Source organism: Catenulispora sp. EB89 (genome assembly GCF_041261445.1).
Classification (GTDB): domain Bacteria; phylum Actinomycetota; class Actinomycetes; order Streptomycetales; family Catenulisporaceae; genus Catenulispora.
Window position 1 is genome coordinate 57,044 of the sequence record NZ_JBGCCU010000002.1, and the last position, 114,550, is coordinate 171,593.

The following is a 114,550-nucleotide window of genomic DNA, read 5'->3' on the forward strand; positions in this document are numbered from 1 at the left end:
TCGCGCCTCTCCCCGACGGCGGCCGCCTTGCCTACCGTGACGAGGGCACCGGCCCCCTCGTCGTCCTCCTCCACGGCGGCTTCCTCGACCACCGCCAGTGGACCGCGCAGCTGGCGACGCTGCCGGCGCGCTACCGCGTCGTCGCCCCGGACGCCCGCGGCCACGGCGACAGCACCAACGCCGAGGCCCCCTTCCGCCACACCGACGACGTCGCGGCCCTGATCCGCCACCTGGACGCCGGACCGGCCGTCCTGGTCGGCGTCTCGATGGGCGCCGCGACCGCGACCGACACCGCGCTGGAGCACCCCGAGCTGGTCCGCGCCCTGGTGGTCAGCGGCGCCGGCACCAGCGAGCCGGAGTTCGTCGACGACTGGACGCAGAAGACCCTGGACGCGGTCTGGCCGACGCTGTTCGCCGGCGACGTCACCGGCGCCCTGGAGGTGTGGAACAAGTTCACCGTCGGCCCGCGCCGCGTCCCGTCCGACCTCGACCCGGCGGTCCCGGCGCTGGTCGCCGAGATGACCGTGAAGACCTGGATGAAGCACACCGCCGACGAGCGCGACTGGTCCACGCACGCCGCCGACACCTGGGCCCGCGCGGCCAAGCTGACCATCCCGGTGCTGGCCGTGATCGGCGGCTCCGACTCCGACGACCACCGCCACAACGCCGAACGGCTCGCCGACAGCGTCGCCGGCGCCCGCAAGGTCACGATCGACGACGCCGCGCACTACCCGAACATGGAACACCCGGCCGAGTTCGACGCGGTCCTCACCGAGTTCGTCGACGCCCTGGCCTGAAGGGCGGCCCAGGGCCGGGGCATCAAGGCCGAAAACAAAGCGCGCCGACGACACCAGTCGTCGGCGCGCATCGCGTATCCCGTATAGCGAATACGGAAATGCTCAGGTAGTCCGCGAGATCACCACGTCGCACAGCGCCCGCATCGCTTCCTTCGCCGGCACCTCCGGCAGCGGCTCCAGCACCGCCTTCGCCTTCTGCGCGTACCCGCGCACCACGTCCCGCGCCTGCCCCATGCTCGGGTGCGCCCGCAGCAGCCCCAGCGCCTCGGAGAAGGCCGCGTCGTCGCTCGACAGGTCGGTGCGCAGCAGCTCCTGCAGCCGCGCGGTCTCGGGGTCCGCGGAGCCGTCCATCGCCAGCGCGATCAGCATCGGCAGGGTGTGCACGCCCTCGCGCAGGTCCGTGCCCGGCGTCTTGCCGGACTGCTCGGACTCCGACTCGATGTCCAGCAGGTCGTCGGAGAGCTGGAAGGCGACGCCGAACAGCTCGCCGAACTCCGCCAGTATCTGCTCCTGCTCGGCGGTGCAGCCGGCGAAGATCGCGCCGAACCGGCCGGAGGTGGCGATCAGCGAGCCGGTCTTGCCCGCCAGCACCTCCAGGTGGTGGTCCACCGGGTTCTGGCCGTTCTTGGGGCCCACCGACTCCGAGATCTGGCCGCTGACCAGGCGCTCGAAGGTCTCGGCCTGGATCCGCACCGCGTCCGGGCCCAGCTCCGACAGCAGCGTGGAGGCCCGGGCGAACAGGAAGTCGCCGGACAGGATGGCCAGCGAGTTGTCCCAGCGCTGGTTCGCCGAGGCCACCCCGCGGCGCAGCGCCGCCTCGTCCATGACGTCGTCGTGATAGAGCGTGGCCAGGTGGGTCAGCTCCACCACCACCGCGGCCTCCACGATGCCGGGGGCGGCCGGGTCGCCGAACTGCGCGGCCAGCAGCACCAGCAGCGGCCGGGTGCGCTTGCCGCCGGCCTGGGCCAGGTGCGAGGTGATCTCGCTGATGTAGGCGTGGTCGCTGCGGGTGTAGTTCAGCAGCACCTCCTCCACGCGGAGCAGGCCGTCCTTCAGAGCCACGGTCAGGCCCTCGTCCTGCTGCATGGCGATGCCGAAAGGACCCCAGCCCTGCGTCGTCTCTTGAAGCGGCGGGGTCAGCGTGCCGGGAGTACTCACTGCGGCGGCCTTCCAGGTCGGGGCGGTGGGGGCGGGTGGGTCGGGGTCGCGCTCGTTCGTCACAGGTGCTTCACATGTTCGTCCTAGGTTATCTGGCAGCACTTTCGAGGGTGAGGCGCCCCGGCCGGTCAACGTACCAGCGGCCCCCTCATACTCCCGAATACCGCAAAAGATGCCCCGGATCACCGAAGTGACCCGGGGCATCGCGGTGCGTGCAGACGTTACTGCACGAAATACGCCGCCTTGTCCGCAAGGTCCAGAGCCATCTGCGGGACGACGCCGAGCGCGATCGTCAGCGCCACCGAGACGGTGAGCGCGATCGTGGTCATCGGCGAGGGCACGACCACGACCGGCCCCGCCCCCTCCTCGCGCAGCGGCTCGCTGAAGTACATCAGGACGATGACACGGACGTAGAAGAACGCCGCCGCCGCCGAGGCGATCACACCGACGATCACCAGCGGCCAGGCGCCGCCGTCGATCGCCGCCGTGAACAGCGCGAACTTCCCGGTGAAGCCGGAGGTCAGCGGGATGCCCGCGAAGGCCAGCAGGAACACCGTGAAACAGGCCGCCAGCAAGGGCGAGCGCCGCCCGAGGCCGGCCCAGGCCGACAGGTCGGTGGCCTCGCCGCCGACCGTGATCGAGTCGTCGTCGCCGCCGTCGCCGGCCTCCGATCCGCCGCGCACCGACTCGCGCACCAGCGTCACCACGGCGAACGCGCCGATCGTGGCGAAGCCGTACGCCGCCAGGTAGAACAGCGTCGCGCTCACGCCCTTGGTGGTCGTGGACACGATGCCCAGCAGGATGTACCCGGCGTTGAGGATCGCCGAGTACGCGAGCATCCGCTTGATATCCCGCTGGGTGATCGCCAGGATCGCGCCGGCCAGCATGGTCAGGATCGCCACGCCCCACAGCACCGGCCGCCAGTCCCAGCGCAGGCCCGGCAGCGCGACGTACACGATGCGCAGCAGCGCGCCGAACGCGGCGACCTTGGTGGCCGCGGCCATGAACGCGGTGATCGGGGTCGGCGCGCCCTGGTAGACGTCCGGGGTCCAGGAGTGGAACGGCACGGCGCCGATCTTGAACAGCAGCCCGACCGCCAGCAGCGCGATCCCGACCAGGACCAGCACGTCCGAGTGCGGGGCCGCGGTGATCGAGGCCGCGATGTCCGACAGCCGCACCGAGCCGGAGTAGCCGTAGAGCATCGCGATGCCGTACAGGAAGAACGCCGAGGAGAACGCCCCGAGCAGGAAGTACTTCATCGCGGCCTCCTGCGACAGCAGACGGCGCCGGCGCGCCAGCCCGCACAGCAGGTACAGCGGCAGCGACAGCACCTCCAGCGCCACGAAGGAGGTCAGCAGGTCGTTCGCGGCCGGGAACAGCAGCATGCCGCCGATCGAGAACAGCATCAGCGGGAAGACCTCGGTGGTCCGCAGCCCGGCGGTGTCCGCCGCGCGCTCGCCGCCGGAGCCCGGCGTGGTCGCGCCCTGCGCGGTGAACGCGTCGAGGTCGACCATCGCGGTGCCGCGCTCGGCCACCAGCAGCAGCGCCAGCACCGCCAGCGCCAGGATGGTGCCCTGCAGGAACAGCGTGACGCCGTCCACCGACACCGCGTCGGCGGCGGTGGTCTCGGCCATGCCGTGGTTGGCGATCACGAAGCCCAGGGCCACCAGGACTCCGGCCAGCGACACCGCGACCTGGGCCCAGTAGCGCCGCGAGCGCGGCAGGAAGGCCTCGATGAGGATGCCGACCGTGGCGGCGCCGAACACCACCAGCATCGGCATCAGCGCCCGGTACTCCACCTGCGGCGCCGTGAAGGTGCTCACCGTCGCGGAGCCGGCGCCCGGGGCCGCCGGGCTGCCCGGCGCCGCGGCGAGCAGACTCGTCAGAACGCTCACTTCTGGTCCACCTTCTCCGAAGTCTGCGTCGCGTTCAGAGCCGGAGCCGGGTCCTGCTTGTGAACGTGTTGCAGAGTGGTGTTGACGGAGGGGTTCACGACGTCCAGCACCGGCTTGGGGTAGAAGCCCAGGCCGATGATCAGCGCGATCAGCGGCGCCACGGCGATCACCTCACGCGTGCGCAGGTCCTTCATGCCCTCCAGCCCGGCCTTCAGCGGGCCGGTCATGGTCCGCTGGTAGAGCCAGAGCACGTACAGCGCGGCCAGGATGATCGCGGTGGTGGCCACGATCGCCACCGCCTTGTACCGCTCGAAGGTGCCGACCAGGACCAGGAACTCCGAGACGAAGGAGGACAGGCCCGGCAGCGCCAGCGAGGACAGCCCGGCGATCAGGAACACGCCGGCCAGCTTCGGCGCGACCTTGTTCACGCCTCCGTAGTCGTCGATCAGCTGCGAGCCGCGCCGGGAGATGAGGAAGCCGGCGACGATGAACAGCGCTCCGGTCGACAGGCCGTGGTTCACCATGTAGAGCGAGGCGCCGCTCTGGCCCCGCGAGGTCATCGCGAACACCCCGAGGGTGATCAGCCCGAAGTGCGAGATCGAGGTGTAGGCGATCAGGCGCTTGATGTCGGTCTGGCCGATGGCCAGCAGCGCACCGTACATGGTGCCGACGATCGCCATCCCGATCACCAGCGGCGTGAAGAACTTCGAGGCGCCGGGGAACAGCTCCAGGCAGTACCGGAGCATTCCGAAGGTCCCGACCTTGTCCAGCACGCCGACCAGCAGCACCGCCGAGCCCGGGGTGGCCTCGGCGGCGGCGTCGGGCAGCCAGGTGTGGAACGGGAACAGCGGGGCCTTCACGGCGAAGGCCACGAAGAACCCGAGGAACAGCGCCTTGGCCAGGCCGGAGCTGATGCCCAGCTGGCCGGAGCTCACCGCGTTGGCCAGCGTCTGGAAGTCGAAGGTCCCGGTGCCCAGGTGCTTGCCCGAGGCCACGTACAGGCCGATCAGCGCGGCCAGCATGAACAGGCCGCCGAACAGCGAGTACAGCAGGAACTTCACCGCGGCGTAGGACCGCTGCGGCCCGCCGAACCCTCCGATGAGGAAGTACATCGGGATCAGCATGGCTTCGAAGAACACGTAGAACAGGAACAGATCGGTGGCCGCGAAGACCCCGATCATCATGGTCTCCAGCAGCAGGTACAGCGAGAAGTAGGCGCGTACCGAGCGGCGGCCGTCGACCTGCGCCTCGTCGGCGTCGTTCCAGGCCGCCAGCAGCACCACCGGCATCAGCACCGTGGTCATCAGGATCAGCACCAGGGCGATGCCGTCGACCCCGAGGCCGTAGTTGATGTTGAAGGCCTTGATCCAGTGGTGGCTCTCGATGAACTGGAACCGGGCGCCGCCCTTCTTGAACTGCGAGGCCATCGCCGCGGCGATGCCGAAGGTGGCGACGCTGAAGGTCAGCGCGATCTTCTTGGCGGCCTCGCTCCGCTCCTTCGGCAACGTGGCCACCAGCGCGGACCCGACCAGCGGGACCACGCCCATCGTGGTCAACCAGGGAAAGCTGCTCATCTCCATCTCTCCCTTAGAGCTTCGCGAAGAGGATCGCGGCGACCAGGGCGGCCGCGCCTCCGAACATGGACAGGGCATAGGAGCGGACGAATCCGGTCTGGAGCCGCCGCAGCCGGCCCGAGGTCCCGCCGACCAGCGCGGCCAGGCCGTTGATCGCCCCGTCCACGCCGCGGTTGTCGGTGTAGACCAGGGTGCGCGTGAGGTACTGGCCGGGCCGCATCAGCGCCGCCTCGTTGAAGGCGTCGCCGTACAGGTCCTTGCGCGCCGCGACGGTGATGAAGCTGCCGCGCGGGGCGACGGCCGGGACCTTGCGGGTGCCGTACTTCACGATCGCGATCGCCACGCCCACGGCCACCGCGGCCAGCGTGATGATCGACAGCGTCGTGGAGTTCAGGCCGCCGGGCAGCTTGCCCTCCTCGCGCGGGCCGGTCACCGGCTCCAGCCAGTTCACGAACGCCGAGTTCATCGAGAACAGGAAGCCCGCGGCCACCGAGCCGACGGCCAGCAGCAGCATCGGCAGGCCCATGGACAGCGGCGACTCGTGCGGGTGCGGCTCGTGGCCCTCGGCGTCCTCGACCCAGCGCTTCTCGCCGAAGAAGGTCATGATCACCATGCGGGTCATGTAGAAAGCGGTGATCAGCGCGCCCAGCAGGGCCGCGCCGCCGAGGATCCAGCCCGAGGTGCCGCCCTTGCTGAAGGCGGCCTCGATGATCTTGTCCTTGGAGTAGAACCCGGAGAACGGCGGACAGCCGATGATCGCCAGGTAGCCCAGGAAGAACGTGCCGAAGGTGATCGGCATGTACTTCCGAAGGCCGCCGTAGTGGCGCATGTTCACCTCGTCGTTCATGCCGTGCATGACCGATCCGGCGCCGAGGAACAGCCCGGCCTTGAAGAAGCCGTGGGTGACCAGGTGCATGATCGCGAACGCGTAGCCGATCGGGCCCAGGCCGGCGGCCAGGATCATGTAGCCGATCTGCGACATCGTCGAGCCGGCCAGGCTCTTCTTGATGTCGTCCTTGGCGCAACCGACGATCGCACCGAACAGCAGCGTGATCGCGCCGACGATGGTCACCAGCAGGCGCGCGGTCGGCGACAGGTCGAAGATGGCGTGCGAGCGGACGATCAGGTAGACGCCGGCGGTCACCATGGTCGCGGCGTGGATCAGGGCGCTGACCGGGGTCGGGCCCTCCATCGCGTCGCCGAGCCAGGACTGGAGCGGGAACTGCGCCGACTTACCGCAGGCGGCCAGCAGCAGCATGATGCCGATCGCGGTCAGCATGCCATGTGAGGCCTGCGGCGCCAGGCCGAAGACGCCGGCGCTGTTGGCGGCGAAGTCCTTGTACGGCTGAGCGCCGCCGAAGCTGAACGTCCCGAAGGTGACGAACATCAGCATGATCGCGATCGACAGCCCGACGTCGCCGACGCGGTTCACGACGAACGCCTTCTTCGCCGCGGCCGCCGCGCTCGGCTTGTGCTGCCAGAACCCGATCAGCAGGTAGGAGGCCAGACCGACGCCCTCCCAGCCGACGTACAGCAGCAGGTAGTTGTCGGCCAGCACCAGGACCAGCATCGCGGCCAGGAAGAGGTTCAGGTAGCTGAAGAACTTCCGGCGCTCGGGGTCGTGGCTCATGTAGCCGACCGAGTAGATGTGGATCAGCGATCCGACACCGGTGATCAGCAGGATGAAGACCACCGAGAGCTGGTCGAGCTGGAAGGCCACGTCGGCCTGGAACGGGTTCTGCCCCGTCCCGGGCACCGGGACCCAGGAGTACAGGTGCTGGTGCATGGTGCGCGCGGCGCCGTGCTTGCCGAGCATCGTGAAGAACAGCCCCGCCGCGAGGGCGAAGCTGCCCAGCGCCGTCAGGCACCCGAGCAGGTGCCCCCAGGCGTTGGTGCGCTTGCCCCCCAGGAGCAGGAGCGCCGCGCCGAAGAGCGGCAGTCCGGGGACAAGCCAGATGAGACTTTCCATTGCTTACTCGGCCCGCCTCTCAGTACTTCAGCAGGTTCGCATCGTCGACCGAGGCCGAGCGGCGAGTACGGAACACGGACACGATGATGGCCAGGCCGACCACGACCTCCGCCGCGGCCACCACCATCGTGAAGAAGGCGATGACCTGACCGGTGAGGTCGCCGTGCATGCGGGAGAAGGTCACCAGCGACAGGTTCACGGCGTTGAGCATCAGCTCCACGCACATGAAGACCACGATGGCGTTCCGGCGGATCAGCACTCCGAAGGCGCCGATCGTGAACAGGAGCGCCGACAGGAACAGGTAGTTGGCCGGGTTCATTCGGCTGCTCCGTTCGTCGAGGCGTTTTCGAGTTCCGGAGCGTCGCCCTGGTGCGGCACGGCCATGTTCTCCCGGGTGACCGCGGTCAGGCCGACCGCGTCGCGCACCGGGGTGCGGGCCTGCAGCGTGGCGTTCACCGAGTCCTCGGCGACCGAGCCGTCGGGCAGCAGCGCGGGGATGTCGACCGCGTTGTGCCGCGCGTAGACGCCCGGCGTCGGCAGCGGCGTCATCCGCTTGCCGGTGCGCACGCGCTCCTCGACCAGTTCCTTCTGCGACTTGCGGGCCACCAGGCGTTCCCGGTGCGTCATCACCATCGCGCCGACCGCGGCGGTGATCAGCAGCGCCGAGGTGACTTCGAAGGCCCAGAAGTACTTGCTGAAGATCAGGTCCGCGAGGTTCTTGACGTTGCCGCCGCCGGCGTTGGCCTGTCCGGCCCCGACGAAGGTCCCCAGCCGCGCGTGGCCCAGGGCCACCATGACCAGCACCGCGAACGCGACCGCGGCCAGTACCGCCAGCTTGCGCTGGCCCTTGATGGTCTCCACCAGGGAGTCGGCGCTGGAGACGCCGACCAGCATCAGCACGAACAGGAACAGCATCATGATCGCGCCGGTGTACACGACGATCTGCACGACGCCGAGGAAGTAGGCCCCCTGCGCCAGGTAGAACATCGCCAGGCAGATCATGGTCATGGCCAGCGAGAGCGCCGAGTGCACAGCCTTCTTGGAGAAGACCGTGCCGAGCGCCCCGAGCACCGCCACCGCGCCGAGCACGTAGAACTGGAAGGCCTCGCCGTCGGAGGTCTTGCTCAGTCCGGCGGCCAAGGTGACGCCCTGCTCGGAAAGAGCGAGCGGAAGGCTCATCACGCGTCCTCCCCGTCCGGATCGGGCTTGGCCGAGCTGCGCTGCTGCGGGACGGTGCCCGGCGCGGCCGCGGTGACCTTGCCCTCGTAGTAGTCCTGGGCGGACATGCCCGGGAAGATCGAGTGCGGCGATTCGACCATGCCCTCGGTCAGCCCCGCCAGCAGCTCGTCCTTGGTGTAGATGAGGCTGGCCCGCGAGGTGTCCGCGAGTTCGAACTCGTTGGTCATGGTCAGCGCCCGGGTCGGGCACGCCTCGATGCACAGCCCGCACAGAATGCAGCGCAGGTAGTTGATCTGGTAGACGCGGCCGTAGCGCTCACCCGGGGAGTAGCGCTCCTCCTCGGTGTTGTCCGCGCCCTCCACGTAGATGGCGTCCGCCGGGCAGGCCCACGCGCACAGCTCGCACCCGATGCACTTCTCCAGGCCGTCGGGGTGCCGGTTGAGCTGGTGCCGGCCGTGGAACCGCAGCGCGGTCTGCTTGGGCTCCTCGGGGTACTGCTCGGTCGTCCGCTTCTTGAACATCGTCGAGAAGGTGACGCCGAACCCCGCGACCCCGGCGAGCGGGTTCTTCGGCTTCTCCTTACCGGAGTAAGGGTTCTGCTCGTCAGACATCGGAGTCTCCTGCTTCCAGTTCGGTGGCCTCCACCACGGCGCCGACCAAGGCCGCCCGAGGACGGCGCGGCGTGAACGCCGGCAGCTGCTGGCCGGGCAGCGGCGGCACCGGGAACCCGCCGCCCATCGGGTCGAACGGCTTGGCCGCCTCCGCGGCCTCCTCCGCCTTCTCCAGAGCGCTGGTCTGCCGGTAGCGCAACTCGCTGACGATCCAGGCGATCACCACCACCGCGGCCACCGGCCCGAGGATGTAGACCAGATGCGAGCGGTTCAGGTCGCCCTGGTTCTTCAGGGTCCGCACCACGGCCACCGCGAGCAGCCAGACCAGCGAGGCCGGGATCAGCACCTTCCAGCCCAGCTTCATGAACTGGTCGTAGCGCAGGCGGGGCAGCGTGGCCCGCAGCCAGAAGAAGAACAGCATGAAGACCACGAGCTTGATGACGTACCACAGCACCGGCCACCAGCCGCTGTTCGCGCCGTGCCAGACCGAGACCAGCCCGAACGGGGCGTGCCAGCCGCCCAGGAACATCAGCACGGCCAGCGAGGAGACGGTGACCATGTTGACGTACTCGGCCAGGAAGAACAGCGCGAACTTGATCGAGGAGTACTCGGTGTGGAACCCGCCGACCAGCTCGCCCTCGGCCTCGGGGAGGTCGAAGGGCGCGCGGTTGGTCTCGCCGACCATCGACACCACGTAGATGACGAAGGAGGGCAGCAGCGGCAGGCAGTTCCACCAGCTGTGCTGGCTGTTGACGATGCCCGAGGTGCTCATCGTGCCGGCGTAGATGAACACCGCCACGAAGGACAGCGACATCGCGATCTCGTAGGAGATCATCTGCGCGGTGGAGCGCAGACCGCCGAGCAGCGGGTAGGTCGAGCCGGAGGCCCAGCCGGCCAGCACGATGCCGTAGATCCCGATCGAGGTCGCGGCCAGCACGTACAGGATGCCGACCGGGAGGTCGGTGAGCTGCAGCGGCGTGCGGTGGCCGAAGATCGACACCTGGTTGTTCGCCGGGCCGAAGGGCACCACGGCGATCGCCAGGAACGCCGGGACCGTGGAGATCAGCGGGGCCAGGATGAAGACGATCTTGTCCGCCGCGGTGGGGATGATGTCTTCCTTGAGCATCAGCTTCACACCGTCGGCCAGCGACTGGAGCATGCCCCAGGGGCCGGTGCGGTTGGGCCCGATGCGCTGCTGCATGTAGCCGACGATCTTGCGCTCGAACAGGATCGCCATCAGGACCGTGACGACCAGGAACGCGAAGACCGCGACCACCTTGATCAGGATCAGCCACCACGGGTCCCGGCCGAAGAACGAGAGGTCCTCGTAGTTCGTGGGAGTGGTGGCGTCGGCCGCGAGCGGGCCACTGGCCAGGTGCCCGAATACCGTCAGGGCGCTCACGCGGTGGCCTCCACTTCGGTCGCGGCGCGTGCGATCTTGACCAGCGAGCCGGTGTCCGCGCGCAGCGCGCGGCGGACCTTCGAGCCCTTGGAGTTCGTGGGCAGCCACACGACGCGGCCGGCCAGGTCCTCGATCCGCAGCGGCAGGGTGATCGAGCCGTGCTCGTTGGAGACGGTGACCAGGTCGCCCTCGGCGGCCTCGATCTCCGAGGCGGTCTCCTTGCTCAGGTGGACCGCCGTGGGCTTGCGGGTGCCGGCCAGGAACGGCTCGTGCGCCTGCAGGGACCCCTCGTCCAGCAGCAGGTGCCAGGTGGCCAGCACGGCCTCGCCGACCGCCGGCTTGGGCAGGTCCGCGGCGGTGCCGGCCAGCGCCGGGGTCTTCTCCCGGTGCCACAGGCCCAGCCGCGCCAGCTCGTGCCGGGCCGCGCCGACCGTGGGCAGGCCCAGGTGCACGTCCATGGCGTCCGCGATCCGGTCCAGCACCCGCAGGTCCGGCATCTCGCCGAGGCCGGCGGCCTGGACCGCGTCGGCGTCCAGCGCGGTGTCGAAGGACCGCGCGCGGCCCTCCCAGTCCACGAAGGTGCCGGACTTCTCGGCGACCGGGGCCACCGGGAACACCACGTGCGCCCGCTCGGTGACCGCGCTGTGCCGGAACTCCAGCGAGACCACCAGCGGCACCCGCTCCAGGGCGTCCAGGAACGCCTGCGGGTCGGCCGTGTCGTAGGGGTCGACGCCGGCGACCACGAGTCCTGCGATCCCGCCGAGGACCGCGGTGTCCACGATCTGGTCGGCGCCGCGCCCGAAGGCGCCCGGCAGGTTGGCCACGCCCCAGCGGGCGGCGACCTCGGTCCGGGCCTCGGGGTCGGTGGCCGGGCGGCCGCCGGGCAGCAGGTTCGGCAGCGCCCCGGCCTCCAGGGCGCCGCGCTCGCCGGCCCGGCGCGGGACCCACGCCAGCTTGGCGCCGGTCACCCCGGCCAGCTTCACCGCGGCGGTGAGCGCCCCCGGCACGGCCGCGAGCCGCTCGCCGACCAGGATCACCGCCCCGGGCTTGCGCAGGTCCTCGGCGGTCTTCAGGCCCGCGGCGTCCAGACCGGAGTCCGGGCCGCCGTCGGCCAGCGCCGCCAGGAACGCCGGCTCCGTGAGCGGCGCCGCCTTCAGCAGCGCGCCCTTGAGCTTGCTCAGCCCGCGGGTGGCGTAGGGCGCTATGGCCGAGACCGCCAGCTTCCGGGAGAGGACGTTCTTGCGCAGCCGCAGGAAGACGATCGGCGACTCCTCCTCCGGCTCGAAGCCGACGAGCAGCACGGCCGGGGCGAGGTCGAGGTCGGCGTACGTGGTCGCCAGGCCGGAGCCGGCGACGTAGGACGCCAGGAACTCGGCCTCCTCCTCGGAGTGCGGCCGCGCCCGGAAGTCGATGTCGTTGGTCTCCAACGCGATCCGGGTGAACTTCGCGTAGGCGTACGCGTCCTCCATCGTGAGCCGGCCGCCGACCAGCGCGGCGGCCCGGCCGCGAGCGGCGTTCAGCCCCTCGGCGGCGAAGGCCAGCGCCTCGGGCCAGGAGGCCGGACGCAGCTCGCCCGACTCGCGGTCCCGGATCAGCGGGGAGGTGATGCGCTTGGCGGCGGGGGCCTGCGAGTACTGGAACGCCCAGCGTCCCTTGTCGCAGTTCCACTCCTCGTTCACCTGCGGATCGTCGGCGGCCATCCGCCGGGTGACCTTGCCGCGCCGGTGGTCGGTGCGCAGCGAGCAGCCCGCCGCGCAGTGCTCACAGGCGGTCGGCGAGGAGACCAGGTCGAAGGGCCGCGACCGGAACCGGTAGGCCGCGCCGGTCAGCGCGCCGACCGGGCAGATCTGCACGGTGTTGCCGGAGAAGTAGGACGCGAAGTCCTGGTCCTCGGCCACCGAGATGCCGACCTGCTGCTCCGAGCCGCGCTCGATCAGGGTGATGAACGGGTCGCCGGCGATCTGGTCGGCGAACCGGGTGCAGCGCGCGCAGGACACGCAGCGCTCGCGGTCCAGCAGCACCTGGCTGGAGATGTTGATCGGCTTGGGGAAGGTGCGCTTGACGCCCTCGAACCGGGACTCCCCGGCGCCGGTGCTCATCGCCTGGTTCTGCAGCGGGCACTCGCCGCCCTTGTCGCAGACCGGGCAGTCCAGCGGGTGGTTGATGAGCAGCAGCTCCATCACCCCGCGCTGGGCCTTCTCGGCGACCGGCGAGCTCATCTGGGTCTTGATCACCATGCCGTCGGCGACCGTGGTGGTGCAGGCGGCCACCGGCTTGCGCTGGCCCTCCACCTCCACGATGCACTGCCGGCAGGCGCCGACCGGGGCCAGCAGCGGGTGGTCGCAGAACCGCGGCACCTGGGTGCCGATCCGCTCCGCGGAGCGGATGATCAGCTCGTTCTTCGGCACCTGGATCTCGACGCCGTCGATGGTGATGGTCACGAGATCGACGGGAGGTGGCGTAGGCACCGCCACCTCCTTGCCGCTGTCAGCGGAGTTCTGAGTGGTCACGGTCATGCGCTGGTCCTCGCGAATGACAGCGGGCCGTCGGCCCACGCGGTGGACAGGGACGGGTCGAAGGGGCACCCGCCGCGTTCGAAGTGCTCCAGGTACTCGTCCCGGAAGTACTTGAGCGAGGACTGGATCGGCGCGGCGGCACCGTCGCCGAGGGCGCAGAAGGCCTTGCCCACGATGTTGTCGCACAGGTCCAGGAGCTTGCCGAGGTCTTCCTCGGTGCCCTCGCCCTTCTCCATGCGCTTGAGGATCTGCACCAGCCAGTAGGTGCCCTCGCGGCACGGCGTGCACTTGCCGCAGGACTCGTGCGCGTAGAACTCGGTCCAGCGCAGCGCCGCGCGGACCACGCACGTGGTCTCGTCGAAGATCTGCAGCGCCTTGGTGCCGAGCATGGAGCCGGCCGCGCCGACGCCCTCGTAGTCCAGCGGGACGTCGAGGTGCTCCTCGGTGAACATCGGGGTCGAGGAGCCGCCGGGGGTCCAGAACTTGAGGCGGTGGCCGGGCCGGACGCCGCCGGCGTAGTCCAGCAGCTCGCGCAGCGTGATGCCGAGCGGGGCCTCGTACTGGCCGGGGTACTTCACGTGCCCGGACAGCGAGTACAGCGTGAAGCCCGGGGACTTCTCGCTGCCCATGCCCCGGAACCAGTCGACGCCGTTGCGGACGATCGCGGGAACCGAACCGATGGACTCGACGTTGTTCACACAGGTGGGGCTGGCGTAGAGCCCTGCGACGGCCGGGAAGGGAGGACGCAGACGAGGCTGTCCGCGCTTGCCTTCCAGGGAGTCCAGCAGCGCCGTCTCCTCGCCGCAGATGTACGCGCCGGCGCCGCCGTGCACGGTGAGTTCGAGGTCGAAGTCGGTGCCCAGGACGCCCTTGCCGAGGAACCCGGCCTCGTACGCCTCGCGGACCGCGGCCTGCAGGCGCCGCAGCACGTGCAGCACCTCGCCGCGCACGTAGATGAACGCGTGGCTGGCGCGGATCGCGTAGCACGCGATGATCACGCCTTCCACCAGCTCGTGCGGGTTGGCCATCATGAACGGGATGTCCTTGCACGTGCCCGGCTCGGACTCGTCCGCGTTCACCACCAGGTAGTGCGGCTTGCCGTCGTTCTGCGGGATGAAGCCCCACTTCATGCCGGTCGGGAAGCCCGCGCCGCCGCGGCCGCGCAGTCCGGAGTCCTTGACGAGCTGGATCACCTCGTCGGGGTGCATCCGCAGCGCCTGCTTGACCGCGGTGTAGCCGTCGCGCCGCTGGTAGCCGGCGAGCGTCCAGGGCTCGGAGTCCAGCCAGCCCCGGGACAGGACGGGGGTGAGTTCGGGTGCCATTACTCGGACGCCTCCGTGGTGAGCGCCGGACCGGTGGGGGTCCGGCCCTGCGAGACGAGCAGACCGGCCAGCGTGGCGTGGCCGGCGGCGCCGCCCCCGGCCACGGCGCCCTCGCGCGGGTCCTCGAACCCGGCCAGGATCCGCTCGGCCTGCTTGAAGGTGCACAGCGCGGGGCCGCGGGTGGAGTGCACTTCCTTGCCCGCGCGCAGTTCGTCGACGACCCGGACCGCCTTGTCGGGGTTCATGTCGTCCAGGAACTCCCAGTTGACCATCATCACCGGGGCGAAGTCGCACGCCGCGTTGCACTCGATGTGCTCCAGCGTGACCCTGCCGTCCTCGGTGGTCTCGTCGTTGCCGACGCCCAGGTGCTCCTTGAGCGTGGCGAAGATGGCGTCGCCGCCCATCACCGCGCACAGCGTGTTGGTGCACACCCCGACGTGGTAGTCGCCGACCGGGCGCCGCTTGTACATCGTGTAGAACGTCGACACCGCCGAGACCTCGGCGGTGGACAGGCCCAGCTTGTCGGCGCAGTACTCGATGCCCGCCGGCGAGACGTAGCCCTCCTCGCTCTGCACCAGGTGCAGCAGCGGCAGCAGGGCCGAGCCGGACTGCGGGTAGCGCGCGACGATCTTGTCGGCGTCGCCGTCCAGCTTCATCAGGTGTTCGTAGTTGCTCAACGGTCCACACCACCCATAACCGGGTCCAGGGAGGCGATGGCGACGATGACGTCGGCCAGCTGGCCGCCCTCGCACATCGCCGCGGTCGCCTGGAGGTTCGTGAAGGACGGGTCGCGGAAGTGCACCCGGTAGGGCCGGGTGCCGCCGTCGGAGACGACGTGCACGCCGAGTTCGCCCTTGGCCGACTCCACCGCCGCGTAGGCCTGGCCGGCCGGGACGTGGAAGCCCTCGGTGACCAGCTTGAAGTGGTGGATCAGGGCCTCCATGGAGTCGCCCATGATGTGCCGGATGTGGTCCAGGCTGTTGCCCATGCCGTCGCTGCCCAGGGCGAGCTGCGCGGGCCAGGCGATCTTCTTGTCCTCGACCATGACCGGCTGGCCCTGGGTGCGCTGGACGCGGTCCAGGCACTGCTCGACGATCCGCAGCGACTCGTACATCTCGGCCAGGCGGATCCGGTAGCGGCCGTAGGCGTCGCAGGTGTCCCAGGTCGGGACGTCGAACTCGTAGGTCTCGTAGCCGCAGTACGGCTCGGACTTGCGCAGGTCGTGCGGCAGGCCGGTGGCGCGCAGCGTCGGGCCGGTGATCCCCAGGGCGATGCAGCCGGCCAGGTCCAGGTGGCCCACGCCCTCGGTCCGGCCCTTGAAGATCGGGTTCTCGTTGCACAGCTTCGCGTAGTCCGGGAAGCGCTTGCGCATCAGCTTGATGTAGCTGCCGATCTTGTCCACCGCGCCGGGCGGCAGGTCCTGCGCGACCCCGCCGGGGCGGATGTACGCGTGGTTCATGCGCAGGCCGGTGATGAACTCGAAGAGGTCCAGCGTCTCCTCGCGCTCGCGGAAGCCCGCGGTCATCATGGTCAGCGCGCCCATCTCCATGCCGCCGGTGGCCAGGCACACCAGGTGGCTGGAGATCCGGTTCAGCTCCATCAGCAGGACCCTGATGACGCTGGCCCGCTCGGGGATCTGGTCCTCGATGTCCAGGGCCGTCTCGACCGCCAGGCAGTACGCCGTCTCGTTGAACAGCGGCGTGAGGTAGTCCATGCGGGTCACGAACGTGGTGCCCTGCACCCAGTTGCGGAACTCGGTGTTCTTCTCGATGCCGGTGTGCAGGTAGCCGATGCCGCAGCGGGCCTCGGTGACGGTCTCGCCGTCGATCTCCAGGATCAGCCGGAGCACACCGTGCGTCGAGGGGTGCTGCGGCCCCATGTTGACGACGATGCGTTCCTCGGGGCTCTCCTGCAGGCCCGACAGGATCTCGTCCCAGTCGCCGCCGGACACCGTGAAGGCACGGCCCTCGGAGTCGGTGACCGATTCGCCGGTCTCGTCGATGACGGTCATGAGTAGGCCCTCCGCTGGTCCGGAGCCGGGATCTGCGCGCCCTTGAACTCGACGGGGATGCCGCCGAGCGGGTAGTCCTTGCGCTGGGGATGGCCCAGCCAGTCGTCCGGCATCAGGATCCTGGTCAGGCCGGGGTGGCCGTCGTAGATGACGCCGAACATGTCGTAGGCCTCGCGCTCGTGCCAGTCGACCGTCGGGTAGACCTCGTAGAGCGAGGGGATGTGCGGGTCGACGTCCGGAGCGGTGGTCTCCAGGCGGATCCGGCGGTTGTGCGTGATGCTCAGCAGCGGGACGACGCTGTGCAGTTCGCGGCCGGACTCCTCCGGGAAGTGGACACCGGTGACGCCCAGGCACATCTCGAAGCGCAGCGCGGGGTCGTCGCGCAGCGTCCTGGCGACGCTGACGAGGTGCTCGCGCGGGACGTGGATGGTCAGCTGGCCGCGGTACACCACGTAGGCGCTGATCGCCTCCAGCGGCAGGCCCTGCTCCTCCAGCGCGCCCTCGAGCTCGTCGGCGACGACGTCGAAGTAGCCGCCGAACGGGCGCTCGCTGGCGCCGGGGAGCTCGATCCGGCGGACCAGGCCGCCGTAGCCGGAGGTGTCGCCGCCGTTGCGGACCCCGAACATGCCTTTACGGGTGGCGATCAGCTCGCCACCCGGCTTGTCAGCACCCTGTTCCGGGACCGCGGGTACGTTTTCGGTCACCGGAGGAGCCCTTCCATCAGGATCGTCGGCTTGGCGTTCATCGCGGCCTTCTCGGCCTCTTCCGCGGCCTTCTTGCGGTTCACGCCCAGCGGCATGCTCTGGATCTGCTCGTGCAGCTTCAGGATCGCGTCCAGCAGCATCTCCGGCCGCGGCGGGCAGCCCGGCAGGTAGATGTCGACCGGCACGATGTGGTCCACGCCCTGCACGATCGCGTAGTTGTTGAACATGCCGCCCGACGAGGCGCACACGCCCATCGCGATGACCCACTTGGGGTTCGCCATCTGGTCGTAGACCTGGCGCAGGACCGGGGCCATCTTCTGGCTCACCCGGCCCGCCACGATCATCAGGTCCGCCTGCCGCGGCGTCGCGGAGAACCGCTCCATGCCGAAGCGCGCCAGGTCGTAGCGGCCGGCGCCGGTGGCCATCATCTCGATGGCGCAGCAGGCCAGACCGAAGGTCGCCGGCCACACCGACGACTTACGCATGTAGCCCGCCAGACCCTCCACCGTCGTGAGGAGGAATCCTGCGGGCAGTTTCTCTTCCAGGCCCATCTGTCAGTCCCATTCCAATCCGCCGCGGCGCCAGACGTAGGCGTACGCGACGAAGACGGTGAGGATGAAGAACACCATCTCGACGAGCCCGAACCAGCCCAGCGAGTCGAACCGCACCGCCCACGGGTACAGGAACACGATTTCGATGTCGAAGATGATGAAGAGCATGGCGGTCAGGTAGTACTTCACCGGGAAGCGGCCCCCGCCGACCGGCTGCGGAGTGGGCTCGATGCCGCACTCGTAGGCCTCCAGCTTGGCGCGGTTGTACCGCTTCGGTCCGGTCAGCATCCCCGACACCACCGAGAACACGGCGAACCCGGCGGCCAACCCGCCGAGCACCAGAATCGGCGCGTAACTGTTCATGGATGACGTCCTGTCAGGCAGGTTTGTGTCAATTTCTGGACGAGTGGGCCCTGCTCACGCTACTTGTGGCTGATTTCACAAGCTCCCGCGACGTTCAGTGCCGTGCCGTGAACCCAGTGTGTGGTGAGGCGGTTTCACAAGCACGACCGTGAGCGCCACGAAACGGTCGGTGCCTTCTTTCGCCGCTGATCCTACGCCTGCGCCGTGTGGGCTGCGCCACAGGGGTGCGGCCAAGTGTGATCGAGATCACCGGAAGATCAACGATCATCAGCTCACGAAGATCATCCAACCGGATAAAAGCGAAGGTGTCGTGATATAGGGGCCTAGCTCCGCCCGCCGCCTAAGACCGACTTGCGCCCCAGGCCGGGCTCTGCTTGGGAAAGCCCTTGGCGGCCGCGCCCATGGGAGTAGGTTCACATGGTGGACGCCCAGGCGCTCTCAACGAGGAGGTCCACGATGCACCCGCGTCGGCTTTCTGTTAGCTCGGTGGCGGTATGCGCCGTTCTCCTTGGTTTCACAACGGTTTCCTGCTCCACGACAGCCAATCAGGTGAACGCCGGGCACTCCGCGGGGTCCGGATCGGGGACGGTTTCGGCGAGTTCTTCTCAGGGGACTGGTTCGGGGACGGCCTCGGGCTCCCCGAGCCCTTCGGGCCCGTCGAGCCCCTCGGCGACCGGGGTGAGCTCGGCTACCGGGGTTCCCGGTGGGGGCACGTCCACCTCTTCTCCGTCGGCGGCCGGTCCCGGAAGCAGCACCGGTGGGCGGCCGACGTCTCCGCCGTCCTCACCGACGCCGTCGCCGCACCCCTCGCCGCCCAGTTCGGCGCCGAGCACGGTGCACGGGACGCTGACCGTGACGCCGGCACAGAACGGGATGACGTTCGACGTGGCGGTGGGGACGGAGATCATGGCCGCGCAGTTCCCGTGGCCCGCGGCGCCCATCTCGACCAACCCCTCGATCCTGGCGCCCGGGGTCTCGCCGATGTACATCGTGTGCCGGCCGCCGGGGACGTCGTGCTCGGCGCCGCCGCGGACGTTCTCGGCGAAGGGCCGGGGGACGGCGGAGATCACGGCTTACCGGGAGATGTGCGGGGAGGCTCGGCGGTGTGTGCCGCCGGCGGACTGGACGCAGTTCGAGGTGACGATCGTCGTGGGTTGATCGGTGTGGGCCGATCAGCGTGGGTTGATCGGTGTGGGTGAGGCGCGGCACTCGCGCGGGCACGTGCCGCGGTCGTGCGGCCATCTCCGCGTAACACCGCGCCCCGGCCCGGAGAAGCCCGGACCGGGGCGCGTACGGCGTTTGTCAGCCTCCTGGCGGCCCAGCCGCCCCACTATCAACTACTGCTGCGCCAGGGCTGCGAGGGCGCCGGCGGCGGACCGTAGCCGGGGGGCGTGCTGAAGTGGGTGCTGTCGGCGTCGGATTCACCGGACTGCCACGCGCGCTCCTCGAAAGCCCCGGGCCGTGCCGACGCCGCGGCGAAGGAATCCGGGCCCTCCACGACGTCGACGACCTCCTCGTCCACCACCACGGCGGGACCGTCGTAAACCACCGTCGGCTGGTCCGCCACCGGCTGGAACACCAGCGACGGCTCCTCCACGACCGCGACCGGCTCCTCGACCACCACGACGTCACCGGCCCCGACGTTCAGCAGCCGCTCCTCCTCGCGCGCCTCGACCTGCGCGGCGGCGGCCAAGGCCTCGGCCTCACGCTGCGCAGCCGCGAACGCCTCGATCCCGCCGTGGTCCCCGGACACCCGCTGCAACGGCACCCCGACGCCCACGGGAGGCAGCGGCTCACCGGCGACAGCAGCCGCACGGCGATCGGCCCGAGCGCGGCGCTCCTCGGCGGAGAGGGTTTCCACGTGCTCGACGCTGTCGACGGGGATATGCGGCTGATCGGTGGCAGCATACTGAGACGCGGCATCGGGCTGGATGGCCGCGCCATCGGTGCCCAGAGTCGCCGAGTACAGGCCGGGTGCCACGAAATCGGCCTGCTGCTCACCGATGCCACCGAAAGCCCCGTGCGAGCCGGCTGCGGGTGCAGGCAAGCCCGGGATATCAGCCTGCTGTTCGCCGGCGACACCGGTGGCGCCGGAAGCCGCGTGTGAGCCGACTACGGGCCCGGGCTGCACGCCAGGCAAGTCCTGCTGGCCGGGGGCAATGTAGGGACCGGCGGCCGATACATCAGCCTCCTGCTCGCCTGCCACGCCGTTGCCGCCGTGAGCCGCATGCGAACCAACCACACCCTGCTCAGCCGCCGCGCGCTCGGCAGCCGCAGCAGCCTCCGCCTCATCGGCACGGTTCGCCGCAGCCACCATCTCCGCCAGCAACGCGGCTTCCTCAGCCGCCGCAGCCTCGTTCGCTGCGACCAGTGCCGCTTCCTGATCGCCGGCTTCGGCCGCGGCCACGGCCTGGGCCGCGAGCGCCACCGCCTTGTCGTCCACGAATTCCGCGGCCGCGTCGGCGATTTCCGCCGCGAGTTCCGGGGCGCCTTCCTCAGGTACATTCTCGGCCCCGGCTTCAGCTCCGGCTTCGGCTTCGGCCCCGGCTTGGGCTTCGACTCCAGTTTCGGCTTCGACTCCAGTTTCGGCTTCGACTTCGGCCCCGGCTTCGGTGCCCACCGCCTCGGCGGCCGGCTCGCCATCGCCAACCGCCTCAGCCTCGACACCGGTCTCGGCCTCGACCCCAGCCTCAGCCTCAGCCTCGAACTCGGCGTCAGCATCGGCACTAGCCTCAACCGCCGCTTCAACCGCCCCGCCGACGATCACCTCCGCCGCCAGCGCCCGCCGCACATCCTCCGCCGCGGCCTCCAGCACCGCGCGCGCCAGTGCCCGCAGGGCGTTCTCATCCGCGGCGTGCAGGGCGGCCAGGACCTGGGCCTCGGCGGCGGCGACCGCCGTGTCGAGGACGCCGCCGGCGTTCAGGACCTCGGCGAGTTCGGAGTCGATCGACTCCGACACGATCGCCTGCGCCATCGCCTGGGCCGTGGCCGCCTCCGTCAGGGCGGAGGCCGAGGCGAGCGCGTCGGCTGCGGCGGCGTCCGCGAGGACCGCCTCGACCGTGGCCGTCGGGTCCGGCTCGGATTCCGTTTCCGGGGTGGCTGCTGCCGCTGCCGCTTCGGCGAACGCCTCCTCGACCGCTGCTTCCACCGCCGCCTCCGCCGCGGCCTGGCCGGCGGCGCCTGCCGCCTGGGCGATCAGCTCGGCTTCGGCGTGCACCACGCCGCCGACGATGCCGGCGATCGCGTCCGCCTCGTGCCGGCGGGCGCGTTCGGCTTCTTCGACGCCGGCCTGCGCGACCGCGTCGCGCTTGTCGGCCGGGACGCGGTCGCCGAGGGCGCCGAACAGGGCCTTGTCCGCGGCCAGCGCCATGGTGGCGACGTCCCAGTTCTCCGGGACGGTGGTCAGCAGCGGGTTGTCGCTGAGGTCCAGTTCCTTCAGCGTCAGCTTCTGCCAGTTGCTCGTCGGGAGGTCCGAGAGCCGGTTGCCGCGCAGGACCAGCGTCTCCAGCTTCGGCAGGTCGCACACCGAGCGCGGCACCCACGTCAGCTGGTTCTCGGCGACGTCCAGTTTGCGCAGCGACTCCAGTCCGCCGAGCGCGCGCGGCAGCGACGACAGCTCGTTGTCCGCGAGGTCCAGGTTCACCAGGTTGCGCAGCATGCCCAGGGTCCGGGGCACCCACGCCAGCTGGTTCGAGGCCAGGTTCAGGGTCGTCAGCGCGCCGAGGCCGGACAGCTGGAAGGGCAGCTCCCGCAGGTTGTTGCCGACCAGGTCCAGCGTCTCCAGGCGGTGCAGCCCGCCGAGGCCGGCCGGCAGCGTCTCCAGGTCGCAGTAGGCCAGCGACAGCCACGTCAGCCGCTTCAGCGCGCCGACCGAGGCCGGCAGCGACGTCAGCGGGTTCTGCGCCAGGTTCAGGGTGTCCAGGTTCGCCAGGCCGTCGAAGCTGTCCGGCAGGTCGCGCAGGCTGTTGCGGGAGACGTCCAGCGACGTCAGCACCCGCAGCGCCCCCAGCGACGGCGGCAGCTCGGTGAGCCGGTTGTACGTCAGGCTCAGCTTGTCCAGCGACGCCAGCCGCCCGATCGCCTCCGGGACGTGGGTCAGCCAGTTGTCGGCCAGGTTCAGGTCGGTCAGCCGGCTCAGGTCCGCCACCGAGGCCGGCAGCTCCTCCAGGTGGTTGCCGCTGAGCGCGAGCGTCTGCAGCTCGCTGAGGTTGCCGATCGACGCCGGCAGCGTCTGCAGCTGGTTCTTCTGCAGCAACAGCTTGGTCAGCGAGGCCATGTCGCCGATCGACGTCGGCAGCTTGCGCAGCCGGTTGCCGGTCAGGCTCAGCTCCTGCAGCCGGATCAGGGCCCCGATGCTCGGCGGCAGCTCGGTCAGCACGTTGTCGTCGGCGGACAGCGTCACCAGGGTCTGGGTGTCGCCGATCCAGTCCGGCAGCTCGGTGAGCCGGTTGCCGTCCACGACCAACGAGCGCAGGCTCGGCGCGCCCAGCGAGTTCGGCAGCCCGGGCAGCTGGTTCTTCTGCAGGTACAGGTGCGTGAGATTGGTCAGCCGGCCGACCGCGTCCGGCAGGACCGCGAACGCGTTCTCGTCGAGCCACAGGCTGACCAGCCGCTCCAGCTGGCTGAAGTCGTCGGGGAGCGTGGACAGGCCGTTGCCGGTCAGGCTCAGCTCCACCAGGCCGACGAGCAAAGACGTCTGCGGCGGCAGTTCTCCGCACTCGTTGTTGTCCAGCCACAGCCGACGCAGCCCCGCCAGCGCGCCCAGCGTTTCGGGCAGCGCCCGGAGCCGGTTGCCCGACAGGTTCAGGAACGTGACCGGCGCGAGCTCGGGCAGGCGGCCGAACTCCGCGGGCAGCCCGGTCAGACCCAGATTGGACAGGTCCAGGCCGACCTCACCGTTGTCCTCGGTGGTGAGACGGTCACTGATGAGCCTTCTGATGTGGTCGATGTCCGGATTCACAGTCCGTCCCCCTGCGTCGTTCTGAAGTGGCAACCGCAATGCGTTCGGCGATCACAGACTGCCATCCCCGACAGGCGTATGTCGCATTGACGCTACCTTGCTTATAGTCCGCGCCGTGAGCGAACCGAAGAGGAACGCCGAAGCCGCACCGGACGCCACCCGCCCCCGGACCAGCACTCGCGACCCCGAAGCACTGCGGGCCGCCCTCGAGCCCTGGCTGGCCCGCCGGACTGGCGGCACCGATGTCCGGATATCCGATGTCCGAACACCCCAAACCAACGGGATGTCCTCGGAGACGTTGTTGTTCGACGCCCGATGGAACCTCCCTGATCGCGAAGCGCAGTTCCGCCAATGCGTCGCACGGCTCGCACCGGCCACCGACGCTATGCCCATCTTCCCGGAATACCGGATGCGGGATCAGTTCACTGTCATGGCGTTGGTCGGCGAACGCACGGCCGTCCCGGTCCCGCGGACTCTTTGGTATGAATCCGACCCGGAAATCCTCGGTGCGGAGTTCTTCGTCATGGAGCGCGTCGAGGGCCTGGTGCCACCGGACATCCTGCCCTACACGTTCGGCGACAACTGGCTCTCGCAGGCCACCGACGACCAACGCCGGCATCTCCAGGACGCCACAGTCGCCACCCTCGCGCGCATCCACGCCATCCCCGCGACGGCTGAGGAAGTCACCTTTCTGGGGGACCTCGGCGCCGACGGCGACACCGCGCTGCGCGCGCACGTCGACGGCTGGCGCTCCTATTACACGTGGGCCCACGGCGACCACCCGATCCCCATCCTGGAGAAGACGTTCGCCTGGCTGGACGCGCACTGGCCGACGGCCGTCGACGCCCCGGTCCTGAGTTGGGGCGACGCCCGCATCGGCAACATCATGTACCGGGACTTCGCCCCGGCCGCGGTGCTGGACTGGGAGATGGCCGGGATAGCGCCGCGCGAGGTGGACCTCGGCTGGCTGGTCTTCCTGCACCGCTTCTTCCAGGACCTCGCAGAGTTCTTCGAGCTGCCGGGCCTGCCGGGCTTCCTCGGGTTCGGCGACGTCGCCGCCGAGTACACCGCGCTGACCGGATACCGGGTCCGGGATCAGGGGTTCTACGAGGTCTACGCGGCGCTCCGGCACGGGATCGTGATGGGGCGCGTGAACCAGCGCCGCATCCGGTTCGGGGAGCAGGAGGCCCCCGACGAACCGGACGGGCTGGTGAACCACGCCGCCACCCTCGAGCGCATGATCGGGGAGGGTTAGGCGTCGGCCACCGCGTCGGCCACCGCGTCGGCCGGGACCTCGTCGGCCGCCTTCTGCGGCTTCCCGGGCTGCCGGTCCACCGGGGTGATCACGTCGATCTGGGCCTCCGAACTGCGCCGGGGGCCCGACCAGCGGGCCGGCACCGCGTCGATCCGGTAGGCCAGCGCGTAGGCGACCGCTTCGTAGTTCACCCGCCACCCCTGGAAATGCGGCCAAGCCTCATCGGGCGTGCGTTCGAACTCGTATCCCTGAGCCCGCATCCGTTGCACGCCGTAAAGGAACTCCTCCTTGGTGAGCACGATCGGATCGTCCGGAGAGGGGTCCGGGTTATAGGGAACGCGTTCCGTACGCGCGATCTCCCGCAGCGTCACATATCCGCTCCGCAACGCCATCCGGATCTCCCCGACGTTCTGCGACGGATTGAACGACACGTGAAGCGCGGCGGCGTCCAGGACGGCCAAGAGGGCGATGAGCCAGTTGCGCTGCGCACGCGGGGACCGGAAGTAGATGAGAACCGGATAGCTGGTGTGGCTCTCCGAGACGTCGGCCGTCCACCGCTCCCACCCCCGGTAGAGGTCGGGCAGCTGGTCGTTCAGATTGACCATCGCGTAGCGCGCCAGGATCTCCGGGCCCCAGGCCGGTCCCCCGGCGCGCGCCTCGAGCATCGTCACCTCGGTCTCGCGCCGGGCGTAGGCGGCGTAGAGCGCCGGCAGGTATCCGACCAGCAGGCCGATGGAGACCGGTCCGGTGACCGCGGCGCAGAAGTCGATGGCGTTCAGCCGGGACTTGTCGGCCGAGGCGAAGCCCAGGGTGAACAGCGAGGAGCCGGCCTCGCGGATCGAGGCGCGCAGGTCCAGGGCACCCAGCGAGAAGTTGAGCATGGAGTAGCCGGCCAGGAAGGATCCGAGCCAGCCCACCAGCTTGGCGACCACCGACAGCGGCCCGGCGTAGGCCAGGATCCGGTCCTTGGTCTCGTAGCGGTCGAAGCGGTTGGCGAGGAACTGGAACGACACGTAGACGACGCGCCCCAGCATGTTCGACATGCCGGGGCGGAAGACCCGCGGGACCACCAGGGTCCGCACCTCCGACATGAACGTGCCCAGCACGATCAGGCCCCCGACCACGCCCCAGATCGTCCGCACAGCGCCAGCTCCGTAGATCGTCGATACTGCGTTTGAACCGCGGCCTGCCCTGCTCGTTCCTGGGGTGATCGTAATAGGCTCGGGGGCATGTTGCGTCTCGGCGTCTGCGTCCTGCCCGACCGTCCCTTCCGTGAGGCCGCCGCACGCTGGCGCCGGGCCGAGGAGCTCGGCTTCGAGCACGCGTGGACCTACGACCACATCACCTTCAGCGGCATCCCCGACGGCCCCTGGTACGACGCGGTCACGACGCTGGCCTCGGCGGCCGCGGTGACCGAACGGATCAAGCTCGGGACCCTGGTCGCGTCCGCGAACTACCGCCATCCGGTGCCGTTCGCCCAGGAGATCATGTCGCTGGACGACGTCTCCCAGGGCCGCTTCGTCCTCGGCTACGGCGCCGGCTCCTTCGGCCCGGACGCCAAGGTGCTCGGCTACGGCCCGGACGGCGCGGGCTGGTCGGCCAAGGAGCGCGGCGAGCGCTACCGGGAGTCGGTGGAGATCCTGGACCTGCTGCTGCGCGGCGGCGCCGAGGGCCGGACGCGCAGCACCTACCGCGGCACCTACTACGACGCGGTCGACGCCCGGATGGAGCCCGGCTGCGTGCAGCGGCCGCGGGTGCCGTTCGGGCTGGCCGCGACCGGGCCGCTGGGCCTGCGCACCGTCGTGAAGCACGCGCAGATGTGGATCGCCGACGACACCCTCGCCGGCCGGGACGGGGAGGGCCCGGTCGCGGCCGACACCTGGGCCGCGCTGGAGAAGGTGAGCCGGAAGCTCGACGACGTCTGCGAGAAGGAGGGCCGCGACCCGGCCTCGCTGCCGCGGCTGCTGCTGACCGGGCTCTCGCCGTTGCGGACCATGGAGTCCAAGGCCCGGTTCGACGACGTCGCCGGGCGGGTGGAAGAACTCGGCTTCACCGACTTCGTGGTCCACTATCCGCGGGAATCAGGGGCTTACGCCACCCCCGCGCACGTCCTTGACGAGATCGCGCCCGCCAACGCCTGAGGACTGCTTTACCCTATGTCACCATGGCGAACATAGACGTCCAGGGGTATCTTCGCCGCCTGGGCACGGAGCATCCCGGAAAGCCCACGATCGAGGGGCTTTTCGCGCTGCACCGCGCGCACGTGGAACGTGTCGCGTACACCTCCTTGCAGGTCCATCTCGGCCAGCGCACGACGCCGGACCCGTACGACTCCGCGGCCCGCATCGTGGCTGGCGAGTCCGGGTACTGCTACCACCTCAACGGCGCGTTCGGCGCGCTGCTCGAAACGCTGGGCTATGACGTGACCACCCACCGCGGCCGGGTCTGGCGCGCGGCGCCGGAGGGCAGCGGGCCCGGGTCGATCAGCGACGAACCGAACCACCTGGTGCTTCTCGTGGAGGCCGAGAACACCCTCTACTACTGCGACGCCGGACTCGGCGACGCGCTGCACGAGCCGCTGCTGTGCGTGCCGGGCGAGACGACGCAGGGCCCGTACACGTACCAGCTGGAGCGGACCCGCTTCGAGAACGGCGCGTCCGGCTGGAGCTTCACCCACGACCCGAAGGCGAACTCGTTCACCGGCATGGTGTTCGAGGAGCGGATCGCGTCGCTGCCGGACTTCGTGGCGCGGCACGAGTGGATGGAGACGAACCCGGAGTCGGCATTCGTGAAGAACCTCGACGTGTACCGGCGCGACGCCACCGGCGTGGACCATCTGCGCGGATGCGTGCTGACCCGCTCGGACGGGACCAGCGCGAGCACGCGCGAGATCACCGACTCCGAGGAGTGGTTCGACGCGCTGGCCGACGTGTTCGGGCTGCGGCTGCCGGGGGTCGGGGACGTCGCGCAGGAGCGGCTGTGGAAGCGGGTGTGGGAGCACCACGTGGCTTGGGCGGCGCAGCAGGGCTGAGGGTGGCTGAAGGTGGCCGAGGGCGGCGGCCGCTTCTGGCGGCCGGCGGCTGACGAATCGAGGGGACGGACCCGATGGGGTGGTTTCGGGGGCGGCGGAAGCGGCGCGGAGGGGAGCCGGCCGCGGAGGCTCCCGGCCAGGCGGCGGCGACAAGCCGCACAGCAACGGAGGCGGCGGGCGCTCGACAGGCGTCGGCTGCCGCGCGCCCGGAAACGGGGAGCTTCGGCTTCGGGGAGGAACCGGCCGCCGCGGCCGGGGCCCCGATCTCGAGCCCGGACCGCATCCCGGACCGCATCCCGTGGCGCGGCCTCGACGGCGGCGTGTACCCGCGGCTGCTCGGTCCGCTCGCGGACGACCCTGGCGTCGGCGCGCTTCTGGACCACTGCGAGCTGGGCTCACTGGGGCCGCCCGGCATCGCGAAAGACCTTGTCGGGCAAGCGCCGCGGGCCGGGGAGGCGCTGGGCCGGCTGGTCGGCCGGGAGCAGGCCGCCGGGCTGCGGTCCGCGGAGTTCGTCGCCGGGGTGATCAGGGTCCTGCCTTTGCTGCCCGCCGAGGAGGCGGTGCCGCTGCTGGTCCGGCTCGCGGCCCAGGAGTCCGGGCTCACGGTCGAGTCGATGCCGGTGGCGCGCGCCGCGATCCGGGCGCTCGCTTCGGTACCCGGGGAGCTGGTGCCGTCGGCTCTGCACCGGCTGGCTTCGGAATCGCCGTTGGCGGCGCTGCGGAAGGCGGCCTATGCGGAGCTGAAGCGCCGCCTGCGCACGCTCTCGGACGCGCCGGAGTGGACCGTCGACGCCTTCGGGCTGGACGGCGACAGCCGGCTGCGGATGGCGGTGGGGCCGGACCACGTCGCGGTGGTGCGGGTCGAGCTCGGCGGACGCGTGAAGGTCGGCTATCACGAGAGCCACGGACGCGCCTCCGCCGACGGACGCGCCCTGGCCGGGAAGCCGACCGCCTCGACCGTCGACCAGGACGCGCTGCGGGACGTCACGGAGCTGGCCGCGAAACTGCGGACCGCGGTACGCGCGGCGCGTACGCGCCTGGAATCCGCGCAGAAGGAGCGTCGCGAGATCCCCACGGCGGACTGGATCGAGCACTACATCACGCATCCGGTGACCGGCACACTCGCCAAGACGCTGCTGTGGGAGACGCGGGACGGCGAGGCCGCCTGGCGCATGGGCCTGCCCCGCCAGGTCGAGGGCCGCTGGGGATTGATCACCGAGACCAGCGAGCGCATCGTGCCCGGGGACGGCTCCGTGCTGCGAATCGCCGCCCCGATGCGGCTGCCGGTGGCGCGGGCCCGGGCCTGGGAACGGTTGCTGGCCAAGGCGAAGGTCGAGCCGGCGCTGAAGCAGATCCAGCGCGGCTGAGGCTGGGGCTGCGGCCGAGACTGAGGCAGACGCTGGGGCTGAAGCCAAGGCAGACCCGGCGCGGCTGAGGCTGGCGCCGGGCTCGGGCCGGGCTGAGGCCGGGGCCGGGGCCGGGCCGGGGCCCTGGAGCTGGAGCTGGAGCTGGAGCCGGGCTAAGGCTTGGGCCGGGCTGAGGCTTGGGCCGGGCTGAGGCTTGGGCCGGGCTGAGGCTGAAGCAGAGGCAGACCCGGCGCGGCTGAGGCCGGAGCCGGAGCAGAGGCAGGCCCGCCACCGCCGCCGAGCCGCCCCGCCTCAGCGCCCGGTGGTCCCGTCGATCTGCTCGCGCAGGATGTCCGCGTGGCCGGCGTGCCGGACGGTCTCGCTGGTCATGTGGGCGATGACCCAGCGCACCGACTGGGTCGTGTCCCCCGGCGGGAACGCGGTCGGCGTGCCGAGGTCGCCGACGGCCCGGATCGTGGCGTCGCTGGCCGCGATCGCCGCCTGGTAGTCCGCGAGTACGCGCTCCGCGCCGTGGCCCGCGGGGACCTCCATGTCGACGTCGCCGGGGTCCTCCTCCTCGCGGCCGGCCACGTAGTAGCCGAACCAGAGCCGCTCGGCGAGGGTGAGGTGGTGGACCAGGCCCAGGAGCGTCGTGCCGGAGTCCACCAGGACTCGGCGCAGCTGTTCCTCGGTCAGTCCGTCGGTCTTCTTCACCACGCATTCCCTGGCGAACGCCAGGAAGGCCAACGCGGTGTCGCGTTCGCCGGCGTCGTTGCGGGGTACCGGGCGGCGCTGGGTCTCGGCCATGGCACGCACTTTAGCGACGGGTCGCCGACTAGCTCTCCAGCCACCGCTCAACGAAGTCGGCGGTGTCCTGCCAGTTCTTCACCGGCACCGAGCGGATGCCCATCGCCTCGACCGGGTGGTCGTTGCCCTGCGGGTCGAGGCGGTCGCCGACGAAGACGATGTCGTCCATGCCGACGTGCAGTTCGGCCATCAGCTTGCGCATCCCGTAGGCCTTGTCGATGCCCTGCGCGGTGACGTCGATGGAAGTGCTGCCGCCGCTGCGGACCTCCAGGTCCGGCAGGCGTTCGGCGGCCCAGGCGCGCAGGCGCTCCTTCTTCGAGCCGTCCGGGTCCCAGTCGGTCTTGGCGGCTACCGGGGCCCGCTGGCCGAGGGCGGAGAAGGTGATCTGGCTGCCGCGGTCCTCGATGATGTCGCCCCAGGTCTCGTCCTCCCACAGGCCCAGGGTCTTCGCGCCCTCGGTCAGTACGTCGATCACCTCGCGCTTGGTGGCGTCGGGCAGGTCCTCGGCGTAGATCTCGCGCCAGGTGTCGTCGCGGAAGAGGTAGTAGCGGGTCCCGTTGGTGGGCATCAGGTTCAGTGCGGCGAGCTGCTGCGGGGTGGCGTCCAGATGGTCCAGGACCTGGGTCTGGAACTGGGGGAAGGCGCCGCCGGAGATGATGCAGACCTGGACCTCGTCCAGGAGCCGGACCAGCAGGCCGGCCATGCGCGCGGTAATCGCGGACTTGGACTCGGCGAGGGTCCCGTCCAGGTCGAAGGCCATGACACGGGCGTCAGGATCGTGAGACGTCATGCCTCCACTTCACCCCATAAAGTCCGAATGCGCCAAGGGCGATCTGAGGGGGATGAAGACACCGGCCCCCGGCAGCTCCTGAGCAGCTGCCGGAAACCGGTGTCCTGGGAGCATTAATACTCCCCTCCGCTACAGTCGCGCGACCCCGTCGCGGCGGGCGGCGTCGGCCACGGCCGCGGTGACCGCCGGGGCGACCCGCTCGTCGAAGGGACTGGGGATCACCTTGTCGGCCGACAGTTCGCCGGCGACCACGGCCGCCAGGGCCTCGGCGGCGGCCAGCTTCATGCCCTCGGTGATCCGGGAGGCACGGACCGACAGCGCCCCGGCGAAGACGCCGGGGAAGGCCAGGACGTTGTTGATCTGGTTGGGGAAGTCGGAGCGGCCGGTGGCCACCACGGCGGCGTACTTGTGGGCCACGTCGGGGTGGATCTCCGGGTTGGGGTTGGCCATCGCGGCGATGATCGCGTTCGGGGCCATCGTGGCGACGTACTCCTCCGGGACGCGGCCGCTGGAGACGCCGATGAAGACGTCGGCGCCGCGCATCGCCTCGGCCAGGCCGCCGGACAGGTGCGCGCGGTTGGTGATCGCCGCCAGCTCGGTCTTCACCGGGGTCAGGTCGGCGCGGTCGGCGGAGACGATCCCGCGCGAGTCCACCACGGTCAGGTCCCCGATGCCGGCGTCCAGCAGGATCTTGGCGATCGCCACGCCCGCCGCGCCGGCGCCGGAGATCACCGCGCGCAGGTCCGCCAGCGGCCGGTTCACGACCTTGGCGGCGTTGCGCAGCGCGGCCAGCAGCACGATCGCGGTGCCGTGCTGGTCGTCGTGGAAGACCGGGATGTCCAGCCGCTCCTGCAGCCGGCGCTCCACCTCGAAGCAGCGCGGGGCCGAGATGTCCTCCAGGTTGATGCCGCCGAAGGCCGGGGCCAGCCGGACCACGGTCTCGACCAGCTCGTCCACGTCGGTGCAGTCCAGGCACACCGGGACCGCGTCCACGCCGCCGAACTGCTTGAACAGGACCGCCTTGCCCTCCATCACCGGGAGCGCGGCCAGCGGCCCGATGTCGCCGAGCCCGAGCACGGCGGTGCCGTCGGTGACCACCGCGACGGTGTTGGCCTTCCAGGTGTAGTCCATCGCGAGCTCCGGACGCTCGGCGATGGCGGTGCAGACCTCTGCGACACCCGGCGTGTAGGCCAGCGAAAGGTCCGCACGGTCCCGCAGCGGGACCGTGGCGCGCACCTCCATCTTGCCGCCGCGGTGCAGGTCGAAGACCGGCGATTCGCCCACGACGGAGCCTCCGGCGGTGTCACTCTCGATGGACTGGGTCGGGATGAGCTGCCCTGACATGGCTTACCCCTTAGCTGCCGCGAGCGGCGTGTTGAGGGAACGGAAAAGGCCGGACCGTGAACCTGTTGAGGGATGAGGGGGAGGTTCGCCGGGCCCGCTTCGCTGCCGTCGGATGGTGGTCCGTACCGCGTTCCACGAGCACCGTTCAGTCCGTTCGACGCTGTCGCACCGACGACGCGGGGTTCGCCCGTGATGCGATTTTTACATGGCTGCCTATGTTCAACGGCCAATTAGCGGTGCAAGGATTCCAGCACCGTACCCCATGAACGTTGCTTGAGCGGGTAATGGATCACCCACAGGAGGAGAACATATGCGAGCCGGGAGAACTTCCAGGGCCGTCATAGTCGGGGCCGCGGGGATCGCGCTGGTCCTCACCGCCGCAGGTTGCGGAAGCGGCAGCAAGCCGGGGAGCTCGTCCTCGACCACCGCATCGACGAGCTCCGGGTCGTCTTCCACCGCTTCCTCCTCGGGTTCGGGCTCGGTCGACGCCGCGGCCGCGGCCCTGGTGCCGGCGACGATCAAGAGCAAGGGCGAGATCAGCATCGCGACCGACCCCAGCTACCCGCCGAACGAGTCCAAGGACGCGAACGGCAAGATCGTCGGCTGGGACGTGGACATGGGCAACGCCATCGCGGCGAAGCTGGGCCTGAAGGCCAACTTCCAGGAAGTGACCTTCGACAACATCGTCACCGGCATCCAGACCGGCAAGTACGACGCCGGCATGTCCTCCATCACGGACAACAAGACCCGTGAGGGCGTCGACGACTTCGTCACCTACTTCAACGCCGGCACCAAGCTGATGGTCCTGAAGGGCAACCCGAAGAACCTCACGGACACCTCCCCCACCGACCTGTCGCTGTGCGGCCTGACGATCGGCGTGGAGAAGGGGACGATCCAGGAGAGCCCGGACATCCCGAACCGCAGCAAGGCCTGCCAGGCCGCCGGCAAGCCGGCCATCAAGGCGCTGTCCCAGGACACCCAGGACCAGATCAACGAGTCGCTGCAGTCCGGCCGCTGCGACGCGGTGCTCGCCGACTCCCCGGTCGTCGACTACTACGCCAAGAGCGGCAACTTCCAGGCGGTCGGCGACATCTACTCCGGCGCCCCCTACGGCATCGCGATCTCCAAGAGCAACAGCGGGCTGTCGCAGGCGTTCCTGGCCGCCTTGAAGGACCTGGTGGCCGACGGCACCTACCACAAGCTCACCAGCCAGTACGGGATCCAGGCCGGCGACTACACGACCCCGGGCTTGAACCAGGCGACGAGCTGAGCCGCGCGTGACTGAGAAAAATCCGGCGGCGGGCACGGACGACGTGTTCGCCGCCCCGGACACGCCGTTCGCGCCCGCCGCGATCCGTGCGGTGCCGGTGAGACGTCCGGGACGATGGATCAGCGCGGCCATCCTGCTGGTGTTCGTGCTGATGTTCTTCAACATGCTGGTGTTCAACAAGAACTTCGGCTGGGACCTGGTCCGGCAGTGGCTGTTCTGGCACACCATCGTGCAGGCCGTGCTGGTCACCCTGGAGCTGACCGTCTACGCGATGGTCATCGGGATCGTCGGCGGCGTGCTGCTGGCGGTGATGCGGCTGTCGAGCAATCCGGTTTCCTCCAGCGCCGCATGGGCCTACACATGGTTCTTCCGCGGCACCCCGGTCCTGGTCCAGCTGTTGTTCTGGAACAACATCGCGGCGCTGGTCGGTCAGCAGATCGGCTTCGGCATCCCGTTCGGGCCGCAGTTCCTCCACCTGAACACCAACTCCACGATCACCGCGTTCACCGCGGCGGTGCTGGCCCTGGGCCTGAACGAGGCGGCCTACATGTCCGAGATCGTCCGGGCCGGCCTGCTGTCGGTGGACGAGGGGCAGACCGAGGCCGCGGCGTCGCTGGGCATGCGGCGCGCGAAGATCATGCGCCGGATCGTGCTGCCGCAGGCGATGCGGGTGATCATCCCGCCGACCGGCAACGAGACCATCAGCATGCTGAAGACCTCGTCGCTGGCCTCGGTGATCGGCGTGGTGGAGCTGACGGACGCCAGCGAGTCGGCGATCCACCTGTACTTCAAGGCGATCCCGTTCTACGTCGTGGCCTCGCTGTGGTACCTGTTCTTCACCACGGTGCTGTCCATCGGCCAGTACTACATCGAGCGGCACTACGCGCGCGGCTCCAGCCGGAACCTGCCGCCGACGCCGTTCCAGAAGCTGATGCGGGCCAACCTGTCGTTCCGCCGGCGGAGTACCCCCTTCACGGAAGCCAGGGAGGCGCTGCGATGACCGCCGACAGCGTTCCCCAGGCCTCCCGCACCCAGGTGGCCGTCGAGATCGACAAGGTGTACAAGTCCTTCGGCCGGGTGCCGGTCCTCCAGGGCGTCTCCATGACCGTCCGCGAGGGCGAGGTGGCCTGTCTCATCGGCCCCTCGGGCTCGGGCAAGTCGACGCTGCTGCGCTGCGTGAACCACCTGGAGAAGATCGACGCCGGGCGGATCAGCGTGCACGGCCGGCTGGTCGGCTACCACGAGAAGAACCACCGGCTGCACGAGATGCACGACCGGGACGTCGCCAAGCAGCGGCGCACGATCGGCATGGTGTTCCAGCGGTTCAACCTGTTCCCGCACAAGACCGCCCTCGAGAACATCATCGAGGCCCCGATGCAGGTGCTCGGCAAGAGCAAGGCCGCGGCCGTCGCCGAGGCCCGCGAGCACCTGGAGAAGGTGGGCTTGTCCGACAAGGCGGACAACTACCCGACCCAGCTGTCCGGCGGGCAGCAGCAGCGGGTGGCGATCGCCCGGGCGCTGGCCATGCAGCCCGCGCTGATGCTGTTCGACGAGCCGACCTCGGCGCTGGACCCGGAGCTGGTCGGGGACGTGCTGGCGGTGATGCGCGGGCTGGCCGAGTCCGGGATGACGATGATCGTCGTGACCCACGAGATGGGCTTCGCGCGGGACGTCGGCGACACCGTGGCGTTCATGGACGGCGGCGTGATCGTGGAGCACGGCGACGCCCGGCAGGTCATCGCCGAGCCACAGCACGCGCGCACCCAGGCGTTCCTGGCCAAGGTGCGCTGAAAACCCGTCGGAGCTGCTGCGTCGAGCCGGCCGCGGACCGTTTCCAAGAACGTTCCGCGGCCGCCTCTTTGGACGTTCCCCACAAAGGTCGGACGACCTGATTGTTGAATCGACGATGATTTGACCCTCGCGCAGCGACCCCGAACGGCGTACCGTCAGGGCTACTAAACGAGCAGAACGTCGGGCATCGGGCGCCTGGCGCTAACTAAAGGCGAACAAGGACGAAGGCCGTGGAACTCGCATCCTACGCAGATCGGGCGGTGTCGCTGGTGAACACCGCCGACCCCTACCGGCACCGGGACACGCTCACCACGTGTGAGCAGGCCAAGGAGCTGCTCGCGCCGGAGGGCAGGTGCCGTGTCACCAATGCCGACGTGGCGGAGCTGCGCGCGATCCGCGACCGGCTCCGCGAGGTCTTCGACGCCGCCGAGTCCGGCCGGGTGCCGCGCGCCGTCCAGGTCCTCAACTCCCTGATGAAGCAGTACCCGATCCGCCCCGTGGTCACCGACCACGACGGCGCCTCGTGGCACCTGCACCTGGCCGAGGGCGCGCCGACCATCGCGGCGGTGTACGGCGCCAAGGCCGCGATGGGGCTGGCCGTGCAGGCCACCGAGCTCGGCTTCGACCGGCTCGGCGTCTGCCAGGCCGCGCCGTGCCGCGAGGTGTTCATCGACACCTCGACGAACCGCTCGCGCCGCTACTGCTCGGACCGCTGCGCCACCCGCGCGAACGTGGCCGCCTACCGGGCCCGGCGCAAGGAGCAGGCACGGGCCGCCGCGGCGGCCGGCGAGGCCGAGGCCGCCGCGACCGCCGCCGGCAAGGTGATGGCCGCCGCCGGAAGCGCCGCACCCGGCCGCTGACGAGCTCCCAGCCCCACTGGGAGCTCGCCGGAGCACCGGGCGTCCGCGATCGGCTCAGCGGCCCTCACCGGCCGTGCGGGCCGATTCGCGGTTCGCGGCGGTTCACGGCGGTTCACGGACGACTTTCTTCAGCAGTTTCGGCGTTGCCGGTACTCCGGCTCCGTCAGCGCTTCTCCGGGATCCGGGCGATCCGGCACGGATCCCGGAGCCGCAGCACGGCGCGGGCCAGGACCAGCTCGTCCGGCACCGCGCCGAACTCGCGCGAGTCCGACGTCACGAACTCGTTGTCGCTCAGCAGCCACCAGCCCCCGCTCTCGCGGCGGTCGACCCGCTTGATGACGAGCAGTTCGTCGGCCCGCAGCGGGTGCCGCGCGACCACCACGTCGCCCGGCCGGATCTTTCCCGGGCGCACCCCGCGCACCACGACGAAGTCGCCGTCGCGCAGCGCCGGGGCCATCGAGGGGCCGCTCACCCGCAGCACGGACCAGCGCGCCGTCCCGGGTGCCGTGGCCGATCTCACGGACGCCACCTTGTCACGCGTCGGCCCGAGGGGGGCAGTAGGGTCGTGGCATCACGTTGTCCGGCAATCCGGCAAACAAGATAGGGGAACCTCACATGTTCTCGCGGATCTTCTCCCGCACCACCGCTGTCCACGCTCACTGCGACCTGCCGTGCGGCGTCTACGACCCGGCGCAGGCCCGGATCGAGGCCGAATCGGTCCTGGCCATCACCAAGAAGTACGCCGACAGCTCCGACGAGGCCTTCCGGACCCGCGCCATCGTCATCAAGGAGCAGCGCTCCGAGCTGGTCAAGCACCACCTGTGGGTGCTGTGGACCGACTACTTCAAGGCGCCGCACTTCGAGAAGTACCCGCAGCTGAACACGCTGTTCAACGAGGCCACCAAGCTGGCCGGCGCGGGCGGCACGAAGGGCAGCATGGACCCGGCCGTGGCCGAGCAGCTGCTGGGCAAGATCGAGGAGATCTCGAAGATCTTCTGGGAGACCAAGCAGGCCTGACCGGTCCTTGATCGGCCGCTGAACGATCAGCGCGGTCCCGCGAGCCGTCCCGCACCGGATTTTCCCCGGCGCGGGACGGCTCGTCTGTCCCCCGTTCGGGGTACGTTGAGTGTGAGGGACGAGCACTGAGGGTGCGTCCGGGCCGCGCCCGGGCACGCGTTCGGCGTACGATCCGCAGCAGAATGATTCACTCCAGCAGCGGAGGTGTCGTGCATCAGCACTCTGCCCAGCGGACAGCCGTCCCCACAATCGCCTCAACGAGCGCAGGAAGCGGAATGGGACAACAAAACGGTGCCCCGCAGGACTTCGTCGAGGTTCGCATCCCGGCCGAGGGAGCGTACCTGTCGGTGCTGCGCACAGCGACCGCGGGCCTGGCGGCCCGGCTGGACTTCACCTTGGACGAGATCGAGGACCTGCGCATCGCCGTGGACGAGGCGTGCGCGATCCTGCTCACCAAGGCGGTGCCCGGCTCCGGGCTGACGTGCCGCTTCGAGCTGCGCGACGGCGCGCTCGCGGTCGACGTCTCGGTGCCCACGCTGGACGGCCGGCCGCCGGCCCGGGACACCTTCGCCTGGACCGTGCTGGCGGCACTGGCCGGCCAGGTCGACGCGAAGGTCTCCGACGCGGAGGGGCCCGACGGCGCGGCCGGGAACGGCATCGGGCAGATCGTCACCATCAGCATGCTCAAGCAGCGCGGCGTGGGAGCTCCGTGAGCGCCGCCGAGGAGATCCCAGTGCGCGCCTTCGAGCCCGACGAGATCCCCGCCGCCCGCCGGGCCGGGTACGGCGAGGGCCGGCGGGGCACGCCCGCGGCCGCCGCCGGCGCGGCCGGGGACGACGACGCCCCGAACGCCCCGGACACCCAGCACGAGCCGCACGAGCCGCACGAGCCGGACGAGCCGGACACCGACGCCGAGGACGCCGACTTCGAGGAGCCGGTCCTGGAGCTGGACGACCTCGGCGGCGACCTGGTGGAGGCCGAGGACGCCGACCCGGACGCCGAGACCGTCGCCCCGGTGGTGGCCTCCTTCCCGCTGCGCCGGACGCCGCGCCAGGGCGGCCCGCACGCCGAGGCGCACGCCCGAGCCCGCGAGCTGTTCGCCCGGCTGAACGAGCTCCCCGAGGGCTCCACCGAGCGCAAGCAGATCCGCGACGAGCTGGTCCAGATGCACCTGCCGCTGGTGGAGCACCTGGCCCGGCGCTTCCGCAACCGCGGCGAGCCGCTGGACGACCTGACCCAGGTGGCGACCATCGGCCTGATCAAGTCGGTGGACCGCTTCGACACCGAGCGCGGCGTGGAGTTCTCGACCTACGCCACGCCGACCGTGATCGGCGAGATCAAGCGCCACTTCCGCGACAAGGGCTGGGCGGTCCGGGTCCCCCGCCGCCTGCAGGAGCTCCGGCTGTCGCTGACCAGCGCCACCTCCGAGCTCTCGCAGCGCAACCGGCGCTCGCCCACGGTGGCCGAGCTCGCCGAGTACCTCAAGATCTCCGAGGAGGAGGTCCTGGAGGGGCTGGAGTCGGCGAACGCCTACTCGACCCTGTCCCTGGACGTCTCCGAGGGCGGCGACGAGGACTCGCCGGCCGTCGCGGACTCCCTCGGCAGCGAGGACGAGGCGCTGGAGGGCGTGGAGTACCGCGAGTCGCTCAAACCGCTGCTGGAGCAGCTGCCGCCGCGCGAGAAGAAGATCCTGCTGCTCCGGTTCTTCGGCAACATGACGCAGTCGCAGATCGCCGAGGAGATCGGGATCTCGCAGATGCACGTCTCGCGCCTGCTCGCGCGGACCCTGGAACAGCTCCGGGCCCAGCTGCTCGTCGACGAGTGACCGGCTAGACGGCGGAACGGATCAGACGGAGAAGCGAGAAGAGCGGCGGCCCGACCGGGCCGCCGCTCTTCTCATGTCCTCTCGGGACCCTCGGGTCATGTCCCCTCGGGACTCTCGTCCTCGCGCCAGTGCTTGGTCAGTGCCGCCGTGGAGGCCGGGGCGAAGATGCACACCAGGCCGACGACCGCGGCGGCCACGGTCGGCACCGCGCCGATCCAGAAGTGCGCCTGCACCATGAAGTAGGCGACCCACAGCGCCAGCAGCTGCATCATCACCGCCGGGGTGCGGGCCCGCATACTCGCCCGCGCCAGGCCGCGCGGCACCAGCGGCAGCGGGACGGCGAAGATCAGGAAGGTGACGGCGACCGCGATCGCCTGCCCCCGCTCCCGCGGCGTGCCGACGAAGGCCTCGACCAGCAGCCAGAGCACGTACACCAGGGCGACCAGGCTCTCCACCGCCGTCACCGCGGCGGCGCCCAGCAGCGGGCGCGGGATCTGCTCCCGGACAGCGGGAGCGGCTGGCGCGGCCTGCGGGGTCGGATTGCTCGGCATAGACACCGAGGGTACCTCCCGGCGCTGCACCGGCCGCGTGCGGGCGGGTCGCATACCGCAGTCGTAATACGAACCAGTAACGTGTGCCCATGCGCGCGCTCCTGGTCATGAACCCCAAGGCGACCAGCACGTCCGAACGCACGCGCGAAGTGCTGGCCCACGCCCTGGCCGGGGAACTCGACACCGAGATCGGCGAGACCGCCTACCGCGGGCACGCCGTCGAGCTGGCGCGCACCGCCGCCGAGGAAGGGTTCGACCTGGTCGTCGCGCTCGGCGGGGACGGCACGGTCAACGAGGTCGTGAACGGGATACTGACCGCGCGGATCCCGCAGGGCGGCCGGCTGCCCGACCTCGGCGTGGTCCCCGGCGGGTCGACGAACGTCTTCGCCCGCGCGCTCGGGCTGCCGAACGATCCGGTCGAGGCCACCGGCGTGCTGCTGGACGCGATCCACGAGAACCGGCGCCGGCCGGTCTCCATGGGCCTGGCCGACGACCGCTACTTCACCTTCACCGCCGGGTACGGCTTCGACGCCGCCGTGGTCGGGATAGTGGAGGAGCGCCGCAGCGCCGGGCACAAGTCGACCGGTTCGCTGTACATCCGTTCGGCCCTGCGGCATTACTGGCACGGCCTGGACCGCAGGAATCCGCCGATCGGCATGAAGATGGCCGACGGCACGGAGATACCGCGACTGTTCATGGCGATCGTCACCAACACCTCGCCGTGGACCTATCTCGGGAACAAGCCGATCGTGATCACGCCGGAATCCTCGTTCGAGGACGGTCTGGACTTGTTCGGCGTCACCAGGATGTCCGGCCGGGCGGCGTTGAGGATAGTGCGGCAGATGTTCACGTCCACTGACAAGCTGGTCCGCGGGAAGAATGTCAGCCTGCAGCACGACCTGACGGAATTCACGCTCACCGCCGAGGTCCCGACCGACTTCCAGGTCGACGGGGACCACTTGGGGCTACGCGAAAGTGTGACGTTCCGCGCGATTCGCGACGCGCTGCGCGTCGCGATGTGATGACATGGAGTCACAGCCGGTCGCCGGGACCCTGACGTAGCCAAGGATTCTCAGGTACTAGCTCGCTCTAGTGCCTTTGGACTAGTCATCGGCACCTCGTTACCCCCTTGGAAGGCAAGGTGTGAGCGAGGAGACACCCTGGAATCCAAAAACATCAGACCAACCTCTTGTGCGCCGGCCGGGTCCCCTGACACCCTTTGGGAAGGCACCTGTCGGAGGATCACCCGGCCCGGTGCGGTTGGGCGCGAGGGAAAAGCGGCACGGATCTTGTCCGGGTCGCGGTTCTCCCTTTGCGTCATGCCTTCGTCTGTGGAGCGCGCCAGCGATCTCCACCAAGGCCAACTGCCCAGTAGTTCGAGTGGTCGCCGATCGCCGGGGTTACTAGTGAAAGCGTTCACATTCACAAGGTGGACGTCGGAACGGGGAACCCGCGCGGCGGTCGTCCAGTGGCGGGCCCGCCGCCACACAGGTAGAGCCGTACAGAAGACGTACAACAGCAGGACCCACAGTGACCGGACACCCGCGTCCGGCGTTGTGGCGGTAGTAACCGGCACACCGGACGCGACCGGACCCGCCAGGGCCGTGGGGGACCTGGTCGAGTCGCCGCTTCCGTGCCGGCGGACGAGCAAACACACGTACACGACTGAACCGAAGGAGTGGACCCCATGGACTGGCGCCACCGCGCTGCCTGCCGTGACGAGGACCCAGAGCTCTTCTTCCCCATCGGGAACACCGGGCCCGCGTTGCTGCAGATCGAAGATGCCAAAGCCGTATGCCGCCGTTGTGACGTGGTCGACCAGTGCCTTCAGTGGGCTCTGGAGAGCGGCCAGGACGCCGGCGTGTGGGGCGGAATGAGCGAAGACGAGCGTCGCGCGCTGAAGCGTCGCGCCGCGCGGGCCCGCAGCCGGATGGCCTGACCAGGCCCTCGGCTTTCCACCCCCGGCAAGCTCTCGCACGACCGCACGACAACTTCAAACGTATCTCCGTACTGCGGCGGTCTTGGACCGCAGTACGGACGCCGAGACTGAGCGGTCCCACAGGGCCGCTCTGTTGGTTTTCCCGGGGTCTTTCTCCGGTGCATCCGCTCATAGCGTAGCGGAGTCCTGTTACCACTCTGTTGCGCCCCCGGGTAGCCCCTCTCGCCCAATCTCAGCTCTTCGGTTGAGACGCCCCTCAGCTCTTCGTCTGAGGCACCTCGCCGACCTCCAAGTCCAGCACCGCGACCGCGCCCCGGCCGCTGGGGGCCGGCCGGAGATCGAAGGTGCCCTTCAGATCGCCGTGCACAAGTGTTCTGACGATCTGAAGTCCGAGGTTCCCGGCCGTGGCGGCGTCGAAACCCGCCGGCAGCCCGTTTCCGTCGTCGGTGACGACCACGCTGAGCCGGGGACCGGAGCGCCGGGCCTCGACCTCGAGCGATCCCCCGCGGTCGGCCAGGCCGTGTTCCAGCGAGTTCTGCAGGACCTCGGTCAGCACCATCGACAGCGGGGTGGCGATCTGCGCGGACAGGATGCCGAAGCGCCCCACGCGGCGCGAGCGCACGCTCACCCCGCCGGGGCCGCCCGGACCGCCGGCGCCGACGTCCACCACCATCTCCAGCACCCGGTCGGCGATCTCGTCGAAGTCGACCTGCTCGTCCAGGGTCTGCGACAGCGTCTCGTGGACCAGTGCGATCGAGCCGACCCGGCGGACCGCCTCCTCCAGCGCGGCCCGGCCGGTGCCGTCCTCGATGCGCCGGGCCTGCAGGCGCAGCAGCGCGGCCACGGTCTGCAGGTTGTTCTTCACCCGGTGGTGGATCTCCCGGATGGTCGCGTCCTTGCTGATCAGCTCGCGCTCGCGGCGGCGCAGCTCGGTGACGTCGTGCACCAGGACCAGCGCGCCGGTGCGCTCCCCCTGCGGCCGCAGCGGGATGGCGCGGAGCTGGACCACGGTGCCGTTGCCCTCGACCTCGGCCTCGCGCGGCTTGCGGCCGGAGGCCACGACCTGCAGCGCCTCCTCCATCGCGCCCTGGACCGGGGCCAGGGTCGCGGTCAGGTCGCCGAGATGCTCCCCCACCATGTCGGCGGCGTAGCCGAGCCGGTGGTAGGCGGACAGCGCGTTCGGGCTGGCGTAGACGACGGCGCCCTCGGCGTCGAGCCGGATCACCCCGTCGCCGACCCGCGGGGAGTTGTCCTGCTGGTCGCGGGACTCCGGGTAGGGGAAGATCCCCTCGGAGATCATCCGCGAGAGGTCCGCCGCGGTCTGCAGATAGGTCAGCTCCAGCCGGCTCGGGGTGCGGGCGGCGAGCAGGTTGGTGTTGCGGGAGATCACCGCGATGATCCGGTCCCCGCGGCGGACCGGGATCGCCTCGACCCGGACCGGCACGTCCTCGCGCCACTCCGGGTCGCCCTCGCGCCGGATCCGCCCGGAGTCGATGGCCAGGTCCAGCATCGGCCGCTCGCCGCGCCGCAGCGTGGAGCCGACCAGGTCGGCGGTGTAGCAGGTGGGGCCGGTGTTCGGGCGCATCTGGGCGACCGCGACGTAGCCGGGGCCGCCCAGCGGGGCGGGCTCGGGGTCGGTGCCGCCCTCGGTCCGCAGCGGGGCCCACAGCACCAGGTCGGCGAACGACAGGTCGGCCAGCAGCTGCCAGTCCGCGATCAGCAGGTGCAGCCAGTCCAGATCGGCCGCGTCGAGGTCGGTCCGCGTGTGGATCAGGTCGTTCATGGACGGCATGCTTCTTGGTATCACAAGCCGGCGCCCACGACTGATTGCCGGCCCGGACAGCGCCCCCCACGATCGTTTTGGAAGTTCCGGCAGGTCCGGAGCCATGCCGGGGGCGGGTAGCCTCTTGGCTTCGTGAGCACCCTCGACCAGCCTTCCCAGCATCCGCTGTCCTGGCTCGCCGGCCACGCGGACGAGCGCCGCGCCGCCGGGCTGCGCCGGACCCTGGTCCCGCGCGGCGCCGACTCGGCGCTGATCGACCTCGCGGGCAACGACTACCTCGGCCTGACCCGGCATCCGGAGGTCGTCGAGGGCGCGGTCGAGGCGGTGCGGCGCTGGGGCACCGGCTCCACCGGCTCGCGGCTGGTGACCGGGACCACGGAGCTGCACGCGGAGTTGGAGGCCGAGCTCGCCGCGCACGCCGGCATGGAGGCCGGCCTGGTGTTCTCCTCCGGCTACCTGGGAAACCTGGGCGTCATCACCGCACTGGCCGGCCGCGGCGACCTGATCGTCTCGGACAGCCTCAACCACGCCTCGATCATCGACGCCGCGCGGCTGTCGCGGGCCCGGGTCACGGTCACTCCGCACAGCGATGTGGAGGCCGTCTCGCGGGTCCTGGCGGACCGGTCCGAGGAGCGGGCTCTGGTCGTCGTCGAATCCTTGTTCTCGGTGGACGGGGACACAGCACCCCTCAGAGAGCTCCACGAGGCCTGTAGAGCGCACGGCGCGGTCCTTGTGGTGGATGAGGCGCACGGGTTCGGTGTGGCCGGTCCTGAGGGCCGTGGAGCCGTTTTCGACGCCGGGCTCGCCGGACAGCCGGACGTGATCGTGGCCGCCACCCTGTCCAAGGCGCTGGCCTCGCAGGGTGGGGCGATCCTGGGCTCGGCCGAGCTGGTCGCGCACCTGGTGGACGCCGCGCGGTCGATGATCTTCGACACCGGGCTGGCCCCGGCCGCGGCCGGGGCGGCGCTGGCCGCGCTGCGGGTGATCCGGCGCGACCCGGGGCTGCCGGAGCTGGTGCGGAAGCGGTCGTGGGAGATCTACGAGCTGGCGCTGGCCCTCGGGCTGGAGGCCACTCCCCCGAGCGGCGCGGTGACGTCGATCATCATGGGCGCGCCCGAGGCCGCGGTGGCCGCGCGGGACTTCTGCCTGGAGCGCGGGCTGCACGTCGGCTGTTTCCGGCCACCGTCCGTCCCGGACGGAAAATCACGTCTCCGAGTGACGGCACGTGCGGATTTGTCCGACCTTGAGGCCGACCGGATCCGTTCGGTCTTGAGCGAACTCGCGGAGAATCCCGCACAGGTCTAGACATCCACAAATGGTCTAGTCCACAATCTTTTCTCGTGACCAGCATCTCTGCTCCGCGCGTCCTGCTGGACGGACGCCTGGTGGGACCCGCCACCGTCGTCGTCGACGACGGCGTCGTGGCCGAGGTGCTGGACGGCGCTTCGCCCGAGGCCGACATAACCCTGGACTCCGGCGTGCTCACGCCGGGTCTGGTGGACATCCAGACCAACGGCTGCTTCGGCGTCGACTTCATCACCGCCTCCGACGACGACTGGCGGCTGGTCTCCGACCGGCTGCCGGGCACCGGCGTGACGGCGTTCCAGCCGACGTACATCACCGCGCCGCTGGAGACCCTGCTCGCGGGGGTGGAGCGGGCCGGTGCGGTCTTCGGCTCCCTGCGGGGCGCGCAGGCGATGGGGGTCCACCTGGAGGGACCGTTCCTGTCGCCGCTGCGCCCCGGGGTCCACGACCCCCGGTACCTGGTCGAGCCGACGCCGGAGCGCGTCGGCTCGATCCTGGCGACCCGGACCGCCGAGGGCACCCGCGGCGTGGTCACGATGGTGACCCTGGCCCCGGAGCTCGACGGCGCCCTGGAGGCGGTACGGCGCCTGTCCGAGGGCGGCGTGCGGGTCTCGCTGGGGCACACCGACGCGCTGGCCGCGCAGGTGCTCGCCGCGGCGGACGCCGGCGCGAGCCTGGTCACGCACATCTTCAACGCCCAGCGCCCGCTGAACCACCGCGAGCCCGGGGTCCCCGGCGCCGCGCTGTACGACTCCCGGTTCACCTGCGGGCTGATCGCCGACCTGCACCACGTGGCCCCGGAGATCTGCACACTGGTCTGGCGCGCGGCCGGCGGCCGGGTGGCACTGGTGACGGACGCCATAGCGGCGGCCGGAATGCCGCCCGGCGAGTACGAGTTGTCGGGGATCAAGGTTCACCTCGGCGAGGACGGCGTGCCGCGGGACGCGGCCGGCGTCATCGGCGGCTCGGCGCTGACCCTGGACCGCGCGGTCCGCAACCTGGTCGGCATCGGCCTGGACGAGGCCTCGGTGCTGGTCGCGGCCACCCGGGTGCCCGCCGACGCGCTGGGCCGGACCGATCTGGGCCGCATCGCCCCCGGCGCCCGCGCCGACCTGGTGTGGTTCGACGACGGGTACCACCCGCTGCACACCTGGGTCGCAGGGCGTAGCGTATTCGAGGCCGGTTCCGGCGCCCAGGCGCCGGACGGGCCCCACAGACTGGCGAGGGAGCACCAGCCCGCCTAGCCCTGACAGGCGCGGGACGGGTGTTTCCGACCAGGCCGCCCCCCGGCGGCAACGCACGACGAGGCTCCGCACGCCTCGCCGGACGGCCGGGACGGCGGCGAACCAAGAAGGCCGCGGGCTAGCGCGGCGGTGGAGGTTGAGGGGCCGAAACCGCCGCGGGCCCGGGGCCGGAAGGCCACCGAACCCGCCGCGAACCCGTCGCGAGCCAGTCGCGAGCCATGGGAAAGTGCGGCCGGGGCGTCTCGCGCCCCATGAGACGCCCCCATGGCGAAGGCCCGCCGAGATGATCGGCGGGCCTTCGTCGTGCCGGTGCTGCTTCTCGCTACTTCTCCAGCGCCTGCTGCATGTCGGCAAGGACCTTCGCGTCATCCGCAGTGCTCGTGAAGGCGGGGCCGAACTGGTTCTCCATCAGCATCGCGACCCGATTCCCCGACCGCACCACCCAGTCATGGGTGTCCGACGGCAGGTTCCGCACGCCGCTGTCCTGCTGGAGCGACAGCCACGACAACCCGTAGCCGGTGCTGACGCCGGGCACCGGCTTCGGCTGGGCGGCGCCGGAGCCGCACCCGGGCGCGGTGCCGGCGTGCCGGGCGTCGGCCAGGAAGGCCGAAGCCGTGGCCTCGTCGGGGAACGTGTAGACCGTGTAGATGCCCTCCGCGTGGTGCGTCGTGTCGTATCCGTTGGCCCACATGTTCATTCCGGTGACCGGGAAGGTCTTCATCTTGGGCGTATCGCCAGTGGGCTGATAGCAGCCCGGGTCGGGGGTGCCCACCGATGTGACGGGGCCGCGCGGGTTCGACAGCTGCGGATTCCAGTGGACCAGGTCGTACCAGGGCCACAGCTGCGCCGGCAGCAAGCCGTCGCCGTGCGCCGACGCCGGGGCCGACTCCGTGACCGGCGTGGGCACACTGGCCGAGTGCCCCGCCGTCGTCGGTGTCGTCGGTGTCGTCGGTGTCGTCGGTGTCGTCGGTGTCGTCGGTGCTGTGGCGGTCGTCGTGACCGCCGCGGCCGTCGTGACCCCGCCGCCGGCCCCGCCCAGCGAGGCGGTCACTCCGAAGGCGCCGCCGACCGCGGCCACCCCGAGCACCGCCGCCCCGCCGCGGGCCCGCAGCGAGCGCCTGCGGCCCCGCCGCAGCGCGTCCGCGGCGCCGGGCAGCCCGCCGCGCGCGACGCCGTCCTCCACGGCCCGCGCGAGGGCTTCGTCGAACTCAGACATAGTTCTCCGTCTCCTGGTTCTCGTCGGCGTACTCGGAGACATGGCCGGCCAGCGTGCGGCGGCCCCGGGCCAGCCGGGACTTCACCGTGCCGGTCGGCGTGGCGGTCTCTGCGGAGATCTCCTCCACGGTCAGGCCCACCAGGTGGTGCAGCACGATCGCCCGCCGCTGGTCGGCGGGGATCTCGCGCAGCGCCGCGACCAGCGCCAGCCGGTCCGGCGAGGTGCCCGGCTCCGCTTCGGGCCGGGCCCCGCGCCGGTGCGCGCGGAGCCTGCTGACCGTCCGGCGCCAGGAACTCACCGCGATGCGGTAGGCGACGGTGCGGACCCAGGCTTCCGGGTCCTCGTAGTCGGCCACCCGGCTCCAGCGCTGCCAGGCCCGTGCGTAGGCCTCCTGGAGCGCGTCCTCGGCCTCGGCCAGATCGCCGACCATCGCGTACACATGGCCGAGCAGCCGGCGTGACGAGGCGCTGTAGAACGCCTCGAAGTCCGCCTCCGATCTCGCTGAACCCATCAGATCCCGCCCCTTGTCGTCCGAGGGTGGCGATCGGCGCCACCGATCGGACACGCCCCGGCCCCGTCCCGGGTTCCCTCCGGAGGAGAGAAATCCTCAAAGAACCTCAGAAAAACCCGGGGCCCGCCGGTCATGTCGGACCGGCGGGCCCCGGGCCCACTGAAGCAGATGCGGAAGCAGATGCGGCTCAGTGTGTCTGCGTCACCTTTGCCAAGGCCCGCGGCGCGTCCGGGTTCAGACCCCGGCTCATCGTCACGTGGTAGGCCAGTTGCTGCAACGGCAGGATCTCCAGGATCGGCGCCAGCTCCTCCGGGACGCCCGAAGGGAGCACGAAGCCTGCTGTAGCGCCTGCGACGTGCTCGGCGGAACCGACCACGACCAGGTCGGCGCCGCGCTCGCGCAGCCGCTCCAGCACCGGCTCCAGCGCCGTGCCGCCGGCGCCCTCGGCCGCCACCGCGACCACCGGGCTGACGTTGTCGACCATGGCCAGCGGGCCGTGCAGCAGGTCCGCGCCGGAGAAGGCGTGGGCCGGCAGGTAGCTGGTCTCCATGATCTTCAGCGCGGCTTCGCGCACGGTCGGGTACGAGTACCCGCGCGCGGTCAGCACCAGCCGGGAGGCGAAGCGGTAGCGCTGCGCCAGGTCGACCACCTCGGACTCCCGGGCCAGCACCGCGGCGGCCAGCTCCGGCAGCGCCCGGGCCGCCGAGCCGTCGCCGCCGCGCAGGGCGTCCACCAGGAGCCACAGCGTCAGCAGCTCCGCGGTGTACGTCTTGGTCGCCGGAAGAGCCAGCTCCGGACCCGCCAGGACGTCCAGAGACAGCTCAGAGGCCTGGTTCACCGGCGAGCCGGCGACGTTGGTGACGGCCAGCGTCAGCCCGCCGCGCGCCTTCGCCATCTCGGTGTACGCCACCAGGTCCGGCGAGCCGCCGGACTGCGAGACCGTCACGCAGAGCACGTCCCGCAGGTCCGGCTCGGCCCGGTAGGCCGTCGTGGTCGACATCGACGTCAGCCCGACCGGCAGCCCGAGCGCGATCTCCATGAGGTACTTGGCGTAGTACGCCGCGTTGTCGCTGGTACCGCGGGCGGTGAGCAGCGCGAAGCGCGGCCGGGCCGCTTTCACGCGCTCGGCCGTCTCGCGGATGCGCGGCAGTCCCTCGGTGAGGATCCGTTCGAGGACCGCCGGCTGTTCGGCGATCTCGCCGGCCATGATTTCGCCGGGCGTCGCTTCGCCGGGCATGACGTCGCCCACCTAGACCGTTCCCTCCGTCAGGAGCCGGGCGACGGCGAGCCCGGACACCAGCGCCGCGCCGTGCGTGGCGATCAGCGTCGCCCCGCCGGACTTCTCCCCCCGACCGTAAGCGATCCCCATCTCGACCACGATCGCGTCGGGCCGGACGGCGGTCACGGCGGCCACGGCGGCGGCCATCCAGGCGTGCCGGTGCGCGTCGCGCACCACCAGCACCAGCGGACGGCCCGCGGCGGCAGCCACGGCTTCCGACACCCCGGCCGAGGTGTACGGGAGGGCGGCGAGCCGCGGGCGCACCGCGGCCAGCGCGGCGGCGGTGTCGTCGTCGCCGGCGAAACTGGTCGCGGAGCCGGGCTCCACGAACCGCGTGGCCACGGAGCCGGCCGGGAGTTCGGACAGCACCGGGCTCAGGCCCCAGGGCACCGCGTTGCCGGCGGCGTTGTTGGCCAGCGGCACGAACTCCAGGATCGACGCCGGACCGGTCAGCGGGGCCAGCGGGACGCCGGAGACCGTGACGGCGCGCAGCGCGGCGGTCAGGCCTATCTGCGCGGCGTCATCGGAGTCGGCCGCAGCCGAGACCGCGACCGCCGGCGAGGCCGAGGCCGAAGCCAGGCCCGAAGCCGAAGCCGAACCCGAGGCCAGGCCCGAAGCCGAACCCGGTCCCGAACCCGACGCCGAAGCCGGGACGCCGTTCGCCGACACCGACACCGACGCCGCCCCCGAGGAGCTGCCGGCGCCGGCGTCACCCCCGGCAGCGTGCGTCCCCTCCACGGTCGCACGCTGCGCGGCGGCCCACGCCCCCAGCTCCCGCACCCGCGTCGCGGCGTCGTGCAGCCGCTCGGCGGGCAGCCGGCCCGCGCGCACCGCGTCGACCAGCGCGTCCCGCAGCATCAGGTAGTCGCACTCGTCGCGCAGCCCGCCGCCGACGCAGACCGCGTCGACGCCCGCGGCCAGCGCCAGGACCGTCCCCTCGGCGATCCCGAAGGTGTCGGCGATGGCGGCCATCTCGATGCCGTCGGTGACCACCAGCCCGGTGAAGCCGAGCTCGCCGCGCAGCAGGTCCACCAGGACCTTGCGGCTCATGGTCGACGGGAACTCCGGGTCGTAGCGCGGGGCCAGGATGTGCGCGGTCATCACCGACTTCACCCCGGCTTCGATCGCGGCCCGGAACGGCGCCAGGTGCTTGGCCCACTCCTCGTCGGAGTGCTGCACCAGCGGCAGCCCGTGGTGGGAGTCCACCGCGGTGTCGCCGTGGCCGGGGAAGTGCTTGGCGCACCCGGCCACGCCGGCCCCCTGCAGGCCCCTGACGTACGCCGCGACGTTGCGCGCCGCCACGCCCGGATCGGACCCGAAGGACCGGGTGCCGATCACCGGGTTGTCCGGGTTGGTGTTCAGGTCCGCGTCCGGCGCGTAGTTCAGGTTGATGCCGGCCCGCCACAACGAGCGCCCGATCTGCCGGGCGACCGTCTCGGTCAGCTCCGGGTCGTCCACGTACCCCAGGGCGTAGTTGCCCGGGAACGCCGACCCGGTGGCGACGTCCAGCCGGGTGACGTCGCCCCCTTCCTCGTCCACCGCGACCAGCACGTGCGGGTTCTCGGCCCGCAGCGCCGCCGACAGCTCGCCGGTGCGTTCCGGCGTCGCGGCTATGTTCCGTCCGTAGTAGGCGACCCCGCCCAGGCCGTCCTCCGTCAGGGCGCGACGCACCCAGTCGGGAACCCGGCCGGAGTCGTCGTTGACGAACCCCGGCTGGAGGACGGCGGCGGCGTCGCGCAGCAGTTGTTCTCCCACGCGCGCCGTTCCCCCTACCCCTTCACCGCGCCGGCGGTCAGACCGGTCGCGATGTTCTTCTGGATGGCCAGGAACAGGATGACCACGGGGATCGAGGTGATCGTGGCGCCGGCCATCAGCACGCCCCAGTCGGTGCCGCGCGAGCCGGTGGCGGTCTGGACCAGCCAGGCCATCATGTTCTGCTTGCGGGGGTCGTGGTTGATGGTGGTGATCAGGATGAACTCGTTCCAGGCCTGGATGAAGCCGTAGACCGAGGTCGCGACCAGGCCGGGGCCGGTCAGCGGCAGGATGATGCGGAAGAAGGTCTGCCAGCGGCTGCAGCCGTCGACCATCGCCGCCTCGTCCAGCTCGCGCGGGATGTTGGTGATGAAGCCGCGCAGCGTCCAGACCGTGTAGGGCACCGAGAACACCAGGTAGGTGAGGATGATGCCGTAGAGGGTGTCGGTCATGTTCAGGTTCTGCAGGGTCTGCGTCACCGGGATGACCAGCACGATCAGCGGGACCATCTGCACCAGCAGGACGGTGAAGATGATCACCTTCTTGCCGGCGAAGTGGAACCGGGCGATGGCCAGCGCGCCGAAGAACCCGACGACCAGCGACACCACCACCGCGCCGAGCGTGATCACGACGCTGTTCCACAGGTCGATGCCGAAGTTCGAGGCCTGGAAGGCCCCGGTGAAGTTGCGGAACGTGGGGTGCTCGGGGATGAAGTGCGGCGTGTAGTTCTGCCACTCGCTGAGCCGCTTCAGCGAGGTGTTGAGCATCCAGTAGACCGGGAAGCCCATCACCACGAAGACCAGGATGCCCAGGGTGTTCCAGGCGGCCTTCTTGCCCTTCTTGCGGCCCGAGCCGGGACGCGGGGCGACGGTCCGGCGACGGCCGGGATTGATGTCGACGCTCATCAGTCAGCGTCTCCGATCCGCAGCATCTGCCGCACGTAGAAGATCATCATCCCGAGCATCGCCAGGATGGTCAGGATCGAGATCGCGGCGCCGAGCCCGTAGTCGCTGTGCCCGAACGCCTGGGTGTAGGAGAAGACGCTGAGCACCTGGTAGTCCGGCTCCGGCTTGGTCTGCCGGATCACGAACACCTGGTTGAACAGCTGGAAGTCCCAGATCACCGACAGCGAGGTGGCGATGATCAGCAGGGGCTTGATGGTCGGATAGGTGACCGTGCGGAATACCTGGAACGGGTTGGCCCCGTCCATGCGCGCGGCCTCGCCGAGCTCCTTGGGCACCATCGACATGCCGGCGGTCAGCGTCACGGTCAGGAACGGCAGCGCCTGCCAGACCACCAGGGCGATGATGACGATCCAGCCCTGCACCGGGTCCACGAACCAGTCGTGCGTCTTGAACCCGTGGAAGCCCAGCTTGTCCAGCATGTAGTTGATGACGCCGAAGTTCGGGTCGGTGAACCACACGAACAGCTCGACCGCGACGATCTGCGGGATCGCCCAGACGAACAGCAGCAGCGCCATCAGCGGCGTGCGGACCCAGCGGGACAGCTGGTTCATCATCAGCGACAGCAGCAGCGCGATGGCCATGGACAGGACCACCAGGACCGCGCAGACCACGAAGGTCCGCTCGACCACGGACCAGAAGTCCGCGCTGCCCAGGACGTCGGAGAAGTTCTGGAACCCGACCCAGTCGCCGGGCTTGTTCGTGTAGAGCTCACGCTTGGTCTGGTGCTGGAAGGCCAGCACCACGATCTTGTAGAGCGGGATCCCCAGCGTCACGACGATCACCAGGAGCGTCGGGATCACCAGGAAGTACGGAGTCGATTCGAACCGTCGGCGCTTCGGCGGGCGCTCGTCGCCCAGCGTCGGAGGCGGTTCGAGGGGGCCTACAGCCTTCCCCACTACCGCGGTCATGTGCACACCTCACCTCGTTGAAGAGGCCGTGCCGCGAGTGCGCGGCACGGCCCCCACCGGAAACTCACCCGGGTGTCGCGGACACCGCCTTCGAGGAGGCGGTGTCCGTACCCCTGAAGAAGCGCTGGATCAGCTCTTGTTCAGGATCGAGGTGATCTGGTCGTCCGCGGCCTTGGCCGCGTCGGCGACCGAGGACTTGCCGGTCGCGATGCTCTCCGCCATGTTCTGCAGCACGTTGCTGGACTCCACGTCGGCCCAGTTCGGGGCGACCGGGGTGAACCAGCTGGACGCGGCCTGGTCGGCCACCTGCTGGCTGATCGCCGGGCCCACCGCCTTGGCCAGGTCGGTCTGGTTGTTCGGCAGGTTGCCCAGCGCGCCCTCGGCGGCGTTGGAGGCGGAGTTCGTGTAGTCCTGGATCCACTCCGCGGCCAGGGCCTGGTACTTCGACTTCTGCGCGATGCCCAGGACCGAGCCGCCGAGGAAGGCCGGCGACGGCTTGTCAGCGGTGACACCGGGCAGCGGCATGGTGGCGACCTTGCCCTTGACCTTGGTGTCCTCCAGCGGCGACTTCGGGTCGTTGGGGTTCTGGTTCACCTGCTGCACGGCACCCAGGTGCCAGGCCGCGTCGTACTCGGCGAAGACGTTGCTGGTCTCGAACAGGGTGTCCTGGTCTGACTCGTCCTTGGTGTGGCTGGCCGCGGTGGAGTACTTGGAGACCAGGTCGGACCACTGCTGCAGGCCGGAGATGGACTTGGGGTCCTCCAGGTTGCCCTTCCACTTGCCGTCCGAGCCCTTGACCGCGAACGAGCCGCCCTGGCCGTAGACGAAGGAGCCGACCTGGTACCAGTCCTTGCCCGGGGCGTTGTAGGTGACGAAGTTCGGGTTGGAGGCGTTGGCGGCCTTGACCTTGTCCAGCGCCGCGGTGAAGTCCGACCAGGTGGTCGGCGGGGTGGTCACCCCGGCCGCGGTCAGCAGGTCGGTGCGGTAGATCAGGGTGCGGGTGCCCGCGTAGTACGGGATGCAGTACAGGTGCCCGTCCTGGGTGCAGGGCGCGGACAGGCCGTTGAGCCAGGTGGCGTTGTTGTCGAAGGTCGACTTCACCGACGAGACGTCGGCCAGCGCGCCGTTGAACGCGTACTTCGGGGCCTCGGTGTTGCCCAGCTCGACGATGTCCGGGACGTCGCCGTTGCCGCCGAGCGTCGCGTCCAGGTTCGTCAGGTGGTTGGACCAGGTCTGCCAGATGATGTTGATATCAGCACCGGTCTTGGCCTTGAAGGCGGCCGTGGCGTTGTTGATGATCGCCATCCACTTGGGGTTGTCCTTGGGGTCCGAGACCAGCCAGACGTTCAGCTTCACGCCGGTCGCGCCGGTCGTCGGCCCGGTCAGCGCCGGGGCGTTGGTCGCGGTGACCGAGCCGCCCTGCGAGGGCGCGCCGTTGGCGGACGAGCCGCTCGACTTGGACGAGCTGCACGCGGAGGCCATGAGCGCCACGGCCGCGGCGGCCGACGTCAGGGCTATGAGCTTGCGCCTCATGCCGTACTCCTTGGTGGGTGTGGACGACCCACTGCGACCAACGGAGATAGACCGACCGCGCGACACGGCAACCCTGAGCGATGCCGTCCCGTGCTGCGATAATCGGTGTACCCGGTCTCGTGGATCTGGTTGTGGTGTCGAGCTGTCGGGAAATACGGGGCAAGTTCCTGCGAAGAAAAGGCGCCTCCTGAAGCGCCTCCCCGCCTTTCCCGATTGGTTTAGACCAGTCCGGAGACTGGCATAGACCACTGGGGTCGTCAAGAGAGCGCGACCCCGGTTGTCCAACCCGTTACCAAGACGCAACCAGCACTGACATACATAATCCCGCCCCAGGTAAACACCGGTTTCCGAACAAAGTCGGCACCGAGATCAACCCGGCTGGACACACACGCGGGTCCATGGCACTTTGGGCCACGAGGAGGGGCCGTTCATGACCGCAGAACCCGCGAACATCGCTCTGGAGACGCAGGGCCCGCAAGGGCCGGCGCCGGCGCTTGAATCAGGGCTGGAATCAGCACTGGAAACGGTGCGCGTTCCCAAGTACTACCGCCTGAAGCAACACTTGCTGGACCTCACCCAGACGATGCCCCCGGGCACCCCGGTCCCGCCGGAACGCCTGCTCGCGACCGAGTTCGACACCTCGCGCACCACCGTCCGGCAGGCGCTGGCCGAGCTGGTCGTGGAGGGCCGCCTGGAGCGGATCCAGGGCAAGGGCACCTTCGTGGCCAAGCCGAAGGTGGCGCAGTCGCTGCAGCTGACCTCCTACACCGAGGACATGCGGGCCCAGGGCCTGGAGCCGACCTCGCGGCTGCTGGAGATGGAGTACGTGGCCGCCGGAGTGGAGCTCGGCGAGCGCCTGGGCATCCGGGCCTCGGCGAAGGTGCTGCGCATCAGCCGGCTGCGACTGGCCAACGGCGAGCCGATGGCGATCGAGACCACGCACCTGTCGCAGCAGCGCTTCCCCAACCTGCGCAAGCTGCTGGGGCGGTACTCCTCGCTGTACACGGCGCTGGCCGAGGAGTACGGCGTGCACCTGGGCGAGGCCGAGGAGACCATCGAGACCGCGCTGGCCACCCCGACCGAGGCCGGGTTGCTGGGCACCGACACCGGGCTGCCGATGCTGCTGCTGTCGCGGCACTCGATCGACACCGAGGGGGAGCCGGTGGAGTGGGTGCGGTCGGTGTACCGGGGCGACCGGTACAAGTTCGTGGCGCGGTTGAAGCGGCCGGACGACGAGTAGCGCGCGCCGGGGCGTGACCCGACTCACCCCGCGATCGCGCGGTCGGGGCCCCGGCCTCCCGTAAAGTCGCGTCGTGTCCATCGTCGTAGTAACCGGAACCAACACCGACGTCGGCAAGACCGTCGTCACCGCCGCCGTGGCCACCCTCGCCGCGACCCGCGGCACCTCCGTGGCCGTCGTGAAGCCGGCGCAGACCGGGGTGACGCCCGACGGGCCGGGCGACCTGGCGACCGTCCGGCGGCTGGCCGGCGTGACCGATCTGCACGAGTACGCCCGCTACCCGGACCCGCTCTCCCCCGCCGCGGCCGCGCGCCGCTCGGGCCTGCCGCCGCTGGACTTCGACGAGACCGTCCGGCGGATCTCGGAGCTGGCCCACGGGTCCTCCGGCACCGACGGCCGCCGCCTGGTGCTCGTCGAGGGCGCCGGCGGCCTGCTGGTCCGCAACGACGAGGACGGCGGCACCCTGGCCGACCTCGCGCACGCGCTCAAGGCGCCGGTGCTGCTGGTCGCGCACCCGAACCTGGGCACCCTGAACATCGCCGCGCTCACCCTGGAGGCGATGGCCGCCCGCGGCCTGGACCTCGCGGGCATCGTGCTGGGCTCCTGGCCCGCCGACCCCGACCTGGCGATGCGCAGCAACATCCGCGACCTGGAGACGATCGGCGCCCGCCCGCTGGCCGGCGCGCTCCCCGAGGGCGCCGGCGCGCTCGACCCGGCCGAGTTCCTCCTCGCCGCCCGGGCCGCCCTGGCCCCGGCGTTCGGCGGCACCTTCGATCCGGCAGAATTTCGGCAGACCTGGGACCCTCGGAAGGCGGCCTGAACCATGACAACCACCGAACAAGACCTCGACATCCTCGCCGAGGCCCGGCGCCAGGTCCTCGACGAGGGCAGGGGGCTGACCGAGGAGCAGGTGCTGCGGGTGCTCCGGCTCCCCGACGAGGCGCTGCCGGAGCTGCTGCAGCTGGCGCACGAGGTCCGCGACAAGTGGTGCGGCCCGGAGGTCGAGGTCGAGGGCATCGTCTCCCTCAAGACCGGCGGCTGCCCGGAGGACTGCCACTTCTGCTCCCAGTCCGGCCTGTTCCCCTCCCCGGTCCGCGCGGCCTGGCTCAACATCCCCGAACTGGTCGAGGCGGCCAAGCAGACCGCGGCCACCGGCGCCACCGAGTTCTGCATCGTCGCGGCCGTCCGCGGCCCCGACGCGCGCCTGATGAAGCAGATGCGCGAGGGCGTCAAGGCGATCCAGGACGCGGTCGACATCCAGGTCGCGGCCTCGCTCGGGATGCTGACCCAGGAGCAGGTCGACGACCTGGCCGACATGGGCGTCCACCGCTACAACCACAACCTGGAGACCGCCCGCTCCCACTTCCCCAACGTGGTCACCACCCACACCTGGGAGGAGCGCTGGGACACCCTGACGATGGTCCGCGAGGCCGGCATGGAGGTCTGCTGCGGCGGCATCGTCGGCATGGGCGAAACCCTGGAGCAGCGCGCCGAGTTCGCGGCGCAGCTGGCCGCCCTGACCCCGGACGAGGTCCCGCTGAACTTCCTCAACCCGCGCCCGGGCACCCCCTTCGGCGACATGGAACCGCTGAGCGCGCAGGAGGCGCTGAAGACGATCGCGGCCTTCCGCCTCGCGCTGCCGCGCACCATCCTGCGCTACGCCGGCGGCCGCGAGATCACCCTCGGCGACCTGGGCACGGAGCAGGGGCTGATGGGCGGGATCAACGCGGTGATCGTCGGCAACTACCTGACGACGCTGGGGCGCTCGCCCGAGGAGGACCTGGCGTTGCTGACGAAGCTGGAGATGCCGATCAAGGAGCTGTCGAAGACGCTCTGACGGCCTGCACCCACGCAGCCAGCAGCTGGAGGGCCGCCTCGGCCGGCGAGCCCTCCGGCACGGTCTGCATGATCAGCGCCTGGTCCGGGTCGTCGGGGGCGCGGAAGGTCTCGTAGTCGAGCGTGATCTCGCCGACGACCGCGTTGCGGTACGTGTAGCTGCCGTGTGTCTTGTCGCGCACGTCGTGCCGCGCCCAGATCTCCGCGAACTCCGGGTTCCGGCACAGCTGCGCGACCAGCGCGCCGAGCGCCGGGTCGGCCGGGTGCCGGCCGATGTCGAAGCGCACGTAGGCCGCGACGTCCGCCATCTTCTTGGCCGGGTCCGCGAACACCGCGCGGAAGCCCTCGTCGTGGCAGATCAGCCAGGCCAGGTTGCGCTCGTGCGGCGCCAACGTCCCGAAGTCGGTCAGCAGCGCGGCGGCCAGCCGGTTCCACGCCAGCACGTCGGTGCCCAAGCCGACGACGTACGCCGGCACGTCGGTCGCGGACTCCAGCAGCCGCCGCAGCCCCGGCCGCACCTCCTGCGGCTCGCGTCTGCCAGTCCCCTGATACACCTGCGGCTGGTACGGCCGCGCGAGCCGGTACAGGTGCTCGCGCTCCGTCGCGTCCAGCTGGAGCGCCCGGGCGACGGCGTCGAGGACCTCCTCGGAGAACTGCAGCGTACGGCCCTGCTCCAGCCGCACGTAGTGGTCCACGCTGACCCCCGCCAGCAGCGCCAGCTCCTCACGCCGCAGGCCCGGCACGCGGCGCCGGCCGCCGTAGTCGGGCAGCCCCACCTCGGCCGGGTTCAGCCGGGCCCGCCGGGACCGCAGGAACTCGCCCAACTCCGCACGCCTGTCGATGCTCACGCTCCTGCCTAACATGTGCGGCGCATCCTGGTCATCCCATGCCTAGGCATCGCACGGTCCTGGGTAAGCCGCCGCGCGAGACGGATCGTTATGGCCATGACGAACGAGACCACGAACACGGCACTGGACACCACCCGCCTCGGCACCACCGACATGACCATCACCCGCGTCGGCTTCGGCTCCTGGGCCGTCTCCGGCAGCGGCTGGTCCTACAGCTGGGGCGCCACCGACGACGCCGAGTCCGTCGCCGCCATCCGGCACGCGGTCGACTCCGGCGTCAACTGGATCGACACCGCCGCGGTCTACGGCCTCGGCCACTCCGAGGAGTTGGTCGGCAAGGCGGTCGCGGCCTACTCCGACGCCGACCGGCCCTACGTCTTCACCAAGGTCGGTCTGGTCTGGGACCCGGAGAACCCGCACCAGCAGCCGATCCGCACCATGAAGCCGGCCAGCGTCCGCCGCGAACTCGAGGACTCCCTGCGCCGCCTCGGCGTCGAGCGCATCGACCTGTACCAGGTGCACTGGCCGGACACCGGCGAGGCCATGAGCGCGGTGGCCGGGGACGGCGGCGACGGCTCCGTCTCCTCGAACCACACCCCGCTGGAGGAGTACTGGCAGCTGATGGCCGACCTCAAGGCCGAGGGCAAGATCCGCGCGATCGCGCTGTCCAACCACAACGCCGCGCAGCTGACCGTCGCCGAATCCATCGCGCACGTCGACGCGATCCAGCCGCCGTTCTCCGCGATCAACCGCTCGGCCGCGCCCGACATCGCGTGGGCGAAGGAGCACGACACCGGCGTCATCGTCTACTCCCCGCTTCAGTCCGGCCTGCTCACCGGCACCTTCTCCGCCGAGCGCGTCGCGAACCTGCCGGCCGAGGACTGGCGCCGCGCGCATCCGGACTTCTCCTCCGGCCTGGCCGCGAACCTGCGCATCGCGGACGCCCTCAAGCCGATCGCCGCGCGGCACGGCGTGAGCGTCACCGAGATCGCGATCGCGTGGACGCTGGCCTGGCCGGGCGTCAGCGGCGCGATCGTCGGCGCCCGGACCCGGGTGCAGGTGGACGGCTGGGTGAACGCCGGCGCGGTGCGGCTGACCCCGCAGGACCTGGCCGAAGTCGCCGCGGCGATCGGTCTGTGACCCGGAGGAGCGTGAATCCCAGCTGCGAGACCAGACCCCGCCGGGTGCTGCGGATCGGCTTCGAGCGGTGAGGTGACCCTTGCGGAAGCCAGGTGCGGGCGGAAAGCTACTGACTCGTAACTTCGCCCCAGTCCGCCCGAGCCCCCGCAGGTGACCGCCGTGACCGAAGCACAGCCCGAAACCCCGCAGCCGCTGCACGGCGGCCAGATCTCCGTCGAGGTGGCCCGAGCCCACGGCGTCGAGACGATGTTCACGCTCTCCGGCGGACACGTCTTCTCGCTCTACGACGGCGCGGTGAAGGCCGACCCCCCGATGCCGATCCTGGACGTCCGGCACGAGCAGACCGCGGTCTTCGCCGCCGAGGCCACCGCCAAGCTGACGCGCCGGCCGGGGCTGGCCGTCCTCACCGCCGGCCCGGGCATCACCAACGGCGTCTCGGCGGTCACCACCGCGCACTTCAACGGCTCCCCGGTGGTCGTGCTCGGCGGCCGGGCCGCGGATTCCAACTGGGGCAAGGGCGCGCTGCAGGAGCTGGACCACCCGCCGCTGCTGGCCCCGGTGACCAAGCGCTCGGCGACCGTGCACACCACCGCGACCCTGGCCGCGGACCTCGACGACGCCTTCGCGCTCGCCGACGCGCCGCACCGCGGCCCGGTCTTCCTCGACCTGTCGCTGGAGGCCGCGTTCGACGTCGACGCCGAGCCGCTGCCGGCGGTCGGGGCCCGCGCGGCCGTCGCCCCCGACCCCGACGCGCTGGCTGCCATCGGCGAGCTGCTGGCCCGCGCCGCCAAACCGGTGCTGGTACTGGGATCCGACGTCTGGATGGACGGCGCCGAGGCAGCGGCGCTGGCCTTCGCCGAGGAGACCGGCGTCCCGGTCATCACCAACGGCATGGGCCGCGGCATCCTGCCGCGCGGCCACCGCCAGCTGGTGACGCGGGCCCGCTCGGCCGCGTTCGGCGGCGCGGACCTGGTGATCGTCGTCGGCACGCCGCTGGATTTCCGGTTGGGCTACGGGCTGTTCGGCGGACGGGACGGCAGCCCGCTCGCGCCGGTGGTGCACCTGGTCGACTCCCCGGAGCAGGTCAGCGGCCACATCGGGCTGGCGGCGAGCGCCGCCGGGGATCTGGCCGCGGCGTTCGAGGGCATCGCAGAGTCCTGGCGTGGGTCGGCGAAGCCGGGGGCGTACGCGGACTGGCTGAACACGTTGCGGGACAAGGCATCCGCGGCCATCGCCGCCGACCAGGAGCTGCTGACCGCGGCCTCGGATCCCATCCACCCGGCCCGCATCTACGGCGAGCTGCTGCCGCGCCTGGCCGACGACGCGGTGGTGATCGGCGACGGCGGCGACTTCGTCTCCTTCGCCGGCCGGTTCGTGGAGCCGGGGCGCGCGGGCTGCTGGCTGGACCCGGGCCCGTACGGCTGTCTGGGCACCGGCCTCGGCTACGCGATCGCCGCTCGGCTCGCGCGGCCGACGTCGCAGGTGGTCCTGATGCTCGGCGACGGCGCGGCCGGCTTCTCGCTGATGGACGTGGACACCCTGGTGCGGCACGGGCTGCCGGTGGTGATGGTGATGGGCAACAACGCGTGCTGGGGCTTGGAGAAGCACCCGATGCAGGCGCTGTACGGGTACGACGTCGCCGCCGACCTGAACCCGGACGCGCGCTACGACAAGGTCGTACAGGCGCTCGGCGGCGGCGGGGAGTTCGTCACCGACCCGGCGCAGATCGGGCCGGCCCTGGACCGGGCCTTCGCCTCGGGCGTCCCGTACCTGGTCAACATCGCCACCGACCAGGCAATCGCCTATCCGCGATCGACCACGGGGCTGTGAGTTCTGTAGCCTCCAGCGCGTGACTGACTGGGTGACCATATCCTCGCTGGCCACCGCCGGGACCACGGTGATCCTGGCGGCGGCCACGCTGAAGTCGGTGCGCTCGGCCTCGCGCGCCGCGGCCGCCGCCGAGCGGGCGGTGCTGGTGGGGCTGCGGCCGGTGCTGCTGAACTCGCGGCTGACCGACCGCGACGAGAAGATCTTCTGGGCCGACGACCACTGGGCCGTGGTGAGCGGGGGTCGGGGCTACGCCGAGATCGTGGACGGGGTCATCTACTTCGCGATCTCCGTGCGCAACGCCGGCGCGGGATTGGCGGTGCTGCAGGGCTGGGCGGTCGCCGAGGAGCGCCGCGGGCCGGAGGACCAGCACACGGCGCCGCAGGACTACCGCCGGATGATCCGCGACCTGTTCATCCCGGCGCACGACATCGGCTACTGGCACGCCGCGCTGCGCGACGCCGACGACCCGCAGTACGCGGCGATGGAGGCGGCGATCAAGGAGCGGCGGGTGTTCACCGTCGAGATCCTGTACAGCGATCACGAGGGCGGGCAGAGCAGCATCTGCCGGTTCGTGCTGCGGCCCCGGGACAAGGACGGGAACCTGGCGGACTGGATCTCCGGGGTGGGGCGGCACTGGAATCTGGACCGGCCGGATCCTCGGGCTGCGTGGTCTGGGTGAGGGGGCGCTCGGGTGGGTCTTTTGCGGCTTCGGCGACGCGCCGTATTCCCGTTGAGCACCGGCGACGCACGGGTTAGCGTCGGGTGTCATGAGCGCTGAGACGACCGCCCCGCAGCCGGACCCGGAGAAGTGGCTGGAGTACAACCGGGCCAACTGGGACGAGCGGGTGCCGATCCACGTGGACGGCCGGTTCTACGACCTGGACTCGTTCGCCGCGGGCCGGGAGACGCTGGAGCCGTTCGAGCTCGCCGAGGTCGGGGACGTGCGCGGCAAGCACCTGCTGCACCTGCAGAGCCACATCGGGACCGAGACGCTGGGCTGGGCCCGGCACGGCGCGGCGGTCACCGGGCTGGACTTCTCGGCGCCGGCGATGGAGGCCGCGGCGAAGCTGGCGGAGCGGATCGGCGTCACGGACTCGCGGTGGGTCACGTCGAACCTCTACGACGCGGCCGAGGCGCTCGGCGGGGAGCAGTTCGACGTCGTGTACACCGGCAAGGGCGCGCTGTGCTGGCTGCCGGACATCGAGCGGTGGGCCCGGGTCGCGGCGTCGATGGTGAAGCCGGGCGGGTTCCTGTACGTGTCGGAGTTCCATCCGTTCGGGAACACGCTGGACGACGAGGCCGGGCGGACGGTCGCGTACGACTACTTCGACCGGTCGCCGCAGGTGTGGGACGAGCCCGGGACGTACGCGGACTTCGAGGCGCGGACGCAGCAGAACGTGAGCGTGGAGTTCTACCACGGGATCGGGGAGATCGTCAGTGCCCTGATCGGCGCGGGGCTGCGGCTGGAGTTCCTGCACGAGTTCGACATGACGCTGTTCTCGCGGTTCCGGACGCTGGAGCGGCGGGACGAGGTCTACCGGCTGCCGGAGGGGCAGCCTCGGGTGCCGCTGATGTTCTCTTTGCGGGCTTCCAAGCCCGCGGCGGGTGAGACACCAAAGCTCTGATGTCCGAGCCGCTCACAGCTTCGCCATGAACCGTTCGGCGTTGACGATGACGCGGGTGATCTCGCCCTCGCCGACCAGGCGGCCGTCGGCGTCGTGCGCGGCCACGGTGAAGCGCAGGAGGCGGTCGTCGCGGTGCGCGAGATCAGCGCTGGCGGTGACGGTACCGCCGACCGGCGTGGGGTAGACGTGGTCGAAGCGGATGCGGGTGCCGACGGTGGTCTGGCCTTCGGCCAGGAGCCGCGCGGCGGCCACGACCGTCGCCTGCTCGGCGAGGGCGATGAGGCGCGGGGTGCCCAGCACGGGGAGGTCGCCGGAGCCCACGGCGCGGGCGGTGTCGGCTTCGGTGACGTGGAGGGTGGTTTGCGCTTGGAGCGGGGCGGCTTCGGCGGCGGGGGTTTCGGGGGTCCCGCCGGCATCGTGGGCGTCGTGGGCTCCGTGTGCTTCGGTCACGCGTAGACCCTACACAGGCTGTGGAAGGCGCCCCGCCGGCGCATGAGCTCCGACCAGCTGCCGCGTTCGACGACGCGGCCGGCGTCCAGGACGACGATCTCGTCGACGTGCTCCAGCCCGGTGAGCCGGTGCGTGACGAGCAGCGTGGTCTTCGGCAACGCGAGCAGGTCGCGCAGGAGCGCGTCGGCGGTGGCGGGGTCGAGGTGCTCGGTCGGCTCGTCGAGGAGCAGGACGGGGAAGTCCGCCAGCAGCGCGCGGGCCAGCACGAGGCGCCGATGCTGGCCCCCGGAGAGGCAGGCGCCGTGCTCGCCGACGAAAGTGCCGAGGCCCGCGGGGAGGGTGCGGACCCAGTCGGCGAGGCGGGCGCGGGTGAGGGCGTCTTCGAGGTCTGATGCGGTGGCGCCGGGGCGCGCGAGGCGGAGGTTCTCGCGCAGGGTGCTATCGAAGACGTGGGCGTCCTGGGCGCAGAGGCCGATGACGCGGCGGACTTCTTCAGCGCGGAGGGCGGTGGTGGGGGTGCCGCCCAGGGTGATCGGGGAGTTGGTATCGGGGTCGACGAGGCGGAGCAGGGCACTGATGAGGGTGGACTTGCCGGAGCCGCTGGGGCCGACGACGGCGACCTTGCGGCCGGGAGCGAGGTCGAGGTCGAAGTCCCGGAGGGCGGGCTGCTCGCGCCCGGGCCAGGTGACGCTGAGGCTGCGGACGCGGATGGTGTGGTCCGCGGGCAGCGGGACCGGCTGCGCGGGCTCGCGGACGGCGTCGGGAGCCGCGAGGACTTCGCGGACGCGGCGCTCGGCGGTTCGGGCGCGACGGAGGTGCTGGAGGGCTTGGGGGAGGCCGGCGGTGGCCTCGGCGAGGGCTAATGGAGTGAGGATGAGGACGGCTAGGAGCGTGGCGGGGAGGGCGGCTGCGGTCGCGGCGTGGCTGGCGGTCGCGGCGGCGTGACCGGCAGTCGCAGCGGCAGCAGCGACGTGGCCGGTAGGCGCGGCGGCAGCAGCGACGTGGCCGGTAGGCGCGGCGGCAGCGGCGGCGTGGCCGGTAGGCGCGGCGGCAACAGCATGACCGGCAGCGGCACCAGCGGTCGCGGCGCCTTGACCAGCAGCGGCACCGGCAGTCGCGGCAGCAGCATGACCGGCGGCGACGGCAGCTTGGCTGGCGGTCGCGGCAGCTTGACCGGCAGCGGCACCAGCGGTCGCGCCGACTTGGCCCGCTGGCCCCGCCGACCTCCCGTGCAGAGCCTCCAGCGCGGCGTAGGCAGCGCCCCAGACCGTCGTGCCTGTAGCCAGGACGGCGAGCCCGGTACCCATGCCGCGTGCTCGGGCGGACCGGCGTTCCGTGGCGGTGAGATCGTGGTCGGCGGCGTTGATGCGGGCGAGGCGTGGCCGGACCGCGTCGGCGGCGATCAGGTCGGGGGCGCCGCGCAGCAAGTCGTGGAGTTCGGTCGTGAGGTGGCCCTTCGCGGGCGCCACGTGCTGGTCGGCTTTGGCTGAGGTGCGCGCCGCCGCCACGGGAATCGCGATGCCGCCGACGATCAGACCGAGCGCCGTGATCGCCGCGACGCTCGGGAGTGCCTGCGCCAGCGCCGCCACCGCGAGGGTGCCGGCCGTCGTCGCCGCGATCGCCGGCAGCAGGAAGCGGAGGTAGCGGTCCTGGACCGCGTCGACATCGGCCACGAAGCGCGCCAGCAACTCGCCGCGCCGCCGCCCCGGAGCCTGGCGCGTGAGGCGGTCGTAGGTGCGGGCGCGCAGGTCGCCGAGGATGCGGTACGCGGCGTCGTGCGCGACCAGGCGCTCGGCGTAGCGGAACACGGCGCGGCCGATGCCGAGGGCGCGGACGGCCGTGATGGCGATCATCAGGTCGAAGATCGGAGGCCGCTGCGCCGCCCGCGAGATGAGCCACGCGGAGGTGGCGGTCAGGCCGACCGCGGAGGCCAGCGCGGCGGCGCCGAGGGCCGCCGCGAGGGCGAGGCGCGCGGTGGGGTGGCGGTGGCGGCCGGGGGCGGGCTGCGGAGGTTGCGCAGCGGCGGGGTCGCATGCTGATGGTGCGGCGGCGGGCAACAGTTCGGCCTGAGGGGGGTATGGTTCGCGGTCGTTCGTGGCGGGGCCGACCGGGACCACGCGATCCGCGAGTGCCGCCAGCGCTGTGCGGTGTGCCACCACGAGCGCGGTGCGGCCTTTGATCAGGGTGCGGATGCTGGCCACGACCTCGGCTTCGGCGGCTGCGTCCAGGGATGCCGTGGGCTCGTCGAGGAGGAGGACCGGGCGGTCGGCGAGGAAGGCTCGGGCGATGCCGAGGCGTTGGCGTTGGCCTGCCGACAGGCCGTGGCCGCCTTCGCCGATGCGGGCTGACAGGCCGCCCGGGAGGGCCGCGACGAAGTCCGCTGCCGCTGCCGACCGGAGCGCTGCCCAGACTTCCGCGTCCGATGCCTCCGCGCGGGCCAGGCGCACGTTCTCCGCCACCGTCCCGGCGAACAAGTACGGATGCTGCGGCAGCCACGCCACCGGTCCGGCCGCGGGTGCCACGGTCGCCGAGCCCGACGACGCCTCCACGAAGCCCAGCAGCGCCTTCAGCACCGTCGACTTGCCCGCGCCCGATGCCCCGACCAGGGCCACGCACTCCCCCGGCGCGACGGTCAGTGAGAAGTTCGACAGTGCGGGTTCGGTGCGGCCCGGGTAGCAAACTGTCAGGTTGTTGATATCGATGCCGCCGGGGGCGTCCGAGGATCGTTGGCTCGGGACCGGAACAGCTGCAGGAGCAAGCGATGGAGCAGGAGCAGGAGCAGAAGCAGAAGCGCTGGGAGCCGTCTCCAAAACCCCCAAAACCTCCCCCGCGGCAGCCTTCCCCTCCGCACTCGCGTGATAGAAAGCCCCCACCTGCCGCAGCGGCCAGTAAGCCTCCGGCGCCAGAATCAGCACCAGCAGCCCCGTCCGCAGGTCCAGCGTCCCGCCCACCAGCCGCAGCCCGACCCCCACCGCGACCATCGCCACCGAGATCGTCGCGGCCAGCTCCAGCACCAGCGACGACAGGAACGCCACCCGCAGCGTCCCCAGCGTCGCCGCCCGGTCCTCGTCCGTCGCGCGGCGGATCGCGGCGGCCTGCGCCCGCGCGCGGCCGAACACCAGCAGGTCCGGCAGACCCGCGACCACGTCCAGGAAGTGCCCCGCCAGCACATCCAGGGCGCGCCGGCGGCGCTCCACGTGCGTGCGCGTCGCCACGCCGACCAGCCACAGGAACAGCGGGATCAACGGCAGCGTCACCAAGACAACGACGCCCGATTCCCAGTCCGCGGCGAACAGCACCGCCAAGACCGCGGCCGGCACCGTCGCCGACAGCACCACCTGCGGCAGGTAGCGCGCGAAGTAGTCGTCGAGGCCGTCCACCCCGCGCGTCGCCAGCGTCACCAGCGGGGCCGTCTTGCGCGTCGCCAGCCAGCGCGGGCCCAGCGCCATCAGGTGCGCGGCCAGCCGCAGGCGCAGCGCGGACTTCACCGACGCCGACGCCCGGAACGCCGCCGTCTCCGTCGCCCAGGACAGCGCCGCCCGCGCGCAGACGCAGCAACCCAGGACGGCCAGCCACGGCCAGACCGAAGCTGCCGGAGCCGACACCCCCGCCGCCGCCCGCGCGAACCCCACAGCGATCAGCGAAGCCAGCGCCCACGCCTGCCCGATCACCGCCAGCGCCGACAGCGTCCCGAGCACCGCGCACAGCGCCACCCACGGACGGACCGCCTCGGCCTCCCGCGCCAGCCGCCGATCGAGCATCAGCAGCCCGCAAGAACGGAAAGCAGCCGCATCAGTGCGCCGCCGGAATGTTCCGGACCCCGATGCGCTTGCGGAACACCCAGTACGTCCAGCCCTGATAAAGCAGCACCAGCGGCGTGAAAACGCACGCCACCACGCTCATCACCGTCAGCGTGTAATGCGACGAAGCCGCCGAGTGCACCGTCAGCGACCACTGCGGATCCAGCGACGACGGCATCACGATCGGGAACATCGCGATGAACATCGACGCCACCATCGTCGCCACCGCCGCCCCCGACAGCACGAACGCCCAGCCGTCCCGCCCGAGCCGCACCACCGCCGCGCAGGCCAGCAGCGCCACCAACGGCACCACCCCCACCGTCCACGACAGCGGCCCGCCCCAGTGCCCGTTGATCCGGCCCAGCAGCACCCCGACCAGCACCAGGCTCACCAGCGCGCCGGGCACCGCCAGCCGCCGCGCGCCGTCGCGGATGGGCCCGCGCGTCTTCAGCGCCGTGTAGACGGCGCCGTGGGTCAGGAACAGCGCCAGGAAGGCCAGGGCGCCGACGAGGCCGTCGAAGGTGGTGAGGAAGTCGGACATCCGGCCGTGGAAGTTCATGTCGTCGCCGATCTTGGTGCCGGAGAACATGCAGCCGAACACCAGGCCCCACAACAGCGGCGGGAGCAGCGAACCGAGGAAGATGCACCAGTCCCACCACGCCCGGTGCCGGGCGTCGCTCTTGCCCCGGTACTCGAAGGCGACGTTGCGGACGATCAGCGACAGCAGCACCAGGAGCAGCGGCACGTAGAACCCGGACAGCAGGGTGGCGTACCAGTTCGGGAACGCCGCGAACGTCGCCCCGATCGCGGTGATCACCCACACCTCGTTGCCGTCCCAGACCGGGCCGATGGTGTTGATCAGCACCCGGCGGTTGGCCTCGTCGCGCGCCAGGACCTTGGTCAGGATCCCGACCCCGAAGTCGAAGCCCTCCAGGAAGAAGTAGCCGATCCACAGCACCGCGATCAGCAGGTACCAGAAGTTCACCAGGCTCACGGCCGTCTACCTCTCAGTGTCAGTACGCGAACGCAAGTGGCTGATCCTCGTCGCCGTCCAGAGACGGAGGAGTGGCGACCGGGGCGACGTCATGAGCACCCGCCCGCGCGTACTTGACGCACAACCCCACCTCGACCACGGCCAGCACCGCGTAGAGAGCCGCGAACAGGATCAGCGAGGTCAGCACCCGGCCGGCCGGCACCGACGTCGAGACGCCCTCGCGGGTGCGCATCAGGCCGTACACGATCCAGGGCTGGCGTCCGGTCTCGGTGAAGATCCAGCCCCACGCCGAGCCGATCACCGGGAAGACCAGGGTCCACAGGCCGAACCGCCAGAACCACCGGCCCCAGCGGCCCGACGGCGTGCGGCCCCGCCGGGTGAACCAGAGGCCGAACAGCGCCACCAGCACCGAGAACATCCCGAAGCCGATCATCCAGCGGAAGGACCAGTACGCCATCGGGATCCACGGCCGGTAGTCGCCGGGGCCGTACTTGGCCTGCTCGGCGGCGTTGGTCTGGTTGATGCCCGGGACCGGGTCGTGGAAGTTGCCGTGGGCCAGGAAGGACAGCAGGCGCGGGATCTCGATCTCCACCGAGTTGCGGCCCTTCTCGACGTCGCCGACCGCGAACACCGAGAACGGCGCCGGCCCCTGCGTGTCCCACAGCGCCTCGGCCGAGGCCATCTTCATCGGCTGCTGCTCGAACATGACCTTGCCCTGCTGGTCCCCGGTCAGCGCGACGCCGACGCCGGCGATCAGCAGTGCCCACAGGCCGACCAGCAGCGAGGGTCGGAAGACCGCGGGCTGCTGCTTCTTGCGCAGGTGGTAGCAGGAGATGCCGACCAGGGCGGCGCCGGCGCACAGGAAGCAGGCGGTCAGGACGTGCAGGAAGGTGATGACGGTGGTCCGCTGGGTGATCACGGCCCAGAAGTCGGTGAGCTCGGCGCGGCCCTTCAGCTCGTTGAACACGTAGCCGACCGGGTGCTGCATGAAGGAGTTCGCGGCCAGGATGAAGTAGGCGCTGGCCATGGTGCCGAAGGCGGCGATCCAGATGCAGGCCAGGTGCACGCCGCGGGGCAGCCGCTCCCAGCCGAAGATCCACAGGCCCAGGAACGTGGACTCCAGGAAGAACGCCAGCAGCGCCTCGATGGCCAGCGGCGAGCCGAAGATGTCGCCGACGAAGCGGGAGTACTCCGACCAGTTCATGCCGAACTGGAACTCCTGCACGATGCCGGTGACCAGGCCGAGGGCGAAGTTGATCAGGAACAGCCGGCCCCAGAACTTCGTGGCCTGGTAGTACTGCTCCCTGCCGGTGCGGTGCCAGGCCGTCTGGAAGCCCGCGACCAGGAACGAGGTGCCGATGGTCAGCGGGACGAACAGGAAGTGGTAGACGGTCGTGATCGCGAACTGCCAGCGGGCCACCGACACCGGGTCCATCGCGGCGGTCACGGACTGGTGCACGGCTCGGCCTCCTACCGACAAACTGACGCGGTCAGCTGATCACGCAGGGTAGTGGAGGCGCGTTCTGTGATGTCAAAGGCGTGTCACCTGTTCGGCGGCACGACCAGGCCGAGTGTTATTTTGCCTGCATGGATTTCTGCGGGCAGTGCGGCGAGCCGACGGCCGCGACCGGCCACGAGCGGTGCGCCGCTCGGGCGGAGCTGGAGCCGCCGCGGTACTGCGGGCACTGCCGCCGCCGGATGGTGGTGCAGGTCGTGCCGACGGGGTGGTCGGCGCGCTGCGTCGAGCACGGGACCGTCACCAGCTGAAAAAGAGCACCGTTCTCCGTAGAACGGTGCTCCGGAGTGTCAGGGCCCTCAGCCGATGACGGCGATGAGGTCGCCCTCCTGGACCACGTCGCCCTCGGCCACGGCCAGGCGCGACACCTTGCCCGAGACCTCGGCCAGGACCGGGATCTCCATCTTCATGGACTCGAGGATCACGAGGGTGTCGCCGTCCTCGACCTCGTCACCCTCGGCCGCCACGATCTTCCACACGTTGGCCACCATCTCGGCGCGGACTTCCTCGGCCACGTTCGATGCTCCCTCGCAGTCACAAGCTAAAGATGTACGTGCGCATCCAATCACGCCGTACCCGCTCCATGCCCGCGCAGGGGCCGCCAATCACTCCCCGACCATCCTGCTCAGCGACTCCACGACCGTCGGGTCGTAGTGCACCGCCAGCCCGAGCCGGATGTGGCGCAGCGCCTCGGTGCGCTCGGCCGCCTCCGGTGCCGCGCCGGCCAGGTCGTCGTAGTCGTTGGCGACCCGCAGTATGCGGCTGGGCAGCGGGCCGGCGGCGCCGAACGGGTCCGGGTGGTGCTCCACGATCTCGGCGGCGTTGCCCAGCGCCCCGGCACGGCGGATCACCTCGGCGCCGGCCCGGGCGAGCTCGCGCTGGCGCAGCAGGGACAGCGGGGCGGTGCGGCCGCCGTGCACGGGCTCGGCGACCGAGAGCTGGCCGATGTCGTGCATCAGCGAGGCGTACTCCAGGTCCAGCAGCTGCGCCTCGCTCAGCCCGAGCTCGCGGCCAATACGCAGGCAGGTGCGGGCCACCCGGCGGGCGTGGCCGGGCTGGGTCAGGCCGGCCACCTCGGTGATGCGCGACAGCGCCCTGATCGTCTCCAGGTGCACTTCCTTGATACGGGCGAAGCGGCGCAGCGCCAGCTGGGTGAAGGCCAGCGGCAGGCACAGGGCCGGCAGGACCCAGATGGACATGGTGCGCGAGGCCAGGGTGACCAGCAGGGCGGTGGCCACCACGGCCAGCCCGACGCGGGTGGTGAAGGTCAGCTCGTCGCGCGCCGCGGCCAGGATCGGCCGCCGGTGCTGGCCGGCCTGCAGGATCGAGCCGACCACGCCGTCGCTGACGATCGCCAGCAGCAGGAACCCGGCCGTCGCGGCGCCCACCGCGAGGCTCTGCAGGTGGTGGGTGAGGTACTCCGGGTCGACGACGAGCGCCTTGGCCAGGCCCGGGTCGTCGGGCCGGGTGCCGAGCACCCAGCGCAGGTAGAACATGCGGAACAGCCACGCGGTCAGGGCGACCATCAGGAACCGGCGGACGGTGTAGTCCAGGGTGGTCGGGCGCCGGACGGCCAGGTGCGGCACGGAGCCGACCAGGAAGCCGAACGCCGCCACCGCGACCGCCTGCGGCGCGTTGTGCAGCGCCGGCTGGTGGCCGATCTCGGTGAGCACGGCGTAGGCCAGGCCGGTGGCCGCACCGAGCGGCGCCGCCTCGCGGCCGCCGGGCAGCCGGACCCGGAAAGCCTCGCCGGCGGCGATGATCGCGCCGAAGGCCAGGGCGTAACCGGGCTGGCTGAAGCCGTGGACCGCGCAGGAGGCGACCGCGGCGAACGCCACGAAGCTGGCCAGGACCAGCAGCAGCGGGTTGCTCTGCGCCCACGCGGTCTGCGCGTCGCTGTCGGAATCGAAGGCCCGGTGGCTCGGGGGCTTGGCGTGGTTCATGCCGAGGACTCCTCGGAGTCCTTCGCGTCGGGATCGCGCGGCGGCCACGCGGCGTCGCCGGGGCCGAAGAAGTGGAGCGTCGACGACGAACCGCCGGCGCCGTGCAGGAACCACGCGGGTCCGGCCGAGGACCCGTTGCGGCTGTCGGCCTCGGCGAGATCGGAGAGGTCGGCGAGGTCGGCGGCTTCGGCGGCGGCCTTCGAGGCCTCGGCGGGCGGCTCGGGCGCGGTCCACGGCTCCGGAGACGGCGTCCAGGCCTCGGGGTCGCCGGTCTTGGGCGGATGGACGGGGGCGACGCCGTCGCCGTCGGCGGCCGGCTCGACGACGAGTTCCGTGACGGAACCGGTGACGTCGTGGCAGGGGACGACCGGCTTGCGGAGGTCGAAGTCGGCCGCGGGCTCGGGGCCGCGCGGATCGGGGTCGGCGGCCGGCGTGGCGGCACGAACGCGCATCGAGCCTCTGGGGTCGCCGCGCAGGCCGGGGTCGACCGGCCAGCGGGGGGACGGGTTGGCGGCGCGCTGGGGGTCGGTGGATTTCGGGGCCTCGGGTTCGGGCTCCGGCTCGGGCTCCGAACCGAACGCCGCCGCCAGATCGGCCAGATGCTGGAGGAAGGCCGAGCGATCCGGCACGACCGAAATCTCGTGATCGGGGTCGGGCTCCGGCTCGGCATCGAGAGGCACCCCGGTGTCGGCCGATTCAGGCTCGGCGCCCGCGATCGCGCTGCTCTGCTGGATCACCCGCTCGGCAGGCGGCGCCTCGGGGTCCGCGACCGGGTCACTCGGCCGCATCCCGGGCGCGGCGGGCAGCGCCTCGGCGCCCGCAAGCTCGGCAGGCGGCACCTCGGGGTCCGCGACCGCGTCGCTCAGCCGCATCCCGGACGCGGCGGGCAGCGGCCCGGCACCCGCAAGCTCGCGCTCGGCAGGCGACGCTCCGGAGTCCGCGACCGCGCTGCTCCGCTGGATCACCCGCTCCGCAGGCGGCGCCTCGGAGTCCGCGACCGCGTTGCTCTGCTGCATCCCGGGCGCGGCGGGCAGCGGCCCGGCGCCCGCAAGCTCGGCAGCCGGCGCCTCGGGATCCGCGACCGCGTCGCTCGGCTGCATCACAGGCTCGGCCAGCGGCGCCTCGGCGTTCTCAGCGTTCTCAGCGTTCTCGGCCGCCTCGCCGTCCCAGGCCCAGCCCTCGTCGGGCTCCGGCCCCGCCTCGCGCACCACGGCCGAGTGCATCCGCTCCGACCAGCCGTCGTCGAAGTCCGCGCCGGCCGCACCGCTCACGCCGGCCGCCAACTCCGGCTCCGGCTCGGTCACCCGCTGCCCCGGGATCCCGCCCAGCAGCTCCGGCACCGGCCGCGTGCCGTCCTCGGGGCCCGGCTCCCCGCCGTGCTCCAGCCAGCTCGGGTACCAGTCCGAGAACCACTCCACCGGCACGAACGGGTCGTCGTGGTCGGCGAAGGAGAAGCCCGGCACCCGCTTGGGCAGCGGCCAGGGGCCGGTCGCCGCGGCGGCGGTCGCCTCGTCCTGCGGGGGCTCGGCGGGCACCAGTTCGGTGGGCAGCCAGGGCTGGCCGGAGCGCTCCGCGAGTTGCAGCGCGGCCTCGAAGGCCTGGACCAGCGCCGGGTCGAACTGGGTGCCGGCGCCGCGGCGGAGTTCGGCCACCGCCTGCTCGACCGAGCGGGCCGCGCGGTAGGAGCGGGTGGAGGTCATCGCGTCGAAGGCGTCGGCGACGCCGATGATGCGGGCGAACTCCGGGATCTCGTCGCCCGACTTGCCCGTCGGGTAGCCGCGGCCGTCGAGGCGTTCGTGGTGGTACAGGACGCCCTCGTAGACCTCGGTGAGGAACCGGATGTCACGCAGCACCGCGACCCCGTGGTTGGGGTGCATGCACATGAGCTTGAACTCTTCCTCGGTCAGGCCGCCGGTGCTGGTGAGCAGCCGGGTCGGGACGCCGAGTTTGCCGATGTCGTGCAGAAGCCCGGCGAAGCGGAGCATCACCAGGCGGTCCTGCGGCATCTTCAGCTGCTCGGCGAGCATCTCCGCGCCGCGCGCGACCCGCTCACTGTGACCGCGGGTGTAGGAGTCCTTGATCTCCACGGCCTGCACCAGCGCGGCGATCGTGCCCTCGTGCGCCGCGCCCTCTTTCGCGTACTGCGACAGGCTCCAGTGCGCTATGTACATCGGCACGACCACCAGCGGGGCGGTGTACCAGCCGATGTCGTCCCACAGCGACAGGAAGATCAGCGCCAGCACGCCCGAGGAGTAGTACGGCATGGTCGCGCGCTTCAAGTCGCCGCGCAGCGCGTCCACGAACCGGATGTGCGTCGCCAGCCCGGAGTAGCCCGCGATGATCAGGCCGTTGACCACCAGGGAGGCGGTGACCGCCGCCGCGGAGGGCCACAGGAACTCCGGGAAGGACAGGAAGTGCCCCGGGACGTGGCCGCCGGCCAGGTGACACACGGCGGCCCCGGACGCCGGCACCAGGCTCGACATCGCGGAGTTGACGATCTGTTTGGTCCAGGTCCAGCTCGGCAGGCGGGGCCACGGCACCGAGCTGATCAGCCCGACGATGGCGGCCGCCGGCGGCGCCAGGACCAGCACCGTGATGAGCGTGACGACCAGGGAGACCGACATGGTCCAGCCCGAGGTGCCGATCTGCACGCGCGAGAGCCGCTCGGCGGCGACCACCAGCGCGCACAGCGCCAGCAGCAGGGGCAGGTGGGTCCTGGACAACGGCAATGTGGCGATGGCTGCAAAGGCCACCGCCACCAAGCCGAAGATGTAGCACCGCACGGAGAACGGCATCGGTCATCCTCTAGTCCGCGCAGGGAGCGCGTCGGCACCGGTCAACGCAAAACCCTGTCACGAAACTCCCGGTGGGTCCACAGGCCGACACATGGGGCGGCGCCGGCCCGTGGCCCTACTGGAGTTGGGATCACCCGACTCAGACACCACCGTCGCCAAGACGAATCATCGCGGACCACCATCCCTCGAATTTCGCCCGCGGCTGTCGGGCAGACCGCGGGAATGGATCAAAGCACGTACGAGTACAGAGGAAAAACAGCCGCCAGTCAAGAAAAGATCCACTCTTCCGAGTGGATCCGACCGGAACGCGCCAGGGGCACGCCATAGGCGTGCCCCTGGGACCGTTCTCCGTACCGCTATTCTCCGGCGCCGCCCACGGCGACCTCGCCGCGCACCTGCCGGATCCGGGCGAGCACCTTGTCGCGCAGGTCGACCGGCGGCTCGTCACACCCGCAGCAGCGCTGCACGAGCTTCTTCACCATCGCGTCCAGCCCGTACTTCTCCAAACAGGGCTGGCACTCGTCGAGGTGGCGCTTTACCGCCGCACAGTCCTCATCGGGCATCTCGTTGTCGATGTACTCGTAGAGATGGTCGAGGACCTCGGTGCACGGCGTCTCGTGCGGCTGGCCGCAGCTCATGGCGCTTCAGTTCCCTTCCGCCGAGGCGGCCACCAGGCCGCGCTCCCGCGCGTAGTCCTCAAGCATCGCACGGAGCTGCCGGCGCCCGCGGTGCAACCGCGACATCACGGTGCCGATCGGGGTGCCCATGATGTCGGCGATCTCCTTGTAGGCGAAACCCTCGACGTCGGCCAGGTAGACCGCGATGCGGAACTCCTCGCCGATGGCCTGCAGGGCTTCCTTCACATCGGAGTCCGGCAGGTGGTCCAGCGCCACCGTCTCGGCCGAGGGCAGACCCGCCGAGCTGTGCGACTCGGCCCGGGCCAGCTGCCAGTCCTCGATCTCCTCGGTCGGGCTGACCTGGGGCTCGCGCTGCTTCTTGCGGTAGCTGTTGATGAATGTGTTGGTGAGGATCCGGTACAGCCAGGCCTTGAGGTTGGTGCCCTCGCGGAACTGGTGGAAGGAGGCGAACGCCTTCGCGAAAGTCTCCTGGATCAGGTCCTCGGCGTCGGCCGGGTTGCGGGTCATCCGCAGCGCGGCCGGATAGAGCTGGTCGAGATACACCAGGGCGTCGCGCTCGAAGCGCTCGTTGCGCGCGTCCTCGGACTCGCCGGGGTCTACGCGCGGCGCATCGGCCGTGCTCTCGGCGGATGCGGCGGACACGGCTTCGGCGACAGGCATCTCCTCGGCGATGACGGCCTCGCCACGTGCGTCGTCAGCGGTCACGGCGACCGTCCTCACCTCCTCGGGGTTTCCCGAAGAGCTTATCCAAGGCGAGACCCCCGACAAATCGATCTTGACTGCCGGACGCCGCTGCTTCAGTGCCAAAGTCATTCCTGTCCCCTCGACAACGTGGTCGGACCCTTGAGGGTTCAAGCGTTGTAACCGAGGACAGGGCAGGTGTATTCCCGTGCACGGACCGCCGTGAGCTGGGCCGTACCCGGTGTGACGAACGCCTCACGCGGCGTCGGTGATCTCCCGTGCCGCTTTGCAGTCGTCGGCCATCCGGTCCAGCAGGGCCTCGACCGAGTCGAACTTCAGCGTGTCGCGCAGGCGCGCGGCGAACTCCACGGCCACGTGCGTGCCGTACAGGTCCAGGTCGTCCCGGTCCAGCGCGTACGCCTCGACCCGCCGGTCGGTGCCGTCGAAGGTCGGGTTGGTGCCGATGGAGATCGCGGCGGGGTGCCGGACGGACTTCTCCGGCTTGTCGACGTCGGTGATCAGCCAGCCCGCGTAGACGCCGTCGGACGGGATCGCGGCGAACGGCACGGTCTCCACGTTCGCGGTCGGGTAGCCCAGCTCCCGGCCCCGCTGGTCGCCGCGCACCACCACGCCCTCGACCCGGTGCGGCCGGCCCAGCAGCGCCGCGGACTCGGCCACCGTGCCCTCGCCGATCAGCGCGCGCACCCGGGTGGAGGAGAAGCGGTTGTCCGCGCTCTCGCCCTCCGGGCCGCGCAGGCTGACCGGCACGACCTCGAAGCCGTAGCGGGTGCCGGCCTCCTGCAGGGCGGCGGCGTCGCCGGCCGCCCGGTGCCCGAAGCGGAAGTTGGCGCCGACCACGACGGCCCGCGCGTGCAGGTGCTCGACCAGCACCAGCCGGATGAACTCCTCCGGCGCCCAGCGCGAGACCTCCAGGCTGAACGGCAGCACCAGCACCGCGTCCACGCCCTCGGAGGCCAGCAGCTCGGCGCGGTGGCGCTGGGTGGTCAGCAGCGGCGGGTGGCTGCCCGGCCGCACGATCTCGCTGGGATGCGGGTCGAAGGTGAGCACCACCGTCGGCAGGCCGAGCGCGCGGCCTTGGGCGACGGCCGTGCGGACCACCTCGCGGTGGCCGCGGTGCACGCCGTCGAAGACGCCGATCGTGACGACCGAGGGGCCGAAGTCCTGCGGGACCTCGGCGGTGCCGTGCCAGCGTTCCACGGGGGTGCCTGCCTTGTGGTTGAGAGAGGTTGCCGACACACAAGAGTGCCATCCGGGGCCCGCTGACGCGCAATCGGTCCCCAGCACGAGCTGTATCCCGACATTCAAAATCTGTGGCCTAGGACTTTTGGACCATGGATGCGCCCCTTGGTGCCATAGGTTCAGTGCATAGCTTCAGTGCACAGGTCAGATGAAGACAGCGACCGGCTTGGCTTTCTTCCCGCTCGGCAGGTCCTCGTACAACGCCAGGAACCGGCCGTCCGGCCCGAACACCGCCACCGGCTCGCCGGGCCGCTCGGAGGCGGCCAGGAAGCCGCCGTGCGCGACCGCACCGGCCTCCTCGACGGTGAGGTCCCGGGCCGGGAACGCGGCCCGCGCGGCGGCGTCCAGCGGGACCACCGGCAGCTCCCCGCCGCCGTCCACCAGCTCGGTCAGCTCGGCCAGCGGGCGCGCCAGGTCCAGGCCGTAGGGCCCGACCGCGGTGCGCCGCAGCATCGTGAGATGCCCGCCGACGCCGAGCTGTGCGCCGAGGTCGCGGGCCAGGGCCCGGATGTAGGTGCCGGAGGAGCACTCGACGGTCGCGTCGACGTCGACCAGCGCGCCCTCGCGGCGGATGCCGTGGACCTCGAAGCGGTGGATCGTCACCGGCCGCGCGGCCAGCTCCACCGTCTCGCCCTCGCGCACCCGCTTGTAGGAGCGGACGCCGTCCACCTTGATCGCCGAGACCGCCGACGGACGCTGCAGGATCGCGCCGGTGAATGACGGAATCGCGCCACGAATCATGTCATCTGACACACCCGAGGCGTCGGCGCTTCCGGTCAGCTCGCCCTCGGCGTCGTCCGTGATCGTGCTCTGACCCAGGCGGATGGTGGTCTCGTACGTCTTGCGAGTGAGCGCGAGGTGGCCCAGCAGCCGCGTGGTCTTCTCCACGCCCACCACGAGCACGCCAGTGGCCATCGGGTCCAGCGTCCCGGCGTGGCCGACGCGCCGGGTGCACGCGAGTCTGCGCACCCGGCCCACCACGTCGTGCGAGGTCCAGCCGGCCGGCTTGTCGACGATCACCAGACCGCCCGGGCCGTCGTCGGCCTTCGTCCGCTTGCCCACCGGCTCAGGCGTCCTTGTCCTCGTCCTTGGTGTCGGGGTCGTCGAGGTCGTCGAACTCGTCGTCGCGCGGGGCCCGGTAGGGGTCCGGCTCGCCGGCGTAGCTCGCCGTGGCCGCCGCGTCCCGGACCGCCGCGTCCGAGACCGCGACCTTGGCCAGCAGGTCCTCGATCTGCCGGGCGCCCTCCGGGATGGCGTCGGCGATGAAGGTCAGCGACGGCGTGTGCTTCACCCCGGTCTGCCGGCCCACCTCGGTGCGCAGGATGCCCTTGGCCGACTCCAGGGCCGCCTCGGACTCCGCGCGCTCGTCCTCGTTGCCGTACACGGTGTAGAACACCGTGGCGTCGCGCAGGTCGCCGGTGATGCGGACGTCGGTGATGGTGACGAATCCGAGCCGGGGGTCCTTGACCCGGTTTTTGAGGGTCTCGGCGACGATCACCCGGATCCGGTCGGCCAGCTTCGCGGCGCGCGTTCCGTTGTTCGCCATGCGAACTCACTCCTTCTTGCTCGGATTTGTCTAGTCGTCCTCGTCGCTGTGCAGCCGTCTTCGGACGCTGAGCAGCTCGATCTCCGGGCGCCACGCTACGGCGCCCTCGAGATCGTCGAGCACTTCGTTCACTCGTGCGGCGGTGGCCGCGACCACCGCGACGCCGATCTCGGCGCGCCGGTGGAGGTCCAGGTAGCCGGTCTCGGCGGCGCCGACTCCGGCGCGCTTGTCCAACTCGGCCAGGATCGGCTTCACGATCCCGCGCTTCTCCTTCAGCGAGTGGACGTCGCCGAGGAGGATGTCGAGGGTCATAGTCCCCACGAACACTGCACATCAGGGCCAACCCGGCCCAGGGGATGAGTCCCTACTTCTTCTTAAGTAGAGAGTAGTAGGGGCGGCCCGGATGGGCCGCCCCATTATCGCCACCTACTAGACGCGCGGCTTCTCGCGCATCTCGAAGGTCTCGATGATGTCGCCTTCCTTGATGTCGTTGTACGACCCGAGGTTGATACCGCACTCGAAGCCCTCGCGGACCTCGGTGGCGTCGTCCTTCTCCCGCCGCAGCCCCACGATGGTGAGGTTGTCGGCGACGACGGACCCGCCGCGGATGAGGCGCGCCTTGGAGTTCCGCTTGATGACGCCGTCCTGGACCATGCAGCCGGCGATGTTGCCGATCTTGCTGGAGCGGAAGATGGCGCGGATCTCGGCGGTACCGAGCTGCACCTCCTCGAACTCCGGCTTGAGCATGCCCTTCAGGGCCGCCTCGATCTCCTCGATCGCCTGGTAGATGACCGAGTAGAAGCGGATCTCGACGCCCTCGCGGTCGGCCTTGGTCTTCGCACGGCCGTCGGGACGGACGTTGAAGCCCAGGATGACCGCGTCGGAGGCCATCGCCAGGTCCACGTCGGACTCGGTGATGGAACCCACGCCGCGGTGCACGACGCGCAGGTCGACCTCGTCGCCGACGTCCAGCTTGAGCAGCGAGTCCTCCAGGGCCTCGACCGAGCCCGCACCGTCACCCTTGATGATGATGTTGAGCTGCTGGACCTCGCCGGCCTTGATGACCTTCTCCCAGTCCTCGATCGAGACGCGCTTGCGGGAGCGGGCCATGGCCGCGTTCCGCTCGCGGGTCGCGCGGCGCTCGGCGATCTGCCGGGCCACGCGGTCCTCCTCGACCACCAGGAAGGTGTCGCCGGCGCCCGGGACGCTGGTGAGACCGAGCACCTGGACCGGACGCGACGGCCCGGCCTCGGCGACGCTCTCGCCGTTCTCGTCCATCATGGCGCGCACCCGGCCGTAGGCGTCGCCGACGACCATGGAGTCGCCGACGCGCAGCGTGCCGCGCTGCACCAGCACCGTGGCCACGGCGCCGCGGCCGCGGTCGAGGTTGGCCTCGATCGCCACGCCCTGGGCGTCCATGTCCGGGTTGGCCCGCAGGTCCAGCGAGGCGTCGGCGGTCAGGATGACCGCCTCCAGCAGCTGGTCGATGTTCAGGCCCTCGCGCGCGGAGATGTCGACGAACATGGTCTCGCCGCCGTACTCCTCGGCCACCAGCCCGTACTCGGTGAGCTGGCCGCGCACCTTCGTCGGGTCGGCGCCCTCCTTGTCGATCTTGTTGACCGCGACCACGATCGGCACGTCGGCGGCCTGGGCGTGGTTCAGCGCCTCGATCGTCTGGGGCATCACGCCGTCGTCCGCCGCGACCACCAGGATCGCGATGTCCGTGGCCTTGGCACCGCGGGCACGCATGGCGGTGAACGCCTCGTGACCGGGGGTGTCGATGAAGGTGATGGCCCGCTCGTTGCCCGCGACCTCGGCGACCACCTGGTAGGCGCCGATGTGCTGGGTGATGCCGCCGGCCTCGCCCTCGATGACGTTGGTCTTGCGGATGGCGTCCAGCAGGCGGGTCTTACCGTGGTCGACGTGACCCATGACGGTCACGACCGGCGGCCGGACCCGCAGGTCCTCCTCGCCGCCCTCGTTCTCGCCGAAGTCGATGTCGAAGGACTCCAGCAGTACGCGGTCCTCCTCCTCCGGCGAGACGATCTGCACGGTGAAGCCGAGCTCCTGGCCGAGCAGTTCGAAGACGTCGTCGGAGACCGACTGCGTCGCCGTCACCATCTCGCCGAGGTGGAACATCACCTGCACCAGGGACGCCGGGTTGGCGTTGATGCGCTCGGCGAAGTCGGTCAGCGAGGCGCCGCGGGGCAGCCGGATGGTCTGCCCGTTGCCGCGCGGCAGCATCGCGCCGCCGAGCGACGGCGCCTGCATGTTGTCGAACTCTTGACGCCGCTGCTTCTTCGACTTGCGACCGCGGCCCGGACGACCGCCGGGACGGCCGAAGGCACCGGCCGTACCGCCGCCGCCGGCGCGACCGCCGCGGCCGTAGCCGCCACCGCCGCCGGGACGGCCGCCGTAGCCGCCGCCACCGCCGCCGGGGGCACCGCCGCCGGGACGCGGGGCGCCGTAACCGCCGCCGCCGCCACCGCCGCCGGGACGCGCGCCGGGACCGCCCGCGGGCGCGCCGGGGCGCGGACCGCCGGTACGGCCGCCGGGACCGCCGGCCGGGGCACCCGGACGCGGACCGCCGGGGCGGCCCTGGCCGGCACCGGGACGCGGAGCCGCACGGCCGGGCATCATGCCCGGGTTCGGACGCGGGGCGCCGGGGACGCCGCCGGGACGCGGCGGCATGCCCGGACGCGGGCCGCCGTCGCGGCCGCCCTCGCCCTGCGCGCCGGTCGGCGGGCCCGGACGCGGCGCGGGCCGCGGGGGCTGCTGCATGCCGGTCGAGCCGGAGGACGTGAACGGGTTGTTGCCGGGACGCGGACCGGCCGGACGCGGGCCCGGGGTCGGAGCGCCGCCGGGACGGCCGCCCTGGCCCTGGCCCTGACCCTGCCCCTGGCCGGGACGCTGCGCGCCGGCCGGGCCGGGACGGGCGCCGCCGGGCGCGGGACGCTGGCCGCGGTCTCCGCGGTCGGGGCGCTCGCCGCCGCGGTCGCGGTCACGATCGCGGTCGCCGCCGGGCCGCTGCCCGGGGGCACCGGGACGCGGGCTCTGACGGCCGGGGATGCTGCCGCCGCCGGCGGCCGGAGCCTGCCGCGGCGGGATCGCGCCGCCGGGACGCTCGCCCTGGCTGGGACGCGCCGGCGTGGCCGGACGCGCCGGAGCCGGGGCGGGAGCCGCCGGGGCCTCGGCGACCGGCGCGGGCGCCGGAGCCTCGGGAACGCTGGGCGCGGGGGTCTCGACCACCGGGCTCGCCGCCGCGGCCGCGGCCTGGGCCTGCGCGGGAACCGCGGGGCCGGGCTTGGGCGCGACCGGGCCGGGGCGCGGACCGGGCTTGGGGGCGCCGCCGGGACGCGGGGCGCTGGAGGACGCCGCGGTCTTCGCGGCGGGGGCGGACTGCGCGGAAGCGCCAGCCCTGGAGGCGCCGCCCTTGGCGCCGCCGGATTCGGCTTGTTGGATGCTGTCGATCAGTTTGCGGACGACCGGCGCCTCAACGGTGGAGGACGCCGAGCGGACGAACTCACCCAGATCTTGGAGCTTGGCCATCACGACCTTGCTCTCTACTCCGAGCTCCTTGGCGAGTTCATAGACCCGGACCTTGGCCACTTCACTCCTTCTTCGGCCCGCGTCTGTTCGCGAAGCCGTCTGGTTACTGCATGGGCGTACTCATCGCGTGGTGCTGCTCATCGAGTGCTCATCGCCTGACTCGACCTGCTTCCGACTAGTACTGGGTTCTCTCTGTTCCACGCACCTGACGCGGACAGGGATGTAGTGCCTCAGCTGCCTTCCAACAACGCGCGGACCGCCGTTGTTTCCAACGGACCGTCGACCCGCAGCGCCCGCGGGAACGCCCGACGCTTCTCGGCGAGGGCCAGGCATCCCGGATCGGGGTGGAGGTGTGCTCCACGTCCGGGCGACCGCCCGCGCAGGTCGGGGACGACAGCGCCCTCGACCGCCACGACACGCAGCAGCTCCGTCTTCGCCGCTTTTGCCCTGCAACCCACGCAAGTGCGCACCGGTACAAGACGCGCCGATGCGGCAGGGCGTGCAGAAACATCCGTCTGGCTAGACACGTCTCAGTCTAGCGCCTGGATCACTTCACCGTTCGCCGGGTTATTGACGGGCGGCCATCCTCCGACCTATAGTCAACGCATCGGTTGATTAACGCTCTGGTTGATAAAGGCGATGGTTGATTACCACCATGGTTGGCAGCGACACCACAGAAACAGCCCTTGACCGGGCCTTCACCGCCCTCGGCGATCCGGTCCGCCGCGCGATCGTGGCGCGGCTGTCCCGCGGCGAGGCCACGGTGAACGAGTTGGCGGACCTGTTCCCGATCACCAAGCAGGCGGTCTCGCGGCACATCGGCGTCCTGGAGGACGCCGGCCTGATCACCCGCAGCCGGGACGGCCAGCGGCGGCCCTGCCACCTGGACCCCGCGGCCCTGGAGCGGCTGACCGCCTGGATCGACGGCTACCGGCTCGCCGCCGAGAGCAGGTTCCGCAAACTCGACGCGGTACTGGAATCACTCAAAGAGGAGGAAGAACGATGAGCACAGATCCCGGATCCGGCACGAGCACCGACGCCGGCACCAACCCCACCACCATCGAAGCGCCCGAAGGCACGCCGTTCCTGGACGTCACCCGGGACTTCGACGCCACCCCGGCGCAGGTCTTCCGCGCCTACACCGACCCGAAGCTGGTCGTGCGGTGGCTGGGCCCGCGCGACCTGGAGATGGACATCGAGGAGTACGACGCGCGCCCCGGCGGCCGCTACCGCTACGTGCACCACGGCGGCCACCTCAGCGAGGTGCGCGCCGGGTTCCACGGGGTCTTCCACACCGTCGAGGCGGACCGGCTGATCATCCAGACCTTCGAGTACGAGGGCGTGCCGGACGAGGTGAAACTGGACATCTGCCGGTTCACCGAAGTGGCCGGCAAGACCCGGATGAGCACGCGCTCGGTGTTCCCGTCGATGGAGACCCGCGAAGGCGCGCTGGCCTCCGGGATGACCTACGGGATCCAGGACTCGATGGAGCGGCTGGCCGAGCTGCTGGCCTCAGGGGTGTGACGGCGATGAGCAAGGTCATCATGGCGGACGCGGTCTCGCTGGACGGCTTCCTGGCGACCGCCGACGACCAGGTCGGTCCGCTGCATGACTTCTACTTCCAGGGCGACACCCCGATCACCGCGGGGAACGCGCACACGTCGTTCAAGGCGTCGGCGATCTCGGCGAAGTACCTCGACGAGCAGTGGTCGCGGATCGGCGCGATGGTCATCGGGCGGCGCCTGTTCGACATCACCAACGGATGGAACGGCGTCCCGGTCGCAGGGGACCGCGTTTTCGTGGTGACGCACAGCGTTCCCACGGACTGGGAGTACCAGGACACCGCACCGTTCACCTTCGTGACCGACGGCGTGGAGAGCGCCATCGCGCAGGCGAAGGAGGTCGCCGGACCGGACCGGGACGTGTCGCTCAACGGGGGCGATGTCGGCGGCCAGGCCTTCGCCGCCGGCCTGGTGGACGAGCTGGACGTGGCGCTGGTGCCGGTGGCGTTCGGCAGCGGGAAGCGGTTCTTCGGCGAGCACTTCGCAGAGCACGTGCTCCTGGACGATCCCACGGCGGTGGTTCAGGGCGAGCGGGTCACGCACCTGCATTACAAAGTCCGCAACGGCTGACCGGCCGACGAGGTCCGCGACCGGCCGCGCAGGGTGCACCGAGGGGGTGTCCGCCGTGCGCGGTCGGGTCCGTGGGCCCGTCGCGGTTCCGGCCGCGGTACGACCAGAGCCGGGGGTCAGCCGGCGGCCCAGGACCCGAGCATCCGCAACGAATCCGCCGTCGCGGACCCCGGCGGCGCGGTGAAGACGATCATCGTCAGGTCCGGGTCGGCGGCGACCGTCAGCGCCTGCCAGTCCAGCAGCAACCGCCCGGCCACCGGGTGGTCGAAGCTCTTGCGGAACGAGTCGGTGGCGCGCACCTCGTGGCCGCCCCACCACCGGCGGAAGTCCGGGTCCCGGTCCAGCAGCTCGCTGACCACCTCCGCCATCCGCCGGTCCCCCGGCATCAGGCCGACGCTCATCCGCAGCCGGGCCACGCTGACCGCGGCGACCTCGTCCCAGTTCCGGTGCATGCCGCGGACCCGGGGCTCCAGGAACAGCATGCGGATCATGTTCCGCTCCCGCGCCGGCATCTCGGCGAAGTCGAAGTACAGCGCGACCGCGATGTCGTTCCAGGCCACGATGTCCCCGCGCGGGTCGATGACCAGGACCGGCACGTCCTTCATGGCCTCCAGCAGGTCCCGCAGCAGCGGGCCGACCGCCGGCCGGCCCGCGCCGTCCGCGTCCGCCGACCGGGACCGCACCGGCGGCTGCGCGAGGATGTGCAGGTAGGCCCGCTCGGCGTCGGTCAGCCGCAGCGCGGTGGCGATCCCGTTCAGGACGCTGTCCGAGGCCGTGGTGACCCGGCCCTGTTCGAGCCGGGTGTAGTGGTCCACGCTCATGGTGGCCAGCTGCGCGACCTCCTCGCGGCGCAGGCCGCTCACCCTGCGGGGGTTCCCGACGGCGGGCAGCCCGACGGACTCCGGGGCGATCGCCGCCCGCTTCGACTTCAGGAATGCTCCGAGCTCGCTCACGCATCCCAGCATCGCACCCCCGCGCGCCGCGTTCCTGGGGCAGCCGTCCCCAGGAACAGCCGAGCTCTGGTTGTGCCGGCCGGCGCGGCCGAGTCTTGAGCCATGAGCAACGCACTGAACCTCGAAACCACCACCCGCGTCATCGCCGCCGGCCAGGAGGCCGCCGCCGGCATCGGCGTCGCCATGTGCATCACGATCGTCGACACCGCCGGGACCCTCGTGGCCTTCCAGCGGATGGACGGCGCCTGGCTCGGCTCCGTCGACATCTCCCAGCGTAAGGCCCGGACCTCCGCGCTGTTCCCGATGCCGAGCGCCGTCCTCGGCGAGATGTCCCAGCCCGGCGGCCCGATCTACGGCGTCGAGGCCACCAACGGCGGCCTGGTCTCCTTCGGCGGCGGGCTGCCGCTGGCCGCGGCGGACGGCACGATCATCGGCGCGGTCGGCGTCTCCGGCGGCCTGGTCGACCAGGACGTCGCGGTCGCCGAGGCGGTGGCCAAGGCGGTCTGAACCCACCGATGACTGAGGGCCCTGGCGATCGCCAGGGCCCTCAGTCGCTCTGCTCGGGTACTGCCCGCGTCTACTCGGTGACCGGCTCCGCGTCGGACCGGATGTCGATCCGCCAGCCGGTCAGCCGGGCCGCCAGCCGCGCGTTCTGGCCCTCCTTGCCGATCGCCAGCGAGAGCTGGAAGTCCGGCACGATCACCCGGGCGCTGCGCTGGTCCAGGTCCACGACCTGCACCTTCGACACCCGCGCCGGGGACAGCGCGTTGCCGACCATCTCGGCCGGGTCCTCGGACCAGTCCACGATGTCGATCTTCTCGCCGTGCAGCTCGGCCATCACGTTGCGGACCCGCGCGCCCATCGGGCCGATGCAGGCGCCCTTGGCGTTGACCCCGGCCCGGTGCGAGCGGACCGCGATCTTGGTGCGGTGGCCGGCCTCGCGGGCGATCGCGGTGATCTCCACCGCGCCCTCGGCGATCTCCGGGACCTCCAGCGCGAACAGCTTCCGCACCAGGTCCGGGTGGGTCCGCGAGAGGGTCACCTGGGGACCGCGCGGGCCGCGGCGGACGTCCACCACGTAGCACTTCAGGCGCTCGCCGTGCCGGTACTCCTCGCCCGGGACCTGCTCGGCGGCCGGGAGCGTGCCCTCGATCTTGCCGATGTTCACCAGCACCGCGCGCGGGTCGCGGCCCTGCTGCACCACGCCGGTGATCAGGTCGCCCTTGCGGCCGGAGAACTCGCCGAAGGTCTGCTCGTCCTCGTGGTCCCGCAGCCGCTGCAGGATCACCTGCTTGGCGGTGGTGGAGGCGATGCGGCCGAACTCGCTCGGGGTGTCGTCGTACTCCCGGGTGGTGCCGTCCTCGATGTCCTCCACGGCCCACACGGTGACGTGGCCGCTGGCCCGGTCGACCTGGACCCGGGCCCGGGTCTTCGCGCCGTCGGTGCGCTTGTAGGCGATGAGCAGCGCGGCCTCGATGTCCTCGACCAGCTTCTCGAAGGGGATCCCGCGGTCCTTCTCCAGGTCGCGCAATGCACTCGTGGGGATGTCCATGGTCGTCAGCCCTCCTCGTCCTCGTCGATGTCCTCGATGTCGTCGGTCTCGTCCATCTCGTCGACGCCGTCGGCGTCCTCGGCGGATCCGGCGTCCGCCTCGTCGTCCTTGCGGTTGAACTCGATCTCCACCCGCGCCTTGGCGACCTCCGCGAACGCCAGCCGCCGCTCCTGCGTGGTCGAAGGCTGCCCCTTCTTCTTGCCGGGCACCTCCAGCTCCAGCAGCACGCCGTCCTCGTCGGTGTCCAGGACCCGGCCGGTGGCCTCGCCGCCGTCGGTCAGCACCGCGCGCACCAGCCGGCCCTCGGCCCGGCGCCAGTGCTTGGGCAGGGTCAGCGGCCGGTCGGTGCCCGGCGAGCCGACCTCCAGCACATAGGGCTGGTCGCCCATGACCACGGCGCCCTCCGGGCCGTCGAGCACGTCGGAGACCACCCGGGTGAGATCGGAGACCGCGTCGAGCGACACGCCGTCGTCGCCGTCCACGACGACCTCGACACGGCGCCGGCGGGCCACCTGCGAGACACGGACCGTCTCCAGGTCGTAGCCGGCGGCGGCGACGACCGGCTCCAGCAGCGCTTGCAACCGGTCCGCCGGGGCTCCGGTTCGGGGGGTGCTCATCGTTCTCCTTGTGCAGTTGTCGTCCGTCGTGCTGTCGCTTCGTAGCCAACACAGTATCCGTTCCGCACCAGGGCGCGCTCCCGTCGGCGCGGCGTCGGGAATCGCTACACTTTGCCGGTGACCTGGGTGCCCGTGGAGCTGACGAGACGCACGATGCTCACCGCGACAGGTGTGGCGCTGTTAGGCGCGTGTGCTTCTCCGGCCGGAACCAAGAGGTCCGGGGCTTCTCCCGCCAAACCGGTACCAGCGGGGCAGCCGGACCCGGCACGCGACCGCGCACTGTCCGCGGAGGCCGATCTGCTGACGCAGTATGACGCCGCCTTGGCACTGCCCGCGGTGGCTGCCGACAGCGCACTCACCGCGAAACTCACGGCGATCCGCGAGGAACACGCCTCACACGCCGCCGCCATAAAGCAGGGCTACACGCCTCCTGCCGCCCCGACGCCCTCCGCTCCCCCGACGACGGCACCGTCCACGACGCCGCCCACGACTCCGCCCACGACGCCGTCGGGTTCTGCCACGACCGCGTCGCAGACCGCTCCGAGCGACCCGAAGACCGCCGTGGCGGCGCTGGCCAAGGCCGAACAGGACGCCGCGAGCGCCCGGACCTCCGACATCCTCTCCGCCGACGGCGACACCGCGATGCTGCTGGCGTCCATCGCCGCCTCCGAGTCCGGACACGCGGCGCTGCTCCTGGGAGGCGCCGCATGAGCGCGCTGCAGACCGCGCTCGGGAACGAGCACGCCGCGGTGTACGGATACGGAGTCCTGGCGGTGCACCTCACCGGCGCACAGCGGAGCGCCGCGCAGAACGCGTACGACACACATCGCGCGCGCCGCGACATCCTCATCGGGCTGATCGAGGCGCAGGGCGACAAGCCGGTCGCTGCGGCGCCGGCCTATACGATCCCGTTCCCTGTGAACACCGCGGCGGACGCCACACGGTTGGCGACGCAGTTGGAGGAGCGGCTCGGCGCCTCTTATGCGGACGTCGTCCAGGCCTCGTCCGGGGACACCCGGCGCACCGGGCTGGAGTGGCTGACGGACGCCGCCGTCCGTGCGGTGCGGTGGCGTGGGAGCTCTGTGGCGTTCCCAGGTCTGCCCGAACGGGACTGACCCGGGGCGCCTCCCTCGGAGCGTTGCAGTCGTTTCAGCCGCTTCAGGCGTCTCAGTCGTTGTTGCCGCTGCCCAGTGAGTCGGACAGGTTCTGCAACTCCCCGGACAGGACCGAGGCCACGCTGTCGGTGATCAGTCCCTGGGTCTGGTCGTCGTTGACCTTCGAGACCACCTGGTCGGCCTTGTTCTGCGCGTCGTGCAGGTAGTGCCCCTTCATGTTGTGCTGCTGCGCCAGCTGCACCGCGCTCTCCAGATCGGTGATCGAGTTCTGCAGATCGCGGCCGGCGTTGGGGTCCATCGTGGCCGCGCCCTGCGCGATGTAGGCGTCGATCTGGCCCCGGACGCCCTCCAGGAAGGCGACCGGGTCCTTGCCCGGGTCGGCGGTCGGCGCCAGCGTGGACGCCGGTCCGCTGGCAGGCGGAGACGTACTCGGCGTACTCGGCGTCCCCGACGGCGACGAGCCCGACGGCCCTGTCGCGGCCCCGGTCGGGCCGCCGGCGGTGATGCCCGGCGGAGGGGCGGACGTGGTCTGCTTCTCGGCCTGCGAGCCCTTCATGAAGACCGCCGTGCCGGCCGCCGCGATGAACGCGATGACCAGCGCGCCGAGAACCATCCAGATCCAGTTGTACCGGCGCGGCGGGGGCGGGCCGGGGAACGTCGGCTGGGCCGGGTAGGAACCGCCGTCGTCATCGTCCGGAACACTCTGCGGGGGAACGCGCGGGCCCATATACGCGGGCTGCTCCTGGGCGGCCAGATACGAGGGGCGCGTAGGGGCCTCGTACGGCTGCATCACCATGGTCCGGTTCGCCGGCGGCCGCACCGCGCCGGGGATCTCGGCCGGGGCGCCGCGCAGCTCCAGGACCGCGGCCACGGTCGCGGCCGCCGGCCTTTCCAGGGGGTCCTTGGCCAGGCACTGCCGGTAGATCCCGGCTATCTGCGGCGGCAGGCCGGCGGTCGGCAGCGGCGGCGGCTGGCGGTGCAGGTGGCCCTTGACCACGTCGTCGACGGTCGCGCCCTCGAACGGCGCGCGTCCGGTGATGCACCAGTAGAGGATGCAGCCGAGCGCGTAGACGTCGGACGCCGGCAGCGCCCCGCGCCCGGTCAGCTGCTCCGGCGCCATGCACGCCGGCGTGCCGACCACCAGGCCGGTGCGCGCGTCGGTGTCGGAGGAGGCCTGCGCTATGCCGAAGTCCAGGAGCTTGACCCCGTCGGACATCAGCATGACGTTGCCGGGCTTCAGGTCGCGGTGGATGATGCCGACCTGGTGCACCGCCTCCAGCGCGCCGGCCAGTTGCGCGCACGCCAGCCGCGCGTCGTTCTCCAGCAGCGGGCCCTGCTCCAGGCGGTCCTCCAGGTTCAGCCCGGCCAGCAGCTCGGTGACCAGCACCGGCTGGAAGTCGCCGTCCCCGTCCTGCCACTCGATGTAGTCGAAGACGGTGGTCACCCGCGGATGCGACAGCCGCGCCAGCGCCAGCGCCTCCCGCCGCAGCTGCTCACGGCCCGCCGGCTGCGCGGCGGCACCGCCGTGCAGCAGCTTCACGGCCACCAGCCGGTCCAGGCTCGAGTCCTGCGCCTCCCAGACGACCGCACTGCTGCCGGACCCGAGGGGCCTGGTCAGACGGTAGCGCTCGGCTATGACGGTGCCGGGGGTCGGTACATCCATGGGGGTGATTATTGCGCGTCACCCTTACTGGACGGTGCCCTGCCGGCTGTGATCGAGACGACCCGGGACCTCGGACGCGACACGCCGCCGCCGGGAACTCCCGGCGGCGGCGTGTCGTGCTCCTGGCGGCGGTTCAGCCGCGCACCAGCGTGTGCACGTGCTCGACCAGGTCCGGTGCCGCGACCTCGGTCTTCTCGCCGGTCTTCCGGTCGCGGACCTCGACCACGCCGTCGGCGAGGTTCTTGCCGACCACCACGATGGTCGGGATGCCGATCAGCTCGGCGTCCTTGAACTTCACGCCGGGCGAGACGCTGCCCACGCGGTCGTCGTACAGGACCCGCACGCCGCGCGCGCCGAGCTCCTCGGCGTAGCGGTTCGCGGTCTCGTAGAGCACCGGGTCCTTGCCCGCGGCCACGATGTGCACGTCGGCCGGGGCCACCTCGCGCGGCCAGACCAGGCCGAGCTCGTCGTACATCTGCTCGGCCAGGACCGCGACGGCGCGGGAGACGCCGACGCCGTAGCTGCCCATGGTGACGCGGACCGGCTTGCCGTCCTTGCCCAGGACGTCGAGCTTGGCGGCGTCGGCGTACTTGCGGCCGAGCTGGAAGATGTGGCCGATCTCGATACCGCGGTCGATGGACAGCTCGTGGCCGCAGCGCGGGCACAGGTCGCCGGCCCGCACCTCGGCGGCCTCGACGGTGCCCTCGATGTCGAAGTCGCGGCCGGCCACCGCGTAGGCGACGTGCTTGCCGGCCTCGTTGGCACCGGTCACCCAGGCGGTGCCGACGGCCACGCGCGGGTCGACCAGGTACTCGTACCCGGCCTCCTTGAGTCCGACCGGGCCGATGTAGCCGCGGACCAGCTTGGGGTGCTTGGGGAAGTCCTCGGCCTCGAACATCTCGACCTCGCCGGGGGCCACCGCGGCCTCCAGGCGCTTGAGGTCCACCTCGCGGTCGCCGGGCAGGCCGACGATCAGGACCTTCGGCTCCTTCACCCCTGGGTAGCGGACCTTGACCACGACGTTCTTCAGCGTGTCCTTGGCCTCGATCGCACTGTGCAAATCAGCTCGTCCCTCGCGGGCCAAACCGTTCACGACTGCGACCAGCGACTCGATGGTCGGGGTGTCGGGGGTGTCGAGGACCTGGAGCGCCGGGTGCGCGGCGGCGTCCTGGGGCACGGCGGCGGCGGTCTCGACGGCCTCGACGTTCGCCGCGTAGCCGCAGTTGTGGCACGCCACGTAGGTGTCCTCGCCGGTGGGCGCCGTGGCCAGGAACTCCTCGGAGGCCGAGCCGCCCATCGCGCCGGACACAGCCGACACGATCTTGTACTTGATGCCCAGCCGCTCGAAGATGCGGATGTAGGTGTCGCGGTGCTGCGCGTAGGAGTGCTTCAGGCCCTCGTCGTCCAGGTCGAAGGAGTACGAGTCCTTCATCAGGAACTCCCGGCCGCGCAGGATGCCGGCGCGGGGGCGCGCCTCGTCCCGGTACTTGGTCTGGATCTGGTAGAGCGTGACCGGCAGGTTCTTGTAGGACGACACCTCGCCCTTGACCATGTCGGTGAACATCTCCTCGTGCGTGGGACCGAGGAGGTAGTCGTTGCCGCGGCGGTCCTGGAGGCGGAAGAGGTTGTCGCCGTACTCGGTCCAGCGGCCGGTGGTCTCGTAGTACTCGCGGGGCAGCAGCGCCGGGAACTGGACCTCCTGCCCGCCCATCCGGTCCATCTCCTCGCGCACGACGCGGGTGACGTTCTCCAGCACCTGCTTGCCCAGCGGCAGCCAGGAGTAGATGCCGGGGGCGACGCGGCGGACGTATCCACCACGGACCAACAGCTTGTGGCTCGGGACCTCGGCGTCCGCCGGGTCCTCGCGCAGGGTTCGCAGGAACAGCGACGACATACGCCAGATCACGGGGTGCTCCTAGTGTTCGATCAGGTAAGGTTGCGCGCCTTGGCCGGAAACCCGCCATAGCGCACTGCTGTCCTGCGAGGATATCCGGCTCGGGCGTGATCGCTTGCCGTTTGGCCTTTCGCACACGCCTTCAACAGCACGTAAAGACCCTCCCGTATTAACGGCGGGCAGGTTACCGTGCCGACATGGCAGCAAAGACCCGGAACGACGTCCTCCGGGTGAATCTGGACCCGGCGCTCGGCGATCTGGCGCTGGCCGAGGCCCGGGACGCGCTGGCGTCCGGGGACTGGGGGCCGGCGCGGGAGGTTCTGGCCGAGACCCGGAAAGGCTTTGAGGGTCCCCAGTGGGACCGGCGCAGCCACCGGGTGCGGGTGCTCGCCGAAGCGGTCGCGAACTCCTCGTGGGTGGAGCGCTGGCAGGTGCTGGAGCCGGTAAATCCGGACGCCGCGTTGTTGCGGGCGCAGGTGGAGACCGTCCGTGCGCTGCGCGCGTCGCTGGCCGGCGGCGCCGGCCACCGCGAGACCGCGGAGGAGGCCCTGGGCCTGTGCACGCATGCCGCCGAGATGGCGCCGGAGGACCCGACTCCGTGGGTGGTCATGCTGACGCTGGCGCGCGCCGCCGACCGCGGGCGTCGCAGCGGGCACGACGAGTTCTGGAACCGCTGGCAGAAGATGCGGGCCCTGGACGCGTTCAACCGGGACGGCCAGCATGAAGCGCTGATGTATCTGTTCGGCGCTTGGTGCGGATCGCATCAGGAGATGTACGACTTCGCTTATTGGCTCGCTGGAGAAGCCCCTCCCGGTTCCCCTCTAGCGGCGCTCCCTCTGGTGGCACATGCAGAGGTGTACAGGACGGCGAACGTGGGTGTCCCCCGGCAGCGCCAGTCCTCACCGCAGGCGCACTGGGGGCGGGACTTGGTCACCGCGGATATAGACCGGGTCATGCACAGCTGGCTGGGGTCCGCTATAGAGCCGCACGCGCAGGCCGATCTGGACCGGAACTACTTGCTGCACGCGATGGTGTACTCCGGCCTGGTCGACACCGATGAGACCCGAGCGTTGTTCGACGCGATCGGGTCGCATGCCATGCGCGTCCCGTGGTCCTACACCGGGGACCCGGAGTCCTCGTTCCTCTACTGGCGCGACCGGGCCTTCCACGCGGACTCCCCACGCCGCTGACGGTCTGGTCCGAATCCCGCTAGTACCGCGCACCGCCCTGCGCGACACTCGATGTATGCCCGAGCCAGCTCTCCAGAACGACTTCGATACTTACTACCGGGCGGTGGCCAGCCGCGACCCGCGGTTCGACGGCCGTTTCTTCACCGGCGTGACGACCACCGGCATCTACTGCCGGCCGATCTGCCCGGCCCGCACGCCGAAGCCGGAGAACGTGCGCTTCTTCCGGGTCGCCGCGGCGGCCGAGGCCGCCGGCTTCCGCACCTGCCGGCGCTGCCGCCCCGACAAGGTGCCGGGCTCGCCGGACTGGAACGTCCGGGCCGACCTGGCCGGCCGGGCGCTGCGGCTGATCGCCGACGGCGCCGCCGACCAGCAGGACGGCGTCGCGGCCCTGGCCCGCACGCTGGCGGTGAGCGAGCGGCACCTGCACCGGGTACTGGTCGCCGAGCTCGGGGTGGGGCCGCTGACGCTGGCCCGCTCCCGCCGCGCGCAGACCGCGCGGCTGCTGCTGGAGTCGACGGCCCTGCCGGTCTCGGACGTCGCGTTCGCCGCCGGCTACGGCTCGATCCGGCAGTTCAACGACTCGGTCCGAGAGGCCTTCGGCGCCACCCCGAGCGACATCCGGGTCCGCTTCGGCACCGGCGCCGCGGCCGCCGAACTGGCCGGGAGCGCCGTGGACGGGGACGGGGCGCTGACCCTGCGGCTGACCTACCGGACGCCGTTCGACTTCCCGGCGCTGCTCGGCTGGTTCGGCGACCGGGCGATCCCGGGCGTGGACGAGGTGGCCGGCGTCGGCCGCGACCTGGTCTACCGCCGAGCACTCCGCCTCCCCCACGGCACCGGCCAGGTGGAACTGCGCGACGACAAGGGCGTGGTGCACGCCCGGCTGGTGGTCGACGACCTGCGCGACGTCGCGGTGGCCGTCCGCCGCTGCCGCGACCTGCTGGACCTGGACGCCGACCCGGCGCAGGTGGACGCGGTGCTGGCCGGCGACCCGGCGCTGGCACCGCTGGTCGCCGCCCGCCCCGGCCTGCGCGTCCCCGGCGCGGTCGACGGCTTCGAGATCGCGGTGCGCGCGATCCTCGGCCAGCAGATCAGCGTCGCCGCGGCCCGCACCATGACCGCGCGCCTGGTGCAGCGCTTCGCCGCGGTCGAGCTGGCCGCCGAGGCCGCGCTGGTGCCGGAGGCGGCGGTGGCGGGGTCCGGCGGTTCAGTCGGGGCCGTGGCGGTGGCGGCGGCTGACGCGGGCTCGGAATCGCGGCCGGAGGCGGGCTTCGGCTCGGCGACAGGTGTGGGGGCGGTGCTCGGGTCGGGCTCGTGGTCGGCAGCGGACTCCGACTCGGTCGCATCAGCAAATCACTTTGTCGACAAGAAAGCGGACCTGGCCCCCTTCCCGCGCCCCGAGACCCTGGCCGCCGGCGACTACGAAGGCCTCGGCCTCACCCGCCGCACCGCCGCGACCCTCCGCGCCCTGGCCACCGCGGTCGCGAGCGGCGAGCTCGCCCTCGACCGCGGCGTGGATCGAGCCGAAGCCCGCGCCAAGCTGCTCGCCGTCCCGGGCATCGGCCCCTGGACCGCCGACTACATCGCGTTGCGTGTCTTCGGCGATCCCGACGCCTTCCCGGTCGGCGACCTGATCGTCCGCCGGCAGGCGGAGCGCCTCGGTCTGCCGGGCACCGAAAAAGCCCTCCTGGCGCACGCCGAGGCGTGGCGGCCCTGGCGCGCTTATGCCGCTTTGCACCTGTGGGCCAGCGCGAGCGACCCCGACACCGAAGGAACCGAACAGTGAGCACCCTGACCTACACCACCATCGCGACGCCGGCCGGTCCGTTCACCGTCCTGGCCGATGCCGACGACACCGTCCACGCCGCCGGTTTCACCGCCGACCCGGCGTTCCTCTCCGGCATGCTGCACGCCCCGGTGCCCGGGCCAGGGGCGCACGACCGCGTGGCCGAGCGCGTGGCCGCGTACTTCGCCGGCGATCTGGCCGCGCTCGACGACGTGCCGGTCGTCTACCGCGCGACCGGGCCGTTCCGCACCGCGGCGTGGGACGCGATGCGCGCGGTCAAGGCCGGCGGCACCATCAGCTACACGCAGCTCGCGGCCACGGCGGGGAATCCCAACGCGGTGCGGGCCGCGGGATCGGCGTGCGCGTCCAACGCGATCGCGCTGTTCGTGCCCTGCCACCGCATCGTGCGCAGCGACGGCTCCAGCAAGAACTTCCTGTACGGACTGGAGTGCAAGGCCACCCTGCTGGCGCACGAGAAGCAGTACGCGGAGGTCTGAGCCCGTCCAACGCTAGGGTCCCCCGGGTTCCGCCCCGGCCGGTCGGTCGCTCCGCGACGCCGTCTGGCCGGGCAGGAACCCGGCCGGCATCGCCCCGACCGGCGCCACCTCGAACAGCACCTGGAACTCGACCCCGTACTTCTCCTCGATACGGATGCCGATCCCTCCGCACTCGGCCCATGGGATCAAACGCATAGCGCGGAACTCCGCAGGCTCGTGCTTATAGGCCGCCATCTGCAACGGCTCTCCACCGCCGACGCGCGGCGCCACGGTCCACGCCACCGGGTTCTCCCGAGGAGAGGCCAGGCCGAGAAACAGCGCACCGCCGTACTCGACCCACGCGACGTGCTCTTTACGCCGCCCTACCGTGAGCGTCCCGTAGAGGTACTCGACCATCTCGACCGTGTCCGCGTCCTCCCGGATCTCCCGGAAGTGGTCGTTCACGATCTTCCCCAGCTTCTCCTTCAGCGCCACGTCAACGTGCGCACCCTGCTCGGACGCGGTCCGCAGAGAGTAGAAGGCGATGGACGCCCTGTCGTCCACCCTGTAGTAGGCACAGGCAGGGGTCGCGTTATAGAGCTTCACCAACAGCTTGCTCCGTGCGCCCTCCGGCAAGTGGTTCCGGATCCGGTTCAACAGCGCCAGGTTCCGGCTGACCCCGGCGGCGATGTCGATCCCCTCCCCCCTCAGGTCCGCGCTCCGCTGACGCGCGGCGTCAGAAGTCGGATCCAGCAGCAGGATCTCGACCCGGACCTCGTTGTCTCCGGAGAGGACGTTGCGCAGCGCGGTGACGCAGCGGCTCCGCTCCTCCGCCTCGTCGCCCTCCGCGGTGGTGACGTCCAGGATGTTGCTGGACGTGTCCATGATCCGCACGAGGTCGTCGCAGCGCTCCAGCCGCTCTATGAACTTCAGGTAGGGAAAACGCTCGTAGCCGGCCATCGGCACGTAGTCCGCGATGTTCCCGAACTTCTCGTTCGCGAAGGCGCGGATCGCCAGGAACACCGGCGACAAGAAAAAAGCCACAAGCAGCGCCCCGGCCACGTCGCCGGTGACACCGCGGAAAAATTCCTTCCACTGGCCCTTGTCCGGATGCACCCAGGCCATCGTGATCGTGATCGCCACCGTCGCCAGCACCACCGACGACGACCACGCCACCAGCGCGCTCATGCGCCGGTTCCGCATCCGGCTCAGCCAGCCCGGCCGCCCTTCCCGGGCGTCGGCGGGGTCCCGCTCCCGGTCCCGGTCGCGCTCCTCGTCCCGTTCCTGAGTACGCAGCTGAGGTGCGAAGCCGTTCTCCGGCGTGGGGAATTCTCGAGAGATCTCTTTGGGCATGACCACCCCCTTCGGTGTAGGGAACGCCCATCAGAGCATTCCCAAACCGGTAGCGGGTGGAACAACTCAGAACAATGTCAGAACAGGATCGACGCGAAAGCGCCGACCTCCTCGAACCCGACTTTGCGATACACGGCGCGAGCAGGAGCGTTGTAGTCGTTCACGTACAAGCTCACCACTGACGCGAAATCGCGCAGCGCGTACTCGACCACCGCCGCCATCCCGGCCGCCGCGATGCCCTTGCCGCGCAGCGCCGGATGCGTCCACACCCCCTGGATCTGGCACGCCTGGTCGGTCACCGCGCCGATCTCCGCCTTGAACACCACGTGCCCGTCCTCGATCCAGGCGAAGGCCCGGCCGGCGTGCACGAGTTCGGAGACGCGCGCGCGGTAGGAACTGCCGTTGTCGTCGCCGACCGGCGAGACGCCGACTTCTTCGGTGAACATCGCTATGCACGCCGGCAGCAGGGTGTCTATCTGGTTCGGCGTCACCGGCTTCACCCGGAAGTCCGGCTCCACGGTCTCGGAGGATCCGCGGATCTCCATCAGCGGCTGGCTGGAGCGCACCTCGCGCGCCGGGCCCCAGGTCGGGCGGACCTGCTCCCACAGCGCCAGCGCGGCCTCGGCCGGCCCGACGATCGAGGAGCAGCGGCGGCCCTGGCGGCGGGCCCGCTCGGCGAAGGCGCGCACGGCCTCCGGACCGGCCTCGACCGGGACCAGGTTGGCGCCGGAGTAGCACAGCGCGTCGAGCTTGCCGTTCACCATGTGGCCCCAGACCTCGCCGCCCAGACGCCAGGCGTCCAGGCCGGAGGCCTCGACCCGGGAGGCCACGAAGACGTTCGAGACCGGGTCGCGCGCCAGCAGCGCGCGGACGTCGGCCAGATCGGCCACGCCCAACAGCCTGGTGTTGGTCCCGCGGACCCTCGACAAAACGCTCATCGCACGATCACCAGTTCACTGTACGGCGTTTGCCCGTAGCCTGCCCTGCTCTGTAGCGGAAACGGCTGCACACCGGCGAACCATGCGGCTGTTCGGTGCGCGGCCGCGACCACGGAAGCGCTCTACGGAGCCCAGAAAACAGCCCCGTATAGGACGGTACTGGAAGTGGGGCCTTAAAGCGCGGCGTTCACGGACTCCACGATTTCACCGGTCTCGGCATCGATCTCCAGGCCCATCTCGGAGGCGATCTTGAAGGCCTCCTCGATCAGGGTCTCCACGATCTGTGCCTCGGGCACGGTCTTGATGACCTCGCCGCGCACGAAGATCTGGCCCTTGCCGTTGCCCGAGGCCACGCCCAGGTCAGCCTCACGCGCCTCGCCCGGGCCGTTCACGACACAGCCCATGACCGCGACCCGCAGCGGCACCTTCAGACCGTCGAGCGCCGCGCTGACCTGGTCGGCGAGCTTGTACACGTCCACCTGGGCCCGGCCGCAGGAGGGGCAGGAGACGATCTCCAGGCCACGCTTGCGCAGCCCCAGGGACTCCAGGATCTGCTGGCCGACCTTGACCTCCTCCACCGGAGGCGCCGACAGGGAGACCCGGATGGTGTCGCCGATGCCCTCGGCCAGCAGCGCCCCGAAGGCGACCGCGGACTTGATGGTGCCCTGGAACGCCGGACCGGCCTCGGTCACCCCCAGGTGCAGCGGGTAGTCGCAGGCCTCGGCCAGCAGCCGGTAGGCGTTGATCATCACGACCGGGTCGTTGTGCTTGACCGAGATCTTGATGTCCCGGAAGTCATGCTCCTCGAACAGCGAACACTCCCACAGCGCGGATTCCACCAGCGCCTCGGCAGTGGCCTTGCCGTACTTCTCGTACAGCCGCTTGTCCAGGGATCCGGCGTTCACGCCGATCCGAATCGGAGTGCCCGCGGCCTTGGCCGCCTTGGCGATCTCGCCGACCTTGTCGTCGAAAGCCTTGATGTTGCCCGGGTTCACGCGGACCGCGGCGCACCCGGCGTCGATCGCGGCGAAGACATACTTCGGCTGGAAGTGGATGTCGGCGATCACCGGGATCTGCGACTTCTTCGCGATCATCGGCAGCGCGTCGGCGTCGTCCTGCGACGGCACCGCGACCCGCACGATCTGGCAGCCGGCGGCGGTGAGCTGCGCGATCTGCTGGAGCGTGGCGTTCACGTCGGAGGTGAGGGTCGTGGTCATCGACTGCACGGACACCGGGGCGTCGCCGCCCACCGGGACGTTCCCCACCATGATCTGGCGGGACTTGCGGCGGATGGCAAGCGGCTTGGTCGGGAGTGCGGGCATGCCCAACGCGATGGCGGTCAAGGTCTCACCGTTCCGTGAATGGTTTTCTGCTCGCCGTCCACGCTACGGCACGTTCGTGAGGCGTTCGCACGCGCCGCGAGATTTTCACTTGGCCTTCACCGGCGCCACGGTGGCGCAGGTCACAGCTACCGCGCGGACCTCGCCCGGTCAAGCCCCGGTCGGAGCCGACGCCCGATCAGCTCGGGAACTTCAGCGGGTTGGTGATGTCGGCGGCCATCAGCAGCAGCGACAGCCCGACGAACAGGACCAGGAAGGTGAACGCGGCCGGCATCAGCTTGTTCAGGTCCACGCGGCCCGGGTCCGGCCGGCCGAAGAGCTTGGCGATCCGGCGGCGGCCGGCCTCGTACAGCGCGATCGCGATGTGCCCGCCGTCCAGGGGCAGCAGCGGCAGCAGGTTGAAGATGCCGATGAACATGTTGATGCTGGCGATGTAGTACAGGAACTGGGAGTAGCCGCCGTCCTTGATCACGCTGCCGGTCAGGCTCGCCATGCCGACCACGCCCACGGGGGCGTTGGCCGAGCGCGGCTGGCTGGTGTCGGTGGCGGCCTGGAACAGCTTGGGGATCGAGGCCGGGATGTCGACCAGGCCCGTGACCGAGCCCTTGGCGTAGGAGCCGAAGGTGGTGAAGGCGTTGCCGGTCTCGTTCAGCAGGCCGGGGTGCTGGTAGACCAGCGGCGGGGCCTGGATGCCGATCATCAGCGCGAGGTTGACCGTTTTGGGATCGGTCGAGTTGTTGCCGACGGCCGGGACGATCGTCGTCGTGTGCGGCTGGCCGTCCCGGGTGAAGTCGACGGTGATCGGCACCGGCGGGCCCGAGAGCTTGCCGCCCGCGCTCACCGTCGGCTGGCCCTTGTGCAGGTCGGTGGTCACGTCGTCCCAGCTGTGCACCGCCGCGCCGTTGATCGCGGTGATCTTGTCACCGTTCTGCAGCTTCGCCGCCTGGGCCGGGCTCTCGGCATCGCCCGGAGCGCAGTTTCCGGCAGTCGTCTTCAGGCACTGGGTGACGGTGCCGACCGTGCCGGACAGGTCGCGCGAAGCGATACCCCAGGTCAGCGGCACGATCAGCATCAGCGCCAGGGCGATGATGAAGTGCATCAAGGAACCGGCCGACAGCGTCAGCAGCCGCCAGCCCAGCGGCTTGCGGTAGAAGGCCCGCGGCTCGTCCTCGGGGTCGATCGGCTCCAGGTCCGTCATCCCGACGATCTTCACGTAGCCGCCGGCCGGGATCGCCTTGACGCCGTACTCGGTCTCGCCCTTGCGGAAGGACCAGATCTTCGGCCCGAAGCCCAGGAAGAACTCGGTGACCTTGCCGCCGGCCTTGCGCGCGCACACCATGTGCCCGGCCTCGTGCAGCATGATCGATGCCACGAGCGCGACGACGAACAGGATGATGCCTAGCGGGCCCACTTATCCACCTATCGTCGTCGGCACTTGCGCCTGGGCTGTACCCGTCACCTAATCAAGTCTTTCAGCCGGCTGTGAGTTCCCGCGCGCGCGTACGCGCCCAAGAATCCGCCTCCAGGACGGCCTCCAGAGTAAGGTCCCCACCCTGAGAGCGCCCTGAACCGGCGTGCTCGGCGACCACCCGTTCGATGGTATCGACGATCGCCGGGAAGCGGAGGCGGCCGGTGAGGAACGCGGCCACACACTCCTCGTTGGCACCGTTGAAGACGGCCGGAGCGGTGCCACCGGTTGCGCCGACCTGCTTGGCCAGCCGGACCGAGGGGAACGCCTCGTCGTCAAGGGGGAAGAACTCCCAGGTCGCGGCCTTGGTCCAGTCCAGGGCCGGGGCGGCGTCAGGGACCCGGTCCGGCCAGCCCAGGGCCAGGGCGATCGGTAGGCGCATGTCCGGCGGGCTGGCCTGAGCCAGCGTGGAGCCGTCCACGAACTGGACCATCGAGTGCACGATGGACTGCGGATGCACCACGACCTCGATGCGGTCGAAGGGGACGTCGAACAACAGGTGCGCCTCGATCACCTCCAGACCCTTGTTCACCAGGGTCGCGGAGTTGCAAGTGACCAGCGGCCCCATGTTCCAGGTCGGGTGCTTCATGGCCTGTTCGGGGGACGCGTCCGCCATCTCGGCCCGGGTCCGGCCGCGGAACGGCCCGCCGGAGGCGGTGACGACCAGCTTGTCCACCTCCTCGGCACGACCGCCGCGCAGCGCCTGCGCCAGCGCCGAGTGCTCGGAGTCGACCGGGACGATCTGGCCGGGCTTGGCCCGCCGGGCGACCAGGTCGCCGCCGATGATCAGGGACTCCTTGTTGGCCAGCGCGAGGGTCCGGCCGGAGTCGAGGGCGACCAGCGTGGCCTTCAGGCCGGCGGCGCCGTCGATGGCGTTCAGGACGATGTCGCACTCGCGGGCGGCGAGCTCGGCCGAGGCCTCCGGGCCGGCCAGGATCTCCGGGATCTGGAACTCGCCGGCCGAGTAGCCGCGCTTCTGGGCCGCGGCGTAGAAGGCGAGGTTCAGGTCCTGCGCAGCGCTGGCCTTGGCGACGGCGACCGTGCGCGCGCCGGTGGCCAGGGCCTGCTCCGCCAGGAGTTCCGGGTTCCCGCCGCCGGCCGCCAGGCCGACGACGCGGAAGCGGTCGGGGTTGCGGGAGACCAGGTCCAGGGTCTGGGTGCCGATGGAGCCGGTGGAGCCGAGAAGAATGATGTCGCGCACGGTGTGGGTCACGTCGGTCATTGTGGCTTACCGCTGTGGAGCGCAGGGCGCGTGCGGGCCGACGGTCACACGAGGTTCACACCGATGTGCTCATTTCCGGGAGGGTCGCGGGAGGGTTGGTGTGCTCTGCGATGGCGTGCCCCGCAGTGGCGTTGCCCCGCAGTGGTGTTCCCGCGATGCGCGCCTCGCGATGGTGTGCCCGCGCCGGTCGGCGCCGCGCTTCCCGCCGCGCTTCCCGCCGCGTGTCCCGCTGCTTCTGCTGCTACATCTCCATCAGGCGCAGCGACAGGCCGCCGACCGGGATCCAGTCGATCTCGGCGCCGGCGTCCCGCAGGTCGGTGAGCACCAGGTCGTCGTACATCAGGTGGGCCGCGTCGTGCGGCCACAGGACCGCCCACAGCCACAGGCCGCCGGCCTCGCCGAGGAACACCGCGCGGTCGCCGGTGTCCGGGACGTTCCACATGGAGGTGGACCGGCCTGCGGCGTAGAGCTTGGCGTGCGCGGCGGTCTGCTCGAAGATCTCGCCCGGGTCCGGGCCCTCCAGCCCGGCGAAGCGCGCACCGAGGCCGACGCCCATCTCCTCGGCGATCAGCAGCAGTTCCCCGACTCCGCCGAACGGGTTCGGACCGGCACAGGCCACCGCGGTCGCGCGGGCCCCGGCCTCGTCGCCGGCGTAGGCCATACCGGTGAACTCCCAACCGGTCGGCAGGGGCCAGGGCATCCACACCGGGACCTGGCTGTTGGCGGCCGTCTCGGCCAGTTCCTTCGCGGTGGGGGGCTGCACCGGCTGCAGGGGGTGGATCGCGCCGTGCAGGTCACACTGCCAGGTCGTGGACAGCAGGCCGGGGGCGCGCACCCGGCTCCCACAGCGTGGGCAGCTGGGCTCGGCCTTCATAGAGACTGACAGTCCTCTCAGGGCGGGCGGTCCGTCAAGCCCTGTCACCCGGATGGCGGGGGCGGTCGGACCGGGGGCGGGGCGCGGGTCCGGCTACGCGCCCCTCACTGTGTTTCTGCCGCGCCCTGCCGCGCTCCAATCCCGCGCCGGCGTCCGGCTACGCCGCGGGGGTCGGGCGGCCGGGCTGCTCGCCACCCCGGGCCTCGCCGTACACGCGCTTGGGAACCATCACCTTGCGGCGGAAGACGCACACCACGGTGCCGTCCTGCTTGTAGCCCTTGGTCTCGACGTAGACGATGCCGCGGTCGGTCTTGGACTTGGACTCGGTCTTGTCCAGAACCTCGGTCTCGCCGTAGATGGTGTCGCCGTGGAAGGTCGGCGCGATGTGCCGCAGCGACTCCACTTCCAGGTTCGCGATCGCCTTGCCGGACACGTCGGCCACGGACATGCCCAGCAGCAGCGAGTAGATGTAGTTGCCGACGACGACGTTGCGCTTGAAGTCGGTGGTCTCCTCGGCGTAGTTGGCGTCGAGGTGGAGCGGGTGGTGGTTCATAGTGATCAGGCAGAACAGGTGGTCGTCGTACTCGGTGACCGTCTTGCCCGGCCAGTGCTTGTACACCGCGCCGACCTCGAACTCCTCGAAATACCGGCCGAACTGCATCGATGGGGGTCCCTTCTCACCTGGTCGCGCTTGGGCGCGTGGTCGCCGCCGGTCGCCCGGTCGGCGCTGCCGCTGTCCTGAGTTCTGCGGTCATCTTCGCGCAGCGGGCTACTCGCCAGTAGTACGCCGGGCGGTGAGGTCCGCCACGTTCTTGACGCGGAGGCCCGGCGCTGATGTGATGCCCGGCGTGACCGGGAGCCCGATATCCGACTACGGATACCCCACGCCGTACGGCATGACGCCGCCCCGCATCAGGACCTCCGTCCGCGGCCTCGGCATCGCGGCGATCGTCCTGCTGGCAGTGGACGCGGCGCTGGCCGCCCTCGCCGCCGGGTTCCTGATCTGGCGACAGTCGCTGCTCACCGACGTCCTCACCGACCCGGCCGCCGTGAACCCGACCAGCCTGGACGACTCCGACTCGGCGACCCGCGCCACCATGGGCTGGTTCACGATCTTCACCCTGGCCACGATCGTGGTCTTCATCTGCTGGTTCTGGGCCGCACGCAACAACGCCGAGGCCTACACCCCCAACCGCGGAACCCTGCGCGTCGGCTGGTCGGTCGGCAGCTGGTTCATCCCGGTGGCCTCCCTGATCCTCCCCTGCCTCGTCGCCCGCGACATCCACCGCGGCACCATGCTCGGCCGCCAGGGCAGACCCGCCGGCGGCGGCCTGATCACCGGCTGGTGGTGGGCCATGTACGTGGCCTTCTGGATCAGCGGCCTGGTGGTGAGCGGCGAGAACGGCCGCATGCAGAACGACGCACCAGTGGACCGCGTGAGCGACATGCGTTCAGCGGCCACCGCCGGCATCGTGGCGCTGGCCATCGGCGTGGCGGCGGCACTCCTGGCGATCGCCTACGTGGCGACGATCACGAAGGAACAGAGGGCGCGCAACCTGGCGGGCGCTTGGTACGGCGGGCCGGGGATGCCGGCGACGCAGGTGCCTTACGGAATGGCCTACGGGTACGGGGTGCCGGGATACCCGATGCCGGGTCAGGTGCCGGGCCCGGGCGGCTATCCGATGCCGGGGTACCCGACGCCGGGTTACCCGATGCCCGGCCAGCCGCCGGCACCCCCGACGCAGGAGGCGTGGACTGTATCGGAACCGGTGCCGCCGGTGCAGGACCGCATTCAGGTCGCCGAGACGCAGACGGCTGAGATCCAGGACATCGAGCCGCCGAAGGAGCCCGGCGACTGGCTCACGCCGCCGAGCTAGGCCGAAACCACTCCCCCGGCAGCACCGCGAGCACCGCCGAGCCAGCCCGAAACCGCTCGCTGCAGCCACATCCGGAGCTCGGCCAAGTCAGCCAGCCCGGCCGCTATCCCGAGCCTCGCCGCAAAAGCCACTGATCAGGACCCTGCCGCCGCACTGCGAGCACCGCCAGCCCAGCCCGGAAACCAGCCCCGCCGCTATCCCGAGCTTGCTGGCCCAGCAGCCAGCCTCGCCACAGCTTCATCCCGAGCGCGGCCGGCACCAACCGGCCCCGTACCGCCCGGCGCCGCGCCGCCTAGTCCTCGACCCCGGCCTCGACCTCGGCGTCGCTCCCGCCGGCCTCCTCCGCGACCGAACCGTAGGCCTCCATCTCCCCGGCGGGCATCACCTCGGAGATGTGCGGTGTCAGCTTCTTCAGCAGCAGCGCCAGGTGCTCCTCGCTCAGTACGTCGCCGACCACGGTGGCGTGGGCCAGGTCGCCGATCAGCGAGGCGGCGCGGGACAGGCCGGCGTCGCGGTCCCAGGCTCGGTAGGTCGCCGCGCGGGCGTAGCCGCGGGCCACGCGGGCGGCGCCGACGCGGTCGTGGCGCAGGAGCTCCAGGTCGGCGGCGTCCAGGACTTCGCGGCGGTCCACCTCGAAGATCACGTCTGCGCGCTCCAGGCCGGTCCCTATCTGGTCGACCTGCTGGCGCTCCAGGTTGGAGACCGCGGTGATCAGGCCGTTGACGTGGCGGCCGTGCGGGCCGTAGGCCCACCAGCCCGGGACTTCGGCGACCACCAGGAACTCGCGGGTGACGATGGCTTTGGCGCCGACCGCGCTGGAGGGTGTGTAGTGCTCCGGGGCCGAGACCGCCTGGAGCTGGAACAGGCGGAAGCCGCCGTCGATGCCGAGGGAGAGGGTCATGTCGTCGGCGATGCCCAGGCCCGCCTGCGCGGGGTCGGGGTAGACCAGCAGTCCCACCGGGACGTCGGACTTCGGCGACGCTTCGTCGTCGTCGACGGACAGCGGGTCGTGGTCCTGCCACGTCGAGGGGATGAACGTGGTCACGCCCCGCTCGAGCGCGTCGTAGAGGTCGACCTTGTGGTGGTCCGGCCCCACGAACCGTGTCCCGTCCATCCTCGCTATGACGTAGTAAGTCGCCACTGTTTACTTCCCGCCCTATACGTTCGCGCTCTTCAACCGCCTCAAGGCACCATCCTGCCGCAACCCGACCCCGCAGCGGGACCGACCACTCAAAAACCCAGGGAGCGCACGGCGGTGGCGACCGCGTCCGGCCGGTCGGCGGCGATCAGGTGTTTGGCATCGGGTAACTCTACGACTTCGGCACCGGGAAACAACCCCGCGAACTCGCGCTGACGTTCGACCCACTTGCGCGCGTGTCCGTCCTCTGACGCGCCCGCCGCCCCCACCAGCACCTGTACCAGAACCTCGGGGAACGGCCGTTCGCAGCGCAGCTCAAGTAACTCCACCGCGCTCGGCCGGTACGACCACAGCTCGTTCACCACCGCCGCCGCGACCCGGCTGGAGCGGTAGACGGCGCGCCCCAACTCCCGGTCCGGATCCCGGTGCGTCGTGCTCGCGGCCTGGTAGACCAGCCGCCGCACCGCCGGCCCCAGCACCTGGTTCAGACCGAGGAGCCTGGTCCCCTGGACGAATGCCTGCCCGAACGCCCGGCCCGGCCCGCCCGGCGCCGGCGTGATGTCCGGCTCGGCGCTGCCGTCGACGAAGACGATCCCGGCGATCCGCTCGGGACGCAGGCGCGCGAACGCCTCGGCGTGGAACGCGCCATAGGAGTGCGCGACCACGACGACCTTCTCCTCCGGCCCGACGCCGACCGCGTCCAGCACCCGGCCCAGCCGCTCCGCCTCGCCGGCCAGCGTCTGCGGGCGCGGCCGGCCGTCCGCCCCGACCTCCGGCTGCGACCAGCCCAGCCCGGGACGGTCGAAGCGCACCAGCCGGTGGTCCCCGGCGAGCATCGGCACCACCGGGTCCCACTCGAACCACGCCCCGGCCAGCCCCTGCACGAACAGCACGACAGGACCCTGCGCACCGTCGCGGACGACGTGCAGCAGCGTGCCGTGATCGTCGACGAACCTCACCGCGCCTCCTCCCGGCCATGATCCCACGCAAACCGGCGGAAACCTTCGAAAACACCGAAGCGCCCGGATCTCCTGGGAGCAACCGGGCGCTGCGGAAGGGCTGGAAACCAGAGCCCTACTTCGCCTTGTAGTCCTCCAGCAGCCGCCGACCGATGATCATCTTCTGGATCTCGGCGGTCCCCTCGCCGATCAGCAGCATGGGAGCCTCGCGGTACAGCCGCTCGATCTCGTACTCCTTGGAGTACCCGTAGCCGCCGTGGATCCGGAAGGAGTCCTCGACGACCTCCTTGCAGTACTCGGCCGCCAGGTACTTGGCCATCCCGGCTTCCAGGTCGTTGCGCCGGCCGGCGTCCTTGACCTTCGCCGCGCGCACCATCATCGCGTGCGCGGCCTCGACCTTGACGCCCATCTCGGCCAGCTTGAACTGGATCGCCTGGTGCTGCGCGATCGGCTTGCCGAAGGTGCTGCGCTGCTGGGCGTACGCGGCGCCGAGCTCGAAGGCGCGCACCGCGATGCCGCAGGCGCGGGCGGCCACGTTGACACGGCCCACCTCGACCCCGTCCATCATGTGCGCGAAGCCCTTGCCCGGGGTACCGCCGAGGATCCGGTCGGCCGGGATGCGGTAGTCGGACAGCACCAGCTCGGTGGTGTCGACGCCCTTGTAGCCCATCTTCTGGATCTTGCCCGGGACGGTCAGGCCCGGCGCCACCTCGCCGAAGCCGGCCGGCTTCTCGATCAGGAAGGTGGTGAGGTTCTTGTGCGCCGCGGCCTCGCCGAGATCGGTGCGGGCCAGCAGGGCGACCAGCGTCGAGGAGCCGCCGTTGGTCAGCCACATCTTCTGGCCGTTGATGACGTAGTCGTCGCCGTCGGGCACGCCCTTCGTCGTGATCGCCGCGACGTCCGACCCCAGCGCCGGCTCCGACATCGAGAACGCGGCCCGGACCTCGCCCTCGGCCATCCGGGGCAGGAAGTGCTGCTTCTGCTCGTCGGTGCCGTGCTGCTTGATCATGTAGGCGACGATGAAGTGCGTGTTCAGGATCCCGGAGACCGACATCCAGCCGCGCGCGATCTCCTCGACCACCAGCGCGTAGGTGAGCAGCGACTCGCCGAGCCCGCCGTACTCCTCGGGGATCATGAGCCCGAACAGGCCCATCTCCTTCATGCCCTCGACGATCTGCGTCGGGTACTCGTCGGCGTGCTCCAGGTCGTTGGCGACCGGGATGATCTCCTTGTCCACGAAGGTGCGGACGGTCGCCAGGATCTCCTCCTGGATGTCGGTCAGGCCGTCGGTCTGCGCCAGGCGCCCCATCTCAGGCCTCCGGGATCTCGAAGGAAGTGGTGCGGCTCATCCCGGCGGCACGGCCCTTGCCCGCGATGACCAGGGCCATCTTGCGGGAGGCCTCGTCGATCATCTCGTCGCCGAGCATCGCCGAGCCCTTCTTCCCGCCGGCCTCGGACGTGCAGTAGTCGTAGGCGTCCAGGATCAGCTCGGCGTGGTCGTAGTCCTCCTGCGACGGCGAGTAGATCTCGTTGGCCGCCTCGACCTGGCCCGGGTGCAGGACCCACTTGCCGTCGAAGCCGAGGGCGGCGGAGCGGCCGGCGACCTCGCGGAAGGCGTCGACGTCGCGGATCTGCAGGAACGGACCGTCGATGGCCTGCAGGTCGTGCATGCGCGCGGCCATCAGGATGCGCATCAGGATGTAGTGGTACGGGTCGGCCGGGTAGCCGGGGATCAGCGCGCCGACGACCAGCGACTTCATGTTGATCGAGGCCATGAAGTCGGCCGGGCCGAAGATGATGGTCTCCAGCCGCGGGCTGGCGGCCGCGATCTCGTCGACGTTCACCAGGCCGGCGGCGTTCTCGATCTGCGCCTCGATGCCGATCTTGCCGACCTCGAAGCCCATCGTCTTCTCGATCTGCGTGAGCAGCAGATCCAGCGCCTGCACCTGGGCCGCGTTCTGGACCTTGGGCAGCATGATGGCGTCCAGGTTCTGGCCCGCGCCCTCGACCACGGTGACGACGTCGCGGTAGGTCCACTCGGTGGTCCAGTCGTTGACCCGCACGACCCGGGCCTTGCCGGTCCAGTCCCCCTCATTGAGGAACTTCACGATCGTGTGCCGGGCCTCGGGCTTGGCCAGCGGGGCGCACGCGTCCTCCAGATCCAGGAAGACCTGGTCGGCGGGCAGGCCCTGCGCCTTCTCCAGGAAGCGCGGGTTGGAGCCGGGCACGGCCAGACACGAACGGCGGGGGCGCTGCGGACGAGCGGACTCGGACATGGGTGGGTTCCCTCCCGGGAGTGGGTACGGACCGCTGATAGCCGTCACGTTACTGGCGGGTCACCTAGGGCGTCATCATGACGCGCGCCACTTCCGGGCCGTTGCCTGTGGGGGTCAGTGCGCGTCGCGGCCCCGGTTCGCCGTCACCACGAGCAGCAGCCCGCCCAGGATCAGCAGTGCCCCGGGAATCGCCCAGACCGAGGGGATCTGGTGCAGGAAAACGGCCGCGACCACGGCCGCGATCGGCACCTCGAGCAGGACCGCGGTGGAGATCACGGTGGCGCTGGTGGTCTTCACGACGCGATTGAAAAGGGTGTGGCCGAGGAACTGCGCCAGGAGGGTGAGCGCGCCGATCTTCAGCCACGCGTTGCCGCCGAAGCCGACGAGCTCCGAACCGGTCGCCGCGACGGCGCCGATGAGGAACACGGACGCCGCGCCGTAACAGAGGAAGGCGTAGGTCGGCAGCGACGCGGTCTTGCGCACCTCGCCGCCGATGGTCATGTAGACCGCGGCGAAGGCGGCGGCGGTCAGCGCGAGCAGGTCGCCCTCGAACGCCCGGAACGAAGCATGGAAGTCCACCCCCGACAGCACCAGCACCCCGGCGAACGCGACCCCGATCCCGGCCCAGGCGCGCCTGGGGACGTGATGGCCGAGGACGCGCGCGACGATCGCGGCGAAGATCGGCTGGGTCGCGGCGAAGGCCGTCGCCGACGCGACCGAGGAGAGCTTCGCGGACGGCGTCCAGGTCGCGAAGTGCGCGCCGAGGATGAGGCCGGATATGAGCGCCAGGACGGTGGTCCGGCGCCCGAGCCCGCGCAGTTCGGCACGCAGGTTCTTGCGCAGGAGGACGTACGGCCCGAAGACGGCGGCGGCTATCGCGTTGCGCCAGAAGGCGATCGCCATCGCCGGCGCCGCGGTCGCGGCGATAAGCGGGCCGGAGATGCCGGCCGCGCTGACCGCGACGCCGAGCACTGCGATGTCGGCCTTGGGCGGCCGGTGGACGGCGGAGACGCGGAGCGGGGCGAGCGTGGGGATTGCGGGCGCGGTAGCGGCGCTGTCCGCGGTCACCTGCGGGTCCGGGTCACGGGTAAGCCCCTGTCGTGAAGGGTGGTCCTGTCGGCGGACAGCAGGGTAGCCGGGGGTGTGCGCAGGCCTGCGGGGTGCTCAGCATGCGGGAAGAACGGGGCGTTTCGGCAGGCGTGTCCCGAGAAGGCGATCGCGCCGCGCGAGGTGTGAGACGCTACGGCCATGCCCGAGCAGCCCGAGCAGACCACGGACACCCAGCGCCCGAGCGCAACCGCCGAGCCCGCGACCACGGCCGCCGCCGCGTCGCAGCCCGGCACGTCGAAGTCTGCCGCCTCGCAGTCCGACGCCTCGAAGCCTGCCGCCTCGCAGCCCGCGGCCTCGCAGCCCGGCGCCTCGAAGTCCGCCGCCTCGCAGCCCGGCGCCTCGCAGCCCGGCACGTCGAAGTCCGGCGCCTCGCAGCCCGTCGCCTCGCAGCCCGGCACGTCGAAGTCCGGCGCCTCGCAGCCCGTCGCCTCGCAGCCCGGCGCGTCGAAGTCTGCCGCGTCGAAGCCCGCCGCCTCGAAGTCTGCCGCCTCGCAGCCCGCCGCCGACCCCAAGCCGAGCCAGACCCCCTGGGTCCCCGAGCCCGACTTCGACGCGGCCCTGATCGAGGAGGCCGCCAAGAAGTCCGGCCTGGTCTGGCTGAGCCCGGCGGGCCTGTCCGCGAAGGGCGACGCCGCCCGCGCCAGCGGCCCGCAGGCGGTGTGGCACGTGTGGCACGACGGCGCCGTGACCGTCGTCGCCGGCGGCGCCGAGCAGCCGCTGCCGCTGTACGCGGTCCCGGGGCGCGTGGTGGAGGTCGCCATGCGCAGCAAGGACCAGGGCGGCCGGCTGATCAGCTTCCTGAGCCAGGTCGAACTGGTGGTCCCGGGCACCCCCGAATGGGGCGCGGCGGCCGAGGCCCTGCATGCCGAGCGCCTGAACCTCGCCGAGGGCGACAAGTACCAGCAGCGCTGGGCCGCCGAGTCGGCGATCCTGCGCATGCGCCCGCTCGGCGGCGCCGTGGCCCCGGACGGCGGTTCGGGCGCGGCGCGGCCGCTGCCGACGCCGGCCGCCACGCTCGGACGGATGCCTCGGATGATCGGCGGGGTGCCGCGTGAGAAGGAGAAGGCGGGTAAAGCCGGCAAGGCGGCCAAGAAGCGCCGGTAGGGCTATATGAAGAGCAGCGGCGGGGCGGCGGTGAGCGGCACCCGCCGAGCGACCCGCTAGCAGCGCCCGCCGCCAACGCTCCCGGCCCGGGCACCGAACCCGCAACCACCTCGACCACCCGTTCGGCAGAACCCCGGCATTCACCCCAAACCCCCCGGGTACCGACCGGCCATGAACCGTGCCGCCCTCGAAGCCGCCAACGCCGACCTGAACGAGCGCGGGCGCAAGGGCCGCATCGGCTTCTTCGTCTTCATGGCGCTGCTGATGCAGTTGGCCTTCGTGGTCTCCTACACCGGCGCCATGCACGGTCCGCAGCGTCCGCACCGCATGCCGGTCGGGGTCGTCGCGCCGGCGCAGGTGGTGCAGCAGTTGCAGAAGACCTCCGACCAGTCCGGGCCGCTGTTCACGCTCAAGCCCCAGGCCAGCCCGGCGGCCGCAGAGGACGCCATCAAGCACCGGCGGGTCCTCGGCGCGTACCTCCCGGCCGCGGTCGGCAGTACCGACCAGCTGCTGGTGACCACCGCCATCGGCCCGGCGGCGCCGCAGGCGCTGACCATCGCCTTCACGCAGGCCGCGCAAGCTCAGCAGCACACGCTGCAGGTGAAGGACGTGCTGCCGCCGCATCGGGGCGACGCCGAGGGCCTGGTGCCCTTCTACCTGGTCATCGCCTGGACCGTCGGCGGTTATCTGGCCTCGACACTGGTCGGCCTGATGGGCGGCATGAAGAGTGCGACGCCGCGGCTGGCGCTGGAGCGGATCGGGATGCTCGCCGTCTACAGCGTGCTCGGGGGTATCGGCGGCACGCTGATCGTGCACACCATCCTGGGCTTCCTCGGCGGCGGCTGGTGGACGCAGGCCCTGATCGGCATGCTCGTCGTCTTCTCCGTGTCGGTCTTCGCCAACGGCCTGCAGACCTTCCTCGGGCTGGTCGGCACCGGGATCGTGATCGGCCTGTTCGTAATTCTCGGCAACCCCTCGGGTGCGGGTCCGTGGCCGCGGAACATGATTCCGGGGTTCTGGCGGGTGATCGGGCCGTGGCTGCCCAACTTCCAGGGCACCAACGCGGTGCGCGGTGTGGCCTACTTCCACTCGCAGGGGCTCTCGACCGCGCTGTGGCTGTTCGTTGTCTACGCGGCGATCGGCGTGGCGTTGTCACTGGCCGGAGCGGGCCGTGACAACGCGATTCTGCGGATGAGCGAGCATTAGAGCACAATCGCGGGATGCGCGACTTCATCCAGGGCCTGCCCAAGGCCGAGCTTCACGTCCACCACGTCGGATCGGCCTCGCCGCGCGTCGTCGCCGACCTCGCCGCCCGCTACGAAGGCGCGACCGACGTGCCGGCCGATCCGGAGCGGCTGGCCGAGTACTTCACCTTCACCGACTTCCGGCACTTCATCGAGCTGTACCTGAACGTCGTGGACCTGATCCGCACGCCCGAGGACATCAGGGACCTGACCTACGGCGTGGCCCGCGACATGGCGGCGCAGAACATCCGGTACGCCGAGCTGACCTGCACGCCGCGCTCGCACCTGCGGCGCGGCATCGACGGGGCGGCGTACCTGGAGGCGATCGAGGACGCGCGGGTGGCGGCGCACCGCGACTTCGGCCTCAGCCTGAAGTGGGTCTTCGACATCCCCGGCGAGTCCGGGCTGGAGGCCGCCGAGGACACCATCGCGCTGATCGAGGCCCGGCAGCCCGAGGCGCTGGTCGGGTTCGGGCTCGGCGGGCCGGAGATCGGCGTGCCGCGGCCGCAGTTCGCGCCGTACTTCGAGCGCGCGCTGGCCCTCGGGCTGCACAGCGTGCCGCACGCCGGGGAGTCCACCGGGCCGGAGACCGTCTGGGACGCGCTGCGGCACCTGAAGGCCGAGCGCATCGGCCACGGGACCTCGCTGGTACAGGACCCGGAGCTGATCGAGTACCTCGGCGAGCACCGGATCCCGATCGAGGTCTGCCCGACCTCCAACATCGCCACCGGCGTGGTGAAGGACCTGGACCTGCACCCGATCCGGCAGATGGTGGACGCCGGCCTCGTGGTCACGGTGAACAGCGACGACCCGCCGATGTTCGGCACCGATCTGAACCACGAGTACGAGGTCGCCGCCAAGCTCCTGGGCCTGGACGAGCGCGGCGTCGCCGAGCTGGCGAAGAACGCCGTCGAGGCCTCGTACCTGGACCCCGCCGGCAAGGCCGCGCTGGCCGCGGAGATCGACGCGTACACCGCCCAGGCGCGATGATCGGGAATGGCAACGCCCGCACGACAAGTTGGGAACACGCATGACGCTTGAGATCTCGGACAAGGCCCGCGCCCTGCTGGAGAAGCCGGTCCTGGTGGACCTGGCCACCGTCCGCCCCGACGGCTCCCCCCAGGTGAACCCGATGTGGTTCAAGTGGGACGGCGAGCTGCTGTGGTTCACGCACACGAAGAACCGCCAGAAGTACAAGAACATCGCCCACGAGCCGCGGGTGTCGATCTCGATCATGGATCCGGACGACAAGTACGAGTACCTCGAGGTCCGTGGCGTGGTCGAGGTCGTCGAGGCCGACCCCGAGGCCACGATGTACCAGACGCTGTCGGAGTGGTACGACGGCAAGGCGATCGTCCCCGGCGACGCGAAGGACCGCGTGAAGATCGGCGTGCGGCCGACGAAGCTCTCCGGGCACTGAGAAGGTAGAAAGCATCCGGCCCGGTTCGGCGAGCGATCGCCGGGCCGGGCCGTTTTCGCGCCACCTGAAACAGCCGCCTGAACCACTCGCCTAAAGCAGCTGCACCGACTCCGCATAGTGGCAAGCCGCCTTGTGCACCGCGTCATCGCTCGTCGCCATCCCGCCGGGACCGCGCCCGACCAGCAACGGTTCCTCGTCGACGCACTTGCGCTGCTGCTCGGAGGTCAGCGTCAGGAACTTCGGGCAGCGGGTCCGGAACCGGCAGCCCGAAGGCGGGTTCGCCGGCGAGGGCACGTCGCCCTGCAGCAGGATGCGCTGGCGGGTCCGCTCGCGCCGGGGGTCCGGAATGGGGATCGCGGAGATCAGCGCCTGCGTGTAAGGGTGCTGCGGATGGTCGAAGAGCTGGTCCCGGGGGCCGAGCTCGACGATCTTGCCCAGGTACATCACCGCCACCCGGTCGGCGATGTGCCGCACCACCGACAGGTCGTGCGCGACGAACAGGTAGGCCAGGCCCAGCTCGTCCTGCAGCTCCTCCAGCAGGTTGATCACGCCGGCCTGGATCGAGACGTCCAGCGCCGACACCGGCTCGTCCAGCACCAGCAGCTTCGGCCGCAGCGCCAGCGCGCGGGCGATGCCGATGCGCTGCCGCTGGCCGCCGGAGAACTCGTGCGGATAGCGGTTGCCGTGCTCCGGCTTCAGGCCGACGGTCGCCATCAGCTCCTCGACCTTCTTGCGGCCGACGCCCTTGTCGCCGTAGAGGCCGTGGATGCGCAGCGGCTCGGCGATGATCTCGTTCACCGTGATGCGCGGGTCCAGGGAGGCGAACGGGTCCTGGAAGACCAGCTGCATGTCGCGGCGCAGGCGGCGCAGGTCGTTCTTGCCGACGGTGGTCAGGTCCACGCCGTCGAACACCACCTGGCCGCTGGTGGCCGGCTGCAGGTGCAGCACCGCGCGGGAGGTCGTGGACTTGCCGCAGCCGGACTCGCCGACCAGGCCCAGGGTCTCGCCGGGGGCGATCTCGAAGGAGATGCCCGAGACCGCCTGCACCACTCCGACCTGCTTGCGGAACAGGCCGCTGGAGCGGATCGGGAACTCCTTGACCAGGTTCTTCACCGTCAGCAGCGGGGCCGCGGCGGCGGTCGGGGCAGCCGTCGGGGCGCCGGAAGCCACCGGGGTGCCGGCAACCGGAGCGCCGGAGTCCGCAGGGACCGTGGGGTCAGCGGGCACCGTGGGGTCAGCGGCAGCCCGGGCATCGGCAGCCGGGCTGCCGGAGTCGGCCGAGTCAGCCGAATCAGCCGAATCAGCTGGCACGGCCGCAGCGGCGGAACCGGCCGAGTCCGCGGGAACAGCCGAGTCGCCGGAGTCGGCCGGCTCCGCGGGGTCGGCGGGCGTCGGGGTGGTGGTCACTGCGCGGCTCCGCTCTGCGGGTGCGGGTCGTCCGGGTGCGTATCGGCCGGGGCCGGGGCCGTGTCGGGCCGCTCGCCCGGCGCGGCGTTCGGGTCGGTGCTGAAGATGTCCATCGCGCCCTCGTGCGTCAGCAGGTCCGAGTGGTGGCAGGCGGCCTCGTGGTCGGCGCCGAGCGCCGGGAGCAGGGCCGGCTCGCTCTCCAGGCAGATGTCGGTCCGCAGCGGGCAGCGCGGGGCGAAGGGGCAGCCGGGCGGCAGGTTCACCACCGAGGGCGGGGTGCCCGGGATCGGGGTCAGCTTCTCCTGGGAGCGCTGGTCCAGCCGGGGCAGGGAGCCCAGCAGGCCCACGGTGTACGGCATGCGCGGGTGGTAGTAGATGCCGTCGATGGGGCCGATCTCGACCGGCTTGCCGGCGTAC

Annotated in this window: 103 protein-coding genes and 1 pseudogene (2 of these 104 cut by a window edge); 38 read left to right on the forward strand and 66 right to left on the reverse strand. The window is 70.9% G+C overall.

The genetic code is table 11. From position 1 onward, the window contains the following. Window positions 1-797: the 3' portion of an alpha/beta fold hydrolase gene (locus ABH920_RS03875; protein ID WP_370346860.1), read on the forward strand. 16 nt of this gene lie to the left of the window's left edge; 797 of the gene's 813 nt are visible here — the last part of the coding sequence; its start codon lies off the left edge, out of view; its stop codon occupies window positions 795-797. Window positions 798-899: 102 nt separating this feature from the next. Here ABH920_RS03875 and ABH920_RS03880 read toward each other — a convergent pair whose 3' ends face one another. The 17 genes from ABH920_RS03880 to ABH920_RS03960 form a co-directional block, all read right to left on the reverse strand. Continuing rightward, window positions 900-1,883, reverse strand: a complete 984-nt coding sequence (locus tag ABH920_RS03880; protein ID WP_370347969.1) for a polyprenyl synthetase family protein — start codon at window positions 1,881-1,883, stop codon at window positions 900-902. Between the two features lie 293 nt (window positions 1,884-2,176). Continuing rightward, entirely contained in the window at window positions 2,177-3,841 is a 1,665-nt protein-coding gene (nuoN, locus tag ABH920_RS03885; protein WP_370347971.1) for an NADH-quinone oxidoreductase subunit NuoN, read from the reverse strand. Window positions 3,842-3,846: 5 nt separating this feature from the next. Further along, window positions 3,847-5,424: an NADH-quinone oxidoreductase subunit M gene (locus ABH920_RS03890; RefSeq protein WP_370346862.1), complete on the reverse strand. Its 1,578-nt coding sequence runs from the start codon at window positions 5,422-5,424 to the stop codon at window positions 3,847-3,849. Between the two features lie 13 nt (window positions 5,425-5,437). Continuing rightward, window positions 5,438-7,393, reverse strand: a complete 1,956-nt coding sequence (nuoL, locus tag ABH920_RS03895; protein ID WP_370346864.1) for an NADH-quinone oxidoreductase subunit L — start codon at window positions 7,391-7,393, stop codon at window positions 5,438-5,440. A 19-nt stretch (window positions 7,394-7,412) separates the two neighbouring features. Then, window positions 7,413-7,712 carry an NADH-quinone oxidoreductase subunit NuoK gene (gene nuoK, locus ABH920_RS03900; RefSeq protein ID WP_194917194.1) on the reverse strand — a complete coding sequence of 100 codons (300 nt, stop codon included), beginning with the start codon at window positions 7,710-7,712 and terminating at the stop codon, window positions 7,413-7,415. Next, complete coding sequence (locus ABH920_RS03905; RefSeq protein ID WP_370346867.1) at window positions 7,709-8,572, reverse strand: NADH-quinone oxidoreductase subunit J; 864 nt, start codon at window positions 8,570-8,572, stop codon at window positions 7,709-7,711. The genes nuoK and ABH920_RS03905 overlap by 4 nt, the downstream gene beginning before the upstream one ends. After that, window positions 8,572-9,183 carry an NADH-quinone oxidoreductase subunit NuoI gene (nuoI, locus tag ABH920_RS03910; protein WP_370346869.1) on the reverse strand — a complete coding sequence of 204 codons (612 nt, stop codon included), beginning with the start codon at window positions 9,181-9,183 and terminating at the stop codon, window positions 8,572-8,574. Before nuoI ends, ABH920_RS03905 begins: the two co-directional genes overlap by 1 nt. After that, on the reverse strand, window positions 9,176-10,576 hold the full coding sequence (gene nuoH, locus ABH920_RS03915) for an NADH-quinone oxidoreductase subunit NuoH (protein ID WP_370347973.1): 1,401 nt from the start codon (window positions 10,574-10,576) through the stop codon (window positions 9,176-9,178). The genes nuoI and nuoH overlap by 8 nt, the downstream gene beginning before the upstream one ends. Window positions 10,577-10,581: 5 nt before the next feature. Then, window positions 10,582-13,101 carry an NADH-quinone oxidoreductase subunit G gene (locus tag ABH920_RS03920; protein ID WP_370346871.1) on the reverse strand — a complete coding sequence of 840 codons (2,520 nt, stop codon included), beginning with the start codon at window positions 13,099-13,101 and terminating at the stop codon, window positions 10,582-10,584. After that, window positions 13,098-14,423 (reverse strand): NADH-quinone oxidoreductase subunit NuoF, encoded by a 1,326-nt coding sequence (gene nuoF / locus ABH920_RS03925; protein ID WP_194917191.1) that lies wholly within the window; start codon window positions 14,421-14,423, stop codon window positions 13,098-13,100. Before nuoF ends, ABH920_RS03920 begins: the two co-directional genes overlap by 4 nt. Beyond that, window positions 14,423-15,079 (reverse strand): NADH-quinone oxidoreductase subunit NuoE, encoded by a 657-nt coding sequence (nuoE, locus tag ABH920_RS03930; RefSeq protein ID WP_370347976.1) that lies wholly within the window; start codon window positions 15,077-15,079, stop codon window positions 14,423-14,425. Before nuoE ends, nuoF begins: the two co-directional genes overlap by 1 nt. A 17-nt stretch (window positions 15,080-15,096) precedes the next feature. Beyond that, complete coding sequence (locus ABH920_RS03935; RefSeq protein ID WP_370346873.1) at window positions 15,097-16,434, reverse strand: NADH-quinone oxidoreductase subunit D; 1,338 nt, start codon at window positions 16,432-16,434, stop codon at window positions 15,097-15,099. Beyond that, complete coding sequence (locus ABH920_RS03940; RefSeq protein ID WP_370346875.1) at window positions 16,431-17,138, reverse strand: NADH-quinone oxidoreductase subunit C; 708 nt, start codon at window positions 17,136-17,138, stop codon at window positions 16,431-16,433. Before ABH920_RS03940 ends, ABH920_RS03935 begins: the two co-directional genes overlap by 4 nt. After that, entirely contained in the window at window positions 17,135-17,689 is a 555-nt protein-coding gene (locus tag ABH920_RS03945; RefSeq protein WP_015796239.1) for an NADH-quinone oxidoreductase subunit B family protein, read from the reverse strand. The genes ABH920_RS03940 and ABH920_RS03945 overlap by 4 nt, the downstream gene beginning before the upstream one ends. A 3-nt stretch (window positions 17,690-17,692) precedes the next feature. Further along, window positions 17,693-18,052 (reverse strand): NADH-quinone oxidoreductase subunit A, encoded by a 360-nt coding sequence (locus ABH920_RS03950; protein WP_015796240.1) that lies wholly within the window; start codon window positions 18,050-18,052, stop codon window positions 17,693-17,695. Window positions 18,053-18,657: 605 nt separating this feature from the next. Further along, complete coding sequence (locus ABH920_RS03955) at window positions 18,658-19,122, reverse strand: hypothetical protein (RefSeq protein ID WP_370346878.1); 465 nt, start codon at window positions 19,120-19,122, stop codon at window positions 18,658-18,660. Between the two features lie 263 nt (window positions 19,123-19,385). After that, a complete protein-coding gene (locus ABH920_RS03960) occupies window positions 19,386-23,012 on the reverse strand; it encodes a hypothetical protein (protein ID WP_370346880.1) in 3,627 nt (1,208 codons plus the stop codon). Between the two features lie 115 nt (window positions 23,013-23,127). On the opposite strand from ABH920_RS03960, the gene ABH920_RS03965 reads away from it, so the two are divergent. Next, entirely contained in the window at window positions 23,128-24,267 is a 1,140-nt protein-coding gene (locus tag ABH920_RS03965) for a phosphotransferase family protein (RefSeq protein ID WP_370346882.1), read from the forward strand. Here the strand turns inward: ABH920_RS03965 and ABH920_RS03970 are convergent. Continuing rightward, window positions 24,264-25,409 (reverse strand): hypothetical protein, encoded by a 1,146-nt coding sequence (locus ABH920_RS03970; RefSeq protein ID WP_370346884.1) that lies wholly within the window; start codon window positions 25,407-25,409, stop codon window positions 24,264-24,266. The genes ABH920_RS03965 and ABH920_RS03970 overlap by 4 nt on opposite strands. Window positions 25,410-25,496: 87 nt before the next feature. Here ABH920_RS03970 and ABH920_RS03975 point away from each other — a divergent pair, with 87 nt between their 5' ends. From ABH920_RS03975 to ABH920_RS03985, 3 genes are all read left to right on the forward strand, one after another. Continuing rightward, a complete protein-coding gene (locus ABH920_RS03975) occupies window positions 25,497-26,408 on the forward strand; it encodes an LLM class flavin-dependent oxidoreductase (protein ID WP_370346886.1) in 912 nt (303 codons plus the stop codon). Window positions 26,409-26,431: 23 nt separating this feature from the next. Beyond that, complete coding sequence (locus ABH920_RS03980) at window positions 26,432-27,298, forward strand: arylamine N-acetyltransferase (protein WP_370346888.1); 867 nt, start codon at window positions 26,432-26,434, stop codon at window positions 27,296-27,298. A gap of 74 nt (window positions 27,299-27,372) precedes the next feature. Continuing rightward, on the forward strand, window positions 27,373-28,665 hold the full coding sequence (locus ABH920_RS03985) for a DUF4132 domain-containing protein (RefSeq protein ID WP_370346890.1): 1,293 nt from the start codon (window positions 27,373-27,375) through the stop codon (window positions 28,663-28,665). 291 nt (window positions 28,666-28,956) lie between these two features. On the opposite strand, the gene ABH920_RS03990 is transcribed toward ABH920_RS03985, so the two are convergent. From ABH920_RS03990 to ABH920_RS04000, 3 genes and pseudogenes are all read right to left on the reverse strand, one after another. Continuing rightward, window positions 28,957-29,451 carry a DinB family protein gene (locus tag ABH920_RS03990; protein ID WP_370346892.1) on the reverse strand — a complete coding sequence of 165 codons (495 nt, stop codon included), beginning with the start codon at window positions 29,449-29,451 and terminating at the stop codon, window positions 28,957-28,959. 28 nt (window positions 29,452-29,479) lie between these two features. Beyond that, window positions 29,480-30,241, reverse strand: a complete 762-nt coding sequence (locus tag ABH920_RS03995) for an HAD-IIB family hydrolase (protein ID WP_370346894.1) — start codon at window positions 30,239-30,241, stop codon at window positions 29,480-29,482. A 129-nt stretch (window positions 30,242-30,370) separates the two neighbouring features. Beyond that, window positions 30,371-31,513: pseudogene (locus ABH920_RS04000) on the reverse strand (NADP-dependent malic enzyme); the annotation flags it as partial. A 382-nt stretch (window positions 31,514-31,895) separates the two neighbouring features. On the opposite strand from ABH920_RS04000, the gene ABH920_RS04005 reads away from it, so the two are divergent. The 4 genes from ABH920_RS04005 (at window position 31,896) to ABH920_RS04020 (ending at window position 35,506) form a co-directional block, all read left to right on the forward strand. Beyond that, window positions 31,896-32,855, forward strand: coding sequence for an ABC transporter substrate-binding protein (locus ABH920_RS04005; protein WP_370346896.1), 960 nt, complete (start codon window positions 31,896-31,898; stop codon window positions 32,853-32,855). Window positions 32,856-32,862: 7 nt separating this feature from the next. Further along, window positions 32,863-33,855 (forward strand): amino acid ABC transporter permease, encoded by a 993-nt coding sequence (locus tag ABH920_RS04010; RefSeq protein ID WP_370346898.1) that lies wholly within the window; start codon window positions 32,863-32,865, stop codon window positions 33,853-33,855. After that, window positions 33,852-34,646, forward strand: coding sequence for an amino acid ABC transporter ATP-binding protein (locus tag ABH920_RS04015; protein WP_370346900.1), 795 nt, complete (start codon window positions 33,852-33,854; stop codon window positions 34,644-34,646). Before ABH920_RS04010 ends, ABH920_RS04015 begins: the two co-directional genes overlap by 4 nt. A 230-nt stretch (window positions 34,647-34,876) precedes the next feature. Further along, entirely contained in the window at window positions 34,877-35,506 is a 630-nt protein-coding gene (locus tag ABH920_RS04020) for a CGNR zinc finger domain-containing protein (RefSeq protein WP_370346902.1), read from the forward strand. A 163-nt stretch (window positions 35,507-35,669) separates the two neighbouring features. Here the strand turns inward: ABH920_RS04020 and sodX are convergent, their stop codons facing one another. Further along, complete coding sequence (gene sodX / locus ABH920_RS04025) at window positions 35,670-36,026, reverse strand: nickel-type superoxide dismutase maturation protease (RefSeq protein WP_370346904.1); 357 nt, start codon at window positions 36,024-36,026, stop codon at window positions 35,670-35,672. 95 nt (window positions 36,027-36,121) lie between these two features. On the opposite strand from sodX, the gene sodN reads away from it, so the two are divergent. From sodN to ABH920_RS04040, 3 genes are all read left to right on the forward strand, one after another. Continuing rightward, window positions 36,122-36,523 carry a superoxide dismutase, Ni gene (sodN, locus tag ABH920_RS04030; protein ID WP_212019047.1) on the forward strand — a complete coding sequence of 134 codons (402 nt, stop codon included), beginning with the start codon at window positions 36,122-36,124 and terminating at the stop codon, window positions 36,521-36,523. A 275-nt stretch (window positions 36,524-36,798) separates the two neighbouring features. Continuing rightward, entirely contained in the window at window positions 36,799-37,236 is a 438-nt protein-coding gene (locus ABH920_RS04035) for an anti-sigma factor (protein ID WP_370346907.1), read from the forward strand. After that, on the forward strand, window positions 37,233-38,348 hold the full coding sequence (locus tag ABH920_RS04040) for an RNA polymerase sigma factor SigF (protein WP_370346909.1): 1,116 nt from the start codon (window positions 37,233-37,235) through the stop codon (window positions 38,346-38,348). The genes ABH920_RS04035 and ABH920_RS04040 overlap by 4 nt, the downstream gene beginning before the upstream one ends. 95 nt (window positions 38,349-38,443) lie before the next feature. Here ABH920_RS04040 and ABH920_RS04045 read toward each other — a convergent pair whose 3' ends face one another. Then, on the reverse strand, window positions 38,444-38,899 hold the full coding sequence (locus ABH920_RS04045) for a hypothetical protein (protein WP_370346911.1): 456 nt from the start codon (window positions 38,897-38,899) through the stop codon (window positions 38,444-38,446). 89 nt (window positions 38,900-38,988) lie between these two features. Between ABH920_RS04045 and ABH920_RS04050 the strand changes: the two genes are divergently transcribed. After that, on the forward strand, window positions 38,989-39,921 hold the full coding sequence (locus ABH920_RS04050; RefSeq protein WP_370346913.1) for a diacylglycerol kinase family protein: 933 nt from the start codon (window positions 38,989-38,991) through the stop codon (window positions 39,919-39,921). A gap of 665 nt (window positions 39,922-40,586) precedes the next feature. Continuing rightward, window positions 40,587-40,838, forward strand: a complete 252-nt coding sequence (locus tag ABH920_RS04055; protein WP_015796260.1) for a WhiB family transcriptional regulator — start codon at window positions 40,587-40,589, stop codon at window positions 40,836-40,838. A gap of 256 nt (window positions 40,839-41,094) precedes the next feature. Here the strand turns inward: ABH920_RS04055 and ABH920_RS04060 are convergent, their stop codons facing one another. Further along, window positions 41,095-42,621, reverse strand: a complete 1,527-nt coding sequence (locus ABH920_RS04060; RefSeq protein WP_370346915.1) for a histidine kinase N-terminal domain-containing protein — start codon at window positions 42,619-42,621, stop codon at window positions 41,095-41,097. Window positions 42,622-42,753: 132 nt separating this feature from the next. Here ABH920_RS04060 and ABH920_RS04065 point away from each other — a divergent pair, with 132 nt between their 5' ends. Further along, window positions 42,754-43,926: an 8-amino-7-oxononanoate synthase gene (locus tag ABH920_RS04065; protein ID WP_370346917.1), complete on the forward strand. Its 1,173-nt coding sequence runs from the start codon at window positions 42,754-42,756 to the stop codon at window positions 43,924-43,926. A gap of 35 nt (window positions 43,927-43,961) precedes the next feature. Next, window positions 43,962-45,170 carry an N-acetylglucosamine-6-phosphate deacetylase gene (gene nagA / locus ABH920_RS04070; protein WP_370346919.1) on the forward strand — a complete coding sequence of 403 codons (1,209 nt, stop codon included), beginning with the start codon at window positions 43,962-43,964 and terminating at the stop codon, window positions 45,168-45,170. A gap of 322 nt (window positions 45,171-45,492) precedes the next feature. Here nagA and ABH920_RS04075 read toward each other — a convergent pair whose 3' ends face one another. From ABH920_RS04075 to ABH920_RS04105, 7 genes are all read right to left on the reverse strand, one after another. Further along, window positions 45,493-46,386, reverse strand: coding sequence for a hypothetical protein (locus tag ABH920_RS04075; protein WP_370346921.1), 894 nt, complete (start codon window positions 46,384-46,386; stop codon window positions 45,493-45,495). Further along, window positions 46,379-46,897, reverse strand: coding sequence for a SigE family RNA polymerase sigma factor (locus ABH920_RS04080; protein WP_370346923.1), 519 nt, complete (start codon window positions 46,895-46,897; stop codon window positions 46,379-46,381). The genes ABH920_RS04075 and ABH920_RS04080 overlap by 8 nt, the downstream gene beginning before the upstream one ends. A 187-nt stretch (window positions 46,898-47,084) precedes the next feature. After that, entirely contained in the window at window positions 47,085-48,134 is a 1,050-nt protein-coding gene (locus tag ABH920_RS04085; RefSeq protein ID WP_370346925.1) for an SIS domain-containing protein, read from the reverse strand. A 12-nt stretch (window positions 48,135-48,146) separates the two neighbouring features. Next, window positions 48,147-49,931 carry a glycoside hydrolase family 3 protein gene (locus tag ABH920_RS04090; RefSeq protein WP_370346927.1) on the reverse strand — a complete coding sequence of 595 codons (1,785 nt, stop codon included), beginning with the start codon at window positions 49,929-49,931 and terminating at the stop codon, window positions 48,147-48,149. A 14-nt stretch (window positions 49,932-49,945) separates the two neighbouring features. After that, window positions 49,946-50,833: a carbohydrate ABC transporter permease gene (locus ABH920_RS04095; protein ID WP_370346929.1), complete on the reverse strand. Its 888-nt coding sequence runs from the start codon at window positions 50,831-50,833 to the stop codon at window positions 49,946-49,948. Then, window positions 50,833-51,801, reverse strand: coding sequence for a carbohydrate ABC transporter permease (locus tag ABH920_RS04100; RefSeq protein WP_370346931.1), 969 nt, complete (start codon window positions 51,799-51,801; stop codon window positions 50,833-50,835). The genes ABH920_RS04095 and ABH920_RS04100 overlap by 1 nt, the downstream gene beginning before the upstream one ends. 129 nt (window positions 51,802-51,930) lie before the next feature. Continuing rightward, complete coding sequence (locus ABH920_RS04105) at window positions 51,931-53,334, reverse strand: extracellular solute-binding protein (protein WP_370346933.1); 1,404 nt, start codon at window positions 53,332-53,334, stop codon at window positions 51,931-51,933. 430 nt (window positions 53,335-53,764) lie between these two features. Here ABH920_RS04105 and ABH920_RS04110 point away from each other — a divergent pair, with 430 nt between their 5' ends. From ABH920_RS04110 to bioB, 3 genes are all read left to right on the forward strand, one after another. Further along, window positions 53,765-54,574 (forward strand): GntR family transcriptional regulator, encoded by an 810-nt coding sequence (locus ABH920_RS04110; RefSeq protein WP_370346935.1) that lies wholly within the window; start codon window positions 53,765-53,767, stop codon window positions 54,572-54,574. A 73-nt stretch (window positions 54,575-54,647) separates the two neighbouring features. Further along, window positions 54,648-55,394 (forward strand): dethiobiotin synthase, encoded by a 747-nt coding sequence (gene bioD, locus ABH920_RS04115; protein WP_370346938.1) that lies wholly within the window; start codon window positions 54,648-54,650, stop codon window positions 55,392-55,394. Between the two features lie 3 nt (window positions 55,395-55,397). Further along, entirely contained in the window at window positions 55,398-56,411 is a 1,014-nt protein-coding gene (bioB, locus tag ABH920_RS04120) for a biotin synthase BioB (protein ID WP_370346940.1), read from the forward strand. Here bioB and ABH920_RS04125 read toward each other — a convergent pair. Next, entirely contained in the window at window positions 56,386-57,258 is an 873-nt protein-coding gene (locus ABH920_RS04125) for a helix-turn-helix transcriptional regulator (protein WP_370346942.1), read from the reverse strand. The genes bioB and ABH920_RS04125 overlap by 26 nt on opposite strands. Window positions 57,259-57,354: 96 nt before the next feature. On the opposite strand from ABH920_RS04125, the gene ABH920_RS04130 reads away from it, so the two are divergent. The 4 genes from ABH920_RS04130 (at window position 57,355) to ABH920_RS04145 (ending at window position 61,853) form a co-directional block, all read left to right on the forward strand. Further along, on the forward strand, window positions 57,355-58,398 hold the full coding sequence (locus ABH920_RS04130) for an aldo/keto reductase (RefSeq protein ID WP_370346944.1): 1,044 nt from the start codon (window positions 57,355-57,357) through the stop codon (window positions 58,396-58,398). Between the two features lie 150 nt (window positions 58,399-58,548). Next, window positions 58,549-60,228, forward strand: a complete 1,680-nt coding sequence (locus ABH920_RS04135; protein WP_370346946.1) for an acetolactate synthase — start codon at window positions 58,549-58,551, stop codon at window positions 60,226-60,228. Window positions 60,229-60,247: 19 nt separating this feature from the next. Beyond that, window positions 60,248-60,907 (forward strand): hypothetical protein, encoded by a 660-nt coding sequence (locus ABH920_RS04140; protein WP_370346948.1) that lies wholly within the window; start codon window positions 60,248-60,250, stop codon window positions 60,905-60,907. Between the two features lie 88 nt (window positions 60,908-60,995). After that, on the forward strand, window positions 60,996-61,853 hold the full coding sequence (locus ABH920_RS04145) for a class I SAM-dependent methyltransferase (RefSeq protein WP_370346950.1): 858 nt from the start codon (window positions 60,996-60,998) through the stop codon (window positions 61,851-61,853). Window positions 61,854-61,865: 12 nt separating this feature from the next. On the opposite strand, the gene ABH920_RS04150 is transcribed toward ABH920_RS04145, so the two are convergent. From ABH920_RS04150 to ABH920_RS04165, 4 genes are read right to left on the reverse strand one after another with little or no spacing between them, the layout of a single operon-like run. Beyond that, on the reverse strand, window positions 61,866-62,303 hold the full coding sequence (locus ABH920_RS04150; protein ID WP_370346952.1) for a thioesterase family protein: 438 nt from the start codon (window positions 62,301-62,303) through the stop codon (window positions 61,866-61,868). After that, on the reverse strand, window positions 62,300-66,064 hold the full coding sequence (cydD, locus tag ABH920_RS04155) for a thiol reductant ABC exporter subunit CydD (protein ID WP_370346954.1): 3,765 nt from the start codon (window positions 66,062-66,064) through the stop codon (window positions 62,300-62,302). Before cydD ends, ABH920_RS04150 begins: the two co-directional genes overlap by 4 nt. 31 nt (window positions 66,065-66,095) lie before the next feature. After that, complete coding sequence (cydB, locus tag ABH920_RS04160; protein WP_370346956.1) at window positions 66,096-67,097, reverse strand: cytochrome d ubiquinol oxidase subunit II; 1,002 nt, start codon at window positions 67,095-67,097, stop codon at window positions 66,096-66,098. Window positions 67,098-67,116: 19 nt separating this feature from the next. Beyond that, a complete protein-coding gene (locus ABH920_RS04165; protein WP_370347979.1) occupies window positions 67,117-68,544 on the reverse strand; it encodes a cytochrome ubiquinol oxidase subunit I in 1,428 nt (475 codons plus the stop codon). Between the two features lie 140 nt (window positions 68,545-68,684). Here ABH920_RS04165 and ABH920_RS04170 point away from each other — a divergent pair, with 140 nt between their 5' ends. Continuing rightward, window positions 68,685-68,864 (forward strand): hypothetical protein, encoded by a 180-nt coding sequence (locus ABH920_RS04170; RefSeq protein WP_370346958.1) that lies wholly within the window; start codon window positions 68,685-68,687, stop codon window positions 68,862-68,864. Window positions 68,865-68,912: 48 nt separating this feature from the next. Here ABH920_RS04170 and ABH920_RS04175 read toward each other — a convergent pair whose 3' ends face one another. From ABH920_RS04175 to ABH920_RS04225, 11 genes are all read right to left on the reverse strand, one after another. Then, complete coding sequence (locus tag ABH920_RS04175) at window positions 68,913-69,128, reverse strand: biotin/lipoyl-binding carrier protein (RefSeq protein WP_015796282.1); 216 nt, start codon at window positions 69,126-69,128, stop codon at window positions 68,913-68,915. A gap of 90 nt (window positions 69,129-69,218) precedes the next feature. Beyond that, a complete protein-coding gene (locus tag ABH920_RS04180; protein WP_370346961.1) occupies window positions 69,219-70,556 on the reverse strand; it encodes an HD-GYP domain-containing protein in 1,338 nt (445 codons plus the stop codon). Then, window positions 70,553-73,351, reverse strand: coding sequence for an HD domain-containing phosphohydrolase (locus ABH920_RS04185; RefSeq protein ID WP_370346963.1), 2,799 nt, complete (start codon window positions 73,349-73,351; stop codon window positions 70,553-70,555). Before ABH920_RS04185 ends, ABH920_RS04180 begins: the two co-directional genes overlap by 4 nt. Before the next feature lie 356 nt (window positions 73,352-73,707). After that, a complete protein-coding gene (rsrA, locus tag ABH920_RS04190; protein ID WP_194913101.1) occupies window positions 73,708-73,989 on the reverse strand; it encodes a mycothiol system anti-sigma-R factor in 282 nt (93 codons plus the stop codon). A gap of 6 nt (window positions 73,990-73,995) precedes the next feature. Next, a complete protein-coding gene (locus tag ABH920_RS04195) occupies window positions 73,996-74,649 on the reverse strand; it encodes a sigma-70 family RNA polymerase sigma factor (RefSeq protein ID WP_370347981.1) in 654 nt (217 codons plus the stop codon). 276 nt (window positions 74,650-74,925) lie between these two features. Further along, entirely contained in the window at window positions 74,926-75,888 is a 963-nt protein-coding gene (locus ABH920_RS04200) for a bifunctional riboflavin kinase/FAD synthetase (RefSeq protein WP_370346965.1), read from the reverse strand. Window positions 75,889-76,074: 186 nt separating this feature from the next. Next, window positions 76,075-76,992 (reverse strand): tRNA pseudouridine(55) synthase TruB, encoded by a 918-nt coding sequence (gene truB, locus ABH920_RS04205; RefSeq protein WP_370346967.1) that lies wholly within the window; start codon window positions 76,990-76,992, stop codon window positions 76,075-76,077. A 4-nt stretch (window positions 76,993-76,996) separates the two neighbouring features. After that, entirely contained in the window at window positions 76,997-77,476 is a 480-nt protein-coding gene (gene rbfA, locus ABH920_RS04210; protein ID WP_370346970.1) for a 30S ribosome-binding factor RbfA, read from the reverse strand. Between the two features lie 30 nt (window positions 77,477-77,506). Continuing rightward, the gene (locus ABH920_RS04215; protein WP_370346972.1) at window positions 77,507-77,803 is read right to left on the reverse strand and encodes a DUF503 domain-containing protein; all 297 of its coding nucleotides are present in this window, start codon (window positions 77,801-77,803) and stop codon (window positions 77,507-77,509) included. Window positions 77,804-77,905: 102 nt separating this feature from the next. Further along, a complete protein-coding gene (gene infB / locus ABH920_RS04220; RefSeq protein WP_370346974.1) occupies window positions 77,906-81,085 on the reverse strand; it encodes a translation initiation factor IF-2 in 3,180 nt (1,059 codons plus the stop codon). A 170-nt stretch (window positions 81,086-81,255) separates the two neighbouring features. Further along, complete coding sequence (locus ABH920_RS04225) at window positions 81,256-81,552, reverse strand: YlxR family protein (RefSeq protein ID WP_370346976.1); 297 nt, start codon at window positions 81,550-81,552, stop codon at window positions 81,256-81,258. A gap of 128 nt (window positions 81,553-81,680) precedes the next feature. Here ABH920_RS04225 and ABH920_RS04230 point away from each other — a divergent pair, with 128 nt between their 5' ends. The 3 genes from ABH920_RS04230 to ABH920_RS04240 are packed head-to-tail and all read left to right on the forward strand — an operon-like array spanning window position 81,681 to window position 83,157. Next, entirely contained in the window at window positions 81,681-82,031 is a 351-nt protein-coding gene (locus ABH920_RS04230; protein WP_370346978.1) for an ArsR/SmtB family transcription factor, read from the forward strand. After that, window positions 82,028-82,549 (forward strand): SRPBCC family protein, encoded by a 522-nt coding sequence (locus ABH920_RS04235; RefSeq protein ID WP_370346980.1) that lies wholly within the window; start codon window positions 82,028-82,030, stop codon window positions 82,547-82,549. The genes ABH920_RS04230 and ABH920_RS04235 overlap by 4 nt, the downstream gene beginning before the upstream one ends. 5 nt (window positions 82,550-82,554) lie before the next feature. Beyond that, a complete protein-coding gene (locus tag ABH920_RS04240; RefSeq protein ID WP_370346982.1) occupies window positions 82,555-83,157 on the forward strand; it encodes a dihydrofolate reductase family protein in 603 nt (200 codons plus the stop codon). A 116-nt stretch (window positions 83,158-83,273) separates the two neighbouring features. On the opposite strand, the gene ABH920_RS04245 is transcribed toward ABH920_RS04240, so the two are convergent. After that, window positions 83,274-84,110 (reverse strand): helix-turn-helix transcriptional regulator, encoded by an 837-nt coding sequence (locus tag ABH920_RS04245; protein WP_370346984.1) that lies wholly within the window; start codon window positions 84,108-84,110, stop codon window positions 83,274-83,276. Between the two features lie 102 nt (window positions 84,111-84,212). Here ABH920_RS04245 and ABH920_RS04250 point away from each other — a divergent pair, with 102 nt between their 5' ends. Further along, window positions 84,213-84,617: a heme-binding protein gene (locus tag ABH920_RS04250; protein WP_370346986.1), complete on the forward strand. Its 405-nt coding sequence runs from the start codon at window positions 84,213-84,215 to the stop codon at window positions 84,615-84,617. Window positions 84,618-84,687: 70 nt separating this feature from the next. Here the strand turns inward: ABH920_RS04250 and nusA are convergent, their stop codons facing one another. Continuing rightward, a complete protein-coding gene (nusA, locus tag ABH920_RS04255) occupies window positions 84,688-85,662 on the reverse strand; it encodes a transcription termination factor NusA (RefSeq protein WP_370346988.1) in 975 nt (324 codons plus the stop codon). 5 nt (window positions 85,663-85,667) lie between these two features. After that, window positions 85,668-86,279 (reverse strand): ribosome maturation factor RimP, encoded by a 612-nt coding sequence (rimP, locus tag ABH920_RS04260; RefSeq protein ID WP_370346990.1) that lies wholly within the window; start codon window positions 86,277-86,279, stop codon window positions 85,668-85,670. A 117-nt stretch (window positions 86,280-86,396) separates the two neighbouring features. On the opposite strand from rimP, the gene ABH920_RS04265 reads away from it, so the two are divergent. Together ABH920_RS04265 and ABH920_RS04270 are read left to right on the forward strand one after the other, a co-directional pair. Continuing rightward, window positions 86,397-86,990, forward strand: a complete 594-nt coding sequence (locus tag ABH920_RS04265) for a hypothetical protein (RefSeq protein ID WP_370346992.1) — start codon at window positions 86,397-86,399, stop codon at window positions 86,988-86,990. Then, the gene (locus ABH920_RS04270) at window positions 86,987-87,394 is read left to right on the forward strand and encodes a ferritin-like domain-containing protein (protein WP_370346994.1); all 408 of its coding nucleotides are present in this window, start codon (window positions 86,987-86,989) and stop codon (window positions 87,392-87,394) included. The genes ABH920_RS04265 and ABH920_RS04270 overlap by 4 nt, the downstream gene beginning before the upstream one ends. A gap of 52 nt (window positions 87,395-87,446) precedes the next feature. Here ABH920_RS04270 and ABH920_RS04275 read toward each other — a convergent pair whose 3' ends face one another. After that, entirely contained in the window at window positions 87,447-89,057 is a 1,611-nt protein-coding gene (locus tag ABH920_RS04275; protein WP_370346996.1) for a serine/threonine-protein kinase, read from the reverse strand. 133 nt (window positions 89,058-89,190) lie between these two features. Beyond that, a complete protein-coding gene (locus ABH920_RS04280; RefSeq protein WP_370346998.1) occupies window positions 89,191-90,963 on the reverse strand; it encodes a proline--tRNA ligase in 1,773 nt (590 codons plus the stop codon). Between the two features lie 185 nt (window positions 90,964-91,148). Between ABH920_RS04280 and ABH920_RS04285 the strand changes: the two genes are divergently transcribed. Genes ABH920_RS04285 through ABH920_RS04295 form a run of 3 tightly spaced genes read left to right on the forward strand, consistent with a single transcriptional unit; the run spans window position 91,149 to window position 94,424 of the window. Then, window positions 91,149-92,141 carry a hypothetical protein gene (locus tag ABH920_RS04285; protein WP_370347000.1) on the forward strand — a complete coding sequence of 331 codons (993 nt, stop codon included), beginning with the start codon at window positions 91,149-91,151 and terminating at the stop codon, window positions 92,139-92,141. A gap of 55 nt (window positions 92,142-92,196) precedes the next feature. After that, entirely contained in the window at window positions 92,197-93,927 is a 1,731-nt protein-coding gene (locus tag ABH920_RS04290) for a DNA-3-methyladenine glycosylase 2 family protein (RefSeq protein WP_370347002.1), read from the forward strand. Then, window positions 93,924-94,424 carry a methylated-DNA--[protein]-cysteine S-methyltransferase gene (locus ABH920_RS04295; protein WP_370347004.1) on the forward strand — a complete coding sequence of 167 codons (501 nt, stop codon included), beginning with the start codon at window positions 93,924-93,926 and terminating at the stop codon, window positions 94,422-94,424. The genes ABH920_RS04290 and ABH920_RS04295 overlap by 4 nt, the downstream gene beginning before the upstream one ends. Window positions 94,425-94,436: 12 nt before the next feature. Here ABH920_RS04295 and ABH920_RS04300 read toward each other — a convergent pair whose 3' ends face one another. The 7 genes from ABH920_RS04300 to ABH920_RS04330 form a co-directional block, all read right to left on the reverse strand. Beyond that, on the reverse strand, window positions 94,437-95,756 hold the full coding sequence (locus ABH920_RS04300; RefSeq protein ID WP_370347006.1) for a hypothetical protein: 1,320 nt from the start codon (window positions 95,754-95,756) through the stop codon (window positions 94,437-94,439). A 77-nt stretch (window positions 95,757-95,833) separates the two neighbouring features. Beyond that, window positions 95,834-96,694, reverse strand: coding sequence for a GNAT family N-acetyltransferase (locus ABH920_RS04305; protein WP_370347008.1), 861 nt, complete (start codon window positions 96,692-96,694; stop codon window positions 95,834-95,836). Window positions 96,695-96,867: 173 nt separating this feature from the next. Next, complete coding sequence (ispG, locus tag ABH920_RS04310) at window positions 96,868-98,037, reverse strand: flavodoxin-dependent (E)-4-hydroxy-3-methylbut-2-enyl-diphosphate synthase (protein ID WP_370347010.1); 1,170 nt, start codon at window positions 98,035-98,037, stop codon at window positions 96,868-96,870. 175 nt (window positions 98,038-98,212) lie between these two features. Further along, the gene (locus ABH920_RS04315) at window positions 98,213-99,445 is read right to left on the reverse strand and encodes an RIP metalloprotease (RefSeq protein ID WP_370347012.1); all 1,233 of its coding nucleotides are present in this window, start codon (window positions 99,443-99,445) and stop codon (window positions 98,213-98,215) included. A gap of 61 nt (window positions 99,446-99,506) precedes the next feature. Further along, a complete protein-coding gene (gene dxr, locus ABH920_RS04320; RefSeq protein WP_370347014.1) occupies window positions 99,507-100,724 on the reverse strand; it encodes a 1-deoxy-D-xylulose-5-phosphate reductoisomerase in 1,218 nt (405 codons plus the stop codon). Between the two features lie 241 nt (window positions 100,725-100,965). Further along, window positions 100,966-101,598, reverse strand: a complete 633-nt coding sequence (locus tag ABH920_RS04325) for a DUF6758 family protein (protein ID WP_370347016.1) — start codon at window positions 101,596-101,598, stop codon at window positions 100,966-100,968. A 157-nt stretch (window positions 101,599-101,755) separates the two neighbouring features. Continuing rightward, window positions 101,756-102,259, reverse strand: coding sequence for a MaoC family dehydratase (locus ABH920_RS04330; RefSeq protein ID WP_370347018.1), 504 nt, complete (start codon window positions 102,257-102,259; stop codon window positions 101,756-101,758). A 187-nt stretch (window positions 102,260-102,446) separates the two neighbouring features. On the opposite strand from ABH920_RS04330, the gene ABH920_RS04335 reads away from it, so the two are divergent. Then, window positions 102,447-103,475: a DUF4328 domain-containing protein gene (locus ABH920_RS04335; protein WP_370347020.1), complete on the forward strand. Its 1,029-nt coding sequence runs from the start codon at window positions 102,447-102,449 to the stop codon at window positions 103,473-103,475. Between the two features lie 292 nt (window positions 103,476-103,767). Here the strand turns inward: ABH920_RS04335 and ABH920_RS04340 are convergent, their stop codons facing one another. From ABH920_RS04340 to ABH920_RS04360, 5 genes are all read right to left on the reverse strand, one after another. After that, window positions 103,768-104,589: a hypothetical protein gene (locus tag ABH920_RS04340; protein ID WP_370347022.1), complete on the reverse strand. Its 822-nt coding sequence runs from the start codon at window positions 104,587-104,589 to the stop codon at window positions 103,768-103,770. 116 nt (window positions 104,590-104,705) lie between these two features. Then, window positions 104,706-105,572: an alpha/beta fold hydrolase gene (locus tag ABH920_RS04345; RefSeq protein WP_370347024.1), complete on the reverse strand. Its 867-nt coding sequence runs from the start codon at window positions 105,570-105,572 to the stop codon at window positions 104,706-104,708. A 115-nt stretch (window positions 105,573-105,687) separates the two neighbouring features. After that, entirely contained in the window at window positions 105,688-106,881 is a 1,194-nt protein-coding gene (locus ABH920_RS04350; RefSeq protein WP_370347027.1) for an acyl-CoA dehydrogenase family protein, read from the reverse strand. Window position 106,882: 1 nt separating this feature from the next. Continuing rightward, a complete protein-coding gene (locus tag ABH920_RS04355; RefSeq protein ID WP_370347029.1) occupies window positions 106,883-107,848 on the reverse strand; it encodes a CoA ester lyase in 966 nt (321 codons plus the stop codon). A gap of 114 nt (window positions 107,849-107,962) precedes the next feature. Further along, window positions 107,963-108,916 carry a DMT family transporter gene (locus tag ABH920_RS04360; RefSeq protein WP_370347031.1) on the reverse strand — a complete coding sequence of 318 codons (954 nt, stop codon included), beginning with the start codon at window positions 108,914-108,916 and terminating at the stop codon, window positions 107,963-107,965. Between the two features lie 180 nt (window positions 108,917-109,096). Between ABH920_RS04360 and ABH920_RS04365 the strand changes: the two genes are divergently transcribed. The 4 genes from ABH920_RS04365 (at window position 109,097) to ABH920_RS04380 (ending at window position 112,726) form a co-directional block, all read left to right on the forward strand. Further along, the gene (locus tag ABH920_RS04365) at window positions 109,097-110,062 is read left to right on the forward strand and encodes a hypothetical protein (RefSeq protein ID WP_370347033.1); all 966 of its coding nucleotides are present in this window, start codon (window positions 109,097-109,099) and stop codon (window positions 110,060-110,062) included. Between the two features lie 171 nt (window positions 110,063-110,233). Next, window positions 110,234-111,268: a DUF3533 domain-containing protein gene (locus tag ABH920_RS04370; RefSeq protein ID WP_370347035.1), complete on the forward strand. Its 1,035-nt coding sequence runs from the start codon at window positions 110,234-110,236 to the stop codon at window positions 111,266-111,268. Window positions 111,269-111,282: 14 nt separating this feature from the next. Beyond that, a complete protein-coding gene (locus ABH920_RS04375) occupies window positions 111,283-112,296 on the forward strand; it encodes an adenosine deaminase (protein WP_370347037.1) in 1,014 nt (337 codons plus the stop codon). Window positions 112,297-112,336: 40 nt separating this feature from the next. After that, window positions 112,337-112,726, forward strand: coding sequence for a PPOX class F420-dependent oxidoreductase (locus ABH920_RS04380; protein ID WP_370347039.1), 390 nt, complete (start codon window positions 112,337-112,339; stop codon window positions 112,724-112,726). Between the two features lie 90 nt (window positions 112,727-112,816). Here ABH920_RS04380 and ABH920_RS04385 read toward each other — a convergent pair whose 3' ends face one another. Both ABH920_RS04385 and ABH920_RS04390 read right to left on the reverse strand, forming a co-directional pair. After that, window positions 112,817-113,896, reverse strand: a complete 1,080-nt coding sequence (locus tag ABH920_RS04385) for an ABC transporter ATP-binding protein (RefSeq protein ID WP_370347983.1) — start codon at window positions 113,894-113,896, stop codon at window positions 112,817-112,819. 233 nt (window positions 113,897-114,129) lie between these two features. After that, window positions 114,130-114,550: the final stretch of an ABC transporter ATP-binding protein gene (locus tag ABH920_RS04390; protein WP_370347041.1), read on the reverse strand. The gene runs 725 nt beyond the window's last position; only the last 421 of its 1,146 coding nucleotides appear in the window; the start codon falls outside the window, past its right edge; the stop codon is at window positions 114,130-114,132.

Excerpts from the sequence above, each read along its gene's own strand:
- ABH920_RS03880 (WP_370347969.1), bottom strand. The coding sequence starts at position 1,883 with ATGCAGCAGGACGAGGGCCTGACCGTGGCTCTGAAGGACGGCCTGCTC.
- ABH920_RS03890 (WP_370346862.1), bottom strand. The coding sequence starts at position 5,424 with ATGAGCAGCTTTCCCTGGTTGACCACGATGGGCGTGGTCCCGCTGGTC.
- nuoL (WP_370346864.1), bottom strand. The coding sequence starts at position 7,393 with ATGGAAAGTCTCATCTGGCTTGTCCCCGGACTGCCGCTCTTCGGCGCG.
- nuoK (WP_194917194.1), bottom strand. The coding sequence starts at position 7,712 with ATGAACCCGGCCAACTACCTGTTCCTGTCGGCGCTCCTGTTCACGATC.
- ABH920_RS03905 (WP_370346867.1), bottom strand. The coding sequence starts at position 8,572 with ATGAGCCTTCCGCTCGCTCTTTCCGAGCAGGGCGTCACCTTGGCCGCC.
- nuoI (WP_370346869.1), bottom strand. The coding sequence starts at position 9,183 with ATGTCTGACGAGCAGAACCCTTACTCCGGTAAGGAGAAGCCGAAGAAC.
- ABH920_RS03920 (WP_370346871.1), bottom strand. The coding sequence starts at position 13,101 with ATGACCGTGACCACTCAGAACTCCGCTGACAGCGGCAAGGAGGTGGCG.
- nuoF (WP_194917191.1), bottom strand. The coding sequence starts at position 14,423 with ATGGCACCCGAACTCACCCCCGTCCTGTCCCGGGGCTGGCTGGACTCC.
- nuoE (WP_370347976.1), bottom strand. The coding sequence starts at position 15,079 with ATGAAGCTGGACGGCGACGCCGACAAGATCGTCGCGCGCTACCCGCAG.
- ABH920_RS03935 (WP_370346873.1), bottom strand. The coding sequence starts at position 16,434 with ATGACCGTCATCGACGAGACCGGCGAATCGGTCACCGACTCCGAGGGC.
- ABH920_RS03945 (WP_015796239.1), bottom strand. The coding sequence starts at position 17,689 with ATGGGCCTGGAAGAGAAACTGCCCGCAGGATTCCTCCTCACGACGGTG.
- ABH920_RS03950 (WP_015796240.1), bottom strand. The coding sequence starts at position 18,052 with ATGAACAGTTACGCGCCGATTCTGGTGCTCGGCGGGTTGGCCGCCGGG.
- ABH920_RS03975 (WP_370346886.1), top strand. The coding sequence starts at position 25,497 with ATGTTGCGTCTCGGCGTCTGCGTCCTGCCCGACCGTCCCTTCCGTGAG.
- ABH920_RS03980 (WP_370346888.1), top strand. The coding sequence starts at position 26,432 with ATGGCGAACATAGACGTCCAGGGGTATCTTCGCCGCCTGGGCACGGAG.
- ABH920_RS03985 (WP_370346890.1), top strand. The coding sequence starts at position 27,373 with ATGGGGTGGTTTCGGGGGCGGCGGAAGCGGCGCGGAGGGGAGCCGGCC.
- ABH920_RS03990 (WP_370346892.1), bottom strand. The coding sequence starts at position 29,451 with ATGGCCGAGACCCAGCGCCGCCCGGTACCCCGCAACGACGCCGGCGAA.
- ABH920_RS03995 (WP_370346894.1), bottom strand. The coding sequence starts at position 30,241 with ATGACGTCTCACGATCCTGACGCCCGTGTCATGGCCTTCGACCTGGAC.
- ABH920_RS04005 (WP_370346896.1), top strand. The coding sequence starts at position 31,896 with ATGCGAGCCGGGAGAACTTCCAGGGCCGTCATAGTCGGGGCCGCGGGG.
- ABH920_RS04015 (WP_370346900.1), top strand. The coding sequence starts at position 33,852 with ATGACCGCCGACAGCGTTCCCCAGGCCTCCCGCACCCAGGTGGCCGTC.
- sodN (WP_212019047.1), top strand. The coding sequence starts at position 36,122 with ATGTTCTCGCGGATCTTCTCCCGCACCACCGCTGTCCACGCTCACTGC.
- ABH920_RS04035 (WP_370346907.1), top strand. The coding sequence starts at position 36,799 with ATGGGACAACAAAACGGTGCCCCGCAGGACTTCGTCGAGGTTCGCATC.
- ABH920_RS04045 (WP_370346911.1), bottom strand. The coding sequence starts at position 38,899 with ATGCCGAGCAATCCGACCCCGCAGGCCGCGCCAGCCGCTCCCGCTGTC.
- ABH920_RS04050 (WP_370346913.1), top strand. The coding sequence starts at position 38,989 with ATGCGCGCGCTCCTGGTCATGAACCCCAAGGCGACCAGCACGTCCGAA.
- ABH920_RS04055 (WP_015796260.1), top strand. The coding sequence starts at position 40,587 with ATGGACTGGCGCCACCGCGCTGCCTGCCGTGACGAGGACCCAGAGCTC.
- ABH920_RS04060 (WP_370346915.1), bottom strand. The coding sequence starts at position 42,621 with ATGAACGACCTGATCCACACGCGGACCGACCTCGACGCGGCCGATCTG.
- ABH920_RS04075 (WP_370346921.1), bottom strand. The coding sequence starts at position 46,386 with ATGTCTGAGTTCGACGAAGCCCTCGCGCGGGCCGTGGAGGACGGCGTC.
- ABH920_RS04080 (WP_370346923.1), bottom strand. The coding sequence starts at position 46,897 with ATGGGTTCAGCGAGATCGGAGGCGGACTTCGAGGCGTTCTACAGCGCC.
- ABH920_RS04085 (WP_370346925.1), bottom strand. The coding sequence starts at position 48,134 with ATGCCCGGCGAAGCGACGCCCGGCGAAATCATGGCCGGCGAGATCGCC.
- ABH920_RS04095 (WP_370346929.1), bottom strand. The coding sequence starts at position 50,833 with ATGAGCGTCGACATCAATCCCGGCCGTCGCCGGACCGTCGCCCCGCGT.
- ABH920_RS04100 (WP_370346931.1), bottom strand. The coding sequence starts at position 51,801 with ATGACCGCGGTAGTGGGGAAGGCTGTAGGCCCCCTCGAACCGCCTCCG.
- ABH920_RS04105 (WP_370346933.1), bottom strand. The coding sequence starts at position 53,334 with ATGAGGCGCAAGCTCATAGCCCTGACGTCGGCCGCCGCGGCCGTGGCG.
- ABH920_RS04110 (WP_370346935.1), top strand. The coding sequence starts at position 53,765 with ATGACCGCAGAACCCGCGAACATCGCTCTGGAGACGCAGGGCCCGCAA.
- bioB (WP_370346940.1), top strand. The coding sequence starts at position 55,398 with ATGACAACCACCGAACAAGACCTCGACATCCTCGCCGAGGCCCGGCGC.
- ABH920_RS04130 (WP_370346944.1), top strand. The coding sequence starts at position 57,355 with ATGACGAACGAGACCACGAACACGGCACTGGACACCACCCGCCTCGGC.
- ABH920_RS04145 (WP_370346950.1), top strand. The coding sequence starts at position 60,996 with ATGAGCGCTGAGACGACCGCCCCGCAGCCGGACCCGGAGAAGTGGCTG.
- cydD (WP_370346954.1), bottom strand. The coding sequence starts at position 66,064 with ATGCTCGATCGGCGGCTGGCGCGGGAGGCCGAGGCGGTCCGTCCGTGG.
- ABH920_RS04170 (WP_370346958.1), top strand. The coding sequence starts at position 68,685 with ATGGATTTCTGCGGGCAGTGCGGCGAGCCGACGGCCGCGACCGGCCAC.
- ABH920_RS04180 (WP_370346961.1), bottom strand. The coding sequence starts at position 70,556 with ATGAACCACGCCAAGCCCCCGAGCCACCGGGCCTTCGATTCCGACAGC.
- ABH920_RS04185 (WP_370346963.1), bottom strand. The coding sequence starts at position 73,351 with ATGCCGTTCTCCGTGCGGTGCTACATCTTCGGCTTGGTGGCGGTGGCC.
- rsrA (WP_194913101.1), bottom strand. The coding sequence starts at position 73,989 with ATGAGCTGCGGCCAGCCGCACGAGACGCCGTGCACCGAGGTCCTCGAC.
- ABH920_RS04195 (WP_370347981.1), bottom strand. The coding sequence starts at position 74,649 with ATGCCTGTCGCCGAAGCCGTGTCCGCCGCATCCGCCGAGAGCACGGCC.
- rbfA (WP_370346970.1), bottom strand. The coding sequence starts at position 77,476 with ATGGCGAACAACGGAACGCGCGCCGCGAAGCTGGCCGACCGGATCCGG.
- ABH920_RS04230 (WP_370346978.1), top strand. The coding sequence starts at position 81,681 with ATGGTTGGCAGCGACACCACAGAAACAGCCCTTGACCGGGCCTTCACC.
- ABH920_RS04235 (WP_370346980.1), top strand. The coding sequence starts at position 82,028 with ATGAGCACAGATCCCGGATCCGGCACGAGCACCGACGCCGGCACCAAC.
- ABH920_RS04240 (WP_370346982.1), top strand. The coding sequence starts at position 82,555 with ATGAGCAAGGTCATCATGGCGGACGCGGTCTCGCTGGACGGCTTCCTG.
- ABH920_RS04250 (WP_370346986.1), top strand. The coding sequence starts at position 84,213 with ATGAGCAACGCACTGAACCTCGAAACCACCACCCGCGTCATCGCCGCC.
- nusA (WP_370346988.1), bottom strand. The coding sequence starts at position 85,662 with ATGGACATCCCCACGAGTGCATTGCGCGACCTGGAGAAGGACCGCGGG.
- rimP (WP_370346990.1), bottom strand. The coding sequence starts at position 86,279 with ATGAGCACCCCCCGAACCGGAGCCCCGGCGGACCGGTTGCAAGCGCTG.
- ABH920_RS04270 (WP_370346994.1), top strand. The coding sequence starts at position 86,987 with ATGAGCGCGCTGCAGACCGCGCTCGGGAACGAGCACGCCGCGGTGTAC.
- ABH920_RS04275 (WP_370346996.1), bottom strand. The coding sequence starts at position 89,057 with ATGGATGTACCGACCCCCGGCACCGTCATAGCCGAGCGCTACCGTCTG.
- ABH920_RS04285 (WP_370347000.1), top strand. The coding sequence starts at position 91,149 with ATGGCAGCAAAGACCCGGAACGACGTCCTCCGGGTGAATCTGGACCCG.
- ABH920_RS04290 (WP_370347002.1), top strand. The coding sequence starts at position 92,197 with ATGCCCGAGCCAGCTCTCCAGAACGACTTCGATACTTACTACCGGGCG.
- ABH920_RS04300 (WP_370347006.1), bottom strand. The coding sequence starts at position 95,756 with ATGCCCAAAGAGATCTCTCGAGAATTCCCCACGCCGGAGAACGGCTTC.
- ABH920_RS04305 (WP_370347008.1), bottom strand. The coding sequence starts at position 96,694 with ATGAGCGTTTTGTCGAGGGTCCGCGGGACCAACACCAGGCTGTTGGGC.
- dxr (WP_370347014.1), bottom strand. The coding sequence starts at position 100,724 with ATGACCGACGTGACCCACACCGTGCGCGACATCATTCTTCTCGGCTCC.
- ABH920_RS04325 (WP_370347016.1), bottom strand. The coding sequence starts at position 101,598 with ATGAAGGCCGAGCCCAGCTGCCCACGCTGTGGGAGCCGGGTGCGCGCC.
- ABH920_RS04330 (WP_370347018.1), bottom strand. The coding sequence starts at position 102,259 with ATGCAGTTCGGCCGGTATTTCGAGGAGTTCGAGGTCGGCGCGGTGTAC.
- ABH920_RS04340 (WP_370347022.1), bottom strand. The coding sequence starts at position 104,589 with ATGGACGGGACACGGTTCGTGGGGCCGGACCACCACAAGGTCGACCTC.
- ABH920_RS04350 (WP_370347027.1), bottom strand. The coding sequence starts at position 106,881 with ATGGGGCGCCTGGCGCAGACCGACGGCCTGACCGACATCCAGGAGGAG.
- ABH920_RS04355 (WP_370347029.1), bottom strand. The coding sequence starts at position 107,848 with ATGTCCGAGTCCGCTCGTCCGCAGCGCCCCCGCCGTTCGTGTCTGGCC.
- ABH920_RS04365 (WP_370347033.1), top strand. The coding sequence starts at position 109,097 with ATGCCCGAGCAGCCCGAGCAGACCACGGACACCCAGCGCCCGAGCGCA.
- ABH920_RS04370 (WP_370347035.1), top strand. The coding sequence starts at position 110,234 with ATGAACCGTGCCGCCCTCGAAGCCGCCAACGCCGACCTGAACGAGCGC.
- ABH920_RS04375 (WP_370347037.1), top strand. The coding sequence starts at position 111,283 with ATGCGCGACTTCATCCAGGGCCTGCCCAAGGCCGAGCTTCACGTCCAC.
- ABH920_RS04380 (WP_370347039.1), top strand. The coding sequence starts at position 112,337 with ATGACGCTTGAGATCTCGGACAAGGCCCGCGCCCTGCTGGAGAAGCCG.